At 47.4% G+C, this 115,343-nt stretch carries 93 protein-coding genes, 1 tRNA gene and 1 riboswitch (1 of these 95 running past the window's edge); of the genes, 60 read left to right on the top strand and 34 right to left on the bottom strand.

What is annotated here, in order from left to right:
• Positions 1–424 precede the first annotated feature (424 nt).
• The gene (locus QMG16_RS19520; RefSeq protein ID WP_373878652.1) at positions 425–628 is read right to left on the bottom strand and encodes an FmdB family zinc ribbon protein; all 204 of its coding nucleotides are present in this window, start codon (positions 626–628) and stop codon (positions 425–427) included.
• Positions 629–959: 331 nt separating this feature from the next.
• Positions 960–1,367, bottom strand: coding sequence for a carboxymuconolactone decarboxylase family protein (locus QMG16_RS04485; RefSeq protein ID WP_281792472.1), 408 nt, complete (start codon positions 1,365–1,367; stop codon positions 960–962).
• 351 nt (positions 1,368–1,718) lie between these two features.
• Between QMG16_RS04485 and QMG16_RS04480 the strand changes: the two genes are divergently transcribed.
• Together QMG16_RS04480 and QMG16_RS04475 are read left to right on the top strand one after the other, a co-directional pair.
• Complete coding sequence (locus QMG16_RS04480) at positions 1,719–2,603, top strand: Mrp/NBP35 family ATP-binding protein (RefSeq protein WP_281792471.1); 885 nt, start codon at positions 1,719–1,721, stop codon at positions 2,601–2,603.
• Between the two features lie 21 nt (positions 2,604–2,624).
• Positions 2,625–4,586: a transketolase gene (locus tag QMG16_RS04475; RefSeq protein ID WP_281792470.1), complete on the top strand. Its 1,962-nt coding sequence runs from the start codon at positions 2,625–2,627 to the stop codon at positions 4,584–4,586.
• 212 nt (positions 4,587–4,798) lie between these two features.
• Here the strand turns inward: QMG16_RS04475 and QMG16_RS04470 are convergent, their stop codons facing one another.
• Both QMG16_RS04470 and amrB read right to left on the bottom strand, forming a co-directional pair.
• The gene (locus QMG16_RS04470; protein WP_281792469.1) at positions 4,799–5,335 is read right to left on the bottom strand and encodes a hypothetical protein; all 537 of its coding nucleotides are present in this window, start codon (positions 5,333–5,335) and stop codon (positions 4,799–4,801) included.
• 26 nt (positions 5,336–5,361) lie between these two features.
• The gene (gene amrB / locus QMG16_RS04465) at positions 5,362–6,780 is read right to left on the bottom strand and encodes an AmmeMemoRadiSam system protein B (RefSeq protein WP_281792468.1); all 1,419 of its coding nucleotides are present in this window, start codon (positions 6,778–6,780) and stop codon (positions 5,362–5,364) included.
• Between the two features lie 372 nt (positions 6,781–7,152).
• Here amrB and QMG16_RS04460 point away from each other — a divergent pair, with 372 nt between their 5' ends.
• Complete coding sequence (locus QMG16_RS04460; RefSeq protein WP_281792467.1) at positions 7,153–7,926, top strand: RNA methyltransferase; 774 nt, start codon at positions 7,153–7,155, stop codon at positions 7,924–7,926.
• Positions 7,927–7,962: 36 nt separating this feature from the next.
• Here the strand turns inward: QMG16_RS04460 and QMG16_RS04455 are convergent, their stop codons facing one another.
• Entirely contained in the window at positions 7,963–8,259 is a 297-nt protein-coding gene (locus QMG16_RS04455) for a CooT family nickel-binding protein (RefSeq protein WP_281792466.1), read from the bottom strand.
• A 400-nt stretch (positions 8,260–8,659) separates the two neighbouring features.
• Between QMG16_RS04455 and QMG16_RS04450 the strand changes: the two genes are divergently transcribed.
• Positions 8,660–9,832: a DegT/DnrJ/EryC1/StrS family aminotransferase gene (locus QMG16_RS04450; RefSeq protein ID WP_281792465.1), complete on the top strand. Its 1,173-nt coding sequence runs from the start codon at positions 8,660–8,662 to the stop codon at positions 9,830–9,832.
• Positions 9,833–9,932: 100 nt separating this feature from the next.
• On the opposite strand, the gene QMG16_RS04445 is transcribed toward QMG16_RS04450, so the two are convergent.
• The 3 genes from QMG16_RS04445 to QMG16_RS04435 form a co-directional block, all read right to left on the bottom strand.
• Positions 9,933–10,475 (bottom strand): hypothetical protein, encoded by a 543-nt coding sequence (locus QMG16_RS04445; RefSeq protein ID WP_281792464.1) that lies wholly within the window; start codon positions 10,473–10,475, stop codon positions 9,933–9,935.
• Between the two features lie 6 nt (positions 10,476–10,481).
• Positions 10,482–11,291 carry an LbetaH domain-containing protein gene (locus QMG16_RS04440; RefSeq protein ID WP_281792463.1) on the bottom strand — a complete coding sequence of 270 codons (810 nt, stop codon included), beginning with the start codon at positions 11,289–11,291 and terminating at the stop codon, positions 10,482–10,484.
• A gap of 259 nt (positions 11,292–11,550) precedes the next feature.
• Entirely contained in the window at positions 11,551–11,982 is a 432-nt protein-coding gene (locus tag QMG16_RS04435; RefSeq protein ID WP_281792462.1) for a CoA-binding protein, read from the bottom strand.
• Between the two features lie 272 nt (positions 11,983–12,254).
• Between QMG16_RS04435 and QMG16_RS04430 the strand changes: the two genes are divergently transcribed.
• Positions 12,255–13,829 carry a DNA recombination protein RmuC gene (locus QMG16_RS04430; RefSeq protein WP_281792461.1) on the top strand — a complete coding sequence of 525 codons (1,575 nt, stop codon included), beginning with the start codon at positions 12,255–12,257 and terminating at the stop codon, positions 13,827–13,829.
• A gap of 125 nt (positions 13,830–13,954) precedes the next feature.
• Here the strand turns inward: QMG16_RS04430 and QMG16_RS04425 are convergent, their stop codons facing one another.
• Positions 13,955–14,305, bottom strand: a complete 351-nt coding sequence (locus QMG16_RS04425) for a cupin domain-containing protein (protein WP_281792460.1) — start codon at positions 14,303–14,305, stop codon at positions 13,955–13,957.
• Positions 14,306–14,367: 62 nt separating this feature from the next.
• Positions 14,368–14,568 carry a hypothetical protein gene (locus QMG16_RS04420; protein WP_281792459.1) on the bottom strand — a complete coding sequence of 67 codons (201 nt, stop codon included), beginning with the start codon at positions 14,566–14,568 and terminating at the stop codon, positions 14,368–14,370.
• A 439-nt stretch (positions 14,569–15,007) separates the two neighbouring features.
• Between QMG16_RS04420 and QMG16_RS04415 the strand changes: the two genes are divergently transcribed.
• The 6 genes from QMG16_RS04415 (at position 15,008) to cobT (ending at position 23,061) form a co-directional block, all read left to right on the top strand.
• Positions 15,008–16,270 (top strand): CoB--CoM heterodisulfide reductase iron-sulfur subunit A family protein, encoded by a 1,263-nt coding sequence (locus QMG16_RS04415; protein WP_281792458.1) that lies wholly within the window; start codon positions 15,008–15,010, stop codon positions 16,268–16,270.
• Between the two features lie 5 nt (positions 16,271–16,275).
• Positions 16,276–18,489 (top strand): FAD-dependent oxidoreductase, encoded by a 2,214-nt coding sequence (locus QMG16_RS04410; protein ID WP_281792457.1) that lies wholly within the window; start codon positions 16,276–16,278, stop codon positions 18,487–18,489.
• A gap of 204 nt (positions 18,490–18,693) precedes the next feature.
• Positions 18,694–19,851, top strand: a complete 1,158-nt coding sequence (locus QMG16_RS04405) for a 4Fe-4S dicluster domain-containing protein (RefSeq protein ID WP_281792456.1) — start codon at positions 18,694–18,696, stop codon at positions 19,849–19,851.
• Positions 19,852–20,073: 222 nt separating this feature from the next.
• Positions 20,074–21,054, top strand: a complete 981-nt coding sequence (locus tag QMG16_RS04400) for a queuosine 5'-phosphate N-glycosylase/hydrolase (RefSeq protein ID WP_281792455.1) — start codon at positions 20,074–20,076, stop codon at positions 21,052–21,054.
• 311 nt (positions 21,055–21,365) lie between these two features.
• Positions 21,366–21,644 (top strand): DUF3303 domain-containing protein, encoded by a 279-nt coding sequence (locus QMG16_RS04395; RefSeq protein ID WP_281792454.1) that lies wholly within the window; start codon positions 21,366–21,368, stop codon positions 21,642–21,644.
• A 22-nt stretch (positions 21,645–21,666) separates the two neighbouring features.
• Positions 21,667–21,871: riboswitch (cobalamin riboswitch) on the top strand.
• 128 nt (positions 21,872–21,999) lie between these two features.
• Positions 22,000–23,061 (top strand): nicotinate-nucleotide--dimethylbenzimidazole phosphoribosyltransferase, encoded by a 1,062-nt coding sequence (gene cobT, locus QMG16_RS04390; RefSeq protein ID WP_281792453.1) that lies wholly within the window; start codon positions 22,000–22,002, stop codon positions 23,059–23,061.
• Between the two features lie 209 nt (positions 23,062–23,270).
• Here the strand turns inward: cobT and QMG16_RS04385 are convergent, their stop codons facing one another.
• Positions 23,271–24,668 (bottom strand): hypothetical protein, encoded by a 1,398-nt coding sequence (locus QMG16_RS04385; protein ID WP_281792283.1) that lies wholly within the window; start codon positions 24,666–24,668, stop codon positions 23,271–23,273.
• Between the two features lie 346 nt (positions 24,669–25,014).
• Here QMG16_RS04385 and QMG16_RS04380 point away from each other — a divergent pair, with 346 nt between their 5' ends.
• Entirely contained in the window at positions 25,015–25,215 is a 201-nt protein-coding gene (locus QMG16_RS04380) for a hypothetical protein (RefSeq protein WP_281792452.1), read from the top strand.
• Positions 25,216–25,692: 477 nt separating this feature from the next.
• On the top strand, positions 25,693–26,730 hold the full coding sequence (locus QMG16_RS04375; RefSeq protein ID WP_281792451.1) for a DUF72 domain-containing protein: 1,038 nt from the start codon (positions 25,693–25,695) through the stop codon (positions 26,728–26,730).
• Between the two features lie 150 nt (positions 26,731–26,880).
• Here QMG16_RS04375 and QMG16_RS04370 read toward each other — a convergent pair whose 3' ends face one another.
• The gene (locus QMG16_RS04370) at positions 26,881–27,432 is read right to left on the bottom strand and encodes a peptidoglycan L,D-endopeptidase MepK (protein ID WP_281792450.1); all 552 of its coding nucleotides are present in this window, start codon (positions 27,430–27,432) and stop codon (positions 26,881–26,883) included.
• 982 nt (positions 27,433–28,414) lie between these two features.
• On the opposite strand from QMG16_RS04370, the gene QMG16_RS04365 reads away from it, so the two are divergent.
• Positions 28,415–31,135 (top strand): bifunctional acetate--CoA ligase family protein/GNAT family N-acetyltransferase, encoded by a 2,721-nt coding sequence (locus QMG16_RS04365; protein WP_281792449.1) that lies wholly within the window; start codon positions 28,415–28,417, stop codon positions 31,133–31,135.
• A gap of 64 nt (positions 31,136–31,199) precedes the next feature.
• Here the strand turns inward: QMG16_RS04365 and QMG16_RS04360 are convergent, their stop codons facing one another.
• From QMG16_RS04360 to QMG16_RS04340, 5 genes are all read right to left on the bottom strand, one after another.
• Positions 31,200–31,469: an acyl carrier protein gene (locus QMG16_RS04360; RefSeq protein ID WP_281792448.1), complete on the bottom strand. Its 270-nt coding sequence runs from the start codon at positions 31,467–31,469 to the stop codon at positions 31,200–31,202.
• Positions 31,470–31,662: 193 nt separating this feature from the next.
• Positions 31,663–31,995, bottom strand: coding sequence for a hypothetical protein (locus tag QMG16_RS04355; RefSeq protein WP_281792447.1), 333 nt, complete (start codon positions 31,993–31,995; stop codon positions 31,663–31,665).
• A gap of 1,265 nt (positions 31,996–33,260) precedes the next feature.
• Positions 33,261–34,913 (bottom strand): phosphoglucomutase (alpha-D-glucose-1,6-bisphosphate-dependent), encoded by a 1,653-nt coding sequence (gene pgm, locus QMG16_RS04350; RefSeq protein ID WP_281792446.1) that lies wholly within the window; start codon positions 34,911–34,913, stop codon positions 33,261–33,263.
• Positions 34,914–35,267: 354 nt separating this feature from the next.
• Positions 35,268–37,208: an acetate--CoA ligase gene (gene acs / locus QMG16_RS04345; RefSeq protein WP_281792445.1), complete on the bottom strand. Its 1,941-nt coding sequence runs from the start codon at positions 37,206–37,208 to the stop codon at positions 35,268–35,270.
• 398 nt (positions 37,209–37,606) lie between these two features.
• Positions 37,607–39,502, bottom strand: a complete 1,896-nt coding sequence (locus tag QMG16_RS04340) for a bifunctional acetyl-CoA hydrolase/transferase family protein/GNAT family N-acetyltransferase (protein ID WP_281792444.1) — start codon at positions 39,500–39,502, stop codon at positions 37,607–37,609.
• Positions 39,503–39,893: 391 nt separating this feature from the next.
• Between QMG16_RS04340 and QMG16_RS04335 the strand changes: the two genes are divergently transcribed.
• Positions 39,894–40,415, top strand: coding sequence for a lytic transglycosylase domain-containing protein (locus QMG16_RS04335; protein WP_309298875.1), 522 nt, complete (start codon positions 39,894–39,896; stop codon positions 40,413–40,415).
• Between the two features lie 19 nt (positions 40,416–40,434).
• Here the strand turns inward: QMG16_RS04335 and QMG16_RS04330 are convergent, their stop codons facing one another.
• Positions 40,435–40,851, bottom strand: a complete 417-nt coding sequence (locus tag QMG16_RS04330) for an RrF2 family transcriptional regulator (protein WP_281797029.1) — start codon at positions 40,849–40,851, stop codon at positions 40,435–40,437.
• Between the two features lie 513 nt (positions 40,852–41,364).
• Here QMG16_RS04330 and ndk point away from each other — a divergent pair.
• The 9 genes from ndk to ybgF all read left to right on the top strand — a co-directional run bounded on the left by ndk (position 41,365) and on the right by ybgF (position 50,306).
• Positions 41,365–41,781: a nucleoside-diphosphate kinase gene (gene ndk / locus QMG16_RS04325; protein ID WP_281792443.1), complete on the top strand. Its 417-nt coding sequence runs from the start codon at positions 41,365–41,367 to the stop codon at positions 41,779–41,781.
• Positions 41,782–42,140: 359 nt separating this feature from the next.
• Complete coding sequence (locus tag QMG16_RS04320) at positions 42,141–43,070, top strand: lytic transglycosylase domain-containing protein (RefSeq protein WP_281792442.1); 930 nt, start codon at positions 42,141–42,143, stop codon at positions 43,068–43,070.
• A 342-nt stretch (positions 43,071–43,412) separates the two neighbouring features.
• Positions 43,413–44,156, top strand: a complete 744-nt coding sequence (locus tag QMG16_RS04315; protein WP_281792441.1) for an SIR2 family NAD-dependent protein deacylase — start codon at positions 43,413–43,415, stop codon at positions 44,154–44,156.
• On the top strand, positions 44,156–44,965 hold the full coding sequence (gene tolQ, locus QMG16_RS04310) for a protein TolQ (protein ID WP_281792440.1): 810 nt from the start codon (positions 44,156–44,158) through the stop codon (positions 44,963–44,965). The genes QMG16_RS04315 and tolQ overlap by 1 nt, the downstream gene beginning before the upstream one ends.
• Before the next feature lie 89 nt (positions 44,966–45,054).
• A complete protein-coding gene (tolR, locus tag QMG16_RS04305; RefSeq protein ID WP_281792439.1) occupies positions 45,055–45,492 on the top strand; it encodes a protein TolR in 438 nt (145 codons plus the stop codon).
• Positions 45,493–45,669: 177 nt separating this feature from the next.
• Positions 45,670–46,773 carry a cell envelope integrity protein TolA gene (gene tolA, locus QMG16_RS04300; protein WP_281792438.1) on the top strand — a complete coding sequence of 368 codons (1,104 nt, stop codon included), beginning with the start codon at positions 45,670–45,672 and terminating at the stop codon, positions 46,771–46,773.
• A 32-nt stretch (positions 46,774–46,805) separates the two neighbouring features.
• Positions 46,806–48,137 carry a Tol-Pal system beta propeller repeat protein TolB gene (gene tolB / locus QMG16_RS04295; protein ID WP_281792437.1) on the top strand — a complete coding sequence of 444 codons (1,332 nt, stop codon included), beginning with the start codon at positions 46,806–46,808 and terminating at the stop codon, positions 48,135–48,137.
• 403 nt (positions 48,138–48,540) lie between these two features.
• The gene (pal, locus tag QMG16_RS04290; protein WP_281792436.1) at positions 48,541–49,119 is read left to right on the top strand and encodes a peptidoglycan-associated lipoprotein Pal; all 579 of its coding nucleotides are present in this window, start codon (positions 48,541–48,543) and stop codon (positions 49,117–49,119) included.
• Between the two features lie 377 nt (positions 49,120–49,496).
• Complete coding sequence (gene ybgF, locus QMG16_RS04285) at positions 49,497–50,306, top strand: tol-pal system protein YbgF (protein WP_281792435.1); 810 nt, start codon at positions 49,497–49,499, stop codon at positions 50,304–50,306.
• A 308-nt stretch (positions 50,307–50,614) separates the two neighbouring features.
• Here ybgF and QMG16_RS04280 read toward each other — a convergent pair whose 3' ends face one another.
• The gene (locus QMG16_RS04280) at positions 50,615–51,073 is read right to left on the bottom strand and encodes a hypothetical protein (protein ID WP_281792434.1); all 459 of its coding nucleotides are present in this window, start codon (positions 51,071–51,073) and stop codon (positions 50,615–50,617) included.
• A gap of 670 nt (positions 51,074–51,743) precedes the next feature.
• Here QMG16_RS04280 and QMG16_RS04275 point away from each other — a divergent pair.
• The 5 genes from QMG16_RS04275 to QMG16_RS04255 all read left to right on the top strand — a co-directional run bounded on the left by QMG16_RS04275 (position 51,744) and on the right by QMG16_RS04255 (position 59,052).
• Positions 51,744–52,199, top strand: coding sequence for a hypothetical protein (locus QMG16_RS04275; RefSeq protein ID WP_281792433.1), 456 nt, complete (start codon positions 51,744–51,746; stop codon positions 52,197–52,199).
• Between the two features lie 347 nt (positions 52,200–52,546).
• On the top strand, positions 52,547–53,230 hold the full coding sequence (locus QMG16_RS04270; RefSeq protein ID WP_281792432.1) for a TetR/AcrR family transcriptional regulator: 684 nt from the start codon (positions 52,547–52,549) through the stop codon (positions 53,228–53,230).
• Between the two features lie 5 nt (positions 53,231–53,235).
• Positions 53,236–54,393, top strand: a complete 1,158-nt coding sequence (locus QMG16_RS04265; RefSeq protein WP_281792431.1) for an efflux RND transporter periplasmic adaptor subunit — start codon at positions 53,236–53,238, stop codon at positions 54,391–54,393.
• Position 54,394: 1 nt separating this feature from the next.
• Positions 54,395–57,514 (top strand): efflux RND transporter permease subunit, encoded by a 3,120-nt coding sequence (locus QMG16_RS04260; RefSeq protein ID WP_281792430.1) that lies wholly within the window; start codon positions 54,395–54,397, stop codon positions 57,512–57,514.
• Positions 57,515–57,810: 296 nt separating this feature from the next.
• On the top strand, positions 57,811–59,052 hold the full coding sequence (locus QMG16_RS04255; protein WP_281792429.1) for a TolC family protein: 1,242 nt from the start codon (positions 57,811–57,813) through the stop codon (positions 59,050–59,052).
• Positions 59,053–59,176: 124 nt separating this feature from the next.
• Here QMG16_RS04255 and trpD read toward each other — a convergent pair whose 3' ends face one another.
• The 6 genes from trpD to QMG16_RS04225 all read right to left on the bottom strand — a co-directional run bounded on the left by trpD (position 59,177) and on the right by QMG16_RS04225 (position 65,237).
• On the bottom strand, positions 59,177–60,244 hold the full coding sequence (gene trpD / locus QMG16_RS04250; RefSeq protein WP_281792428.1) for an anthranilate phosphoribosyltransferase: 1,068 nt from the start codon (positions 60,242–60,244) through the stop codon (positions 59,177–59,179).
• 182 nt (positions 60,245–60,426) lie between these two features.
• A complete protein-coding gene (locus tag QMG16_RS04245) occupies positions 60,427–61,392 on the bottom strand; it encodes an alcohol dehydrogenase catalytic domain-containing protein (protein WP_281792427.1) in 966 nt (321 codons plus the stop codon).
• Positions 61,393–61,658: 266 nt separating this feature from the next.
• Positions 61,659–62,249, bottom strand: coding sequence for a YkgJ family cysteine cluster protein (locus QMG16_RS04240; RefSeq protein ID WP_281792426.1), 591 nt, complete (start codon positions 62,247–62,249; stop codon positions 61,659–61,661).
• A gap of 158 nt (positions 62,250–62,407) precedes the next feature.
• Positions 62,408–62,893, bottom strand: coding sequence for an SsrA-binding protein SmpB (gene smpB, locus QMG16_RS04235; RefSeq protein WP_281792425.1), 486 nt, complete (start codon positions 62,891–62,893; stop codon positions 62,408–62,410).
• Positions 62,894–62,914: 21 nt separating this feature from the next.
• Positions 62,915–64,765, bottom strand: a complete 1,851-nt coding sequence (gene ptsP / locus QMG16_RS04230) for a phosphoenolpyruvate--protein phosphotransferase (RefSeq protein ID WP_281792424.1) — start codon at positions 64,763–64,765, stop codon at positions 62,915–62,917.
• A 175-nt stretch (positions 64,766–64,940) separates the two neighbouring features.
• A complete protein-coding gene (locus QMG16_RS04225) occupies positions 64,941–65,237 on the bottom strand; it encodes an HPr family phosphocarrier protein (protein WP_281792423.1) in 297 nt (98 codons plus the stop codon).
• A 276-nt stretch (positions 65,238–65,513) separates the two neighbouring features.
• Between QMG16_RS04225 and QMG16_RS04220 the strand changes: the two genes are divergently transcribed.
• The 15 genes from QMG16_RS04220 (at position 65,514) to QMG16_RS04150 (ending at position 84,879) form a co-directional block, all read left to right on the top strand.
• A complete protein-coding gene (locus QMG16_RS04220) occupies positions 65,514–65,729 on the top strand; it encodes a hypothetical protein (RefSeq protein ID WP_281792422.1) in 216 nt (71 codons plus the stop codon).
• Between the two features lie 55 nt (positions 65,730–65,784).
• Positions 65,785–66,609, top strand: coding sequence for a phosphoadenosine phosphosulfate reductase family protein (locus QMG16_RS04215; protein WP_281792421.1), 825 nt, complete (start codon positions 65,785–65,787; stop codon positions 66,607–66,609).
• 9 nt (positions 66,610–66,618) lie between these two features.
• Complete coding sequence (locus QMG16_RS04210; protein ID WP_281792420.1) at positions 66,619–67,905, top strand: alkaline phosphatase family protein; 1,287 nt, start codon at positions 66,619–66,621, stop codon at positions 67,903–67,905.
• 19 nt (positions 67,906–67,924) lie between these two features.
• Complete coding sequence (locus QMG16_RS04205) at positions 67,925–69,436, top strand: flippase (protein ID WP_281792419.1); 1,512 nt, start codon at positions 67,925–67,927, stop codon at positions 69,434–69,436.
• 1 nt (position 69,437) lies between these two features.
• Entirely contained in the window at positions 69,438–70,961 is a 1,524-nt protein-coding gene (locus tag QMG16_RS04200; RefSeq protein ID WP_281792418.1) for an alkaline phosphatase family protein, read from the top strand.
• On the top strand, positions 70,958–71,881 hold the full coding sequence (locus QMG16_RS04195; protein WP_281792417.1) for a glycosyltransferase family 2 protein: 924 nt from the start codon (positions 70,958–70,960) through the stop codon (positions 71,879–71,881). The genes QMG16_RS04200 and QMG16_RS04195 overlap by 4 nt, the downstream gene beginning before the upstream one ends.
• A gap of 237 nt (positions 71,882–72,118) precedes the next feature.
• Positions 72,119–72,892: a class I SAM-dependent methyltransferase gene (locus QMG16_RS04190; protein ID WP_281792416.1), complete on the top strand. Its 774-nt coding sequence runs from the start codon at positions 72,119–72,121 to the stop codon at positions 72,890–72,892.
• A 142-nt stretch (positions 72,893–73,034) separates the two neighbouring features.
• Entirely contained in the window at positions 73,035–75,119 is a 2,085-nt protein-coding gene (locus tag QMG16_RS04185; protein ID WP_281792415.1) for a glycoside hydrolase domain-containing protein, read from the top strand.
• Positions 75,120–75,133: 14 nt separating this feature from the next.
• Positions 75,134–76,585: an O-antigen polymerase gene (locus QMG16_RS04180; protein ID WP_281792414.1), complete on the top strand. Its 1,452-nt coding sequence runs from the start codon at positions 75,134–75,136 to the stop codon at positions 76,583–76,585.
• A complete protein-coding gene (locus QMG16_RS04175) occupies positions 76,578–78,032 on the top strand; it encodes a sulfatase family protein (protein ID WP_281792413.1) in 1,455 nt (484 codons plus the stop codon). Before QMG16_RS04180 ends, QMG16_RS04175 begins: the two co-directional genes overlap by 8 nt.
• A 210-nt stretch (positions 78,033–78,242) precedes the next feature.
• Positions 78,243–79,361 (top strand): glycosyltransferase family 4 protein, encoded by a 1,119-nt coding sequence (locus tag QMG16_RS04170; RefSeq protein ID WP_281797028.1) that lies wholly within the window; start codon positions 78,243–78,245, stop codon positions 79,359–79,361.
• A gap of 142 nt (positions 79,362–79,503) precedes the next feature.
• Positions 79,504–80,511 carry an NAD-dependent epimerase/dehydratase family protein gene (locus QMG16_RS04165; protein WP_281792412.1) on the top strand — a complete coding sequence of 336 codons (1,008 nt, stop codon included), beginning with the start codon at positions 79,504–79,506 and terminating at the stop codon, positions 80,509–80,511.
• Between the two features lie 80 nt (positions 80,512–80,591).
• Entirely contained in the window at positions 80,592–81,572 is a 981-nt protein-coding gene (locus QMG16_RS04160) for a glycosyltransferase family 4 protein (protein WP_281792411.1), read from the top strand.
• Positions 81,573–81,672: 100 nt separating this feature from the next.
• The gene (locus QMG16_RS04155; protein ID WP_281792410.1) at positions 81,673–82,893 is read left to right on the top strand and encodes a GumC family protein; all 1,221 of its coding nucleotides are present in this window, start codon (positions 81,673–81,675) and stop codon (positions 82,891–82,893) included.
• Positions 82,894–82,965: 72 nt separating this feature from the next.
• Positions 82,966–84,879 (top strand): polysaccharide biosynthesis protein, encoded by a 1,914-nt coding sequence (locus QMG16_RS04150; RefSeq protein ID WP_281792409.1) that lies wholly within the window; start codon positions 82,966–82,968, stop codon positions 84,877–84,879.
• Between the two features lie 56 nt (positions 84,880–84,935).
• Here the strand turns inward: QMG16_RS04150 and QMG16_RS04145 are convergent, their stop codons facing one another.
• From QMG16_RS04145 to QMG16_RS04135, 3 genes are all read right to left on the bottom strand, one after another.
• Positions 84,936–85,805 (bottom strand): esterase/lipase family protein, encoded by an 870-nt coding sequence (locus QMG16_RS04145; RefSeq protein ID WP_281792408.1) that lies wholly within the window; start codon positions 85,803–85,805, stop codon positions 84,936–84,938.
• 3 nt (positions 85,806–85,808) lie between these two features.
• Positions 85,809–86,501 (bottom strand): HAD family hydrolase, encoded by a 693-nt coding sequence (locus QMG16_RS04140; RefSeq protein WP_281792407.1) that lies wholly within the window; start codon positions 86,499–86,501, stop codon positions 85,809–85,811.
• A 180-nt stretch (positions 86,502–86,681) separates the two neighbouring features.
• Positions 86,682–88,628 (bottom strand): ASKHA domain-containing protein, encoded by a 1,947-nt coding sequence (locus QMG16_RS04135; protein WP_281792406.1) that lies wholly within the window; start codon positions 88,626–88,628, stop codon positions 86,682–86,684.
• Between the two features lie 319 nt (positions 88,629–88,947).
• Here QMG16_RS04135 and QMG16_RS04130 point away from each other — a divergent pair, with 319 nt between their 5' ends.
• A complete protein-coding gene (locus QMG16_RS04130; RefSeq protein ID WP_281792405.1) occupies positions 88,948–90,039 on the top strand; it encodes a hypothetical protein in 1,092 nt (363 codons plus the stop codon).
• Between the two features lie 10 nt (positions 90,040–90,049).
• On the top strand, positions 90,050–90,337 hold the full coding sequence (locus QMG16_RS04125; RefSeq protein ID WP_281792404.1) for a Smr/MutS family protein: 288 nt from the start codon (positions 90,050–90,052) through the stop codon (positions 90,335–90,337).
• 121 nt (positions 90,338–90,458) lie between these two features.
• On the opposite strand, the gene QMG16_RS04120 is transcribed toward QMG16_RS04125, so the two are convergent.
• Complete coding sequence (locus QMG16_RS04120) at positions 90,459–90,752, bottom strand: hypothetical protein (RefSeq protein WP_281792403.1); 294 nt, start codon at positions 90,750–90,752, stop codon at positions 90,459–90,461.
• Positions 90,753–90,795: 43 nt separating this feature from the next.
• The gene (locus QMG16_RS04115; RefSeq protein ID WP_281792402.1) at positions 90,796–91,209 is read right to left on the bottom strand and encodes a hypothetical protein; all 414 of its coding nucleotides are present in this window, start codon (positions 91,207–91,209) and stop codon (positions 90,796–90,798) included.
• Here QMG16_RS04115 and QMG16_RS04110 point away from each other — a divergent pair.
• Positions 91,198–92,250 (top strand): carbohydrate kinase family protein, encoded by a 1,053-nt coding sequence (locus QMG16_RS04110; protein WP_281792401.1) that lies wholly within the window; start codon positions 91,198–91,200, stop codon positions 92,248–92,250. The two genes, QMG16_RS04115 and QMG16_RS04110, sit on opposite strands and share 12 nt — an antisense overlap.
• Positions 92,251–92,317: 67 nt before the next feature.
• Here the strand turns inward: QMG16_RS04110 and uvrB are convergent, their stop codons facing one another.
• On the bottom strand, positions 92,318–94,330 hold the full coding sequence (gene uvrB / locus QMG16_RS04105; protein ID WP_281792400.1) for an excinuclease ABC subunit UvrB: 2,013 nt from the start codon (positions 94,328–94,330) through the stop codon (positions 92,318–92,320).
• A 142-nt stretch (positions 94,331–94,472) separates the two neighbouring features.
• Positions 94,473–94,546: transfer RNA gene (locus QMG16_RS04100), tRNA-His, on the bottom strand.
• A 499-nt stretch (positions 94,547–95,045) separates the two neighbouring features.
• Between QMG16_RS04100 and QMG16_RS04095 the strand changes: the two genes are divergently transcribed.
• From QMG16_RS04095 to QMG16_RS04060, 8 genes are all read left to right on the top strand, one after another.
• Positions 95,046–95,600, top strand: a complete 555-nt coding sequence (locus QMG16_RS04095) for a hypothetical protein (RefSeq protein ID WP_281792399.1) — start codon at positions 95,046–95,048, stop codon at positions 95,598–95,600.
• 22 nt (positions 95,601–95,622) lie between these two features.
• Positions 95,623–96,780, top strand: coding sequence for a hypothetical protein (locus tag QMG16_RS04090; protein WP_281792398.1), 1,158 nt, complete (start codon positions 95,623–95,625; stop codon positions 96,778–96,780).
• 640 nt (positions 96,781–97,420) lie between these two features.
• Positions 97,421–98,641, top strand: a complete 1,221-nt coding sequence (locus QMG16_RS04085; RefSeq protein ID WP_281792048.1) for an IS110 family RNA-guided transposase — start codon at positions 97,421–97,423, stop codon at positions 98,639–98,641.
• 295 nt (positions 98,642–98,936) lie between these two features.
• Complete coding sequence (locus QMG16_RS04080) at positions 98,937–100,157, top strand: IS110 family RNA-guided transposase (RefSeq protein ID WP_281792048.1); 1,221 nt, start codon at positions 98,937–98,939, stop codon at positions 100,155–100,157.
• A 303-nt stretch (positions 100,158–100,460) separates the two neighbouring features.
• Positions 100,461–101,522, top strand: coding sequence for a CoA transferase subunit A (locus QMG16_RS04075; protein ID WP_281792397.1), 1,062 nt, complete (start codon positions 100,461–100,463; stop codon positions 101,520–101,522).
• A 49-nt stretch (positions 101,523–101,571) separates the two neighbouring features.
• A complete protein-coding gene (locus QMG16_RS04070; RefSeq protein WP_281792396.1) occupies positions 101,572–102,357 on the top strand; it encodes a CoA-transferase subunit beta in 786 nt (261 codons plus the stop codon).
• Between the two features lie 637 nt (positions 102,358–102,994).
• Positions 102,995–103,987 (top strand): CoA transferase subunit A, encoded by a 993-nt coding sequence (locus QMG16_RS04065; protein ID WP_281792395.1) that lies wholly within the window; start codon positions 102,995–102,997, stop codon positions 103,985–103,987.
• 20 nt (positions 103,988–104,007) lie between these two features.
• Positions 104,008–104,778, top strand: a complete 771-nt coding sequence (locus QMG16_RS04060; RefSeq protein WP_281792394.1) for a CoA-transferase subunit beta — start codon at positions 104,008–104,010, stop codon at positions 104,776–104,778.
• A 265-nt stretch (positions 104,779–105,043) separates the two neighbouring features.
• Here QMG16_RS04060 and QMG16_RS04055 read toward each other — a convergent pair whose 3' ends face one another.
• Positions 105,044–106,414: a dipeptidase gene (locus tag QMG16_RS04055; RefSeq protein WP_281792393.1), complete on the bottom strand. Its 1,371-nt coding sequence runs from the start codon at positions 106,412–106,414 to the stop codon at positions 105,044–105,046.
• A gap of 520 nt (positions 106,415–106,934) precedes the next feature.
• Here QMG16_RS04055 and QMG16_RS04050 point away from each other — a divergent pair.
• Positions 106,935–108,086 carry a GNAT family N-acetyltransferase gene (locus tag QMG16_RS04050; RefSeq protein ID WP_281792392.1) on the top strand — a complete coding sequence of 384 codons (1,152 nt, stop codon included), beginning with the start codon at positions 106,935–106,937 and terminating at the stop codon, positions 108,084–108,086.
• A gap of 112 nt (positions 108,087–108,198) precedes the next feature.
• Here the strand turns inward: QMG16_RS04050 and QMG16_RS04045 are convergent, their stop codons facing one another.
• On the bottom strand, positions 108,199–108,402 hold the full coding sequence (locus QMG16_RS04045) for a cold-shock protein (RefSeq protein ID WP_281792391.1): 204 nt from the start codon (positions 108,400–108,402) through the stop codon (positions 108,199–108,201).
• A gap of 678 nt (positions 108,403–109,080) precedes the next feature.
• On the opposite strand from QMG16_RS04045, the gene QMG16_RS04040 reads away from it, so the two are divergent.
• From QMG16_RS04040 to QMG16_RS04025, 4 genes are all read left to right on the top strand, one after another.
• Complete coding sequence (locus QMG16_RS04040; protein WP_281792390.1) at positions 109,081–110,148, top strand: peptidylprolyl isomerase; 1,068 nt, start codon at positions 109,081–109,083, stop codon at positions 110,146–110,148.
• A 236-nt stretch (positions 110,149–110,384) separates the two neighbouring features.
• Positions 110,385–111,968: a DUF4301 family protein gene (locus tag QMG16_RS04035; RefSeq protein ID WP_281792389.1), complete on the top strand. Its 1,584-nt coding sequence runs from the start codon at positions 110,385–110,387 to the stop codon at positions 111,966–111,968.
• A 709-nt stretch (positions 111,969–112,677) separates the two neighbouring features.
• Positions 112,678–114,225 carry a sigma-54-dependent Fis family transcriptional regulator gene (locus QMG16_RS04030; RefSeq protein WP_281797026.1) on the top strand — a complete coding sequence of 516 codons (1,548 nt, stop codon included), beginning with the start codon at positions 112,678–112,680 and terminating at the stop codon, positions 114,223–114,225.
• 90 nt (positions 114,226–114,315) lie between these two features.
• Positions 114,316–115,343 carry the 5' portion of an NAD+ synthase gene (locus QMG16_RS04025; RefSeq protein WP_281792388.1) on the top strand. Its footprint extends 631 nt past the window's final position, so 1,028 of the gene's 1,659 nt are visible here — the first part of the coding sequence; the start codon lies at positions 114,316–114,318; the stop codon falls past the right edge of the window.

The raw sequence follows: 115,343 nt of genomic DNA, 5'->3' as shown, positions 1-115,343 counted from the left end.
CTTTTCATGAGGGAATTACGCAAATAAATTGAGCTGCAGGAAGGGTACCCCAGGCGACTTGTTGCCTGGATCCAAAAGGCGTGGGGTACCGATTGTCGTTCTTGGGGTCCTCTCGCCCTGCGGGCACGGCCAACGAGCTGGCCGTGCTACTCATGGCATGGACCGCGTTGATCATTAAGAATTTTTCTTTTTTGTGGGATTTCCAATCTCACAGGAAGAAGACATTCAGGTAGGAATCCCCATTTTGGGAAATATCCAGCGATTGAGGACAACCCAAACGACTACTGCTACAATTAAAATCAGTACATCCCAAGACATTTTTACCTCCAGATCTGTCTGCCCCATCCAGTCTTCGACTTCCGCTTATTTTCATGACACTCAGGAGAGATAATCGCTTCAACTGCCAGTCGAAGTGATCTCATGCTCAGCTGAATCCTCCGGAACCGGCATTGCAACTCGATCCAGCTCCGTCTGTTATGGCCGATGATTTACAAAAGCAAGACAGGATCCGTTCAACTTCGCGACTCTTGCATTTTGGGCACGTTGCATTTTGTTGGTCATCGGAAGAAATAATCAATATTTCAAAATCATTCTGACAACTCTTGCATCGGTACTCATAAATTGGCATGTTCGTCGACCTTTCCTGACTTAGAGCCTATCCGAAAACCTACCTCGGCAGCGGACACCCCCCTTTAATTCCCCCCTCGAGGGGGGACCAAGGGGGGTGTCGCAAAGTCCACAGGTGGTTTCCGGATAGGTTCTTACTTGACATTGTCAGATTTCATTCGTGGGTCAATGTGACAATGTCGTATTAAAAATGCGTCAATATGTTTGCTGATCGAATTGAATGATACCTCGGAATGATAATGCTTCTCGTTCAACTTTCAAGGAGTAAAAATGCAAGAATATTCTCCGCTAATAAAAAGAAAAAAATAAGGTGCGGATCCCTGGGATTGATGTCATGGCTGTTCGTCATGAGGCAGCGGCCATTGTCCACGGCTGATCAAAACTTCCTTGAACGCTGAAAGTGCTGAGTTTACCGCAGGAAAGCCGGCATAAACTCCGATCTGAAAAATGGTTTCACTCAGCTTTTTTGGGGGAACCCCCACGTTCAATGCGCCGTGCAAATGTATTTTGAGTTCTTCGGTTTTCTGAAGTGCTGCCAGGGCTGCAACCGCAACCATCTGGCGTTCGGGCAGAGGCAAAACTTCTCTGGAATAAAGATTGCCGGTTATGAAAAGCGAGAGGTCCTTGGCCAGATCCCGGTCGAATTCTTTCCATAAATGATAGGGAACTTCGAGTGTTGTTGGGCCATCAAAGAGAGCTTTTGCCGTTTTTTGAGTCCTTTTCACCAGATCTTTTTCCATAAAAAAATCACCTTTCTTCTTAATTTACCGATTTTTACATTTTATCCGCAAATTGCGCAGATTTTAGGAGATTAAGAACCCTTTTATCTTGGACAGGTGGAATTTAATCGGTGCAATCTGCGTAATCTGCGGATCGATTCAGCCTGATTTTCACTACACCCGTGGCAGTCCCGCCAAGAAAAATCGAGGTTATAATTGATTGGGTTTACACGTACTGTTCGCAGTGTCTAGTATCAGACCAACGAGAATGTCGGATTTTCTGAAAGTTGACAAGAAGGAAGATTGTCTTTAATGTAGCAAAGTTTTGAATTCAGACAAAATTTGTAAAGTAAGCATGCATGAGGAGAAAACATGAAATCTTGCGATTCTAAATCGTGTGCAAGCTGTGCGAGCAAAGATAAAAAAAACAAGGACGAAGTGATTCAGTGCAAACTGATGCGCATCAAGCACAAACTCATTGTGATGAGTGGAAAGGGGGGGGTGGGGAAGAGCAGCGTGGCTACCTATCTTTCTCTCGCTTTGGCACAAAAGGGGTATCAAGTGGGATTGATGGATGTCGATTTGCACGGACCCAGCATCCCCAAAATGTTCGGGCTTCATGGGTTGCTCAATATTACCCCCGAGCATGAAATTATTCCCCATGAATATCGGCCGAACCTGAAAGTTGTATCCATAGAATCGATGCTCGAAGATACGGATTCAGCGGTCATCTGGCGTGGGCCGTTGAAGCACGGGGTGATTCAACAATTCATTGCCGACTGCAAATGGGATGATCTGGATTTTCTGGTGGTGGACTGTCCTCCAGGAACGGGTGATGAGCCTCTAAGTGTAGCCAAGCTGATACCCGAAGCGCAAGCCATCATCGTCACCACGCCTCAGGAGGTGGCCCTGGCCGATGTGCGCAAGTCCATCAATTTTTGCCGGAAAGTCAACATTGAAATGGCAGGGCTGGTGGAAAACATGTCCGGTCTTTTCTGTCCGCATTGCAACGAGTTCATTCCCATTTTCCGCACTGGAGGGGGGCGGAGGACTTCGGAGTTGATGAATATTCCCTTCCTGGGGTCAATTCCCTTCGATCCTGCCGTTGTAGAGGGTGGCGATCGGGGACGGCCGGTCATAGAGGATGAAGTGGAAACGCCTTTTAAAAAGGCAGTTTTCGAATTTGCAGACGCGGTTCTCAAAAGGCTGAAAGATGCGCCGAAGGTTGCGGTTGCAGAAGATAAAACAGTTCACTAGCTATAAGGATTGGTCACGACCATGTTCAACATCTCTTTGGAACAGAATTCCTTGACGGAAGAGCAGCAAAGAACTCTCCATGAAATGTGGCTTCGGTGCGCAAAACGGATCATTGTGAGCACCACACTTGCCGGGAGCGGTCATCCAGGTGGGTCCATGTCCTCCCTGCACCTGCTTTTGCTTCTTTACAGCACGCTCCGCCATCGTCCAAACGATCCTTGTTGGGCTGAAAGAGACCGGTTGCTGGTAAGCATGGGGCATATCAGCCCTGCCGTCTACAGCGTATTGAGCGAATTCGGCTACGTTCAGGAAGAAGACGTCTATCTGGAATTCAGACAGGCGGGTTCTTCCTTTACAGGGCATGTGGAACGCTGTGTGCCGGGTGTCGAATGGAATACGGGAAATCTAGGCCAGGGACTATCTGCTGGAGCCGGTATGGCCCTGGGCCTCCAGCTGAAGAAAAATCCAGCCCGCGTAGCGGTTCTCATGGGTGATGGAGAACAACAAAAGGGGCAGATCGCCGAGGCCAGACGCTTTGCCGTGAAGTACGAACTCAGCAATCTCTTTGGCATCGTAGATCGAAACCATCTGCAGATCGGGGGCAGCACCAATCAGGTGATGCCTCAGGCAATCCGTGCCGATTACATCGCTTCTCGCTGGAATGTCCTTTATGTCGAAGACGGCAACGATTTCGAGCAGGTTTTCCAGGCACTCAAAAAAGTATACCGGCATGAAGTGGACGACCCGACTGTCCCTTCAGTCATAGTAGCCCGCACCGTGATGGGAAAGGGTGTATCCTTCATGGAAAACAAGGCCAAATATCACGGCTCCACCCTGAAAGACGATGAAGCCGCCAGGGCCCTTGAAGAACTGGGAGTGGAGAATCCCATCCCTTCGCTCCGGGAAAAGCGTTCTACTCGAAAAATCTTTCAGAGTCATTTCTGCGCCCCCCAGGCTTATCCCAGGATTGAGGTGGGGGAACCCAGAACGTATGGCCCTGATGAACGGACGGACAACCGGTCTGCATATGGAGCTGTACTGGAAGACCTCGCACGTTTGAACAACATGGGAGAGATTCCAAAAGTCCTGGGTTTCAGCTGTGATCTGGAAGGTTCAGTGAAAATGCAGGGTTTTCATAGGCTTTCCGAAAATGCCTTTTTTGAAGCAGGCATACAGGAACATCACTGTGCGACTCTGGCGGGCGCTGTCAGCAAAGAAGATTTTGCAGCTTTTTTCAGTACTTTTGGAGTGTTTGGCGTTTGCGAAACGTACAATCAGCATCGTTTGAACGATATCAACGAGACACAACTGAAACTGGTTTGCACGCACGTTGGTTTGGACGTCGGAGAAGACGGTCAAACTCATCAGTGCATCGACTATTTGAGCCTCCTGCAAAACCTGTATGGATTTTCTCTCTTTATGCCTGCCGACCCCAACCAGACGGATCGAGTGATTCGCCATATCGCCGAAAATCCAGGAAATTTCTTTGTCGGGATGGGACGTTCCAAAATGTCTCCCATTTTGGATGAGGCAGGAGCCCCCGCATTTGGGGGAGCATATAAGTTTGTTCCCGGAAAGGCGGATTGGCTGAGACGAGGAACTCACGGCGCCATTTTGAGCTACGGTTCTGTTCTCCATTATGCCGTGCAGGCTCGGGAAGAGCTTGCTCAAAAACACGGCCTGCAGTTGGCTGTTCTGAACTTTGCGTCTATCAAGCCTCTCGATGCTGCAGCCATTGCTGAAGCGGCCAAGACCGGACTCCTCATCACTGCCGAAGATCACCATGTGGATACCGGGCTTGGAGCAAGAGTCTCCAACGTACTGACAGACGAGGGGACGCCCTGCAGGCTGATTCGACTTGGCGTGAAAAAGTATGGCCTATCGGGCAAGCCGTCCGATCTGTATCATTCGGAAGGAATCGATACGGAAGGAATCGTTAAGGCTGTCCTGAATGCTAAAGAAAAGAGATGGCTGAAAATTTGATTGATGGAAGATTTTCTTGCCATTTCATTATCTTACCTTCAAAAATTAAGCTCTTTGCCCGAGCAATATGCAAGGCAAAGAGCTTAATGTGTTTCTGGCGAGGTTTGCAAACCAGCCGATGCAAACCTCCTGGTTTCCGGTATTTGAATCGTAAAGGGGACGCCGATGGTCGCCTTTCACTCTTTCAGAAGATAAGGATATCGCGTTTCACATTACTGGAGCAGTCGTTGCTTGAAAGCTTGAATCATGTCGGGGATGAGCTTTCTGATAAATCGCCCGCGGTCTCCCTCGAAAGTTTTCTGGTATTCAGTATACCGGGGATGCTGGGGGGATAGGGAAGGGGTTTGATCCTTGGTCGCTGCAAAGCGTCCCGAAAATTCTTCAACGAGCTCCAGCAGGGGAATGCGCTGCGTTGGATAATTCTCAATCCACCCCAAACGTCTGAGAGCCTCAAAGCGCAACTGGTCCAAAAGGAAAAGGGTTATGTCCATGACTGCCATTTTGTCGACATTCTTCAAAGAGTGGAAGTGCGTGCCCGCTCCCAATCCTTTCACTCCCATTGTCAACTCGTACAAAGGTAGGGAATATTCCTCTCCCCCCTGGATCAGCTGATTGAGAGTCGAATCGCTGATGTCCTGCAGGCAAGTGTTCTCATCGAAGGATTCGTTGAAACGATGAATCCAGTTTTCAAACCCTCTTTTTGCTGTCAGTCGACGGCGTCTTTCCTGTAGGTCCAATATTTCTGCCACTGGAACTCCTCGAGATGAGAAAAATTTTAGAAAACGTCTGCCGAGAAGATATAGATTTCAGTATCCGGTTCTTTCCAGGCATCAGGCTGTAATCCCGCCTTTCTGCACGTCCATTCCAAAAAAGTATTGCGGTCCCATTTCTGTTCTATGGCAACCTGGGGCAGAAGCAAACCGGAATAGGCTCCCTTGCGGATCCAGATACCATGCTTGCCGATCTCGATTTGTGAGGGATTCTGAATGCGTTCAAGAGGTGTCAGAACGGAAATCTCAATGTCGATTTGATCCAATTCCTCCGGTTGCAGAGCACAAAACCGGGGATCGGCAAACGCAGCCTGAACGGCCATATCCCGTATGGTCTGATGTAGAGGCTCCCTGCCTTCGATCATACCGATACAACCGCGCAATTCCTTTCCCTTATGAAGGCAGACAAATGCGCCTCTATGTTCTTTAAATTTCGGTGAGGTCAGAGGAATCTTCGGGAAAGGCTTGCCCAAACAACGGCTCCTGATCGCCTCATAGGCAATGTGTCGAAGGGTTTCCTTTTCCTCTTGGGAGAGTCCCAGATCCACTCCCACCTTTTCCGACCTTTCACGATGCTTGCTCTTGGTTTGACCGGTCTCTTTATAGATGGCGGCCGCCATATAGCCTACAACACCCCTGGTATCTCCGGTAATATCTCCCGAATTGGCATAATGCAGGACTTTGGCATGATCGGCCCCAAGTTTTTGAGCGGTCAACATCATGGTGATTATGGGGCCTGCACCACAGGCTTCGCATTCGCCTTTGCGGAGGGCTTCAGATAATCCTTGGGGATCGAAGGAGGAAACGCGGTCTATGACCAACTGATCGAGTTGCTTGGCCTCCTTGTACGAATGATAATGGGAAAGGTCGCTGCTGGCCACAATGAGAACCCTTCGTCCCTTGCAGACTTCTGCCAGGATGTTGGCCAACTTCAGACAGAAGTCGAAGGATTGGGTTGCCATGACAATGGGAACCAAACGAAAGTCTCTCAGAACGACCTGCAAAAATGGGAGTTGAATTTCAAGGGAATGTTCCTGGGCGTCCGCCTCTGGGATGTACTCGATGAAAGGCGAATGCTTGAGCAACAAAGCGATTGTCTCATGATCCAGAGGGACAATACCCAACGGAGTCCGGTATCCGCCAAGAGGATAGACACTGGCCCCTTTGAAATATGCCCGGTGACTTGGGGCGAGAACGATAACGCTATCGAAAGACCGGCCTTTGAGAGTCTTGTAAGCATGCGCAGCAACGCCTCCAGAATACATGTAGCCAGCGTGAGGGGCAACCAGACCCACCACTTCGCCTTCTATAGACGAAATATCGGCGTTTTCCAGGTAACGGGCAATTTCATGTTTTAGGGTCTGCGGATCATCAGAATACCAACTTCCCGCAATAACCGATTCGCGAATCTTTTCCTTGGTCATGAAACCCTCTCTGATTGGATAATTCATCGTCCCGTCAAGTGACCAATGTTTTTCAGGCTGCTCGCGATTGTAAGCTGCAAAAGGCAAACAAAGTGTCGAAGCCGGACGGATGTTTTTGTTTTTTGATATGTAAGCACTGGAACGATGGACTGTCAACGGACATCTGTTTGATGGTTGCTTGATTTCGAAGATGGAATTCTATAATGTACGGGACTCTTTCGAGTGGAAAAATCGTTACGGGAATTGCTCAAAATTTCTAAAAAGAAACATGAACACTTCGAATCGGGCCTAGTGGTTTTTCGACTTTTCTCAGCGGGGCAATGTGGTTTGCAACCCGTTTATACGTCAACGCAGAAAAAATAAGGTTTTTTTATGAAAGTGAATCTTAAGAACATCGCAATTGTTCTCCATGAACCCCATTTCCCGGAAAACATCGGAGCTGCGGCACGAGCGGCTAAGAATATGGGCATCCGGCGGCTCGTGGTCGTCAATCCCCTCGACTGCGACCTGACACGCATCTTACGGATGGCCACTCATACGGCGGAAGATGTGGTGGCAGACATGGAGGTATACAATGAAATTGAGGAAGCCTTGGCCCCTTACCGGTACGTTGTCGGCACTACTGCAAGAACGGGATCGCATCGGCAGGGGATAAAGACTCCTCGCCGCATTGCCCAGGAACTGGTTCCTATCAGTGAAGACAATGAAATCGCTATCCTTTTCGGCACAGAAAGCCGGGGATTGACCAACCAGGAACTGAGATATTGCGATGCACTTGTGACTATTCCCACCGCCGACTTCTCTTCATTGAACCTGGCGCAGGCGGTCATGGTGATAGCATATGAGCTCTTTACAGCCACGCAGGAAGAACCCCAGAATTTTGTTCCCAGACTTGCGAACCGCCACGAACTGGAAGGCATGTACGATCATCTGACCAAAACCCTCGCCAAGATTAACTTTATCAACCCGGAAAATCCCGAGTATTGGATGACCAGCGTGAGAAAGGCCTTCAGCCGCATTGGGCTCCGAGCCAGGGACGTCAAAATCATTCGCGGAATATGTAGGCAAATCGATTGGTACGTCAGTCAAAATCGGGATAGTGAGATCGTTCAACCAACCCATGCCGCATTCCCTATGGATGAATGACAGCCCAGCCTCGAATTCCATTGACTTTCTTTGAGACTATTCCTCGAGAAGAATTTTGTGATCTACCAAGGACATACTTCTTATCTTGCCCTTAACGACCTTTTGTTCACCGAAAATATTGGCAATCCGCACTTGGTCTCCTTCATTTTCCAAAACGTCCACTGCTTCCAAAACAAGTTCTTCTTTACCGTCCTTGCAAAGATATGCGTTGGCTTCGCACATGGTCTTCTCCTCAAAATCTTCGTTGGTTGAATGATATGACTCCAAAGGGGTGGTTGCTGTGTAGTTGGAATTGGCAGCATATTTCCCATATCGATGGAAATCCCAAGCCATTGCTTCACTAGCATAATACAAATAACGGATTCGTTCAATGGGGCATAAAGACGATCATGCGCTCCTCTATCTTAGAACTTGGCTCCCCCCTTGGCTCCCCTCGAGGGGGGAATTGAAGAGGGGTGCCCGTTGCCAAGTAAAGCTTTCGGATAGGCCTTTAGTCGATCTCCTTGGGGAATCGATCAGGGCTAAAGATTGACATCTATTTTCAGGTATGCCATTCAACCGTCATTTCAATGAGTCGATGCGCAGAGAGGATTGCGGTTTTACGTAGAATTTTTGATTCTGAACTGAAAACCATGCAAATGCAATGTGTGTTTGCATATCTTCTAATAATGCCTTTAATCCGAAGAGATTCTTTATCACTTTTTTTGGGGATAAGGAAAGAGGGGAGATCCCTATGCAGTTTATTGATTTGAATATTCAACAAAAACGAATCAGAGCAAAAATCGAAAAGCGGATTCAAATGGTGCTTGATCATGGTCAATATATTATGGGGCCTGAAGTCAAGTCATTGGAGACGGTGCTTTCTCAATACGTTGGAGTGAAGCATGGTTTGGCGTGCGCTTCCGGAACAGACGCCCTGCTGCTGGCCCTCATGGCTTATGATGTCAGGCCTGGTGATGTGATTCTAACGACACCCTTTACCTTTATGGCAACCGCTGAGGTCATTGCCTTGCTGCAGGCCACTCCTGTTTTCGTCGATATAGATCCCGCCACCTTCAATATGGACCCTGAGCAATTGCGGAAAGCGATAAAGGCTCTCGAGACGCACGATGCCGGCATTCATCCGCTCCCCCAAATCCTAAATCGCAGATTGTTTCCCCACCCCAGGGGGATTATCCCCGTTGACCTTTTCGGGTTGCCCGCCGACTATGAAAGCATCAATGCCCTCGCAAAAGAATATGATCTTTTTGTCATAGAGGACGCGGCTCAGTCTTTCGGCGCAGAAAGCCTGAGTGGAAAAGCCTGTAGCTTGGCTCATATCGGGTGCACGTCCTTTTTTCCCGCAAAACCTCTCGGAGCCTATGGAGACGGAGGAATGTGTTTTACGGATAACACCGAACTGCAGGAAAAGATGCTCTCCTTGCGTGTTCATGGGCAGGGGCGGAACAAGTATGAAAATCTTTGCATTGGAATCAATGGGCGTCTCGATACGCTCCAAGCCGCCATTTTACTGGAAAAGTTCGAGATTTTCCCGGATGAACTCCAAAAACGCCGGAAAGTGGCTCACCGGTACAATGAACTTTTGAAGGAGGGAAATGCCCCGCTCACTCTACCGAAACTGCCCCCGGGAGTTCTTTCCGCATGGGCGCAATATTCTGTTCTGGCGAGAAGCAGTCATGAACGTTCCAGCATTCAAGAAAAGCTGCGGAAGGCGGAAATCCCTACAGCTATTTATTATCCGACTCCCCTGCATCTTCAGCCGGCTTACGGCTTTCTGGGTTATTCCAAAGGAGATTTTCCAGTAAGCGAGGCTTGCGCCGATAGAATTTTCAGCCTGCCCATGCACCCCTATCTTACCGAGGATGAACAGCGGAAGATTGCGTCAGTTATATGTGACGAACCATAGTCCCAGGTTCCTGGCTTTTCAGCGCCCTCCGCATTCGGAGAGATATCCCGGCTCTCTCGCAGTGCCGGTTTGCAGGGGGGGACCAAATGGGTCGTACAATTCACGTGAGAAAATTCCGGTAGAGAACAATGCGTTCATTCCCGCATTCAAGATGTTGAATAGGAGTAAGGTGCTTGGGAGGGAAATGCGGCCCATAAACAAGGAGGGTTCCTTTCCAGTCGGCCAGCATTTTTTCCAAAGCGTAAAACGGTTTGTCGGGATATATGTAAAGGCAGTCTGCTGACACGAGGTTTTGAGAGAGATAGTCTGAACAAATGAATTCGACCTGCCGTTCCATCCCAAGATGTGCGGCGGCAAGGTGCGCCTCCCTGCAAAGTTCCGGGTCGATTTCGATGCCTATAGATCGTGTGAAAAGGCCCGCCAGACAGGCCACAAGGCCATCACCGCTCCCCAGGTCCACAAATGACCTGTATTGGTCCAAATGGATCGACCTGAAAAAATGAAAAACATGGGGGGCTCTGGACGCAGCCCAAGCTCCAAGAGCTGTGAAGCGGTACGGGCTTTGCCCATTCTCTTCCATGGCCTTGTAGCGCTTGCGGTAGTAATTGATGACACGTACAAATTGCCCGTTGCGGTAGGTCATATATGGTCAGCCCTTGTGCCGAACGATGCTTTTGGGGGTGTAATAGCCTGAGGCAACAGATGCAACGGGGACCACCAGGCTGCCTTTTCCCAACAGGGTTCCAGGATTGGTCACGGCGTTGCACCCGATTTCCACCCGATCTCCCAGAATCGCACCAAATTTGCGCAATCCCGTATCGATGGACTCTCCCGCTATTCTTATTTTCACGGTGCCTTCCCTGATTTTGAGATTGGCCAGTTTAGTCCCTGCCCCTAGATTGGCCGAATTCCCCAGAATGCTGTCGCCGATATAAGCAAAGTGTCCCGCCTTGGCGCCGTTCAGCATGACGCTTGTTTTCATTTCCGTGGTATGTCCCACAACACAACGGTCCCCGACGATGCACTTGCCGCGAATATATGCGCCCTGACGTACTTCCGTATAAGATCCAATCATTGTGGGGCCTTTGATGAGGGCTCCCGGTTCAACCACCGCTCCAGAGGCGATATAGATCTCTTCATCCCAAAAAATTGAACCGGCATAAAGGACGACCGCCTCCGAGGTTTCTTCACCACCGATTCTTACTCTGAAGGTCCCCCTGGTGACATCCCCTCCCAGTAGTTCAAAGCCGTCCCTCCATATTTTCCCTTGCCATAAAACGACGGTTTGCGGGATTGGTTGCTGAAAGCTACCCACCGATCCAATATTGCCCTTGAGTTTTTTTCCCAAATGAGATGAGATATTTTCAAGAGCTTGCCACACATACCGGCAACTGGAAAAAAGATCACGATGTTCAAAGGAATCCACGTCAAAAAAAGCCTCTGGAAGCAGAAACTCCATAAAAATATCCCCTCTGGAAAAGCAGGTGCATCCCCGCCCATGTCATGTATGGAAGTTAGGGTTGAATCAACCGTTTACCGCAGAGGACACAAAGATCGCAGAGGATAGGGAAAATTCAAAAACCGGCTGTTTTTTTTACCTCTCTGTGACATCTATGCAATCCACGGATACGCAAATGGGGATAAACGGTTACGATTCGAAAAGCGAACAAGAGATCCGGATCGTCTTGTCATCCATCCGATATGTTGGCGTAAGATTCTTAATTGCTCATTCGGGCATGTTCAATCTTCATGCATTTATTCATTACTACGCAGAGTCCGGCTTTTCGGGCTTTTTCCGCTGCCTCATTCTGGGCCAATCCGAGTTGCATCCATACGCATCCCGCTTTCACTTCAATGGCGTCGTCCACAATGCCGGGAATGGCGTCGACATTCCTGAAAATGTCCACTATATCAATATGCTCAGGGATTTCCTTGAGAGTCGGATAACAGGTTTCGCCAAGAACTTCCTTGTATTTGGGATTGACGGGAATGATTTTGTAGCCATGGTCTTTCAGGTACTTGGCCACCATGTGGCTATCGCGTTCTTCCTTATGAGAAATACCCACGACGGCAACTGTTTTTGCCGACTTCAAAATTTCTCTCACTTCTTGATTTGTAGCGTTCTTTTCCGGTATCTCACATCCGCCCATCTTTAGACTCCTTTTTGTGAGGTTGTTTGCTCAAGGTCAAGATAGTCAAAACGCTCCGTGGGGTCAAGGCACTCCATTGCGGGGCAATAACCCCATGCCTATGGTTGAAAAGGCATCTTGCTCACGCGAGTTCTTCCATGGGTTGAAGTGGGTGATATGCACCCGGATTCGGGAAACTCCAAATAGGGATGTTTGACTTTTTTTGCAATGAGGTTGTAGAAAATATCATTCCATCTTTTGAATTTACACGCTAACAGCATAAAGGACAATTCATGCAGGATTTTTCTGCCTACCTGATTCCTCTCTTGATGTTTTTGTTGGGGGCGATTTTGGGTTCATGCATCGTTGGGGCCATATTCCGCTTCAAGATCCAACGGATAAGCGAAAAAATACGAGGTGAACTGGAACTGGAGCGGGCGACGCTTTGGGAAAGGCTTTCAGGGAGAGAACGGCAATTGGAAGATTTAAAGGGTGCCCATGATAAGGTTATGACGGAGATATCGCGTCTCAGAGATGAAATGAAGGTCGAATTCGAACGTAGAGTTGCGGCTGAAGAAAAGAACTCACGGATTCCTGACCTGCAGGCTTCTATTCGCTCGAGGGAGGAGCTCATCCTGAAGGCTCAGAAGGAGAACAGTGTCCTCAGATCAAAACTTTCAGAAGTGGAAACACGACTGGAAGAGGAACAGAAAACCGCAGCTGAAAAATTTGAGTTGCTCAGGGAAGCGCAGGCCAAACTTTCCGATGCTTTTCAAGCTCTCTCTGCAGAGGCGCTCAGGAATAACAACCAATCATTTCTGGATTTGGCACAGACCGCCCTGCAGAAATTCCAGGAAAGCGCCAAGAACGATCTCGAAACACGTCGCAAGGCGATTGGGGAACTTGTGCAACCCCTGAGGGATTCCCTGGTAAAAGTGAATGAGAAGATCGGAGAGATCGAAAAGGCAAGAATCACTGCCTATGTGGGTCTAAATGAGCAAATCCGATCCTTGGCTCAAACCCAGAATGCATTGCATCGAGAGACTTCCAGCCTCGTTCAATCCCTGCGCGCTCCCACCGTGCGCGGGCGTTGGGGGGAAATCCAACTCCGTCGGGTCGTTGAAATCGCGGGTATGGTGGAATATTGCGATTTTGCACAACAGGAATCGGTGATATCCGAAAAAGGGGTATTGCGTCCGGATATGCTCATCAAACTTCCGAATCATAAAATCGTCGTCGTGGATTCGAAAGCCCCGCTGCAGGCTTATCTGGAAGCATTGGAGGCGAGAGACGATGTTACGAGAGAAGCTAAACTCATGGATCATGCCCGCCAAATTCGTGCTCATCTCACTCAGTTGAGCGGCAAGGCCTACTGGGAACAGTTTAGATCAGCCCCCGAATTTGCCGTTTTGTTTCTGCCGGGAGAAACTTTTTTCAGTGCGGCATTGGAGCAGGATCCATCGCTGATCGAATTTGGAGTGGAACGAAACGTTATACTGGCAACCCCCACGACCCTGATCGCCCTCCTGAGGGCGGTGGCTTACGGGTGGCGGCAGGAACAAATCGCAGAAAATGCGCAGGCGATCAGCGAGTTGGGCAAAACGCTTTACGACCGAATTCGGACTTTGACGGGACACTTTAGCGAAATGAAAAAGGGTTTGGATCGGGCGGTTCTTGCATATAATCGAGCGGTTGGGTCACTGGAAGGGCGTGTTTTGGTCACTGCGCGAAAGTTTAAGGATTTGGGCGCTTCGAACAGTTTGGATCTTGAATTTCCCGAAACGATCGATACGGTTTCCAGAAAGCTCCAGTCGGTCGAACACATTGAATCGAACTTTGAGAGGGGCAACAGCTTGGAAGGGGGCTAGATTTATGTGGTTGGGCATGAAATGGAGCCCTTAAATCTCAAGGCTCCATTTTCGTCACTTTCTCGAATCCCCAAGTACAGATCGCTTCTGGGACGCAAGACTGCCGGTTGCTAATAAGAGGACATTCAGATCTCCGGTGCATTTGAAGGAACGAGACAGACGAAAACGAGAGTATCGTCTCCCGTGTTTTTCAATTGGTGTTCTTCATTGCCGGGGATAAAAACGACATGGGTTTTCTCTATCTCGTGCCATGTCCCGTCACGTAAAACGGCGCCTTTTCCGGCATGGACAAAGATTTCGTGCTCCCATGCGTGTGTATGGCGGGGAGTGTGTCCGCCGGGGGAGAGTTCGAATACACGCATACAAAAGTTTTCTGCCCCGTCGTTTTTTCCGATGACCACACGGCCTTTGACTCCCCGGGCGGGAGCTTTGTCGAAGACATGCGCTTCAACTTCCGGATACTGAATGATTTTCATGTAGTTTCCCTCGGGCAAAAAAGGGGCAAAATGTATCGAAACGATTTTACCCCTTTAAGAGCTTAAGACAAAAATTTCTTCTTGAAATTTTCCCAAGGTGCCAAAAACGCAAATAAAACAGCCGAAATCAGGTAAAACGCCACAATGGATGCAGGGAAAGTCAGATAGAGTATCACATAAACTGGAAAGAGTGCTGCAAGTGACAGTGCCAATTTTATTGCCAATTCTATCCATTTGCCTTTTTTATCTTGCTTCTCTTCCATTGCCTCACTCCCTTTTTAGTCGAGTGGTTCAAAACTGAAGCTTTGTACCCAGATAAAACAGGTAAAGCGGCCCTCACGCATCCATTTTTCCGGGTGCATATCAACACTGATTAAAGTATTTAAGCAAGCCGGCTTCTTTTTGCAAGAAAAATGCTCTGATTTTTGATCTTTATTTCACAATTTCATCACATCAAAAGGGTTGACGATTCCTAGACGAATCATTTAGAAACGACGAGAAAAGTAATATTCTCCGGATTTTCAGATCTTTTTGTTGCACGATCAAGGCTCTTTGTGTATATATGCACACGGGGAGTATTGGGAATCTTGAGCTTTTGCAAGGTTTGTGCCGAGCAAATAGGAAAGAGCGAAATCTTGGAGATTGTGCCCAAACGCTGGTGGGGTTCTCGATATATTTTTAAATCAGCTTAGGAGGATAAGCATGGCAAACGCAGTAACTCAAAGTATTTTGGTGGTCGGAGGCGGCATGAGCGGACTCGCCGCCGCCATCGAAGCAGCAGAAGCGGGCCACGAAGTCTATCTCGTCGAAAAGAATGCGTATCTTGGCGGACGAGTGGCTCAGCTTCATCAGTACTTTCCGAAGTTGTGTCCGCCATACTGCGGTTTGGAAATCAACTTCCGTCGGATCAAGAACAATCCCAGAATCCGTTTCTTCACCATGGCGGAAGTAGAAGCCATTTCTGGTCAAGAAGGCGATTTTGACGTCTCCATCAAATTGAACCCTCGATATGTCAATGAAAAGTGCACCGGCTGTGGTAAGTGCGCAGAAGCCACCAGCATGGAAATTGACAACCCCTTCAATTATGGTATGGACAAAATCAAGGCGGCTTATCTGCCCCATGACATGGCTTTCCCCATGCGCTTCGTTTTGGACCCGGCATTGGTCGCCAGTCCGGACGCGCAAAAGGTAAAGGATGCATGTCCTTACGACGCCATCGATTTGACCATGGAGCCCAAGACCGTAAACCTGAAGGTGGGAGCCATCACTTGGGCAACCGGTTGGAAACCGTATGACGCCACCAGGCTGGATACTCTGGGATTCAAGAAGTACCCCAACGTTGTCACCAACGTGATGATGGAGCGTTTGGCTGCATGGAACGGACCTACGCAGGGCAAGATTGTGCGGCCGTCGGACGGCAAGGCTCCTGAAACGATCGCTTTTGTTCAATGTGCTGGTTCCCGTGACCAGAATCATCTTCCGTTCTGCTCTTCCATTTGCTGCATGGCGTCCATGAAGCAGGCCACATATGTACGCGCCCAATACCCCGACGCCAAAATCTACATCTTCTATATCGATATCCGGGCAATGGACAGGCTTGAAGATTTCTACCAAAAGGTCAAAGAAGACCAGAATATTCAGTTTTTCAAAGGAAAGGTGGCCAAGATAGAAGAAGACGCCGCCACTAAGAACCTTGTTTTGCGGGTCGAAGATACCGCTGCTGGAGCCTTGCATCAGATAACTGTGGATATGGCGGTACTGGCAACAGGAATGCAGCCCAATACGTCCGATTCACCGATTCCTGGGACCGTGGGCAGTGATGAGTACGGATTTGTGGCATCACTTGAGGCCAAACCGGGCATTTATGCCGCTGGTTGCACAAGAACCCCCGTTGGCGTTTCTGAAGCGGTACAAGATGGCACGGCAGCCGCACTTAAAGCTATCCAATCCATTGCCAGGAGGTAGACTCAATGGAGAAAAAGTTAGCAGTATATATTTGTACTGGATGTGGCATCGGAGATGCCCTCGATATAGATCAATTGAGCGAATTGGCGACCTCGGAGCTGTCGGTTCCCATATGTAAGGTCCATGCAAACCTTTGCAGTAAAGAAGGGGCTCAGCTCATTAGAGACGATATGGCCAACGAAGGTGCCAACACGCTCGTCATAGCAGCCTGCTCACCTCGCGTCATGTATGATGTTTTCAACTTTGAGGGTACCATCATTGAACGTGTCAACCTGCGCGAACAGGTTGCCTGGTCTCAGCCGCCCAAAGCAGAAGATACTCAGATGATGGCTGAGGATTACCTCCGAATGGGCGTTACAAAAGCCAGCAAGATGGAGCTTCCCGAACCCTACAAGCCGGAAGAGGAATTGTCTCGCGATATTCTGGTGGTGGGCGGCGGTTTGACAGGTATGACCGCATCCTTGGAAGCGGCCAAAGCCGGCTATTCAGTTGTCCTGGTGGAAAAGCAGGCTGAGTTGGGTGGTTATCAGAAGAAAGTCGGTAAAAAAGTCACCTTTCCTTATAAAGAAGTCCAGACCAACGACATCGATCAAATCATTCAGGCGGTTCAACAAAATGATAAGATCAAAGTCTACACGGGAGCAAAAGTAGAATCACTCACTGGTGGCCCTTGCGTTTTTAATGCTACCATCTCCCAAAACGGCTCGAAGATGGAGCATCGTATTGGTGCGGTTGTCCAGGCTGCTGGTTGGGAACCTTATGATCCCACTAAACTGGATGCCAAGCTGGGCTATGGTGCATCTCCCAACGTCATCACCAATGTCCAGTTTGAAGAAATCAGCCTCTCCGGCAAGATCACCCGCCCGAGTGACCAAAAGATGGTCAAGAATGTTGCCTTTCTGCAATGTGCGGGACAGCGTGATCCCAACCATCTGCCGTATTGTTCCTCGGTGTGCTGCTTTACCGCCTTGAAACAGGCCATCGAGGTCAAGCAACAAGATCCCTCGAGCAACGTTTATGTGATTTACAAAGAACTTCGGACTCCCGGTCAGGGTGAAGATTTCTATAGAAAGGCCCAGGAAGAGGGCGTTATTTTTGTACGCAGCCAGGATCCCGAAGTGCTGGTCAGTAACGGTGACGTCAGTGTCCAGGCTTTCGATGAGCTTTTGGGCGATACGATCGTTATCGGCGATCTGGATCTGGTCGTTCTGGCTACGGGTATGGTTCCCAGAACAGCGTTTGGTGAGGATGTAAAAGCCAAAGAGAAGAAAGAGGGCGAACCCGAAGTTGAAACTCCTCAGGACGCTATTCTTGCTTCCGACATTCTCAATCTTCAGTATCGGCAGGGACCTGAACTTCCCGGTCTAAAGTATGGTTTCCCCGATTCTCACTTCATCTGTTTCCCTTATGAGAGCCGTCGTACGGGTATTTATCCGGCGGGCCCCGTACGCCGCCCCATGGGTGTGGCCAATTCTATCGAAGATGCTACGGGTGCTGCATTGAAGGCGATTCAGTGTATTGAACTCACGAGCCGCGGTCTGGCCGTACATCCTCGCGTGGGTGATGCAAGCTTCCCTGAATTTTTCATGCAGCGTTGCACCCAGTGTAAGCGTTGTACGGAAGAATGTCCGTTCGGTGCTATTAACGAAGACGAAAAGGGAAATCCGCTGCCTCAGCCTACCCGTTGTCGCCGTTGCGGTGTTTGCATGGGTGCATGTCCGGAACGTATCATCTCCTTCAAGAACTATTCGGTGGGAATGATCGGTGATACGATCAAATCTATCAATGTGCCTGAAGAATACGACGAAAAGCCTCGTATCCTCGTTTTGGCCTGTGAAAACGATGCCTATGCTGCGCTGGATATGGTCGGCCTGCGCCGCATGACCTACAATGCCTGGGTGCGCGTTATCCCTGTGCGCTGTCTTGGTTCCATGAATCTTGTATGGGTTGCTGACTCGCTCTCCAAGGGTATTGATGGTGTTCTGCTTCTAGGTTGTCAACATGGTGAAAACTATCAATGCCACTTCATTAAAGGAAGTGAGCTTGCAAATATTCGGTTAAGCAAAGTCAAAGAGACATTGGATCGACTTGTACTGGAATCCGATCGCGTTCGTTTTGAAGCTGTTGCCATTACCGACTATGATAAACTCCCCGCTCTCCTTGATTCCTTCGCTGAAAAACTCAATGAAATAGGTCCCAACCCCTACAAGGGATACTAATTCTCTTCTCTTGCCCCCATGTCCATCGAGAACATGGGGGCGCCGATACAAATCGGGAGCCTTGAACCGAAGGTAAAAAAAGGAACATCCGGCGCCTTTTTCGTGAGATTGCTTGGCGTTGAGGCATTCCAGGCTCCTGATTTTATCAGACTTTGCTTTGTGAAAGTCATCTTCCTAACTTCTATAGTGACAGGAGGCATTGCGATGAGTAACAGAGTCGACCCCACCTTGATAAAAGATTTGGAATCCTTCGGTCTTAAAGACGCCAACAAATGCTTTAACTGTGGAAACTGTACGGCCATTTGCCCTCTCTCGACACCCGAGAATCCTTTTCCAAGAAAAATGGTGCGGCTCATCCAATTGGGACAGAGAGAAAAATTGCTCCATGCTCCGGAACCCTGGCTCTGCTATTATTGTGGAGATTGTTCAACCCATTGTCCTCGCGGTGCGGACCCTGGTGAAACCATGATGGTCATGCGACGCTATTTGACCTCTCTTTACGATTGGACAGGTTTTGCCCGCAAATTTTATACATCTGAAAGATTTGAAATCATCGCCATCTCTATTGTTGCCTTGTTGGTCGGAATTGGACTTCTCATTTTCAATACTGGCCATCCTAATTGGGAACATGCCGCGTTGAACTCCTTATGGCCTGCCGAACATATTGAAATTGCAGATCTCATAATGGGTGGAATCCTTTCCTTTCTGCTTTTGAGCAATGTTTTTCGGTGCTTTAGAATCATTATGGGGAAGCTGGCGTTTAAGGTCCCTCTCAGGATTTATGCTACCGAAGCCAAGGAACTGTTGCTTCATTTTCTGACTCAAAAGCGTTTCGGCAAATGTTCGGACAAGATGCAATGGTTCGTACACCTGATGATTATGACGGGGTACTCATCCGTTTTTCTGTTGGTCGTTGTGTTCATCAGATGGTTTCAACGCGATCACATTGAATATGCGTTCTCGCATCCCGTACGATTGGTGGGGTATTATGCGACGTTTGCGATCCTATACGGCACCACCTATGCCATCATCGGACGTTTGAAGAAGAACAAACCGCCCTATCAAAATTCCCATCCGACCGACTGGATGTTTCTCATTTTGTTGCAGTTGACAACCCTGACCGGCATCTTTGTTCACTTCACCCGCTTACTGGACTGGCCCGCTACAACCTATTTCCTTTATATCATTCATATGATGGTAGCTGTTCCCATGCTTGTTCTGGAAGTACCTTTCGCCAAATGGGCCCATCTGGCTTATAGGCCCGTAGTGATTTACCTGCTGAGAGTAAAGGAGCGGTATGCCCAGGAGGTTCTGGCACCGGCAACTGAAAGTCAGATCGCTGTAGAAGCTGCAACTTCCTGATCGAACATTTCATTATCATCATCGCTCTTGAATTTTCAGAAAAATTACATTCCAAAAAGAAAAGCCCATGTAAGGTGCTGGAAAGGTCCTCGCATGGGCTTTGTTATTGAGATGAAATATTTTTAGGCTGTTATTTCCAGATGTTATAATATATTCGTTTTTCAGATTCCAATACCTGTTTTTTTCCATGCCTTTTGTGTGCCTCTATGAGGAGCACCAACAATGCGAAATGATCAAGCTCAATTTTTTATTTTACCATCGATAGCAGCAGTCGTTTCTCGATGCAGTCGTGTATTCTTTCATCCCGAATTGGTGCGACCCGCTGTGGAAAAATGGGGAGATTATTTTCGGGATTTGGGAGAATGGCAAAACGTTTGTCACTTTTTCGATGACTCCGAGGAAACCGTTCGTTGGATTTTTGTTTTGGACATTTTAAACCATTGCTTCTGGCCAGATGTGGGCGAACCGACCTGGACAATACACTACGGTGGAAGTCCCCGATCAGGTTATTGGGGGTTGGCTGCAAGTCTCAAGCGTGCTCAAGAAAGTGGGATTCCTATCACTCAACCGGATTTTCTGGCAAATCTTTCTGCCGATGATCTGAAAGGGATTTTGTCGGGAAATGTGGAAATTCCACTCTTTGAAGAACGGCTTTTCAATCTTAGAGAAGCGGGTCGGATTCTGAACTCTACGTGGCGGGGTGATATCATTCATCTACTTGAGTCGGCAAAAGGAAATGCCCTGGTCGCAGTAAAAAAAATCGTGGATTCTTTTCCCAGTTTTCGCGATGACGCTCGATATGGTGAGATAGAAGTCTATTTCTGGAAAAGAGCACAAATCTTCATTTCGGATGTGAATCTGGCATTTGCTGGACGAAAGTGGGGAAAATTCATACATATGGATAAACTCACGGCTTTTGCCGACTATAAGTTACCTCAAGTTTTGAGAGCATTGGGAGTGATCTCATACCATCCGGACTTGGCCAGCAAGGTCGATTCCATGCAAGTATTGTCTCAGGGGTGTGAGGAAGAGATAGAAATCCGGGCGATGACTGTATGGGCGGTGGAAGCACTAAAGAATGCATTTGCGGCACAGGGAAGAGAAGTCAGCAGCACCTGGGTTGACAACTGGCTCTGGCAATTGGGGCAGATGGAATCCTTCAGAAAGAGGCCATACCATCGCTGCCGTACCATTTTCTATTGAACATGTCACATCCAGTGCCGAATGAATATTTCTTGAATCTGCGTCGTTCTGAACATTCGCCTGTCAGCAATACCGTTAATTGCTTACTTTCTGATTATCGAGTTCTCTATAATGTGTTATAAGAATTTCAGGGGGCACCACCAAAAATCAAGTTTCTGTTTTGATGGAGCAGGGATGGCCTTGCTCCTGATTGTCGCGCCCGAGTGGCGTTGGGGCAGGTGATTTCACCGAGCTCTATTGTAGACCATGACGTCGGTCATCGTGAGGAGTGCGCACTTAACCCATCTCCACAATTGAGAAAGGAGCCTCTTATGCTGTTTATGGCCATTTTTAATTATTCTCCGGAAGATCGTAATTTGGTTATCGAAAGAGGCATGGGCGGAAAGGAAAAGGACATTGGAGTGACGGTCAAGGGGGAGTGGTTTGACATTTCGGGGCATCGCGTATTCCGTCTTTTCGAGGCCGATGATGAAATTCATCTCGCATCATCCATTTATAACTGGACGGATCTGGGTGTGGCTGAAATCATCCCGGTGATGGAGACAGAAAAAGCGCTTAAGCTCATCAAAAGAACCCTCAAAAAATCTTAGTACTTTTCGAGAAAGAGTTTTTTCTGTTAAGCCTCTTCGTTGTGCCTGTGTGCTTAAATGGGAATACGGTGAAAAACCGTAGCGTTTGGCCGACGCTGTGAGCGGGGATGAAATCTGAGAAACAGCCACTGTTCCTGCAAGCCCGTATATTTTGGGCAAGGAATGGGAAGGAACAGAGAGTAAAGCGAACCGCAAGTCAGAAGACCTGCGATGGAGAGGATGCCTGAGTTTTCAGGGTAATGGCTCGAGATTGCCGAAGCCATCAAGCAATCCTTCAAACATCCCTTTGCGGAGAAGTTTGAAGGATTTTTTTTTGGAACGGTTATAGTTCAAGTAATTCATGAAGGAGGATAAATTGCAAAATCTCAAGAACTTGATGAATCGTATTGAACCCTGTTCAAAGGAATGGCAAGAAAAGGCATGGGAGAGACTGCATTCTCAGATCCGGCCTCGAGGTTCGCTTGGACATTTGGAAGTGATTGCCTCACGTCTGGCTGCCATTCAGGGTACTCTGACGCCGTCAGTCAAAAAGAAGCTCATCTTCACCATGGCTGGAGATCATGGTGTGGCAGAAGAGGGAGTCAGTGCATACCCCCAGGAAGTTACCGGACAAATGGTTTTCAGCTTTATCCAGGGATGGGCTTCCATCAATATCTTGGCCAAACATGCTGGAGCTGATGTCCGTGTCGTGGATTGCGGAGTGGCGGCAGACATCCCCGAAGAATGGCAGGTGGTGCATAAAAAAATAGGCAAGGGAACAGCAAATATTTGCAAAGGTCCCGCCATGAGCAGAGAGCAGGCTATTCAGGGACTGCTCCTTGGGGCTGGCCTGGTCGAGAAGGCCTTTCTCGAGGAAGGGTATGAACTGTTTGGTACGGGTGACATGGGAATAGCCAATACCACACCTTCGACGGCCATTGTTGCAACATTCAGTGGAAAACCCGTCTCACAATTGACGGGTCGCGGCACCGGGATTGATGATGAAGCTTTCAATCGAAAAGTCAGGGCGGTCGAAAAGGCATTGAAAGTGAATCAGCCGGATTCTGAAGATGCTTTGGATGTGTTGACCAAGGTGGGAGGTTTTGAAATTGCCGGTCTTGCTGGAGCCGTTTTGGGAGCTGCGGCAGTGAAGGCGCCCATCGTGTGCGACGGTTTCATCGCCACAGCCGGGGCTCTGATTGCCTGCCGGTTGATGCCTGTTGCGAAGGATTATCTTTTTATTTCACACCAGAGTCTGGAGATCGGACATGCAACCATGGTGGAGCTCCTCGGGTTGCGTCCAATTTTGGATCTTGAGATGCGTCTCGGAGAAGGTACGGGATCTGCCCTGGCTATGAATATTATCGAAGCGTCTGCGAAGGTCCTCAAGGAAATAAAAACCTTTGCAGAAGCGGGGGTCACAGATACGGGACACTGATAGACTGCAGGATGAGAAGGGGAGCTCTTTCCCTTCTCACCAGCAGTGAAGATCCAGTAGATCTAACCACAGCTCAAAAGTGCTCCCATGGCGTTCAATGCAGTTGATCCCAGGTTGAAGATACAGCTATCCCATGTGCACTCATTCTGGTGCTGTTTATAAAGATTTATAGATGTATGGGGGATCAGAGCCTGGAACATGGACATCCTTCAGGAAGTGTCAAATCGTATTTGGAATGGCTGTGCCCGGACTCTATCGAGGAAGTCCCGAGCGAGCCTGAGGTTGCGCCAAGCTTCGAGAAGTCTGAACGCGATGTTTTTGGCCGATCCCACTCCCGTGGGGAAAGCTCTCCGAAAGAGACTGCCTCTTTGGATGAGCTGAAAAAGAGTGCAGGCGATCTGCAAGAGAAGGTAGAAGATCTTGCAGGCGACATCATTGTTGCTGTAAACATGTTCCAGTTCAAATCCCCCGTTTTTTTGGACATTGAAGCCCTCGTTTTCAATGATCCATCTGCTCCTTCCTCCATCGTTGGCTATTTCGATGGCGCTTGCCTGACTGATTTTGAAATTGGTAACCCACTGGAATCGAGTGGTCCTGATCTGCCCTGTCTTATCCGGTTTGGTCTCAAGGCACCGGAGAACGCAAAGGGAGTGCTCTCTGTTTTCAGTATCGATATAGGGAATGTTGTTTACCCACCGGTATTGCTGGTGAATTCTGGCTTCTTTGCCTGTCCGGTACTCGAGGTGACACTCAGGATGGAATCTCTGGAGGGCCTCGAACTGTTGCTCAACGGAGGGGAGGTTATCCTTGTGAACGATCAAGAACTTCCAGCCGTATCGGTTGCACAGGTCAAAGGTGGGGCCGCCGGCAAAGAGGCTATCGAGGCTGATGCACAGGGGAAGCCGGGGGAATCTTTCTTTGAGTCTTTGTGCAAGCCGGTAGAAAGCCTTGAGCTCACAGTCCTGTTTGCCGGGATTCTCCCCGGGGTTCTCGATGAATTCCGTCATAAGGGAGAAGGCGAATCCGTTTGGGGTCACGAGCTTTGCCTCGAGCACCTCGTGGTAGTAGATCGTCTTGGTTCCGTGAGTCCGGGTGAGACAGTACGGGCAATGTCTCTTGTCGAAGGAAATGGTCCCCGTCCCATCGACAGCCACAACATAGTAGATGCCCCGAAGTCTCCAGCGAGAGAGCACCTTCTTTCTGATGAGGGTTTCGGCCATCCCGGTAACGGCCTCTTGAGCCTCTTGCGGAGAGAGCCTGAGGTAGAGATCATTAAGGGTATCACCATGGGGAAAGGAGTCGACACCGAAAAGGATCTCGAACTTTTCCCTGGAGGGCTCATTCTTTCGGAGTTGGTATGTGACCTGTCTTCTGGCTCCGAGTCTCAGCAAGAACATGAGAACTCCTGCAAAGCAAAGAGATGCAAGAGGGTAGTTGATCTTCCTCTGGTCTCTCGGATCGGATGCGCCTCCAAAAATCTTCTGGAAACCACCGAAGAAATGCTCCACCGTCTTGATGAGAATTCCGATCAGAGCTTCCTGCTCCTGCTCAGCGCTGTCCGTGGTAGGATTCATGGTTCGGAAATCAAAAATGAGATTGTTTTTCAATGCGGCCTCCTTCACCCAACGGGAACTCCAGTTGAGCGTGAAGAAATTATTTTCTCTCTTGAGAGGAAGCCCTCTCGTTTTTTGATTTTATCCCGATTTACTGTGCGAAGAAAAATCAATCGTTATTGCTGCCTTCTCACCTATGCTGGCACGATCATTTTTCAAATGGCTATTGCCAATATGTGGTCTGAAATTTAAGGTGAATCTGTTATTATTATATTTGTTTGTAAAAATGCTCTCAGGATCGATGGGGGTACTTGCAATGACCTTATCGAGCGGTTCATTAGGAGATATATTATAGTTATAATATGATGGCAATCAAAGCAATTGTAAGGAGAATGAAGTCATGGCCAATATTATGCCCGAAGGGGAATCCATCCGCAGGGCTGTGAAATGGATTTCTGCACGCCTGGAGGAATCTCCCAGTGAGTCGCCGATGAAGTATGTCAATGAAGCTGTCTCAAGATTCGACCTTTCATCGAAAGAAACAGAATTTCTGATGGAATTTTATCGGCAGCGAAAAGAGAAATCCTTATCTGACGCATAGATGGGATTGATTGTGGATTCAAGGGTTCGAGTCCTTCCAGATCCATTGCTTTCCATAGAGATCCCTTTGTATCGTCCCATGGCAGTGCTTCTCATTTTAAAAAACTTCCCCTCTCAGGGGGAAATTTTTAGAACAAAGTCCCGCTTTGAAGGGGGATTGAAGGGGATGTCGCAAATGCCAATATCATGAAAGACGTCCAAAAAGAGAATTGCTGGTCCCGTCTTCTCATGTTCAGTGGAATTCAAAATTGGTTTAAGGAGAAATGATGGAACATAAGCAGTTGAGATGTGAGGACTGTGGCTGGGTCGGAAATGCTTTTGAACTGGTTCGAGTCAATTTTACAATGGGTGATCCACAACCCTGCTGTCCAAATTGCGGAGGTGACCGCATTGGCGAATTCGAATTGCCGAGCTCACAGGACATATGATGCAGCACTTCAGGAAGAATGGAGAAATCTCCTGCTGTTAAGGATCGATCATGTCTGATCGACAGGGTTTTGACTTCGAACACTTTTATTTTAGAGAATTGCATCCCGATATTTTTATAGGAACAGCGAGCGACCGCTATTTGGGGTGGGTGGGGCAGATTTATTCGGAAGACCGCTACAAAGGCCGCATATCCAGCCGTTCCAAAAAGATCAAGGGGCGAACATTTCAGGAAGATGTTTTACCCGTGGAAAGCGTAGAGGAGTATTTCAATCATTTCAGGATATTGGAGATAGATTACACTTTCTATGGATTCTTGCTGACTGCGGATGGTGAGGCTACTCAGAATTTTCATGTGCTCAGCCGTTATAAAAGTCACTTGAAAGAAGATGACTATCTGTTGCTGAAGGTCCCACAGTCTATTTTTGCGCAAAAGATTTTGAATGCTGGCAAATATATTGCCAATGAAGATTATCTCAATGTCAAAGCCTTTATTGAACGCTTTTATGAACCTGCGCTAACCCTTTTGGGATCCAATTTGAAGGGTTTTATTTTTGAACAGGAGTATCAGCGCAGAGGGGAACGGATTTCCGCATCGGAATTGGCCCGCTCATTGGATTTCTTTTTCAACTCCATTTATCCTGATCCTCGCTATCATGTTGAGCTGAGAACGGAATCTTATCTCACGCCTGTGGTTTTTGACGTGCTTGAAAAACATGGTGTGGGCCAGGTACTGTCTCACTGGTCCTGGCTTCCCCCTCTGGCAAAACAATTTGCAAAATCAGGTGGTCGTTTTCTGAATGCGGAACGGCAGTGTATTATTCGCCTCATGACACCCCTTGGAATCCGTTATGAGGATGCCTATGCGCAGGCACATCCTTTTTCAAAGCTGGTTGAAGGCATGCTGCAGCCCGAGATGATCGAAGAAACGGCAAGAATAATGTGGGCAGGAATAGAACAGGAGGTGACAGTCAATGTGATTGTCAACAACCGGGCAGGGGGAAATGCGCCCCTGATTGCCAAGCGCATCGCGGAGGCTTTTACGACAGCAAAACCACAGTCAGGAAGTAAAACTGAAAAAAACGAGTGATTGTGGAATTATCGTGTTCCGGACTTGTAGGTTCTTCAATTCTTTGAGCGGGAAAGGCTTCTTCCCGCTCAACAAAATCAATGAAGGAAGGATTTCAGGAGGAAATCTCCCTTCTCTTAACGGACCGTTCAGGCGTCACGCCCACACTCTTTACCATTGTCGTACGGGACCAACGTCCAAATGGACAAAATCGGGATATCCCCCAACACCTCCCACATTCAACAAGAGAGCCGTTTTCTGGATATCGATGAGATCCACGCCCTCCAAACGTACATCTGCAGCCATACCTCTAATGTGGTAGCTGTTCTTGGCTACTCCATGTCCTTCTTGACGCAGGTATTCATTATAAGAAGGGGAGCGATAGCCCGAAACCAAATGATAATGTCTTTCTCGAGACCCCAGTTTTGTTCGGACAGCGTCCAAAAGGAGAAAAAGTTGTGGGTCTATGGGAAAGGGCGAATCATCGTATGAGCATCTGAAGAGATGATTGAGCTTAGTGAGGGCTTGGGGATCGAAGTCACCCCCTCTGTCGAGGTATTGGATGCTGAGAGATTCGTTGGTGTGAATGTTGTGCAAGTCCAGCTTTCCGGTACAAAGATACTTCAGCGAAACCGCTGCCTCTGCTTCTCTTTTGAAAACCTGCTGCGTTGATGCCGCCGCGGTACCCAAAAGGAGCAACTTTAGAGCCTGTCTTCGGGTCATGATCTCCTGCCTGTGTTACGTTAACGATAAAGCTTTCTTCCTGACCAACCATGTTATAGGCTATTCCAAAAGTATCGATCGGCTACAGCTTGCTGGTATTTTGCAAACGTCATGCCGAACAAAAAAGATGCTTGTCCTGAGAGACTGGATTCCCATTTGTGTCTCATAGAATTCCTCGGGCATGCGAGATGCTGTTTTACCAAAGAGGAATAGACGGCAGTCAGGAAAAAATTACCTAAGGGTCTGTAAAAGAACTACTTCCCGGTTTTCCTGGATTCCAAGTTTCACCGGAAGCCAGTCTTCTTTGAAGAAATATGGAACTTGTTTTTTTACAGGCCCTAAAAACCTATGAATAAATCAGAATCTGTTGTTGTTATGAGGTGTTGTGACTTGTGGGTTCAGTTTTCATAACAGTGCACACCTCCTCTCATCTTCAGTAACTGAACACAAAACTTCAAAAATCAACGGAATACCATGAAGTCAAAGTCCAATCTTTGATTTTCTGCTATTTTAAAGGAGAATAGGATTGTAGCTGCCCGCTTTACCAATTCTCCCATTCAAGATTTTGGCATCCTACTTGATCTGAAGACTGTTTTGCAAGTCCCAACTCTGGGGCAACAAGACCTGTTGTTTAGGTAACCATTTTATATTGTTGTAAATTATCTAAAAAATCCCAACGATTTATGTCAGAAAAACCTGAGGGGAGTGATGATACAAGGGACGATGCAGATGTAAAACTGTTCTCGTCAATAGATTGGCGTAATGTGAGATGACCCCTATGGGACGATTGTCGCTGTCAATTACAGGAACACCGGTGAAAATGGATTGCTCAAAGAGAAGCTTTTCTTCTCTCTTGCCTGATCCTGCTGTGCGTTAGAGATAGCGGTTGTTTTGCTTCAGTGCATCAGGTATATTTTTTCCAAATTTAATAGAGATCTTCCATAATTGAGAATCGATCGCATTTGTTTTCTGAGGTTTTTGCATGACGATCCGAAACCTTGACTATTTTTTCAGACCCGCCTCAGTTGCGCTCGTCGGTGCGAGTAAGAAAAAGTCCTCCATTGGCGGTGTGCTCACGAGGAATCTTTGGAACAGCGGATTTGAAGGAGAGTTGTACGGGGTCAATCCAAATTATGAGGTGATCGACGGCATCCCGCTCTACCCTGACATTGCGAGTCTTCCCAAGGCTCCTGAACTGGCAGTGATCGCCACCCCGCCGGATACTGTGCCGGGGTTGGTGAAAGAGCTTGGCGCCCGGGGCACAAAAGCCGTAGTCGTCATAACGGCAGGGTTTGGGGAAAGTGGGGGAGCGGAAGGGAGAAAACTCAAAAACGCCATGCTCGAAGGGGCGAGACCACATCTGCTGCGGGTGCTTGGACCCAATTGCATGGGGGTCATGGTTCCTCGAACGCATCTCAACGTAAGTTTTTCCAACGTACAGCCATTGCCGGGCCAAATCGCTTTCGTGGCCCAATCCGGGGCCGTGCAGACGGTTGTGCTCGACTGGGCAACGGCTCGAAACATCGGATTTTCTCATTTTGTTGCACTGGGAGAGATGGCTGATGTGGATTTCGGGGATATGTTGGATTATTTGGCCAATGACCCCTATGCTCGAGCGATCCTCCTTTATATGGAGTCGGTGACACAACCACGAAAATTCATGTCTGCGGCTCGTGCCGCTGCACGTATGAAGCCGGTCATCGTGCTCAAGGCCGGCCGTCATATGGAAGGAGCCAGGGCTGCCGCTTCCCATACGGGCGCTCTGGTTGGTGATGACGCTGTTTATGACGCTGCATTTCGCCGTGCAGGAATGTTACGTGTGTACGATCTGCAGGAACTTTTCAGCGCCGTCGAAACTCTGGCGACCCTTCCCCCCATACGAGGCGATAGACTTGCAATTCTTACTAATGGTGGAGGGATAGGAGTTCTGGCTACCGATTCCCTTATGGATGAGGGCGGAAAACTGGCCGAATTTTCTGCAGAAACCATGGATCGTTTGAATGCGCAACTTCCTTCCATCTGGTCCCATGACAATCCGGTGGACATGATCGGTGATGCCTCCGGAGAACGATATGCTGCAGCTCTAGAAGCGATGTTCAATGATCCCGGAGTGGATGCCACTCTTGTCCTTAACTGCCCCAATGCCATGGTGGACAGTGCGGAGGTGGCACAAGCGGTGATAGACACTTACCAAAAGAAAACAGCGAAGGGAGTACGTCCCGTTTTATTGACAAGCTGGGTGGGTGGCACAAGCCTCGATGCAGGACGTCACCTGCTGATCGAAAACCGGATTCCCACCTATGATGTTCCTTCCGATGCTGTGCGCGCTTTTATGCAGATGGTCCGCTACCAGCGGAATCAAGCGCTTCTGATGGAAACACCGCCAAACCTTCCCGAAATATTCAAGCCGGACGTGGAGTGTGCTCGGGGAGTGATTGAGAAAGCCTTGGCAGAAGGGCGCGAGTGGCTCATGGAAACGGAAGCCAAAGAGGTCCTTTCTGCCTACCGCATTCCCGTGGTTTCCACCTATTTCGCTGAAGACCCGGAAAAATCTGCCGTTGCCGCTACTAATCTCGGTCAGCCTGTCGTCCTGAAAATTCTCTCTCCCGATATCCTCCACAAGACCAGGGTGGGGGGGGTTGTCCTCGATCTCCAAAGTCCGGAACTTGTGCGCAGGGCTGCAGAGGTCATGTTGGAAAGGGTTCGTGAGGCGATACCGGACGCAAGAATCAGGGGCTTTGCTGTGGAACCCATGATTCGACGTTTGCACGCTCATGAACTGATTATCGGAATGACCGAGGATACGCTTTTTGGTCCGGTGATCCTTTTCGGGCATGGGGGTACCGCAGCAGAGGTGATTCGTGATAAAGCTATTTCCTTACCGCCACTGAATATGCATCTGGCTCGGGAATTGATGACTCGCACACGAATATTTCATCTGTTGGAGGGGAATGAGAACCTTCCCCATGCAGATCTGGATGGCATTGCTTTCACATTGGTGAAAGTCTCACAGCTTGTATGCGATCTGGAGAACATCGTAGAACTGGATATCAACCCTCTCCTGGCCGATGAGAAGGATGTTCTTGCCCTGGATGCGCGTATTCGAGTGGTGAGGCGAGGCACGTCTGCCAAGGATCGTCTCTCCATATGTCCTTATCCCAAAGAACTTGAGGAGCATATTACGCTTCCCGATGGTCAGACGCTTTTCATTCGACCCATTCGTCCCGAAGACGAGCCGGGGCTCCATAGAATTTTCCAACACCTTTCACCCAATGAAATCCGTTTGCGTTTCCTGCATCCCATGCAGATACTTCCCCATAGCCTGGCGGCTCGTCTCACTCAAATCGATTATGATCGTGAAATGGCGCTTGTGGTAGGGGGGGGAAGTACTGAAGAGGGGATGGAACTGTATGGAGGCGTTCGTATCGTTGCCGATCCTGACAACGAGAATGCAGAATTCTCTATTCTGCTGCGACAGGATAAGACAGGCCTCGGACTCGGCCCCATGCTCCTGAGAAGGATCATAGAGTACGCGCGATTGCGGCATATTGGTGAAATCTACGGAGAAGTGCTCGCAGAGAACAAGGCGATGCTGAAGCTTTGTGAGGCGTTTGGTTTCAAGGTTAAACGCATTCCGGATGACCCCGGAGTTGTTCATGTCTCTTTGAGGCTCTTTGAATCCGCTACGGATTCATATCCATAAGACAATGTGTAAATAGTATGAGTGTAACGCTAATCTTCCTTTCATATTTGTTTGATTGGGTACTTTATCGTAAGAGCCGGGCGGAAACTTCAGCTGAAATCTTTGACTTCAAATACTCTATACAACCATCCAAAGTAGCCAGTTTGGGATAATCGTTTTCCGGGATTTTTACTGCGAATTTTTCTTGGAGTGCGAGTGCGAAGTTCAAGAAATCGATGGAATCGAAATCAAACTGGTCTCTAAAACTCTTGTTGGGTTTCAGATGATCGAGGTTCGCCTCCGGTGCGATTTTTTTGATGACTGTAAGGACAACCCCCTTGATTTGTTCTTCCATGGAAATCTCCTCCGTCTTTCCAGGGCAAAAATCGAACGGTGGACTGCAGAGTCCACAAAAATAACATTAAAAATAACATTTTGGGGCAGAATCGTTTCGTACTGAATTTTGCTCTACCTTCCACGAGGTTTTTGCTGGATACCAGCATCTCCAAGCCGTGTTGTTATGGTAGAGGTTTTTCTAAAAATATAATTTATGGTTGTTCCGAAAGAAATCCTCCCAGATCAGGTTCCAAAACCTGCCATCCTTCTGGAGATACGGAAAAAACCCATTTTTGATGCAGGGTTTTCGTCCGGAGCTCCGGGTCGGAAGTAGAATAATACCTACAGCGCAAAAGCACTGTCTTGGTTGGATTGGGGTTTTGAAAACCGATGTCTCTGATTTCATAGTCCAGCAAATGAAGTTTGCCCTGGAATCGATCTATGTTTTTCCAGAAGTCTTCTTTCGCGGATGGGGCAACCCATACGGAAGCAATTTTATACTCTTCCCATTTCATGGCCTTGAGAAAACCCTGTACGGCAATCAAAAGACTCTTTTCGTCATTCTTTGGCTTGTTGATAGTCGCGCATGAAACTGAAAATAGCAGTAAAATGAATATGAGAGACATATTGAAAGATGTCTTCCTATTTTTGTAGAGCGAGAACCTGTTCATACGTGAATTCCCCTCGAAGGATGGATTTTCATGTTATCCCGGCTGCTTTCCAGTCAGAATATCATCACATCACTTTCGCTTCCATGAAAATTCTCAGAATTCAATCCATTGAGCGTACCAGGATTTGGACTCAAAAAGACCTCTTTTTTTCTTCGCATCACGTTTCCCCGGACAAATCACGATGCATTCTGTCAATTCTCAACTCTATAAAAGCTGTACTAACATTATTTTGAAAAAAACCAATTGAAAAACTGATCGTTTTTAAGGCTATTAATCCTATAATATATTTGAAATTCAGTATATTATAATACTGCTTCTACTGTTTTTCTATTTTACTTAATTTAGTGTGGATTAAAATATGTTATTATAATAAATTAATATTGAGTTTGATCCTTTAGTTTTGTGGGGTTTTTTTCCCGGAAGGAAGCCATCTACTTCAAATGAAATGGATGGCCTGGAGGTTCGTCCGGCAAGACGAGATGTTTTACCGGCAAATGAAAAAGAGAGTGTGTCCTGACTCCCAAAACGTTGGGACTCCGGTTTTATTGTAGCGGCAGTATGGATAGAACATTTGAAGGAGATACAACGATGGCAGAGGGAAAAGGGATTAACGGTTGGAAAATAGAAGGAAATAGGGGAATCTCTGATGTCAAGAGTTTCACTGACTTTGTTGAATGGCACGCAAGGACGATGGAAGTGTATGGGTGGCTCTGCGAAGCATCCCATCTTCGAAGGTGGATACCTGAATTGAGGAATTCCTGCGACGACTCTTCAGCTTCGCGTGATAATTTCATAACATCTTTTCGCTAAGGATAAGCATTTTTGCTCCGATAGACTGAATAGGCCGGATTCCTGCGACAAGTTCGCAGAAAAAAGTGTTAATTTTTCTTTCGAATGCTTTCAGAAGGCGAAGGAATTGGCTTGTGAAGACGTCTTCCTGGTCATGGCGAGCCGATTCTTTTGCTTTAAAAATAGCACTGAGTTTCAGTCCAGAGACGCTTTCCTACGTTTGGCCGATGGGCAGTAACTTTTCCGTCCTAACAGGTTATTGCGAGAGAAATCTTCATCTCATGAAAAAATTTCAGGTATCAGATGAAGCGGCTAAACCCTTGAGTATTTAAAATGAGTGAACGCTTTGCTCAGACGCCTGCAATTTTAAACGCATTGCTTACAATGGAGCGCGCTTCTTCCTGTATTTTCAAAAGATGCTCTTTTCCTTTGAAACTTTCCGTGTAGATCTTATAAATATCTTCTGTCCCAGATGGCCGTGCGGCAAACCATCCGTTCTCGGTAATCACCTTGAGTCCCCCTATGGCGGCCCCGTTTCCCGGAGCTGCAGTGAGTTTGGCCAGGATAGTCTCCCCCCCTAGGGTAGAAGCGCTGATTTGATCGGGAGAAAGCTTCTTGAGTACCGCCTTCTGTTCGGGTGTCGCCGGGACGTCTATCCTCTCATAAACGGGATTTCCGAACTGTGAAACCAGGGTTTCGTAGTGTTCTGCGGGGTCTTTTCCTGTGCGGGCCGTTATTTCAGCGGAAAGCAGATCCATTATGATTCCATCTTTATCCGTGGTCCAGACAGTACCGTTCTTGCGCAAGAAGGAAGCCCCTGCACTTTCTTCCCCTGCAAATCCATAGCTCCCGTCAATCAACCCCTCTACGAACCATTTGAAACCGACAGGGACCTCTGAAAGCTTTCTGCCCAAATGTCTGGCTATACGATCGATCATACTGCTGCTGACGAGCGTCTTTCCGACCGCTGAATTTCGGCTCCATTCGGGCCTGTTCTGAAACAGGAACCAGATAGCAACTGAGAGGTAATGGTTCGGGTTCATAAGTCCGCTGCTGTGGGTTACAATACCGTGTCGATCACTGTCGGGATCGTTTCCAAAAGCGACATCATAGTTGTCTTTCAAACGGATGAGACTAGCCATGGCGAAAGGGGATGAACAATCCATTCGAATCTTTCCATCCTTGTCCACGGTCATGAAACTGAAAGTAGGATCTACAGCGGGATTCACCAACTGGATATTCAACTGGTGGATTTCCGCAATGGGTTCCCAGAAAGCAACAGATGAACCTCCCATTGGGTCCGCACCAATACGAATTCCGGCAGATTTTATAATCTCCACATCGACGACGTTGCGAAGGTCTTCGACATAGGGGCGAATGTAATCATATTTATGAGTAGTGTTTAAGGAGACGGCCTTTTCGTAACCCACCCGTTGAACCTCTTTGTTGCTTCCTTTTAAGAGTTCATTGGCTCGGTCCTGAATCCACTGGGTGACCTGAGTGTCTGCCGGGCCTCCGTGGGGCGGATTGTACTTGAATCCTCCATCTTCCGGAGGGTTATGAGACGGGGTGATCACTATACCATCTGAAAAACCTGATGTTTTCTTTTGATTGTAGACTAGAATAGCATGAGAAATGACGGGAGTGGGAGTGTAGCCCAAGTCTGCCTGCATCATGACTTCCACACCGTTTCCGGCAAGGACTTCCAGGGCGGTTACGAAACTGGGTTCTGAAAGGGCATGTGTATCCTTTCCCAAAAAGAGTGGTCCAGTGATACCATTGATCTTCCGATAGTCGCAGATGGCCTGCGTGGTGGCGAGGATGTGGTGTTCATTGAAACTCTTTCTCAGGGACGAACCCCTATGCCCTGAAGTGCCAAATTCCACCCTTTGAGAGGGTTCTGCAACATCTGGCTGATGAGTGTAATAGGCCGTGATCAATCGGGGAATATTTGTGAGCATGTATCGGGGGGCCGGCTTTCCTGCCAAGTCATTTATCGCCATTTTCTCTGCCTCCGAAAAAGTGAAAGCGATCAGGGATTCTTGAAGCTTGTCATGCGCGCTGTGTACTGCCGAATTCTATTCCTGAATTCCTTCTATACTGCGAACGGTTAAAACCTTGACTTTTGGTCGCGATTCTCTTGGGAGTCGGCTGTTTCTATCGCGACTGGAAGCCGCTTCTACAGGGGCATCAAGAAGTCAGGATTTCATCCGCGCGAAGTATATATCCAGTGAGCGAAGGGATGTCAAATCCTCTTGAAATGCGTACACTCGAGAGGAAAATTTACCAGAGGATTCAGCAAAAAAGAAAAAGGGGGACTTCCATCCCCCTTTATTTGTCATGATACCGAAGCCGAATTATTTGGATACGGCCTGGCGGTGTTGAATGAGATCGTCGACCACTGCAGGTTCGGCGAGGGTAGAGGTATCGCCCAGATCGCTCACTTCATTGGCGGCGACCTTGCGCAGAATGCGGCGCATGATCTTTCCGGAACGGGTTTTGGGAAGTCCCGGAGCCCACTGAATGAAGTCGGGGGATGCAATGGGTCCGATTTCCTTTCTTACCCATTTCACAAGTTCGTCTCGAAGCTCTTCGCTGGGTTCCTTCCCGGCGGTCAGGGTGACATAGGCGTAAATTCCCTGCCCCTTGATGTCATGGGGATAACCGACAACTGCAGCTTCAGCGACTGCGGGATGAGCCACTAGTGCGCTTTCTATTTCCGCTGTACCCATGCGGTGACCGGAGACATTGATAACGTCATCGACGCGGCCGGTGATCCAATAGTAGCCGTCTTCGTCGCGGCGGGCGCCGTCACCGGTGAAGTACAGTCCCGGATAGTTGGAGAAGTAGGTCTGTTTGAAACGCTCGTGATCCCCATAAACGGTTCTCAACATTCCCGGCCAGGAATCCTTCATGACCAGATAGCCTGTCGCCGGACCTTCCATGAACTTTCCTTCAGGGTCGACAATGGCCGGCTGTACTCCAAAGAAAGGCCGTGTTGCAGAACCCGGCTTCATATCTGTAGCCCCTGGAAGGGGAGTAATGAGAATTCCACCGGTTTCGGTCTGCCACCAGGTGTCAACAATAGGACATCTTTTCTCTCCAACAACATTGTAGTACCACAACCATGCTTCGGGGTTGATGGGTTCACCTACTGTGCCAAGCAATTTCAAGCTCTTACGCGAGGTCTTCTTCACCGGTCCATCGCCCTGGCGCATGAGAGCGCGAATGGCTGTAGGGGCCGTGTAGAAAATATTGACTTTGTGCTTGTCTACGACATCCCAGAAACGGGACCAATCGGGATAATTGGGGATGCCTTCAAACATGATGCTGGTTGCACCATTGGCAAGAGGTCCATAGACGATGTAGCTGTGGCCGGTGATCCAACCGATGTCGGCGGTACACCAGTAGATGTCGCCATCATGATAGTCGAACACATACTGATGTGTTAAGGATGCGTAGACCAGGTAGCCGCCTGTGGTGTGCAAAACGCCCTTGGGCTTGCCGGTCGACCCTGAGGTGTAAAGAATGAAAAGTGGGTCCTCCGCATCCATTTCTTCGGGCGGACAATCGGCAGAGGCTGTTTTCATGGCTTCGTGATAGTCAATGTCTCTACCGGGTGTGATAGGGACATCGCCACCGGTGTGTTTCACGACGATGACCTTCTCAACGTCGGGGCATTTGGAAACAGCTTCGTCGGTGTTTACCTTGAGAGGCACTTTCTTGCCACCGCGCAATCCTTCATCTGCAGTGATCACTATCTTGCCGCCGCAATCCTGGATGCGCCCTGCGAGGGAATCCGGAGAAAATCCTGCGAAAACTATGGAATGGATGACACCAATTCGTGTACAGGCCAGCATAACGATGGCCAGTTCGGGAATCATTGGAAGATAAATGGTGACTCGGTCACCCTTTTTCAATCCTTGTGACTTGAGAACATTGGCGCAGCGACAAACCTGTTCATGCAATTGCCGGTAAGTGAAGCTCTTGCTAACGTTGGGATCGTCTCCCTCATAGATGATCGCAACCTGGTCTCCGCGCTTTTCCAAATGTCGGTCCAAACAATTGTAGCTCACATTGAGCTTACCGTCCACGAACCACTTGATGCGGATGTCGCCTTCAAAAGAACCGTCTTTTACCTTTGTCCAAGGTTTAAACCAATCCAACCTCTTGGCTTGTTCCCCCCAAAATCCTTCAGGGTCCTTTATGGAGCGTTCGTACATCTTCAGATAGGTTTCATTGTCACAAAAAGCAGACTTTTTCCAAGATTCGGGAACGGGAAACACATCATTAGCCATGGATTCCTCCTTGAAGCTAGTGTTTGCTGTACACCGCCATTGTGGCGGCCCACCCAACTACTAAAAACGGCAAAAAATAGAGATTCGGTACACAGGACTGCGATCAGGCCTCGCCACCCATGCGGAATCGAAGAAAAGAAGATGGGATAGAACTGGAAGCACCGCTGGTGAGTGAAAAAGGAAATCTCAAGTTTCGAGCCTCAAATCTAGCAATGAGATGGACACCTGTCAATAGAAAACTGTTATTTAAGATCGGAAAATGCTTGTATTTGTGTATAGATGCACAAAGGATGCGTCACTTTCCGCGATTGCCATCCTTCACAATTCAGGGAAGCACCCAGCCATTATGCTCGCAATGTTTGGCGATTGCACTTCCGTAAGAGCATCTAATGTTTTTATTAGCGGGACTTGTTCTCTTTTTCGGTATCTCCCGATTGAAGTTCGCAATGCATGCAGATGAGGTCGTCTTCATGAGCGGTCGTCACCTTGCATGGCAGAGATTTGAAAAGCCGTATCATGGATTTATTGTTCATAGAAGTATAAGCCACAAAACCAGAAATTCCATTTTCACGAGCTATTTCATAGAGTTTTCGAAATATAATCTTTGAAAGCCCCTTGTTTTGCCATTCCTTGTTGACGCTGAAAGCCACTTCTGCAACATTTCTATTTTGCTCCAAAACATAGCCGCCAAGTGCGATGATTTTCCCAAAACCAAACTCGCCGGTAACCGCCACCATGGTCATTTCTTTCACATAATCGATTTGATACATGGAGGCTACATCGTCGCGCACAAAGCTGTTTTTTTTGTGAAAGAATCTTGAAATGATATCGTTCATATCCAAGTTGTAAAAGTGTTCCTGGATACGTCGTTCGTCTACAGATTTTACAGGGCGGATGGTGACCTTTTTCCCATCGATTTCGATGGATTCTTCCCATTTTACAGGATAGACGGCATGAATGGATTCCTTCAGGCTTCTTTCCTTTCCTATCAATCCGAGCTTCTGAGCGTTGTAAAAGAGTTCGTCACGAAAATCCGGGTGGGCGAGGCTGATCATGGCAATGGCACGTTCCTGGATGCTCTTCCCGAAGAGATTGACAACCCCATATTCACTCACGACATAATACACATCACTCCTTGGAACCACTACTGCCAGGTTATCCAAAATGGGTACAATGCGGCTCGTTTTCCCGCTTCTGGATGTGGATGGGATCATGAGAATCGACTTCCCGCCCTGCGACTGGGCCGCTCCTCGAACGAAGTCCAGCATTCCGGTGACCCCTGAAAAATGATTATGAGGAGGGGCGTCCACTGCCACTTGCCCAGTGAGATCCATCACTGTTGCAACGTTGAGAGACGTCATGCGGTTATGGCTGGCAATGACGCCAGGATTATTCACATAATCGGAAGGATGAAATTCTATACCAGGGTTATCGTGCAAAAATTCATAGAGGTTGGATGTTCCTATGGCACTGCTGGCCACCAGCTTGCCGGGGTTGACCCCTTTCTTGCGATTATTGATCACCCCTCTTGAAACAAGTTCCATGATACCATGTGTGAGAGACTGAGTGTGAATTCCAAGATCGTTCTTGTCTGCCAGAGCCAGCAGGGTTGCTTGAGGGGTTGCACCCAGGCCCAGTTGGAGTGTGGCGCCGTCATCGATGAGCTTCGTTACATTTTTTGCAATGAGCCTTGCGGATTCCGGTTCAACGATATCCCCGATGGTGAGCAGTTCCTCTTCATGTTCGACGATCACATCCACATCGTTTACGTGCATAAAACTCCTGCCGAGGACTCGGGGCATTCGAGGATTCACCTGAGCAATGACGAGATCAGCAGAAAGGGCAGCGGCCAAAGTGATGTCAACGGAAACCCCAAGGCTCATCCAGCCGAAATCATCGGGGGGGGAAACTTGAATCAAAGCAACATGGATCGGAATCTGCCGGGTCTGAAAGAGATAGGGGAGGGCGGAAAGGTTGATGGGTGTAAAAAAACGCCGGTTCATGGCAAGAGGTTGAGGGAGGGTAGAACCGGAGTAGAAAGACCTGATGTGAAAACTCTGCCGAGAAGTTTCACTGGCTATCAGGGTAATAGGTGCGGTTTCTAGGCTCAGAAGGCGAACAATCTCCAGATCGGTGAAACTGCCTGACTGAGATGCCAATTCCCTGACAAGGCATTGGGGTTCACCGCAAGAGGATCCAATAAAGACTCTTTGTCCCGCATGAATGAATCCGATCGCCTCTTTTGCCGTGTGTTGTTTTGCAAGATAGTCATCAGGCCAATAATTTGTAAGCATAGCAACCTCCTCGTGGCATGTATAGTGCATGAGTGGTTGAAGTGCAACGATACGCAGGCGAACAACAATACAACATTGGAAGTGGAAATTCTGCTAAAAGATCCTTAATGTTTCCATACACAACATATTTGAAGAATGTGGCTGCACATCTCTGGAAAAGTCACTGGAGGCAGAAGTCTATCTGGAATTTATCAACCAATACAAACATAACATGAAAACATGAGCGAACATAGTAAGATTAATAAGGATATGTTCGATGGTATTGATTTTTTGTGCCAAATCCGGTTAATTAAAATGTTGAGACTGAATGACGGATTTTGATGTATCTTTTTAAAAGGTACTTGGGATTCGTTTGCAGAAAATCTGAAAATTTAATCTCAAGGGGTGAAGAATGCGTGTGAAAATTATGCAATATCGAATAATTTTCATTTTCTGCGCAGTATTGTATTTTATCCCATTCATCATCTTATCCAATGGTTCTGGCAACGTTTTTACCTGGATCATCTATCTCACCGGAGATACTTCCATTTATGACCCACACATTAAGAGTGTCTGTTCTGAATACGGTCTCGATCATCGTTTGGTCAAAGCGCTTATACGGGCTGAATCCCGGTTTGATCATCATGCCATATCTCCTCAAGGAGCGATAGGCCTCATGCAACTGATGCCAAGCACCGCCAGGGATATGGGAGTCAAAGACCCCTTCGATCCTGAGGAAAATATCAAAGGTGGTGTGCGCTACTTGAAATATTTGCTCAAACGATTCAATAACGATGTCACTTTGGCTCTCGCTGCTTACAATGCGGGACCAGAGACTGTAAAACGCTATGGATCTGTCCCACCCTATAACGAAACCAAAGAGTATCTCAAAAAAGTGCTGGAGTTCTACTCGCAGTACAAGCGAAAAACCTGAAAGTCTTTTTGTAGATTTTTTAAGATTCCTCTGAATTCATTCGAACCAGATCCAAAAGGGTGATGTTGTGCAGTCGCTCGTGAATGGCTTCGGTGATTTCTTTCCAGAGAAATCGCATATGGCAGAGACTGGATCGTTCACAACCGTTGGAATTTTCGCTGCACTCGGTAATTCCTATCCCCCCTTCAAGAAGAGACACAATTTCATCCATGTGGATCGCATGAGGCGGTTTTGCCAGCATGTGTCCTCCCTTCGGCCCTCGAACGCTCTTCACATAACCGGCTTTCTTGAGAGGAATGATGATTTGCTCGAGGTATTTGACGGAAATCTCTTGCCGACGGGCAATTTCTGCCAGGTGAATGGGGCCTTCATCAAAGTGGATGGCCATCTCCAGCATCAGTCTGGTGCCGTATCTGCTTCGCGTCGATAATTTCACCGCCAAATCCCCCCTTGAATTGCAGCAAGTTAAAGCAGAGCCTGTCAAAATATTTCACAGGCTACGATCTTTTGTAAAAGCTCATGATTCATAGCTCGTGGCTCACGCTGACATCGCAAAGAGCATTTTGCGCTTTCCCTATCACCTTGCATCTCTTTACCTTTTTCAATTTTTGTTGAGACCGCTCCGGTCATGGGGAGGATGGAAAATTAGCAAAGAATCTCTGATTTGCCTGAATTAAGTTCATATATTTTTTACGAGTTTTTTGCTGCAGTGAATGATGACCATAAAACAAGAGTTGTAAATTTTTTGTCGAAATTCTTTAATCATTATAATATACCGCTATCGACTTAGTTTCCATGTTGGTTCCCACTTTTTTCCTATAAGATTTTTTTATTTATTTCTTGCCATCTGGTACCTTAATTTGCGAAATACTGCCTGCGTATCGGTTTGGAACATTGTTTGTCATTATTCTTCAAAGGATTGTTTGTTCAGAAGCTTAAAGGAGAGAAAATGGAACGTACTTTGTCCATCATCAAACCAGATGGGGTCCGGAAAAATGTAATCGGTGAAGTGATAAAGCGTTTTGAGGGAGCCGGCATCCACATTGTTGCCATGAAAATGTTGAAGTTAAGCAAAGAAGACGCCAAGCGTTTCTATGCCGTGCACAAAGATCGCCCGTTTTATGATAGCCTGACGGATTTTATGTCTTCCGGCCCCATCGTAGTGATGGTATTGGAAGGAAATGACGTGATCAAAAAGAATCGTGAACTCATGGGTGCAACGAATTATAAAGAAGCTGCTGCCGGCACCATCCGCCGAGACTTTGCTACGGATATCGAACAAAATGTGGTCCATGGATCGGATGGTCCGGATACGGCCGTTGTCGAAATCGCTTTTTTCTTCAACCAATTGGAAATTTATTCGTAACGCTTTCGTGTGATAGTGGGGTTGATATCCTTCTACAACATGTTAAATCGTACACAAGGGGTGGCTCTTTTATTTTTATAGAGAGCCACCGGTCTTCTTTTCTGAGGAAAGTGGCGTTTGCTTTATCTTTCTTTCAAATGGATAGTGTTTAACGTGGTTGTTCGAGTTTTCTCTTAGAAAAGGATACAGCTTTGCTGAGGAATAACGGAATCATCATTTTCGGAATGATGATTTTAATTTGGGCTGGCTATCTGTGCTATGGAGCGTGGGGGGTGGGGCATTCCTCTGTGACTGCTCCAATTCCTGATGTAGTCCCGTATTATTCTCCTCCTGTGAAAATGGATCTTTGTGGAGAGGCGATGCCACTCGATGATCCCGACGTTAGGGAACGGTTCGACCGGGAATTCACGATAGTGGTTTATAGCCACGCACAGGTGTATCTCTGGCTGAAACGTATGGAACGTTATCTTCCCTGGGTCGAAAGCCAGCTCGCAGAGAATAACCTTCCCGATGACTTGAAATACGTGGCGGTAGCCGAAAGCGACCTCATGCCCTATGCCGTCTCAACGGCAGGCGCTGCCGGGCCGTGGCAGTTTATGTCCAGCACGGGGGCGAGATATGGACTGGATAAATCCAAAGACCTCGATGAACGTTATGATTTTGAGTTGGCAACCCGGAGTGCTTTCAGTTATCTGAAGGATCTTTATGGGTTATTCAATAATTGGACGCTGGCCATAGCCAGTTATAACTGTGGGGAAAACAGAATCCAGAGTGAAATCGCCAAACAGCGAGTCAACAGTTATTATTCTCTCAAGCTTCCGCTGGAAACGGAACGCTATATTTTTCGAATTGCCGCCATTAAAGAAATTCTCAGCCACCCCGAGCGCTACGGCTATATATTGCCGATGGGATCTGGTTATCCACAGATAAAATCAGAGTCCGTGCATGTAAATCTACCTTATCCAATCCCTCTTCAAATGGTGGCTGAAGCAATTGGACTGACTTACAGAGATTTCAAGAAATTCAATCCTGCTTTCATTTCCGACAAAGTCCCGGAAGGATCCCAGACTCTCAAAGTGCCAGCCGGTAAGGGGAGCGAATTTAACAGCCGTATGGAATGCCTCCTTGCCAGCTACAAGCCGGTTGTTCTTACGCACAAAGTGGCGCGAGGGGAAACTCTCACCGGCATCGCCGCACAATATGACATCAGCACTCAGAGTCTTCGCGAGTGGAATCAAATTCAAGGGGATACCCTCCTCGTTGATCAGGTGCTCAAGATATATAAATGAGTGGTCCAACATGGAATGGTCATTGCATATAAGACTTCAATCCATGGAGAAAATGGGCTGGCCGGCTAGAAAAACCTGTGCAGTAATTGGGGCGGTGAGGCATGCCAGTAAATATCGGTGAGACGCTCTTTGTTTGATGGAGCTTCCCGTAACCCTGGATTCATGAAGATTTGATACACGAGAAGCTTCGGCACGATTGCACTCCTAAGGTGGTATAAGTCTTCAAGGGTTGTCGATCAAAACGAAGCACTTGACAAGAAAAAAGGACAGATCTACGATGGATAAAGCATAAGATATTAAAAAAACAATATTTTTTGGTGTAATATGAACGATTATCAAAAGATGGCTGATCTGCTCTTGCAAAGTCGTTACGCGGTGGCTTTAACGGGAGCCGGGATATCTGTGGAGAGTGGTATCCCTGATTTTCGAAGCGAGAAAGGGCTGTGGTCCAAGTATGATCCCATGGAATATGGGCATATCGATTCCTTCCGTTCTAATCCTGCAAAGGTATGGAAAATGCTCTTGGAAATGGATTCGGTTTTGATGAAAGCCGTACCCAATTCGGCGCACTATGCTCTTGCAGACCTGGAACGACGAGGAATCCTTAAAGCTATTGTGACGCAGAATGTGGACAGCTTGCACCAGAAAGCGGGTAGCCTCAATGTGATCGAATTTCATGGCAACAATCGGTCACTTCGTTGCGGCCGCTGTTCTCGGAAGTATGCCAGAGAGAGTGTCTCTTTTGAAAAGATACCTCCTTTGTGTGCGTGCGGTTATCCTTTGAGACCGGAATTCGTCTTTTTTGGTGAAGAAATACCCCCGGATGCCTATCAAAAAGCAATGACATCCGTGCAACGCTGTGATTTGATGCTTGTGGTGGGAACATCCGCAACTGTGGCTCCAGCGTCATATCTGCCGCGGACTGCGAAGAGCAGGGGGGCGATTCTCCTAGAAGTCAATCCCGCAGCCACAGAACTTTCACATAGAATGTCGGATCTCCATATAGCCGAATCGGCAGGAAAAGCCCTGCCGGCCATTGTGGCGGCATTAGATGCGAGCAGTCCGAAACAGAGGAAGAATGTATAATGATAACAAGTCCTTTGGTTATGATGGCATACGCAGCTTCTGAAAGTGTTTCCACTCCGCACCCCAACGGAGGGAATGGTATTTTTGAAATGATCCAACATGCCGGACCGATGGTAAAGTTCATTCTATTGGCCTTGCTCTTCCTTTCCATTGCCTGCTGGTTCATTATTCTCTTGAAGTTTCGACTGATTCGGCGCGCCAGGAAGGAATCGGAAGATTTTATTAAGCTGTTTCGCCAGAGAAAAAATTACGCTGCTCTTTATCGGGACAGTCAGTTCCTTGAAGACAGTCATCTCGCTCAGATTTTTCGCATCGGCTATACAGAACTCACCCGAATGGGTAAGTCTCTGGAAACAAAAAGTATGCAGGACTTGCGAGTCAACCCTGAAGTCTTGATCGAGAACGTGGACCGGGCCATTCAGGGTGGCATGATGTCCGAACGGCAGCGATTCGAACGATTTCTTCCTCTTCTTGCGACGACAGGGAGTACCGCTCCGTTTATTGGCCTGTTCGGTACCGTTTGGGGGATTATGACAAGTTTTCAGGATATTGGAGCGAAAGGCGCAGCGAACCTCGCTGTTGTAGCTCCAGGTATTTCGGAGGCTTTGGTTGCAACAGCCATGGGACTTGCAGCAGCCATCCCCGCCGTTGTTGCGTACAACCATTTTTCCAATCGCATTCGAGTGGTAGAAAATGAAATGAGCCATTTTTCGGCAGATTTCTTAAATATCCTCAAAAGAGATCTCATGCGACGGGGCAGGCAGGAAGAGTATTCCTCTGAGCAGCAACGTTTCGCGGTCCAGGATTAGTCCATCGGGGGGGTACTCGGTGGAGATTGAGTTATGGAAAAAGAGTCTTTGTTTTTTCGATTTTCGCTAGAGCAGTTCAGGAGTCCCAAATGGGTATGCAGATGAATGGGAATGGAGGCCGGGGGCAGATGGTTTCAGAGATCAATGTAACCCCCTTTGTGGACGTAATGCTGGTTCTCTTGATCATTTTCATGGTCACCGCTCCTATGATGACTCAGGGCATCGATGTGAAGTTGCCGGAATCTTCTGCACCTGCCATTCCGTCGGAAGATGAGCGCCTCATGGTGACCATCACAAAGGATCAGAAGGTCTTCATCAATGAGTATCCGGTGGAACTGGACGTACTCGGCCCCAAATTGAGTGCCATGTATCAGAACAAGCAGCAACAAAAAGGCGTCTTTTTGCGGGCAGATGAAAAGCTCGCTTATGGCTTTGTTGTTGAAGTGATGGGACTGATACGGCAGGCGGGCATTGATCAGATCGGAATGGTGACGGAACCTCTCAATACGCCTTTTAAGAAAAAGTAAACCGTCAGAAAGGCCGGATCTCGCTGGTCGCAACCTACAATGGGTTGAAATCGGCTCCTGTTTCCCTGTTTTGAAAGGGATCTATGCATTGCTTTCAGTGCTTATGCACTATTTAAAGCATTAAAACATCCAATTTTAGGATTGTAACTACAAGCGGTGAATTCAAAGGACAAGCTTATGGAATCCCTGACGTTCTCACAACGTAAACTATCTCGGGACGAGATCCTGAAGGGATTGGGCGTATCTGTTCTGATACACGCTCTGGTTTTTACCACGGCGCTGATTTCCCCGTGGGCCAAGCCGAAACAAGTGGCACAGATTCCTTATTCCACAGTAAACCTGGTTTCGATGGAGGACCTCGGAGGAGGAACAGCGCCGGCGCCAAAGGGGAATAGTGGGAAAAAGGCAGATAACCCCAAAGGGGAAGATTCTCCCAAAGCCCCTTCATCTAATCGATCCAGTCGAGCGAAGTCGCAACCTCTTGTCCCCATCAGGCGGCTTCAACTCAAGGAAACTGCGCCGAAGGTTGCTCCGGAGGTGAAGAAAATGGAGATTTCCGAGGCCCCAAAGGTCGTTGAAACTTCTCGCAGCAAACCCTCCGTGGAAAAAGAATTGGATAGTCTGATCCCCAAAGCGAAGCCGGAACCCAAACCAAAACCAATCGTACAGACAGCGAAAGCTTCCAGGGAAGAAAATCCTAAGGCGGAAAGCCCTAAGGCAGAGAGTCCCAAAGCAGAAACCTCCAAAGGAAAAGAACCCGCATCTACGTCCAAAAGTGAACGTTCGGGTTCCCCTGAAGGCACTTCCGACGCTGATGACAATGACACAAGCGCAAAAAACGCATCGGGTGGCGTAAATGCCCAAGGTGGCGGGACGGATACTGGAAAAACGGGGGGGAAGGGTACGGGCCCGGCAACCAGCACGGGTAAAGGAACAGGGGAAGGCAACGGAAAAGGAACTCCTGCTGGAAGCCCTGATGGGGCCATGGTGACATTGGCGAGACGGACTTATTACAACGCTATCTGGAGTGCGGTTCGCCGGAACTGGGCGCTTCCTGAATTTCTCAAGTCCCAACATCTGGAAACAGTTTTGATCGTGGTCCTGAGGAGGGATGGGAAGGTCTTGGATCTGAGGATTGAAAAAGGTTCGGGAAATGCATTATACGATGAATCTGCAAAACGCGCCGTGCGCAAAGCGGAACCTCTACCGCCTTTTCCAGACATTTACAGTGCTCCGCAGGAGGAAATCGCCCTGCGTTTTACTCCCGAAAGTCTATCGTGATCAAATTTTTCATTGAAAGGAATTGCATACAAATGAGGCATAGGAAGTATTTTTCGATCAAATGGACGGGTTCTTTCCTGGCGCTAATTTTGTTATGCGCCTGGACGGTTGTGGCTCGAGCCGAACGCGTCACCATCGATATCACTCAGCCTGCGTTCGAAAGAATTCCCATAGCCATTCCTGATTTCAAGTTTCAGACGGCTGGCCAGCCTCAATTGGCACGAGAAATGGGAGAAACCCTTTCAAGCGATCTGGATTACTCGGGAGTATTTCGACCATTGGATCCCAGAGGATTTCCCGAAGATCCACAAACCATGGGAGTGACTGCGGGAGATATCAAATTTAACGAATGGCGCCAATTGGGTGCCGATTTTCTTGTCCGGGCGACATATCAGGTCCAGGGTTCATCCCTAAGAATGGAGGCGCGCTTGTTCGATGTTCCCGGTTCAAGAATGGTTTTGGGAAAAGTCTATGAGGGGGATTCCCGGAACTGGCGAGCCATGGTTCACCGGTTTGCCGATGAAATTCTTTACGCATTGACCGGTGAGCGAGGAGTATTTGATTCAAAGATTGCCTATGTACAGGTGCAGGGTAAGTCCAAGGAAATTTACATTGTGGATTTCGACGGAGGCAGCCCCATTCCGGTGACCAACAACCAGAGCATTAATCTATCCCCGGCGTGGAGTTCCGATGGGAATGAGCTTGCTTTCGTGAGTTATAAAGAGGGAAACGCCAAAGTGTACGGTGTGAATGTCACAAGTGGTGCTCAATGGCTTATCTCCGGCTATAAAGGGATGAACATTTCGCCCGCATGGAGGCCCCAGTCCCGTCAGCTAGCTGTAACTCTGTCTCAGGAAGGGAATCCCGATATTTTCCTCTTGTCCTCTTCGGGAAATATTATTCAAAAGCTGGTGCATAGTTGGGCCATCAATGTGTCTCCCGCCTGGTCTCCGGATGGCAGAAAGCTTGCCTATGTCTCCAATGAAACAGGAAATCCTCAGATCTACGTGTTGGATGTCGGCAGTGGACAAAAGCGCCGCCTTACTTTCAGTGGCAATTACAATACTTCTCCCAGTTGGTCACCTAAAGGAGATTGGATTGCTTACAGCGGCATGACAGGAGGCCGCCACAATATTTTCATTATTCGGCCTGATGGGGGGGATGCGCGCCAGTTGACCCACGGTGAAGGAGATAACGAATCTCCAACCTGGTCTCCCGACGGTCGCATGATCGCGTTCAGTTCAACGCGACAGGGAGGTTCTGCCATCTGGGTTCTGCTGACGAATGGAACGGGGATTAAGAAACTCACAAAGGGTGGAGGTCAGGAAATGCCGCGCTGGTCACCACGGTTGGGAGGGGGATGATCTTGAGCATTATCCTTCTGACTAAATGCCGATGATCTTTATACGCAACCAAATTCCAGCTACAAGGGGGTGGCCTGGGCGGTTCGCCGTCTTGGCCCCGGAGAGCAGGAACTTTTATTGCCGATTGTCATTTTTTTTGGGGCTCTCCCGCCCTGTGGGCACGGCCAACCTGCCGGCCGCGATACACACGGAAATGGCCGCTATAATTACGATCTTGAGCGCCTAAGTTTCTTTGTATTCATAGTCGGAAAGGTATATTTTATATGGATAAGAATTAAGATTTTTGACCATCATGTAGGATAGGAGTGGCAAGGACGCCGCTCCTGGAAAAAATGCAATTATCGACCATTGCGGGCATAATGCAGGGAATGGCAGATTCAACAACTAGAGGAGAAAGATGAAAATGGAAATGAATAAGGTTGGTCGCGTTCTTGTGGTTCTATTATTTATGATTTCTGCTGGAGCTTGTGCTAAAAAGGCTGTTCCCACACAACCCGGTTTTGGACCCGGCGCCGGAGGGACGAGTGGGGGATATGACACCGGCAGGATGGGGGAAGGAGCCGGCGGGGGATTGGATGATGCCAGGTGGAGAGAGCTTGGAATCAATTCCGAAGCGGAAAAGCAAGAGTTTTTAAACAAAGCCGAGAGCTTTGAGAATCAAGACATCTACTTTGATTTTGATTCTTATGCTTTGAGCGAACCTGCCAAGAGAATCCTTGATGCGAAAGTAAGCTTTCTGAAGCGTTATCCAAAAGTACATGTTACTATTGAAGGGCATACCGACAACCGCGGAACAAACGAATACAATTTGGCTCTAGGGGAACGTCGTGCCAACAGCGCACTTCAGTACTTGAAGAATTCCGGTATGAATGCACAGGATTTGAACCTTGTCAGCTATGGTGAAGAGCGGCCTCTGGCAGGTGGCAATGATGAAGCTTCATTCGCAAAAAACCGTCGTGCCCATTTTGTATTGAGCTATTAGTTTTCTTTCGGGTCTTTCCAGAATTCCGCTTCAGACTGTTGAATCCAGAAAGGATTCTCAACAGTCTGAAAATGGATGGAATTTTGGTGACCTGCCTCTCACTGCATACCTCAATACTAACTTTACCCCCAACCATGAAAATCGTAGATCGGATTTGCAAACCCAGCATCCAACGTAGGGAAAGGAATCCCGATCCATAAACGTTGTGTTTTCAAGGTAAGATGATTTTAAAACGGCTCATGAATGTGATGTGTTGCTCAAGGAAGAAAGGGTACCTTATGATCATGATCAACGAGTGGAGACGATTCGGCTTGATATCCCTCATGATCTCTGTCAGTTTTTGCGGAGGATGTGCCGGCACTCAGGAGACTTCCACAATGCGGCAGAGCATAGGCATGCTGCACGAAAGAGTGCAAAATCTGGAAAGACGTATTGAAACATCCAGTAGTAGTCAGCCACAGACCTCATCCAGTGCAGATCTTTATGCACGTATGGAAGAGCTTCAAATGAAAATTGGAGCGCTCAACGGGCGTATTGAGGAACTGGATCATAAGATTCAGAAAGTCGACCAGTTGGCACACTCTGTTGCCGAGCAGGCAGCGGCCCAGACTTCTTCGCCACCACCTCCTCCGCAACCTGTAGTGACCATTCCGCCTTCAACTACATCTGCGCCGGCAGCTACATCCACGACACCCCCCGCAGCTACGCCAGCGGCAGTGCCGACACCGACAACCCAGAAACCAGCGGCGCCTCCCGTGAAGATTGCCACAAAGGAAACTGCTCCTCCACAGCCGGCACCTCCCGCTCCAGAAAAAGTGGACCCTGAAAAAGCAATGTATGATAAAGCGACACAGCTTTTTCAACAGAAACAATACGCTGCAGCTCGAAAAGAATTCCAGGGGTTCACTTCAAAATACCCCAAATCCGAACTGGCGGATAACGCTCTTTACTCGACAGGCGAATGCTACATGGCAGAGCAGAAATACCAGGAAGCCATTGAAACATTCCAACAGGTTGTGGACCGTTATCCGGGAGGCAATAGGCTCCCCCATGCTTTGTTAAAACAGGCCAACGCATTCGAGAAATTGGGGGACAGCACGGCGGCCCGCATCCTTTATGAACGGATTGCCGAAAAATATCCAGGGACTCCCCAAGCGCAGATTGCCGAAAAGAAAATAAAACAATAGCCATGAGATGGTTGTGAATTCATTGCGCGCAATGCGTTTCTTCCCAGAAAGCCGTTTGATTTTGAATTATTTTTTACAATATTCGGTTTATTCGCTAGAGGCGTAAAGGGTACAGAGAAACATGGCTTCGAGGTAGGAACGAAAGGCTTTGATATCGAAGACTCTCTTTAAGAACATAATCTCGGAGCCGTTCTCCGCATACTCTGTGCCTCTGTGGTGAACGACGGTTGCTATTATGAGCAATCCAAAATATTGGATGCCCGGACTCAAAGTACGCTTTCCACTGCGCTGGAGGTGAGCCTCATTTATCAAGAGCGGACAAGAATACCAACAGTGCTTCCCAAGTTGCGAACGAGGTTCATGAATTGCGCTGGAAGGGGCACTTCGCGATCGGCAATGAGTATTCCTAGGTCTCTGGCTTTTGAGAGAAGATGGGTGCTGTCGATTCCTTCCCGGTAATCGCAAAGGAATTGCATTCTCAGAGCATCGGTCAAAGGGATGCGCATCTCTTTTAAATGGACAGCGACCTGAGCCGTTTCTTGCTCGATTTTTGCCTTGTTTTCTTCTGCGAAATCTGCAAAGGGCCCATCAAGGTGGATCGTTCCAAATAATTCGTTGATGATGGCTCCAGCCAACTTGCCGATGGAAGCCTTCTCCAGAGAGGAATACTTCATCTCCAGGTGGCTTTTAAGTTTTTGAAAAAAGACCATTTTGATGACGTCTATGCCTTCTCTCAAAATGGGGATGAGTTTGCTCTCAACTTCCACTGTTTTTCCTCCATTCAATCGATTTTTTCAGAAGGTCGGTTCTCCTTCTGCACGTTCTTTCGGTTTTGGAAGTGGGAAAAATAGATTCCAAAGAGCGTGACTTTGTGAAGTCCACACACGGATATATGACCATGCTTCGAGCGAAATTTAGCACGAAGGGGATCAAAAAGTAAGTCTCTGTCAAAAACTTTTTGGGAAACCCGATCCGCAAAAGAGGAAGGGGAATGATCTCCTCCAGTATAGAAACACCACCCAATATAATATGGACACATGGAAGATCCATAAGAAGCTCTGATTTCCACTCTGCTACTCCAATTGTCTGATTTCTAAATGGATTGTATCGTCTCAAACGAGTCTGTATTTATTTTTGTAAATATATTCTTTACAGTAGTAATTTTTTTTATTATAATTTTTCCAAAAGTTGGGCCATTATAAAAAAATATATTTAGACCTGGATTCTTTTTCGGACGCTTATACGTCTTTCCACCCTGAGTGAAGTAGAACCGCTACCACAATTCTTCAGCGATGTTTTAGAGAGAGTCTGAGTTAGTTTCTCATCTTGTTCCTTCCGCTCAAGATCGAGTGTTTTCGACCTGACGACGCTGCGGTCGCCTTTTGAAGACCGGTTTTCATGTATTCCATTAACGTCATTAAGTGTAAGGAGGAGACGATGGAACACAAAGCCGCTCTTGATCGTTTGATTTCCAGACAGCGTATCAGCATGGAAATTGAAAAAATCAATTTCAATCCAATGATTCGAGATGAAAAATTTGAGGAGAATGCTGCCCATTATCAATGCAGACTCTCAAAGCCCGGGAGAGCGATTCACGTCTATTTTTCCCTTCAGGATTGTGAAGATAGGGTCACATTGAGCGACGTTCTGTTCATGTTGGCAATGGATGCTTCGGGCTGTAAAATGCTGGAGGGTTACGACGAAATCCGTGAGGAATGGACATCCCTCTTCGGTGGCTCTGATGGCAACCTGAGGGAGATTGAAGATTTTTGGCATGAATTCACCGGGCGCTGCAACCAAACCAAACAACTGGAGAATTTTCTGGGTGAGGCCGATTTTGAGGAGTTGGTTGGACATTTCGAAAGTCTTTCGCCTTTAGATTTGCACCTCTAATATTTTTATTTTTAATAATTTTATAAACTTGTATATCACTTTCTGAAAGTGAACCTATCTGAAAAATAAAGAAAACGTTTCTCCGTCGGAGGGTTGAAAAGATGGCACAACAGCCTTTCGACGGAGGTCCTTCCCGCTACGGAAAGCCGGGATGGAATTTTGTGCCTCGGTTTTCCTCCTTTCCTGTTATCTTTCGACAACTAAAAATTTGATGAAATTTCTGTGGAATTCCAGGATTGCAACTTTCGAACAGAAATCGTTTGACAAAGCAGCATTACCTTCCTATACCTACCGATCGGTATAAATATTGACTACAGAAGGAAATCTAAAGGAAGAGAATATTTCAAATGAAAATCGGGCAACAAAATGATGCCAATGAAAGGCTTGGCTTGAGATTGTTTATAAACGACGACTCTGCAGGATGGGCAGAAGAGCAGGAAAAGAAAGCATGTATCCTCCATGCTGCGGCTAAGATATTTGCAGACAAGGGATATGCGGGCACATCCGTTCGGGAAATCGTTGAAGCCGCAGGCGTTACAAAACCCACCCTGTATTACTACTTCAAAAACAAAGAAGACCTTTACATAAAACTCGTTGATGAAACCATGCATGCTTTTTGTTCGGTACTCGATGAATCTCTCACTGTGAGGGGCAAAATGCGAAAATGCCTACTTGCTCTCTATACACATCTTTACGAGTTGATGCGGGATCACGTGGATTTCGTTCGTTTGGTGAACTCCATGATTTATGGCCCGCCCGGATCTACGCCTGCTTATGATCTTCGACCGGTGGACAGTCACTTGTTGCACGTTTTCTCGGAAATGCTTCGAGGAGGCGTAGACGAAGGGGAATTGAAAGAAGAGAGCTTTCCCGAAGTCATTCTTCTCTTGCTGGGATTACTCCGCACCATGCAGGCGCATCTTGTTTTGAATCTGAAGCGTAGTCCACTCACCGTCGGCGAAATCAAAAAGAGCATTGATGTCATATTTGACGGAGTGAAACCCACCGTATGTTCAGAGGCCCGATCATGAAACGAATGAGCGTTATCTTGCTTTTCCTGCTCGTCTTCGGGACCGGCAGCATTGTGGTCTTCAGGTACTCACGAGGTATACCCGCAGAGCCTTCGACTACTTCTTCGGAAAACACTAGGATCGCCGTAGACGTTATCTCTCCTTCCCGCACCACACTCAAACGGAGTGTCGAAGTCTTCGGCAGTCTTTCTGCAAAGAATGTCACAGAAGTCAAAAGTGAACTTCCAGGGCGTGTTTTACAAATCAGAGTGAAAGAATGGGATCATGTGAGTCCCAAAGACATTCTTCTTGAAATGGATCCAATGGATTACAAGCTTGAACTCCAAAGGAGCCAGGCGGGGCTGAAGATAGCCGAAGCACAGCTGCTCAAAGCGAAGGTCGATCTGAATCGAGCCAAACGGGAACTGAACAGGACGCTAAAACTCAAGGAAGGAGGCCTTGTCACAGGCCAGGAACTCGACGAGAGGCGAACGGCCCTCGAATCGGCTGAAGCTCAAGTTGCTTTGGCCGATGCCCAGGTGGGGCAGGCGCGAGCTCAACTAGCGGAATCGAATCGAAATCTTCAAAAGAGCTCCATCCTTGCTCCCATTCAGGGCATTGTTTCGGAGCGGAAAGTCGATGTGGGCGACTGGGTGGATAAGGGGGCTCACCTTTTCTCCATTGTGGACAACCGGATTTTGGATTTTACAGCTACCGTCTCCGCTATAGATTTACCCCTTGTGCATGAAGGACAGTTGCTGACTTTTACTGTGGATGGATTGAGCAACCGCGTTTTTGAAGGACGGGTGCACAGGGTGAATCCCACGGTGAATGCTTCCGATCGTTCGGGTCGTATTCAGGCTGAAGTCAAAAACAGCGACGATATTTTGAGGGGAGGGGTGTTCGCTCGGGGACAGGTCGTTGTGGAGGAGCGTCATGACATCATGGTGGTACCCGCCGACTGTCTCGTTGGTTGGGACATGGAAAAGGAAACGGCAAGGGTTTTTGTCGTTACCGAGGGAGGCGTCGCCCATTCCAAAGAGATAAGAACAGGCCTCACGGAAGGAGGCAAAGTCGAAATTTTAGGTGGATTGACTGGGGCAGAATGGGTCGTGTCAAGAGGTGGGTTCAACCTGAGGGAAGGGGACGGGGTCTACATATCGAATCAGGAAGGAAACCCTTGATATGTTTTTATCTGAGCTCTCCATACGCAGACCCGTTTTTGCCACTGTCATGATGCTTGCCCTGGTGACGCTTGGTTTTTTCTCATATCGACGTCTCAATGTCGATATGTACCCGGATGTCGAAATCCCTGTTTTGACGATCACCACCGTCTACGAAGGAGCACCTCCCGAGTCGGTAGAGCGTGAAGTGACCCGAAGAATCGAAGAAGCGGTCAATCCAGTGCAAGGAGTGAAGCATATATCTTCCACTTCCCAGGAAGGCGTTTCCAGTATTGTAGTGCAATTTACTCTGGAGACGAAGATCAACGATGCAGCGCAGGAAACACGAGCTAAAGTGAGTGCCATACGGGGTGAACTCCCCAAGGAATGCGATGAATCCGTGATTCAGAAACTGGATTTTTCTGCGGCTCCCGTTATCTCCCTGGCTGTGCGTTCGGATACTCTTGGAGCGAGGGAGCTCACTACTCTGGCCGAAAAAAGGATCAAGAGGCGCATCGAAAATGTTCCAGGGGTTGGCCGGGTAGATCTGGTCGGAGATTCTAAACGAGAGGTCAATGTCTGGCTGGATCCCATTCGACTGGAGGCTCTGGGACTGGGAGTAAATGAAGTCATTGCAGGACTGAACCAGGAAAATGTCGATACTCCGTTGGGACGTCTCAACCGTGAAGGGTATGAAACACCCGTCCGGGTGTCGGGCAAACCAGAGGAGGTCACAGCATACCCGGATATGGTGATCGCATGGAGGGACGGCCGTCCCATTCGGTTGAAGGAGCTGGGGCAGGTTCGGGACGGAATCGAGGAACCCAGGTCACTGGCAATGGTGAATGGCGTGCCCGCAGTGGCTCTGAATGTTTTGAAACAGTCCGGGGCCAATACGGTGAGCGTGGCAGATGGAGTCGAAGAGGCACTCGAGGGCCTCTCAAAGGAGATGCCTTCAGGTGTTCGCCTGGAAATTGTTCGTGATTCTTCCAGGTTCATCCTGGAGTCCGTTGAAGACGTGCAGATGACCCTGTTGCTTGGAGGGCTTCTGACAATCTTCATCGTATTTTGCTTTCTCAATTCCTGGCGATCTACGGTCATCACCGGTTTGACCCTTCCCATCAGTGTTATCAGCGCCTTCATTATCATGATGGCGCTCGGATTCACTCTGAACGTCATGACCCTCATGGGGCTTTCACTTGCCATAGGACTTCTCATCGACGACGCCATTGTGGTGCGTGAAAACATCGTGCGCCATCTGCAGAGGGGAAAAGACCACCGCAGAGCCTCTCTCGAAGGAACTGCCGAAATAGGTCTTGCCGTCATGGCGACCACTTTTACCATTGTGGCGGTATTCGTGCCGGTAGCGTTCATGAAGGGAATCGTGGGTCGATTCTTCTACCAGTTTGGAATTACGGTGGCTTTCGCTGTACTCGTTTCCCTTTTCGTTTCGTTTACTCTGGATCCCATGCTCTCTTCCCGCTGGGTAGACCCGGATATGGAAGGAAGCGAAAAAAAGAATAAAAATGTTCTCTATCGCCTGCTGGAACGTTTTAACGATGGCTTCGACGGTCTGGCGGAAAAGTACCGTTCAGTGATCTCCTGGGCTCTTGACCATCGCAAGCGGGTATTTTCTTTCGGCCTGGCGGCCTTTGCCGGTGCCCTTCTTCTGGCTCCATTACTGGGCAGCTCTTTTTTCACCACATATGATCGCGGGGAATTCCAGGTGAATTTTTCCGCTTCTCCCGAAGCCGGCCTCGAGGAAAGCCGCGGGAGAGTCCTGGCCATACTTGATGTGCTGGATGCTCTCCCCGGCATCGAACTGACGTATGCCACTGTAGGCGCAGGAGATATGGGAACAGTGAGAGAGGGAACGATTTATGTAAAACTCAAGGAAAAAGATGAGCGGCATCACACGCAACAGGAACTTGAGGCCATGGCTCGGCGTGAAATCAGCAAAATTCCAGGCATCATCTCCAGCATCACTGAGGCGGACAACTTGCAGGGTGCGTCTCCCATCAATGTTAATCTCAAAGGTGACGATCTCGACGTTCTCAAGGAATATTCAGAAAAAATCAAGAAGCGGATGCAGGAGATTCCGGGTGTGGTGGATGTGGCATCAAGTCTCGATCAGGACAAGAGCGAAGTCCGGTTGGTGGTGGATCGGGCTCGTGCAGTGAATGTAGGCATCTCGACAGGACAGATTGTGGAAACATTGGGGCCCTTAATCGGAGGCAAAGTAGCGACGACCTATGAAGATAGCGATGGAGATTCCTACGATGTCAGGGTTCGACTGCCTGAATCGTACCGGCGAAGTCCTGCACAGCTTGGGCGACTCACTCTCCTTTCCAGCCTTCCCGATGGGCAGCGGATGCTTGTGCCCTTGGGAGATGTGGTGCAATTGCGCATGGATCTTTCGCCTGCGCGCATTCAGCGACTCGACTTACGCCGCCAGGTCACCCTCTCCGCCAGCAATGTGGGAATAGCCTTGGGAGATGCCGTCAATGCCATCCAGGACGCAGTCAAGGAAGTTGGCCTTCCTCCCGGCTATGTCATTTCCTGGAGCGGCGAAGCCGAGGATATGGCGGAGACTTTCCAGTATATGGCTGAAGCACTGGCCTTGGCGGTCATACTCATTTACCTGATCCTGGCTGCGCAGTTTGAAAGCTTTGTGGCGCCGCTCTCTATCATGATTTCATTACCGCTCTCCCTGGTGGGAGTCGTGGTGATGCTCTATTTCACCGGCGACACATTGAACATCATGTCCCTCATAGGGTTGATCATGCTCATGGGACTGGTGACCAAGAATGCGATTCTGTTGGTAGATTATGCCAACATATTGAAAAAACAAGGTTTTGATCGAAAAAGTGCTTTGGTGGAGGCAGGGAAAACTCGGCTGCGGCCCATCATTATGACCACTCTGGCCATGATCTTCGGGATGCTCCCCTTGGCTCTTGCACTGGGACCGGGTGCGGAAATGAGAGCTCCTATGGCTCGGGCCGTCATTGGCGGTCTGATCACTTCCACCTTGCTCACTTTGGTGGTTGTTCCCGTGGTTTACACCCTTTTCGACGATGCCGTTTTAGCCATTCAAAAGCGGTTTCGACAGCCACTCGAGGAAGTGTTGGGGGAGCCCGAGTGAAGTCGATTCCCATCTTGGTGTTGTCAGATTTCATCTGAACTACGGAGACACGGAGAACACAGCGATTTCATTTGAAAGTCTTTCTCTGTGTCCTCCTTGTCTTTCGTGGTTCATGTGGCAATGTCGCACTATCTACCATGGCAAAAGAGAATGCCTCGGTTTTCACCGTTGTCCAAGGATGTTTTGAGATGTGCAACATACTGAGACTCTTGTCGATATCCTGTATGATTTTATGCTCCTCGCTCTGTATGCCGGTTGCATCACCTGCCGCTAAAATCATCACTCTCGAGGAATGCTTGAGACTGACAATGGATTACAGCCGGGATATTCTTTTGGCAAATGAAGGCAAAAATATCTCCCAGGGGCGGTATGTCGAAGAGCGTTCTGCGGCCTTACCACAATTCAAAATTGAAGCACAAAGTGCTTACTCACACGATCCTTCTTATCCTGTCTTGGGCTTCAATCGGGAAAGAAACGATTACAGCGCGAACCTCCACCTTTCTCAAGCCCTGTTCACGTGGGGCCAGATATCGTCTGCAATCAAAGCGGCGGAATATGATAAGGAATCGGCGGAGCACCAGATGCAGGAAGCGAGGCAACTGGCGTTGAGGGAAGCTTCAACCGGTTTTTTCGACCTGTTGCTCTCTTTGGAACTGGAAAAAGTGGCAAGCGACAATGTCGCCCAGAAGCAAAGACATCTGGATGAAGCAAAGAGAAAGCTCCAGATGGAGGTGGCAACGGATTATGATGTACTGGCAGCGCAAGTGGCATTGACCAATGCTCTGCCGGCACTGGCCCAAGCGCAAAACGCTATTCGACTTGCAAAGGACAGGTTGCGCTACTTTATGGGAGTGCAAGAGGACTTTGAGGTGACCGGCAGCCTGCTCTGTCTTCCCAAGGCGCCCGATTCCTTTGAGGTCGTAATGGAGCGGGCCATTGCCAACCGGCCTGAAGTGGCTTATTACAAAAGCCAACTGGGCGTTTTCGGTGAGTTGGTGACCGTTGCAAAGGGAGGAGACAAACCTCGCCTGGATTTTAAGGGAAATATGGGATGGAGTGATACGGACGACATCCATGACGATACGGGCGGAGGATACTGGGATGCAGGGGTATATTTTTCCTTTCCCATATTCGACGGTTTTCTCACAAAAGGGCGAGTGATTCAGGCCAGAAGCCGTTTATCGACCACCGAAATAAAATTGAAAAAACTGCTCGACCAGATCGCTCTCGAAGCCAGGGATGCGATCAATCGTGTGGATGAATCCGTTCAGATTGTCAAGGCTCTTGCCGCAACGACAGAGCAGGCGGAAAGATTGCTGCAGATGGCGGAATCCGGATATCGTTATGGAGTAAAAACAAGGCTGGAGGTCGATGATGCCGAGTCCAACCTCCTCTCCGCCCGTTTAAATGTTGCAAGGGCGCGCCGTGATTACCTGGTTGCCAAAACCAGGCTGCTTTGGATCATGGGAGAGGATATGCAGAGAGCACTGGCCGGTCCGGATTCCACTCCGAAGGGCATTTGCGATGTTACCCCTTGACCCGGAGGTTAGCGTTTCTCTCCGGGTCCCTTTTGGCTCGCAATGGTTGATCATTGCGCTTTTGATCAGAAATTTTAATTTTATCTGCGGGAATATAAAATTTTTTGTTTAAACGAGCCTTTTCTTACACTCTCCCCTGGATTTCCTTCAGTTGTTCCAGTTTCTCCAGCGCCTTGCCGGAGGAAAGCGCCTCTTTGGCCATCTCTGTACCTTTTGAATAAGAAGGAACGAGGTCCGCGATATACAGAGCGGCAGCCGCATTCATACAAAAGAAGTTCGCAGCCGGTGTATCGTATTGGCCTGACAGGACTTCGAGGATTACCTGTGCATTTTCCTGTGCCGTGCCGCGACTGGCTATTGTGGAAAAACCGACTGGCTTCAGTCCGAAGTCTTGTGGCGTAACATCGTAGATTTCTTTTTTCGACTGCCGCAGTTCCACGACGCGCGTCGGGCCGGCCAGGGAGAATTCGTCCATTCCCAGGGCGGGATCCATTCCTTCAACTCTTCCGAAGGGGGCAAGGGCTGCGGGCATGGCAATTTCTTTGAGGACGGATATGAGTTGATCGCAGACGTGTGGCGCATAGGCTCCGATGACGATCGAATTGGTCTGTCCACAGGGACGTGTGAGCGGGCCGATGATGTTGAAAGCCGAAGTAAAACGCATAGATTGGATCAGCCTTGCCCAGCCCGACTTGAGAAAGCTTTCTCCGGGAAGATAACAAAGACCATACTGGTTCAAGGCTCTCTCCGCCCGAACGAGAGGGGCGTTGAGATCGATGCCGAGGATTTCGAAGATGTCGGATGCTCCGGAGACCCCTGTGACCAGCCTTGCTCCTTTTTTTGCGATGGGCAGGCCGCAAGCGGCAGCAATAAGGGCTGCGGGCGTCGAACAATTCACGGTTTTGAGGGGGTCCGAGCCAGTCCCCACAATGTCGCAGACAGGCCCGGTCAATTGAGTGTGGATCTTTTCCGTGTCATAGAGGTCCAAAGCGTCCCAAGCTCCAGAAAGCTCTTCCGTCGATGGCCCCCGCGCGATATGCGCCATGAGGAAGGCTCCCTGTTGCAATTCCGGTTGTTCATTCAAGATCACCTGCCGGTACGCATCGGCCGATTCCTGCCGGGACATGAACCTACCTGCAGCGATAGAACAGATCAGTCGGCCGAATTCACGCAATTGTGTTTCTAATGCCATCAACATTTCCTTTCAGGCGTTGACGAAATCTTGATTGCCGATTCAAGGAAGACGGGGATCAAGATTCGGAAGAGGGTTCTTTAGAAGAATCCTGTAAAAAATATGCTCACAACGGTGTGGAGCTGGAAAAGTATAGTATTGGGATAGTTCCTTGTTACAATTTATAAATGTAAGTGGAAATACTAAATTTTAGCAACAAATTTTAGGGTGTCTCCGGAAAGAATCGCCTCAAGAGCAAGAGGGATTTGATCCAATTCGATCACCTCTTCTACGAGATAAGAGACGGATTCTTGAAACAGATTCAACAACAGAACGGCTTTTTCCATATGCCTTCGAGTGCTGCCGTAAGCCCCCGCCAACCGCAGTTGGCGGTAGTGGATTTCATTGAGGATAGAGACCGGAAATGTGCCTTCACCCGTAAAACCACTGAAAAGGCAAAAACATCCGCCGGATCGCAGCTTGGACATTCCTTCATGGAAAATACTTAAAGAGGGTGCAGCGTTTACGACGACGTCAAAATCTTTCAGCCTGCACTCCGGACTGCCTTCTATGGCAAGACTGCTTCGAAATTTTTCGCTTTTTCGAAGCTTGGGTGGATTTTTCTCCACAACAAATGCGGTTGCCCCCAAAGACTGGGCTGCCAAACTCATCAAAAGTCCGACAGGACCTCCTCCATAGATCAGTATGCGTTCGTTCTTTTCCACTCTTGCCTGTTCAAGGGCGTTGAGAGTGCTTGCAAGTGGTTCGGCCAGGCAAGCCAGATGTCCCGGCAGGTTCTCGGGTACCGGGATGACGCTCGATTTGCTGACGGATAGATACTCGGCAAAGCCTCCGTCTCTGTGAAACCCCATGATTCTCATTTGTGAACAGAGATTTTCGTGTCCCTTAAGGCATTCTTCGCAGACGCCGCAAGCTTCTCCCGGCCAGATCACAAAGCGTTCTCCGGTTTGTTCATTGAATCCGAAGACTTCATGCCCCAAAATTCTGGGAAGCACAAGGTCCCGTTGTCCTTGACGGAACATTTTTGCATCTGTGCGGCATAAAGCACAGTGAGACACTTTGAGCAGGATATCATCCTGCTCAGCGACAGGAAGGTCTACTTCCAGCAGATTGAGCTCATTAAAAGCTTCCAATCGTAAAGCTCTCATGTACCGTACTCCAGTCAACAGGGTTCATTGTTGCATTTATACCACGCACAGTTAAGAACCGGACCTTGTGCCGAGTTTTGAAGATCCGATGCTCAACCGTTTACGGTATATGTGAAAATAAGTGGTCATGGGAACATAAGGCAGAAGTATCATGACTATGCCGTGTTCGATAAGATCGGGGGGGCGGAACTCGCTGGAATCGAAATGTGCATGATCTTGTTTGTGTTCAGTATATGGAACGAAGCAGATCGCCCAAACGGAAGGGCTCATTTTTCCGGAGTTGTTGTAAAACGATTGATGAGAAGGGCGTGCTTTTGGGCAAACTCCTTGATTTCATCTGGAAAAAACTGGTCGTTCAGATATATTTTTTTGAATCGGGCATCGTTCAGGAGTTGAAGCACATAAGACAAATGGCCTGAATAGCCATTGCTGTCTAGAACCTGAATGGCTGATACGATGTTTTCAGCCATTTCCCACACCTGGCGATGTACCGTCGGCCCCGTCTCCCCACAAGGTTTTACAGAGTAAAGACGGCGGCAACTGAAAGGGCGGACCGTATAGATAGCACACCTGTTGGCAGCATCCAAGAAGGCGCAGCGGGCATATTTCGATTCCATTTTTTCCTTGCGGTTCAGCTTCAATCGTTTCGATAAATCCTTCTGCAGGGCAGGGGGGCAGGATTGCAAATGGCGGAGTATGATCAAGCCTTCAAGGGTAGTGATATCCACGTTGCCCACCGTCGTACAGCAGTCGGCACAACCCGGCTTGCAGACAGCAGAGGAGATATAGGGCTGTGATGCTGTCTCGAATTGCCTGTACAATTCATAAAGCTGCCTGGTTTTTTCTTTGATATCCAAAGAACACCCCTCAATGAAATGAACGGACGACCTGCATTCGAATCCTGATCCTAAAATGATTGCGAAAACGGCGGAAAAAGAGCTTGCGCTATTATACGTGGCGAATCGGGTGAGGAATCAGCCCGAATTCAGACGAGGGAAATGGTTCAAACACTGGATCAGGATTCCCTGCGGTGCTTGCGCAGGCGATCCATTTCGCGAATCTCTTCCTTCCTCTTCAAGCTCTCCCGTTTGTCGAAGAGTTTTTTCCCACGCGCCAATCCCAGTTCGACCTTGGCTCTACCATTGCTGAAATAGATCTTTAAAGGGATGAGAGAGAATCCGCGTTCCTGCGTTCTTCCGGTCAGCCTTTTGATTTCGTAATTATGGAGAAGCAGCTTACGCACTCTCTCGGGATCGTGGTTGTCGTAGGAAGCATGAGTATAAGGGCTGATATGCAAACCATAAAGGAAAACCTCTCCTTTTCTGATCTTTGCATAGCTATCCTTCAGATTGGCTCGCCCTTCTCTCAAAGATTTAACTTCTGTTCCCACCAGAACGATTCCAGCTTCTAATTTTTCGACAATTTCATAGTCGTGATAAGCTTTCTTATTCTGGCATACGAGACGATTTGCGGTGTTCGCTGTTGCCTTATTTTTAGTCATGTCCATGCTCGGGGCGAAAAATCAAGATTCTTCAAGAGATTTTCGCATTTTTTTGGCACGTTTTTTCTGTTTGTGAGAAACACTTCCCTCAGTCGTCAATACACTGGGATCAAAAACTCTGAATTCTTCGGGAAAATTCTTGATCATCACTTCTTGCAGCACTTCGTTGATTTCCTGCGCGGTACTCATGCCAAGGATTTTGTTCACGAATCTACGGCATTCTTTAATCCGGGAGCGGCAGATAAGGTTTTTAACGCGAGGAATCGACTGTGGATTCATGCTGAAGCTGTCGAGCTGGAGTCCCAAGAGTATGGGCACATAGAGCGATTCGCCCGCCATCTCCCCACAGATCCCCACCTCTATGCCGGCCTTATGTGCAGCGTCCACGGTCTGTTTGATGAACCTCAAGACAGCAGGATGCAGGGGTTCGTACAAGTAGGCGATGTGTTCGTTCACACGGTCGATGGCAATGCTGTATTGTATTAAATCGTTTGTGCCTATACTGAAAAAATCCACCTCCCTGGCAAGTAGATCAGCCACTGCCACAGCGGAAGGGACCTCGACCATCACCCCGAGGGGCATCTTCTCGTCAAAAGGGATCCTCTTGGATAAAAGATCCTCTTGAACCTCCTTCAGCACCTGCTTGGCTTCACGAAGTTCTGCCACACCCGAGACCAGAGGGAACATGAGGCGAATATTCTTCTCGACGGCACTCGCCCGCAATATCGCACGCAACTGGGTCTTAAAAAGTTCCCGATAATGAAGGCAAAGTCTTATGGATCGCAATCCGAGAGCAGGGTTGTTCTCATGGAGCTTTGGATACCAGGTGGCAAGTTTCTCTGATCCGAGATCAAGGGTTCTCATGGTGACCGATTTGGGAGCCATCAGTTCTGAAAGTTCACGGTATTCGAAAAAAAGCGTTTCTTCGTCCGGGAAATTGGTCCGATTCATAAAGAAGAATTCAGTGCGGTAAAGACCGATCCCTTCGGCTCCGTTATCCTTGGCTGCCACCACTTCTTCCAACAATTCGATGTTGGCTTCCACTTTCACAGTGTAGCCATCCAGAGTCTCGGCCGGAAGATGGGCCATTCTGCTTATGCCCTTGATGTAATTTTCCAACTCCTCCTGACGTTCGTAGTAAAAGCTGATTTCTTCTTCTGTGGGGTTGAGAATGACCTTCCCGGAAGCGCCATCCAAAATAAGGATATCTCCCGTTTGTACTAACTTTGTGGCCGACTCGGTTCCAACCACTGCCGGGATGCTGAGGGAACGGGCGATGATGGAAGTATGGGATGTTCTGCCTCCCATATCCGTGACCAGCCCCAGAGTGCGCTCCAGCTGCAACTGGGCGGTATCTGCCGGGGAAAGATCATGAGCCACTACAATGACCCGCTCTTTGATATTGTTGAAATCCCTGTGATTCTGACCAGCCAGATTGCGCAGAATACGTTCCGCCACTGCATCCACATCGGCCACCCGGCTTCGAATGTATTCATCATCGAGAGATCTGAAAAGCTCGTGCGCTTTCATGAGCGCGCGCATGAGCGCCCACAGGGCATTATATTTTTCTTCCCGTATCAGGCGTAATGTTTCATCGTAGATGGGACGGTCTCGAAGGATCATTTGATGGACTTCCAAAACATGGACATGTTCCTTGAAGTCCGGATGGATGCTTTGTTTGATAGCTTCTAGATCGCGTTCAGCCTTAGCGACGGCGTCATCGAAACGCCGGCATTCCTCATCGATAGCCTCTTCACCCAAGAGTGTGTAGTACGGAATTGGAATGCGACCTTGTTCTAAAAGGTGGGCCTTGCCAATGGCTATACCGGGCGAGACTCCAATTCCTTGAACAACTTTGGACCTTTGATCCATTTAAAAGCAATCCATCGATTCAAAAGGTTTAAGAAAAAAATAAAACTTCGAGAAATAACCTTATAAATGGGGTAAAAGAGATCCGGGGTCTCATCACGGAACGCTTTCATCGCATCAAAAAGATCAGACGAGATTCTGAATAATGAAAGTAACCATGGGATGTTTATCGATGGAATCAGGATTCACCAAATTTGGTCTGAAATAGCGCGGCTAAAGCATCGAGGGCTTCCGCAGCATCAGGTCCACATGCCGAAATGCGGACTGTGCTGCCGTGAGGGCACACCAATGTCATCACATCCAGGATACTCTTTCCGCTTACCGTGGTATCGCTCTTTGAAAGCCAAACATCCGACTTGAATTGACTTGCCACCTTTACAATCTGGGCAGCGACCCGCGCATGTATCCCTAACTTGTTGGCAACAATGAACTCCTGATTCAAAACATCCATCTCGCACGAATTTGAGTTGGCCACTCGCATATCTCCCTAACCTTAAGTTCCCGCCGTCTCTTAGCATATGGTCTTTATGAAGTCAACCGACAGGATGTGTTGAGAGCCCAGTGGAACATGAACGATGTATTTCGGAAAGCTTCTCACCGAAAAATAGGTTCTTGACAGTTTTTCCATTTCGCAATAGAAGGGCAGCAGCAAGTAAAACATTTGATCCTAATCAATAATTTAGACAATAATATAAAATACATAGAAGTCTTATCGGAATGATTCACCCTCATTCCAAAGATCGCTCAGTAAATGAAAAATGAAAAAATGGAATTTTGGGGTTGTGGTTTGGATCCTGTGCTGTTGGCGCCTCCATTTTCTTTATTGTTCCTACTTACACTTTTAGATGGTAAGATACTGGTTGCGTATTTTGTGCGCAATTTGCTATTTTACCTCGTTCCAATGTCGGCGGAGGAATTATCAGATTTTTTAGTGACACAAGAATGCAGCAGCAGTCGGCCAGGTTAAGAACTCCGGTCTTTCCAATCAAAAAACTGGATGTCGATATCGTTAGGAGAAACGCATGGATTTAGCGACAAAAGAGGATCTGATGAGTCTGCACATCGACCAGAAAGTCGAAAAGTCGAAGTTGATCATAAAGGAAGCGATAGACCGTTACGGTATAGAAAACATAGCCATAGCGATTACTGGCGGCAAAGACAGCACCATGGGCCTATGGCTTTTCAAACTGGTTTGCGAGGAGATGGGTCTTAAGCTTCCCTGCTGTATGTTCATAGACGAAGGGGACGTCTTTGACGAAATCACGGAGTTCGTTAACCATATAAAGAAATTGTGGTCTCTTAATATTCGTATTCTCAAGAATTCCGATGTGAGTTCAAAAGTCAACGGCATAGGTGAGGAAGTGCAGGTTGCATCCCTCAATGAAACGAATCAGAAAGCGCTTCAGGAAATGGGTTTTTCTGAAAAGTCTTTTCCTTTTGTGCCTGACTCAACGGTTTGCAACCATTTGATGAAGACGATCCCTATGAGGGAGTTCATCATCAACGACGGCATCAAGGCCCTCTTTATTGCCATCAGATGGGATGAACAGGCGGCCCGAAAAGACGAAGAGTATTTCAGTCCCAGAACCAATCCGGACCATACGAGGGTGCATCCCATTCTCCATTTCAGTGAACGAGATATCTGGATAGCTACTTTTAAATATGACGTCCCTTATTGTAGCCTGTATAAATACGGCTACCGTTCTCTTGGTGCCCGATGTGCCACTGGGAAGGTCTCCGATATCCCTGCATGGATGCAGGACCTGGAAAACACTCCGGAACGCGTTGGGAGAGGGCAGGATAAAGAGCAGGTCATGGATCAATTGAGAGCACTCGGCTACATGTAAGGAGAATCGATGTTTGGCGCATTCAAGAAAAAGAGAAAAAATCCCAAGGCAGTGGTCATCGGTTTGGACGGTGTACCCTACAGTCTTATCAGGGAATATATGGATCGAGGGATCATGCCCGAATTTGCCAGGCTGTGTCAGACAGGGCAACTCGCCAGGATGAAATCCAGCCTGCCGGAAGTATCCTCCGTTGCCTGGACCAACTTTATGACCGGCAAAAATCCCGCAGAACACGGTATCTTTGGCTTCATGGAAATCAATAAGCAAAGTTATGATTATATTTTCCCTAACTTTGCATCCCTTAAGGAAATGCCCTTCTGGGATAAAGAAAATATCAAAACAGTCGCCATCAATATTCCCCAGACCTATCCTGCGAGGCCCATGAATGGTGTGGTAGTAAGCGGCTTCGTGGCTTTGGATCTTAAAAAAGCCACTTATCCGGAGAGTGTCTACAATTATCTTCGTTCGATCGAATACCGATTGGATGTCAATGCCAGGCTTGCTGCCGAAAATCCGGAGGCCTTCTTTGAAGACCTTTTTAAAACCTTTCGAAAGAGAATTCAAGCGATTGAATATCTTTACGATCATGAAGAGTGGCAATTATTTATCGGTACGGTGACGGAAACGGACCGTATGCACCATTTCTTTTTTGACTCAGCGCTGGTGGGAAATCATTTTGATATATTCGAGAAGTTCTACCGAGAGCTGGACCAGTTTATTGGAAAGATGGCAAAAAAAGCTGTAGATGACAATGCTGTTTTCCTCACCTGTTCCGACCACGGTTTTACTACCATAAAGAGAGAAGTTTATTTGAATACCTGGCTGGTCGAGAACGGATATCTGAATCTTGGGGGGCAAGAGGGGCTCAAAGGAATGGATTCCCGGGTGAAGGCTTTTTGTCTTGATCCTTCGAGAATTTATATTCATTCTTCCGGCAGGTATGCCAAAGGAAGCGTTAATGCTTCAGATTACAGAACACTGGTAGAGGAACTTGCACAAGGTTTAAAGACCATCACCTTTGATGGCCAACCGGTTATAAAAGAAGTTTATCTCAAGGATGAAATTTTTCACGGTGGACTGAAAGAAGATGCCCCGGATCTTTACCTTTTGCCCAATTATGGCTTTGACCTGAAAGGGGCGCTCAATAAACCCTCATTGTTTGGTACTACTCATTTCAAAGGCATGCACACCTACGACGATGCACATTTTTTTCTATCTGAGGGGGAAATGCCCAACAATCCAAAGATAGAAAACATCGCCGCCGTTCTTTCGGCCCACCTTAAAATAGCAGATTAAATAGAGCAGATATCTGTTGATGGAAACAAACGAACACAAGGATATCAAGAAGATTGCTCGCGGCTCTGCGCTGAGTTTTGCTGGAGCCATAGTCGGTAGGGGGGGATGGTTCCTCTATCAGGTAATCGCTGCGCGTTTTCTCGGTGTAGAAGCTTTCGGTTTGTACATGCTGGCTATTATGGCGATGAAGATAACTGATTTGATTTCTCGTCTAGGGCTTCATACTGGTTCGATGCGTTTTGTGGCATTATACCGGAAGAACGATCAGAGCCGTCTGAAAGGAATTTTGATAAGCTCTTTTTGTATTTCCTTCGGTAGCGGAATTTTTTTGGGACTTATCCTTTATCTTTTCGCCGGTTTTCTAGCAAAGTTTGTTTTCCATAAACCGGGACTTGAAAACATCATAATAAAACTCTCGTTATCTGTGCCTTTTATGTCATCGATGATGGTCGTTGCAAACGCATCTCAAGGTTTTCACACAACGAAATATGCAGTATTGATCAGAGATATCATCCAGCCTACTCTGAATCTCTTATTCATTTCACTCTCTATTTTCTTTGGATTGGGTCTTGTTGGCATTATTTACGGGTACATTGCATCCTATAGCGTTGCGCTATTGGTTGCACTGATATTAATTACAAAGTTATTCCCAGAGATTAAAGACAAAACTATCAAATCGGACTATCAAGTCAAAGCCTTAATAACGTATTCTATCCCGCTGCTATTCAGTAGTTTCCTTTATTTACTTATTTCCTGGATGGATACAATAATGCTTGGGATAATGAAGACTTCACAAGATGTTGGAATTTTTAAGGCTGCATCAGAAATTCCTCTGATCCTTCCTGTATTCCTAGGTGCTTGCAACTCAATTTATGCGCCCATTGCTGCTTCATTGTATCAGCATGGGGAATTTGCAAGATTGAATCATATTTTTAAGACAACCACCCGTTGGGCTTATACATTAGCTTTGCCTGTCTCTTTGATTTTGATTTTTTCTGCTAAAGAGATACTGATGATTTTTGGAAGTGATTTTGTAAATAAAGGAATACCTGTTGTTATTATTTTTACACTTGCTCAATTTATTAACTCTATAACAGGTGGGGTTGGTTTTACCCTTATCATGACAGGAAAACAAAAAATTGAATTTTATAATTCTATTGGTTTATTCTTTGTAAATTTTACACTTAATTTAATTTTAATTCCCAGCCTTGGCTGTATGGGTGCTGCAATAGCAACTGCAACCTCAGTGATTTTTAGCAATATATTAAGACTTATGCAGGTTTATATTTTTTATAAAATGCAACCCTATGGAATTAATTATTTAAAAACCATAGTTCCAGCGATTATGGCAACAGTATTGTTGCTTCTTACTCAAAAAGTGAATTTGCTCCCAATTGGGCAACTTATGCTTAATGTGTTCATTGTTTTGGGGATTTTTTTGATATACACGCGATTTACTGGAGTTGATGAAGATGAGCAATATATTTGGAATCTTATCAAGCAAAAGTTTGCTTTTAGATTAGGAGCATAAAATGGCTAAGAAAACTATGGTGATCGGGCTGGACGGTGCCTCATGGACTATTTTAAATACCATGATTGCACATGGTCACATGCCAACACTTCAAGCTGAGATAGAAAATGGCCGTGCTCAAGTGTTGACCTCCACCGAACCTCCCATAACTCCTTCCGCTTGGACAAGTTTTCAAACAGGATTATCGCCCGAGGACCATCATGTTTTGGGGTTCAAAGAACTTCAAATGAAAGATGGAAGATTTCAAAGCAATATTCTTTTTTCAACGAATCTTTCTGTAAAGCGTATTTGGGATATATTGTCTGAACACAAAAAAAGAGTTTGTATTTTGAATCTTCCTTTAACCTATCCCCCCTTTCCAATCAATGGCATTCTTGTATCAGGATTTCCTGTTCCATCCTCAAAGACGGAATTCACCTTCCCGGAAGAATTTAAGAGTGAACTATTTGAAAAGATACCAGATTTCGAGGTCATGCAGAGTGGTATAGGCGCCAGTGAAATGGGAATGAAGATCGAGGATATGGTATCCCGATGGATGAAGACGATGTCGCAAAAGACTCGGCTCGCCCGATATCTCTTGGAGAAGGAACCATGGGATGTCTTTATGGTTCATATTCAGGAGACTGATGTCGTCCAGCATTATCTCTGGCACTGTATCGACCCTTCAGACCCTCAACATACTGTGGAGGATTTCGACAAGGTCGCTAAATTTTATGCAAATTTAGATAAAGATTTATCTGTTCTCATTAAAAAAGGAAGAGAAAAAGGATTTTCAATAATAATACTCTCAGATCATGGATTTCAGAGGTGTATATATAATATTAAAATCAATAATTGGCTTTTTAAAAAGGGCTATTTGGTGTTAAATAAGGATATTAAGAGACTATTAATATCATGTATTAAGAAAGTTTTTGATCTTCCACTTTTATATAAATATAGATCTTCAATTAAATATAGTAGAAAATCTGAAAATGCTACCAATCAGTTTTTGAATTCAGTAATAAACTATGAAAAATCTACCGTATTTGTGGAAACAAATGCTACCAATATTGCTTTTGCCCATTTTATTAATAATTCAGAAGAAGTTGTGAAAAAAGTTCTTGGGGAAATTGAATTGATCCTAGATCCAGAGGGGCAACGAATTGTGAATGAGATCAGTAAGGTAGAAGGCCGAGGAAATGCTGTTTATAAGATAGTATTTTCTAATGGAATCAAGGCCATAGGTACTATTCCCAGTGGGAAGTCTTTTATTGAACCCCCAATCGTTTTGAAACAACAGGTAGGAATGCACCATAAAGATGGAATTATAATAATGGATAAAAGCCTTGATGATTTTGAAATGCCTGCAAATATATTTTCTGTGCCTAATACCATAATGGATTTGCAGGATATCGCTTTTGATCCAATGCCCAAAAAAGAATGTTCTGATCTATTTTCTGCAGCTAATTTCACTCCTCAACCAGAAAAGGCGGAGTCTGAAAAAAGTGAAATTGAGGACCAACTTAAGAGCTTGGGATACCTATGATGTCCAGAGTTAATCGTCCCCGCGTTCCCGTTTCTGTCTGCATTCCGACAAAAGACAGGCCTGACGATTTGAGGAGATGCATCGAATCAATTTTAAGCCAGGCATCTTTGCCTGAAGAAATCATCGTGATTGATGACGGCCATTTGAACGAGAGACCTTTCAGAGAACTCGTTGAAGCTCATACAAATTTCAAATATTTTAAAAAAGATCGGCCAAGTACTGCGGCATCCAAAAATCTTACAAAAACATTAGCGTCTTGTGACTTCATTCTGATTTTAGATGATGATACAGTCCTTACAGAAAATTTCCTTGATGCGGTTATGGCTGTATTTAACAGAGATGAAAATGGCGAAATAGGTATAGTCTGTGGTGTTGTAATAAATCGCCATCATAAGACTCTTTTCGAAAAGGCACTCAGAAGATTTTTTCTTCAGGATAATGGACAGCATGGGCGCATTTTACCCTGGGCGTTTCAAACGGGCTTCGATGGTCTGAACCGAGAAACTTTTGTTGATTGGGTGAGTTGCGGTACTTCTTGTTTTCGAAAACGGGTTTTACAGGAATTTGCTTTTCGCGAATCCCAAGGGGGACGAACTGCACTCGAAGATGTCGAATTTGGGTGGAGGGTTTCTAGGAAATATAAATTGCTTATCACGCCTGCGGCCAAGCTTTATCATTTCCATTCACCTGCAGGACGTGAAGGGTTGATGGATACCGGTTTTAAACAAACCTACAATCGATGCCGGATATTCGACGAACATGGTGAAGTAAATGCCAAGAATCTTACGTGCTTCATCTGGGCAATGGTGGGATATGTGCTTGGCATGATGGGTAAACGAAGATATGGATTGGCTATTGGCAATGTGAAGGGTATCATTTGCTTTTTGAAAGATAAGATTTTTCTTCGACAGAGGACATAATGCCCAGGGGACCACAGACTGTGCAGTCTTCAAGCGACAGGCCGAGGAGGTCACGATATCCATGGCATGCGATTTTGAATATTTATATGGAGAAATAAAACAATAGCCATTCACGCCTTTGCATATCCATAAATTATACAGATGCGCAGAAAGGGGAAAGCAGCCGATTTTTGAATTTTCTTTATTTTTTGCGATCTCTGTGATGAATGGATAAAGATTATATTGGGGGGGAATGACTTGATAATTGAATGTGAAGCATTTAAGCCGAAAATAGCATCTATTCAACTTATTGAGAATAGTATCATTGACATTAAACCAGAAAAGGCTATTCTTTATAGCTGGCTTAATTCATACGTCCAAAATCAGAAAACTAGAATTGCATTTGATCTCGACATCATAAAAAATAATATTGATATTGATAAAAACATTTTAGAATTTGGATCAGTTCCATTATTACTAACGAATGCGTTAGTAAAAACAGGTTATCAAGTTACAGGTATTGATATTGCTCCAGAACGATTTAATTCTACTATTAAATCTTTAAATATTAATATAATTAAATGTGATATTGAAAGACAGCGTTTACCTATCGAAGACAACTCATATGATTTATCTGTTTTCAATGAACTTTTCGAGCACTTGCGCATAAATCCAATCTTCACAATGTCTGAAGTTCTAAGGGTTTTAAAACCATCAGGCATACTTCTCTTATCAACCCCCAATCTTAGGTCGTTAAAAGGAATAATTAATTTTTTATTTAAGAATCAGGCTTTTTCAAGCTCTGGAGATATTTTTGAGGAGTATGAAAAGTTAGATAAACTCGGTCACATGGGGCATGTTCGAGAATATACGAGCGATGAGGTGGTTAAGTTTCTCAATAAAGTAGGGTTCAATGTTGAAAAACTTATCTTTAGAGGAAGGTATAGATTATCTCGCATACCTGCGTCCATGTTCAAATTGTTTCCGAAATTAAATCCCTTTATTACCTATTTTGCAAGAAAAACGGGCTAAAGTCAGGATTCCTGGAGAGAGTTGCAGAGAATAAGGAAATTTTAAAAATTGGCTATTTTCCTTTTTTGTGGCATCTCCGTGATCAAGAGAAGATTTGTCATAAAAAAGATACTAAATATTATTATATGAAAAAGATAAGTATATGAAAAATTATATTGTTTGGTTAATAATTTCGTTACTTTTTATATCTTCGAATAATGTTTTGGGATTAGATAATCCGGTATGGATTGACAATAATATAGCAATGACAGACGATGTTCTTGATCCATGGCAAAAGATAGAAATCAATAAGAATATTGTAAAACTAACTGGGCGTGATTATGAGATTTCAAATGAAGCTTTAATGTCAAATATTTCTATTAATGGGAATAAAATACTTCAAGATCCAATAAAAATAAAATTAAAGGTCAATAATGAATGGGTTGATTTTTCACCAGCAAAGTTTCAGTTTGAAACCATAAAAAACAATAAAGTCATTGTTAAGTCAGAGTATAATAGCAAAAGCTTTAAAACAATAACTAGAACTAATATAGAGTATGATGGTTTCACGCAAGTTGATTTTACGATTACTCCAATCGCAAATTTGACAATAAATGACTGCCATATTGAAATACCTCTAAAAAAAGAATTTGTTTCTCTTTTTACACATCATTATCTCGAAAAACCTCCTTATGATATTAACAGCATTAATAAAGAGACTGACTTTAAAGGTGGTGCTCTCCCTGATGAAGGATGGTTTGGACCTTTTTCTCCAGCTATATGGTTAGGCAATGAAAGTGTTGGAATTCAATGGTTTTCTGAAAGCATGGAGGGATGGTCCATCTCTAATAGGGATCGAGTCATCGAAATCAAACGCAGTGGTGATACGGTTTCACTATTTGTTCATATTATTGGCAAAAACTATAGTCCCCAAAAAGAGATCACTTTTAAGTTTGGAGTGATTGCAACCCCGGTAAAACCATTCCCCTCTTTTCAACAGTATAGTACATTCAGTACGGCACAAGCAGCTTCCGCAGCAATGGCTTTGAGATGGCTGAGCCCTGATGATTTGGATAAAGCTGTTCAGAAGGGGTTGAAGATAATTGTGATTCATCAGATGTGGACCGAACTGCAAGGTTATCCTGGAACGTTCGAGAATAGGAACGCCAAGCCTTTGAAGCGCTTTATCCAAGAAGCACATAATAGAAACCTGAAAGTCATCGTTTATATTGGAAACATGCTCTCCATGGCTGCTCCCGAATGGCCAAATTACGGGGAAAAAATGGTTATTGAGCCTAAAAGGGATTCAAAAAAGCGAGATGCACCTCCTGCACGATCAGTGCTGGTCGATGCAAATAGATTTTTTTCTGACTTTCTAGTTTATAATATTCAACAGATGATTCGCGAATATGACATCGATGGAGTCATGCTCGATGGAACTGGAATGATTTTCCCTTGTGAGAACAAAAGACACGGACATGGAGTCACCGATTCTGATGGAAATAATCATCCTACCTATCCAATTGCTGAAACGAGAGACCTTTTGCGTCGCTTATATCATCTTTTTCATATGAGTCCAAAGAGAGACGGTATTATTCTTGCCCACGTAGGGTCGCCTTTCGTGCCTTCACTATCTTTTTGTGATTTCCGCTGGGCTGGAGAGGCAACGCTCAGGAGGTACAGGAAAGGTTATTTTGGATGGCTAGCTTCTCTTCCTTTAGGCGGGGTCTCCTTGGATGAGTTCAGAGCTTCTTATATGGGATACCAGTATGGCATACCGACCATTTATATGACCAAAGCCGACAAGAGCCCAGTATCAGCTAATGAAACGGCAGCGCTTGCACTCCTTCATGGGGTGATGCCGCGATTCAATTGGTTGGATTTTGCAGACAAAAAGGACCCTAATGCTTTGGAGCATTATAAGGTCTGGAAAATGCGTAAGGACTTTGGGTTGGACGGTTCTGTCTTCTACCCTTATTGGGGAACTCAACCGGGCGTCAGTATTGAGCAACCGGATAAAGCTAAAGTATCCTTCTATAAGAAACCCGATGGAAGTATGCTGCTGTTTATAATGAACATGAGCGACAATGACGAAACTATAAATGTGAAGTTCGATCTGGGCGTTCTTGGAGTCCAAGCCAGAAAATTTCAGTATGACACTGTTTCAGGAAAGCACGGGATGTTAAGCAATTCGAGTCTTCCCGTTTCAATTAAGGCAAAGTCATACGAAGTAGTTTTGGTCTACTAGATTGAAATTAACTTATGATGAAAAACTTACAAAAATTATTGTTTTTTTTACGAGAACAATTTTTGATAATTATTGTTCCCGCGTTCATTTTGAGCGGTTTTGTAGCAAGTTTTTCCTCTTCATGGAGTTTTGATACTCCTATAGTTATCGTTATTTTTTTGATCATTATTTTATTTGTGCTGTTTCTCTATAATTTAATCTATATAGATAGTAACTTTAATTATTTATCTATATTTAACATGTTTTTATTAGTTATTTTTACTTTTTACGTAGCCAAACCATTATTTATAATATTCTATCTTCATTATGATATTGCTGACTTTTCGGCAACTCTTTCTCAGAAAGGTGATTTGCTCTCCAAAGCACTCTCGTTTGTCATTGTTGCCGTGATCTTCGCTTTTATTGGATATCGATCTTCTTTGGGAGCTTGGATTGCAAACAGCTTACCGATTCTCCCCAAAAAATGGGATCGTAGGCGACTGATTATTGTACTTTGGCTTTGCCTGTTTTCTGGCCTAATTTCTTATATCATTCTTATGCACTCTGCAGAGCCGACTGGACCACGCTCGCAATTGGTTGAAGATGAAAACAAATATGCTTTTCTAGGAATTCTTTCTCTGCGTATATGTCTTATTCTATTATTTACTGGTAGTATAGTCTTAAATAATAAACTTTTAAAAAGATCTTTCTGGATATATCTTCCAGTATATACCATTCTTATGCTTAAGCTTGGTGGAAGAGGGCGCCTCGTATATCCGGTTCTTATGTGTTTAATTATTTATAATTATTTAAAGAAAAGAATAGAAATCAAACAAATTATTTTTTACATAATATGCTTTTTGGGAGTAGTTAGTATTTTGTTTGATCTTGCCTATCATTTTTTATTTCAACAAATTACCTCCGCACAAAATATTGAAGCTTCAAAAAACTTTTTGCTTGATTTCATGCTTAAAAGGAACTTAGATCGTGTCGACAATTTCATCCTCGTAATTAAAGGAATGAAAGATCAACTCGATTTTCAATACGGCAAAACATTCTTAAGTATTCCTTTTAAATTTCTCCCTGCTGATTGGCCAAAAGCTTTTGGCCTAAAGTTGATAGGGGGAGGTACACTTTTTATGCAAACCTTTTTCCCAAGTGTGCTTGCTCAAGGGTCAGGTATCCCTATAACGCTCATTGGAGAGCTTTTTTTAAATTTCCATATCGTTGGAATTGGTTATGGAATGTTTATCCTTGGAGTTTTTATTAGGATATTTCAAGATTATATGGATCGCGATCGCACAAATCCTTGTGCAGTCATCTTATATTCCCTTTTCTTTGTTTATCTTCCAAACCTTATAGGTGGAAACATCTCACATTTTATGTTGTTTACCGCTATAGATATTTTTCTCCTTTTTCCTGCTATGATTTACATCACGAGGCATTCTTACGTGAATATACCTATACGGAGGCAATTGAATGCTTAAGGGCCCCAATATTGTTTTCATTGTTTTGGATACGGCACGTGCTCACAATTTTTCCTGCTATGGGTACGGGAAGCGAACGACTCCCAACATTGATCGCATAGCGAACGAGGGAATCCTGTTTGAAAATGCTATTTCTTCTTCCCCATGGACTTTGCCGTCTCATGCATCCATCTTTACGGGACTGTGCCCGTCAGACCATGGATGCCATGAGAGACATAAATTTCTTGATACCGGCATCTATACTTTGCCTCAATATCTCAAGGAAAATGGATATAAAACCATCGCTATCTCCAATAACAGCTGGATAAGCAAAAGTTTTGGTTTCGACAAGGGGTTTGATGAGTTTATCAACCTCTGGCAATTGGTTCAGTGCGACACCGATTTAGCCGCACCGTCAGCGAAGGGGGCGGACAAATACATGAATGCCGCTAAACTTTTTCTTCGCGGCGACCCGATTACGAATATCATAAACGGTATTTACGGTAAGTTCTTCTGGCGAAGGTATGACTATGGAGCGAGAAGAATCAATCGTCTTTTGAAAAGCTACATGGGAGGGGGGCTCAAGGGATCACAACCTTTTTTCCTTTTTGTGAACTACCTCGAATCTCACTTGATTTATAAAGCCCCCGAACCCTATTTTGGCAAGTTTTTGCCCGCAGACGCTTCTTTACAGGAAGCCGGAACTGTCAACCAGGATGCATGGGCGTATATGGGGGGGCTTGTTCCCATGGGAAGCCGGGATCGGGAGGTGCTTACAGCCTTGTATGATGGAGAGCTTGCGTATCTGGATCACCGAATTGGTGAAGTCTATGAGTTCCTCAAACAAAATGGCCTTCTTGACAATACGATGTTGATTCTCACCAGTGATCATGGGGAAAATCTTGTTGAACACAATCTTATGGACCATCAGTATTGTCTCTACGATACGCTCCTGAAAGTACCCCTGATCATTCGATACCCGGAAGCCTTTGAACGTGCGAAACGGTCAGATCGTATCGTGCAGACGCTGGATCTCTTCCCCACTATTCAGGAGATTCTGAAAACCGATGAGTGGAAACAGGAAACTCAGGGGGTGAGTCTCCTCCATGAGGAAAGCGATCGTTTTGCCGTTTCTGAATATCTGGGGCCTCAGCCGACGATGGAGGCGATCTTCAGGCGCTATCCCAACGGAGATTTCAAGAAATATGACAGAAGCCTTTTTTCCATTCGCACCAAGGACTGGAAACTGATCATGGCCTCTGATGGGCGGGATGAGCTCTATGCTGTTTCGCAAGATCCTCATGAGATTCATAACTTGTTGGAATCCGAGCCGGATGTGTATCGAGAGTTGAAGGAAAAAGCCCGGAAATGGAAAGAGGTTCGGGAGGGAGAAGGTGCCTTGAGGGAAGAAGCTCACATGTCGGACGAAATAAAAAAGCGTTTGGAGTCTTTGGGATACTTCAATTAACGTTTTCTATCCATGATATTCAGGATGCGCAATTGTTCACCATGGAAGCACCGAGTGCGCAGAGAGTGGCTTTGAGGTTATGTTTTTAAGACAGGCTTCGATATCGAGGCCTGTTGTTCTGTGCCCTTTACGTCTCTGTAGCGAATATTACCAGGAGGCTCCATTCCCTTGTCTGTCCGGAAAGTAAAGGTTTTACATTTAATTACTCGTATGATCGTTGGAGGTGCACAGGATAACACCCTCCAGACTGTTAAAAAGCATGATCGAAGTCGATATACAGTCCACCTGGCATCAAACCCAGAGGGTGTATGGAGCAAGCTGGGCCGAGAGTATGCCGATTGTTTCCATTCGGTTCCAAATCTTGTGAATCCGATCCATCCTGTTTGCGATTTGAAGGCTTTTCGTGATATTTTGAGTCTGATTCGTAAAGAGCGTTACGATATAGTGCATACTCACAGTTCAAAGGCCGGAATCCTCGGCCGATTTGCCGCGCGGATGGCGCATGTGCCCGTCACGGTGCATACGATTCACTCTTTTTCTTTTCATGATTTCATGTCTCCCTGGAAGCGCAATCTTTTTATTAACATAGAGCGCGCTTGCAGAGAAATGGGAGATTTCTATATCACGGTCAGCGAGCGGAACCGGATGGAAGCCATCGGACTCGGTCTTGTCCATGAAGATGCGTGCCAAACGGTGTACAGCGGCATTGATTTTGCTAAGCTTGACCGTCCGTGCGATCTCGCTGAAACTCGAAGACAGCTCGGGATCCCCGAAGGGTGGCGGACCATCGTGATGGTAGGACGGTTGGATCCGCAGAAGGCCCCTTATTACCTCATTCAGGCGTTTTCGAAAGTGATCGAGATCCATCGCAACACTTTGTTGATTTTTGCCGGCGAAGGAGAACTGGAAGAGTCCTTGAAGGCTCAGGCTCGGCGACTCGAGATAGCCGACAAGGTTATGTTTTTGGGATCTAGATCGGATATTCCTGAAATCCTTAAAGTTTCAGATATCTTCTCTTTGTCGTCCTTATGGGAAGGGTTAGGGCGCAGTATGACCGAGGCAATGTTGTTGGGGATTCCTGTTGTTGTCCCAAATATTCATGGCATCCCGGAAATTGTTCTCCACAATGAAACAGGCTTTCTTTTTTCGCCCGGCAATGTTGAAGAACTTGCCGCTCAGTTGAGCTATGTTCTGGATCACCCGGAGGAGGGGGGGCGAGTTGGGGCAAACGGTAGAGCGCTGACGCGGCGGCTCTTCGATGCAGACCATATGGTCCATAATATTGAAAGAATCTATGAAATGTTGTTGCAAAGAAAGCTTGAATCGTAAGGGTTCCCGTGTCTGAAGGTCGATTGAGTAAGAAACTGAACCGAACACAAAAACGCACCTATCCGCTGCCCACTCGATCACCGGTTTGCACAAGAGTAAATCGGGCGTCAATCAAGTGTGCAGTTTATTCCGACGGACAACTATGAAAACTATTTTGGTTACCGGCGCATCCGGCTTTGTCGCACGACATTTGATTCCACTCCTTCTTGAAAGGGGATGGCATGTCAAGGCCGCCGTAAGAAACCAGCAAACCTTTGATGTGCTGCAGCTCAGATTTTCCGAATCCGCCTTACGGGCAAATATGACTCCCGTTGTGGTGGGTGAGGTGGATGGAAAGACCGAGTGGCAAAGATCTCTGGAGGGAGTTGCAGCTGTTGTGCATCTGGCTGCCAGGGCTCATATTCTTCACGATAAATCGCCCGATCCAGAAAGGGAATTTTTTCGAGTGAACGTGGAGGGAACGGGAAATCTTGCAGAGCAGTCCATCAGGAGCGGTGTCAAACGATTTGTCTTTATCAGTTCGATCGGTGCCATGACGAGCCTCAGCGATGAGGTTCTCGACGAAGATTCACCCTGCCGCCCTAATACTCCGTATGGCTGCAGCAAGCTGAAAGCGGAAAGGCTTTTGGTCGAACTTGCCCAAGGAAGTACCATGGCGTGGACGATTCTTCGGCCCACTCTAGTGTATGGACCGGGTAACCCTGGGAACATGGAACGATTGATCCGGTTGGTGAAATCCGGGTTCCCTTTGCCCTTTGGAGGGGTCAGGAATCGGCGCAGCTTTCTGTTTGTGGGAAACCTGGTCGATGCGATTGTTGCTGGCCTTGAGAGACTCAATGCGGTAAACAGAGTTTTCCTTGTAAGCGACGGTGAAGATCTGTCTACCCCCGATCTCATACGAAGGATTGCTGAACACATGAATTGCCCGGCCAGATTGCTGCCTGTTCCTTCCAATTTACTAAAAATGGGGGGGTGGTTGGGGGATTTCATGGAAAGAATCGCTTTAAAGCCTTTCGTACTCAATGGGGGCGTTATCGAGCGTCTTCTGGGATCTCTGGCCGTTGATAGCCGTTGCATTCGAACCTCTTTGAACTGGTTTTCTCCTTTTACCGTAGATGAAGGACTCTCGTTGACAGTTGGGCAGAAATGATGTTTTTCTCCTTTTTTCTGGTAAGCTTTGTATTTAGTTGTCTGGCTGTCTCTTTTATCAAGAGGAAGTTCAGCAAGTTTTTGACGGACGTTCCCAATGAGAGAAGCTCTCATAGTGTTCCGACGCCGCGTGGAGGCGGACTGGCCATCGTGGTAGTCACGCTGACCGGACTGTGGATTTACTCTTTCATGGCTTTGAGCTCCTTTGATGGAAGGGTTCAGCTTTTGCTCTATTCTATTGCTGCTCTTTTAGTTGCTGCCGTTAGCTGGTTCGATGATCTGCATTCACTTTCGAATCGAGTGCGTTTTGTTGTTCACTCCCTGGCAGCTCTCCTGGCAATGGGGTATTTTGGATATTTTGATGTGATCCATATTCCTATCATGGGAACCATCTCCATAGGTCGGTTCGGAATCCTGCTGACGTATTTATGGATTGTAGGCTTGACGAACGCTTATAACTTTATGGATGGAATTGATGGCATAGCGGGAGGGCAGGCTGTCGTTGCAGGTCTGGCCTGGGCTGCCATAGGGACATTGAATGCTCAACCCTTTTTTACGATATTCGGGCTCCTGTTGGCTGCAAGCAGTCTGGGGTTTCTTTGTCACAATTGGCCGCCCGCTGAAATATTCATGGGAGATGTGGGCAGTTCTTTCCTGGGATTTACTTTTGCGGTTCTGCCCGTCATGTTCGGTTCTTTTGTCCAGAAAGTTTACCTGAGATACGACCTTGCCGTGACGGCCCTTCTCATTGTATGGCCCTTTGTTTTTGACACCTTTTTCACCGTTATCCGGCGTCTATGCAAAAGAGAAAATATTTTCAATGCTCACCGCTCTCATCTTTACCAGCGCATGGTCATTGCCAGTCACAATCACCGTGGCGTATCTTTGCTTTATATGACATTAGCTGCCGTCGGTTCTGTTCTCGCTTTATTTCAGATTCAAGGATTTGTATGGAGTGGGTATGCGATAGTTTTTTTTGTTCCATCTGCATGTTTCACACTTTGGAGATATGTCGTCCAGCGAGAGCAGGATGCTTCATTGTTTCCGGTCGATGATTCTTAACCTGTTGTACTCATCGCGAAAAGAGGTAAAGCACTGCGCTTTCTTGCGCGAGCAGAAAAGAGCATTTTTCCTTATTTAGATGTAAAATCAGGATTACTTCATGGACTCTCTGCAAATGGATATTGCACAACTCGAATCCGTCGAACCCGAGGAAAAAACTCATTACTTGGATTTTTTTATCGTTCTGTTAAAACGAAAGCGACTTATCATTGTTGGGACTGCCGTCACGATTATCATGACGATCGTGTTTGCCTATATGATGACGCCCAAATTTTTAGCCACAACCAAAATCATGCCTCCTCAGCAAAACAGTTCTTCAACGGCGGCACAACTCTTAGGTGCACTGGGAGGTACGGCCGGCCTAGTTCTGGGAGCAGCGGCGCCCACGACTTCTGGAGATCTCTATGTCGGTCTGTTGCAGAGCCAAGCCATACTCTACCCTATCATTGATCGATTCGATCTAATGAAGCGTTATGATGCGAAAACCAAGGAAGATGCTTCCAAAATCCTCATAGATGATATCCTAATTGCGGAAATCGACAGTAAAAGCGGCATCCTTTCCGTCTCCGTTGAAGATCGTGATGCGAAGTTCGCTTCGGATATGGCCAACCAGTTTGTTGAAGAACTGAAAAAACTTCTGGATACTCTTGCAGTTACGGAGGCCAGCAAGAATCGTCTTTTCTTCGAGGAACAACTTCGCAAGGCTCATGAATCGCTTAGTCAGGCGGAAGAATCGCTTATGAACTTTCAACAGAGTACTGGAGCTATCAATATCGACACTCAAGCTACGGCTGTTATGCAGAGTATTGCTGGCCTAATGACCCAAATTGCGGCAAGGGAAGTGCAAATAAACGTTATGAGGGGATATGCCACTGTCAACAATCCAGATTTGAGGAAAGCGGAACAGGAATTGAGCGCTTTGAAGGACCAGTTAAAAAAACTCGAGGAAAAACAAGGGACAGGATCGCAAAACATCTTGATTCCAACTGAGCAGATTCCTGGTTTGGGCAAAGAATACATTAGGAAAATGCGTGACCTCAAATACAATGAAGCTCTTTATGAAATGTACGCCAAACAGTTTGAGGCGGCTAAGGTGCAAGAAGCCAATGAAGCCGCAATCATACAGGTTATCTATAAAGCCACTCCCCCAGAAAAGCCTGCTAAACCCAGAAAAGGCCTTATGGTTATCCTGGCGACTGGTCTCGCTCTGTTTTTCTTCACACTTCTGGCCTTTTTTTTGGAGTTTATCGTAAAATCATCCCAAAATCCCGAAAACGAAGAGCGCATCAAAGAGATGAAGAAGTATGTGAAAAAATTTTAGCACCTCTCGACAGAATTAATCATGTCATGAACATTCCCGGAGTTCATGACATCTTAGGGGGATTCTTCTTCGATGATTTGGTCCCAATGGAAAAATCCAAAACTATATGCAATGCTTTTTGCCGATGCCATTGCATTTCAGGCAGCTCTGACACTGGCCTATTATCTTCGTTTTGAATTTGAGCTCAGTCCCAATAATATGGCTCAAATGAAAGAAGCCTTTCTCTATTCACCTTTTCTCAAATTGGCGGTCTTTTACACTTTTGGACTTTATCGCGGAATGTGGCGCTATTCGAGCCTGGGAGATTTTTGGCGTCTGCCCAAAGCTACGGCGGTTTCTACTGTTTTGATCATGGCTATTACTTTCTTCTCTCCCAATTTCCCTCATACTTCCCGGTCGGTAATCCTTTTGGATGGGCTCCTCACTTTTCTTCTTGCAGGGGGATTGCGGATAACTATTCGCACCGTCTTTGCTTATCGTAGCGACATGAAGCTCTTTTATGGCTTTTATCTTCCTGGCATGATAAAGGGGCGAAAAGGATCGAAGCGCGTCCTAATCATAGGTGCAGGCAATTCCGGAGAAAAGATACTTCGAGAAATATTCGACAACCCACACCTTCGCTATGCTGTTGCCGGTTTTCTTGACGATGATCCAACCAAGATCGGGCGATCCGTACACAGCGTGCCTGTGCTCGGATCGGTTGCTGATCTTCCTGCGGTGGTAGAACAATATGGAATTCAGGAAATCTTCATAGCGACTCCTTCCGCCAGCGGGCAGGAGATGCGCAGGATCGTAGAAGCTTGTAAGGCTTGCGATGTACCTTACAAAACCCTTCCTGGAATTGCAGAGATTATAGACGGTAAAGTGAAAATAAAAGCTCTACGGGATGTCAACTATGAAGACCTTTTAGGGCGTCAGCCCGTTCACCTAGATCTAACAGGGATTTGTGACTATCTGGCGGATCGTACGGTTTTGATCACGGGATGCGGCGGATCGATTGGTTCCGAACTTTGTCGACAGTCCATAAGATTCAATCCACGCGAGCTTGTTTTGCTGGACGCCAGTGAGGAAAATCTTTTCCATATCCAGATGGAGCTCCATCACGAGAGGCATTTTCATGCTTATCATGCGGTTCTCGGAAAAGTCCAGGATGAAGCCCTAATGGAAGATCTGTTTCAGAAGTACCGGCCACAAGTAATTTTTCATGCGGCTGCCTACAAGCATGTTCCGATGCTTGAAAAGAATCCGTGGGAAGCCATTTCCAACAATATTCTGGGAAGCTGGGTGGTCATGGAAGCTGCGGTGAAGTATGAAGCCGAACGGTTCGTTTTGGTATCTACGGACAAGGCGGTACGGCCAACGAACGTGATGGGCGCCAGCAAACGCATCACTGAACTCTTGTTGCAATCGTATAAGGATACCAAAACCCGTTTTATGGCGGTTCGATTCGGCAATGTAGTGGGTTCTTCCGGGTCTGTGATTCCACTATTCCGAAGACAAATAGAACAAGGAGGACCAGTGACCATAACCCACCCGGAAGTGACCCGCTATTTTATGACCATTCCCGAAGCAGTCCGGCTTATTTTGCAGGCGGGTTCTATGGGAAAGGGAGGAGAGATCTTTATTTTGAAAATGGGCACTCCTGTGAAAATTGCCGATATGGCCAAGGATTTGATAAGGCTTTCGGGGAAGGAGCCGGAAAAAGATATTCCTATTATTTTTACAGGGTTGAGAGAAGGAGAAAAACTCTATGAGGAACTCATTACCGTCGGGGAGGGAATCGTGAATACCAACCACGACAAGATCATGGTGCTCCAGGCAAGTGGAAATGGTCGCGGAGGTCCTGTGGAATACAAGAAGCTGATTTGTGAAAAAGTGAGAGAATTGTGTGAAATGAAATCAAGGCATGATGGTTGCCTGATAAGGCAAAAATTGCACCAAATCGTTCCTGAATATACGCCACAAGAGACGGACTGTGTCTTGTGATTTTGCAGTCCAGATCATACAAGGGCAGGGGATGATCTTTCAGCAGATCCGGTTCATTAACAAATTGTCCATTTTTCTTCATAATTTTTGATGTATTCCATAATCTGCTTTGCTGTTGGACGATGAAAGAGTACCGCCACGTGACTTATAGGGGAAATTCTCTGGTGAGACCATGTTGGGCAACGGCTTCGAAGCGCTTCATTGGGCAAGACCATATTGTCAACGGGGGAATAAAACGCTACACGGGGAATGTCTGGATTGGGGGAACACTGCTCCATCTCTTCAATAAGAGGGCCTCTGTAGGCCAGGTTTTTCACAAGCCTTCCCAAGCCTAAGACGGCCATTTTGCTTCCCTGGTGTGGAGTTCCCAAAGTAATGACGGCAGCCACATCGCTCTGCATGTCTGTTGCGTCCGCATATGCCCGGCACAAAAGCCCTCCAAGACTGTGTCCCAACAGGATCACTTTCCTTCCCGGTAAAAGAAAACAGATTTTTTTCACGAATGTATTCAATTGTTGCAGGCATTCATCAAAGTTGGAGTGCCAACTATTGTAGCTGAATGCATATACGTTCTTGAAGCCTGCGCGCTTCAGCCACCAGTGGTACAAGGTCCAGGCCGCCGGATTGTGGTAGATGCCGTGAACTAGAATGACAGGGGGAAAATGACAATGTGTATCCGCTTCCGGATGCCAGAGCCTTTTGCAGAATCCGGCGGGATAAAAAATCGCTACCAGAAAGAGACTCAGACAACTTGAAAAAATTCCGCTGGCGAGCCAGAATTTAGTCTTTCCCCCGGAAAGACGGTCCAAACAATTGCGGTAGGAAGTATTTGCGGTTTCATACCAAAAAAATGCATATGTAAGAAGGGATAATGAAAGAAACATCATTCCCGATATCAGCAGTACAACAAGGAAAAAACCTATCATTGTTCACAATCCTTTCCCCTGGAAAAAATCTAGAATTCCATACAGATTTTCCACCACCCAGTCCGGAGCTTGTTTCTCGCTCCTTAGAATCCGGGCCAAAACGGACCTTTCTTTTTCCGGACGATTGAGTACCCACAGGGTTTTCATGCCAACTCGTTGAGCGGGTTCCATATCCAGTTCATAAGAATCTCCCACCATCCAGCATAAACAATCCCTCTCCCCGGTTCTCTTTATCGCTTGCTCAAAAATGCCCAATGACGGTTTCTTGCATCCCTCACGATAACTCAACAGGTGGTAATCCAAAAGCTCTATGATTGCCGGGCAGTTCCGACACAACCCTTCGTAAAAGGGGTGCCAGATGTTTGAGATAACCCCCAGTCTGTAACCCATTCGACGCAGTGATTTCAAAATCAGGGAAGCTCCGGAAATCTCTTTGACGCTCTCTATTTGGTCGTGCCAAATCGCTTCCAGGGCGGTGAGGAGTTCAGATGATTGGCGATAAGGCAAAAGCGTTTCCAGAGGTTCCAAGAGGTGCATGGGATTTTCCGCGTAGTGAGTCATGATCAGTTTTCCAACCCGTTTGGTTTCTTTTTCCGTCAATTTGAGGCGGTCTCCCAGTAAACGTCGTGCAGATTTTTCTCTGCCGGTCACAAGGGTTTGCCCGATATCGAAGAAGATCACCTGATTTTTTGACATGACATTCTCTCATCATCCCCTTGGCATATTGCAGATGTCGCAGAGCGAGAGGAAAACAGGCAGTTTTGAATTCTCCTTATTCCCTGCACTCTCTTTGTCTTCTGCGGTGAACTGCCACGCAGGAATCAGGCAAGGAGGTGTGAAAGCACTCCAGAAGGTATGGTGCGGTTTGTTTCCGATTCATTTGGAGACTTTTTTCCTCTGATTCAACTTCTGTTCTACCGAAGGAAAGAGTTCCATATGAGTGTGCGGCAGGAAGAGGGATGCCACGAATTCATTCATGAACTCCGGGTGAACGGATAACTCGAAATAAGTCATTTGCTTCGCGATGGCTTCGGCTTTGGCGAATGCATGAGAAGAGAGCAGAGCAAAGCGGGAACCGGCGAGGGAGCTGTTTCCGATAAAGCGAATGCGATCTTTGGGGATATCGGGAAGGAGGCCTATGAAAATGGCTTTTTCAATATCCAGGTGTGCGCCAAACCCCCCTGCAACATAGATATGTTGCAAATCGTTGAAGCTCATGTCAAAGTTTTCCAAAAGCACTTTCATGGCGGCAAGAATTGCACCTTTGCTCTTGATGAGGTTTGCGATGTCATCCTCCGTAACGACCACCGCCTCTCCCGTTTCTGTCTCTTCGCCTTCGGCCAGGACAAACTCGGCCACTTCGTTTGTGAATCGTACATGGGGGTGATCGAATTGAATGAATTTGCCTCTTTGGTCGATCACCTCTTCAGCCACCAGTTCAGCCAGGAGATCTATCAAGCCGGAGCCACATATGCCGCGGGGCTTGCTTTCTCCGATGACAGTGTATTCAAGTTTTTTCCCAGAGAGAATGATCTTTTCAATGGCGCCCTTGGTGGCTCGCATTCCACACTTGATTCCTCCTCCTTCAAAAGCGGGACCGGCAGATGCTGAACAGCAGACCAACCATTCACTGTTTCCAATGACGATTTCCCCGTTAGTACCCACATCGATCAATGCGCTAACTTCAGGCTGATCGTTCATTCCGCAAGCGAGAACTCCTGCAGTGATATCTCCACCAACGTAACTGCTGACACAGGGCATGCAGTGAAGGAGTGCTTTAGAATGTCCTTTAAGACCGATTTCTGCAGTCTGGAAAGGGGGAAAACGATTTGCCGTGGGGATATATGGCTGGAGGCGTATGTGGCAAGGTTCAAGGCCCAGAAGAAGATGGGTCATCGTTGTATTGCCGGAGGCTACAAAACAGGTGATATCCTCCATGCTTATCCGCGCTTTTTCGCTGATGGACTGCACCAGGGAATTGATTGTTGTGATAACGGCTTCTGTCAGAGGCTGCAATCCACCACGGGTACAGGCAAAAATCATTCTGGATATGACGTCTTCACCGTAGCGGGCCTGGCGGTTGAGGCTTCCCTCGACACCTATAACGGTTCCGGTTCGAAGATCGATCAGCTGTGCCACAATCGTCGTTGTGCCCACGTCCACCGCTACCCCATAATTTTGAGCGCTTGTGTTGCCCGCTTCAATATTTCGGATGTGAGGACAATTAAGGTCTCGAAGATGTAGAGTCGCCGTTGTCTTCCAGTCGTTCTTGCGCAGGAGGGATGCCAGTCCCCATAGGACGGAAAAATGGGCCTGAATCTGAAAGTCGGGAAGCCTCTTTCTGATTTCTCGATAAATCCGGTCAAGGTCGGAAACGCTATCGGTCAAGGTGGGTTCGGACAGTTCAAGATAGAGCTTTTGACAAAGAGGTGAAAAATAGGGAATTTTGACGAAATCGGGTCCTTTTTCGAGAGGAGCGGGAGCTCCATAGTTCAGGAGTTGATCGGTGGTCAGAATGCGTTCTTCTTCTTTGCGTGAGTTTATAGGAATGAAGACTTCAATGTCCTCATCTCGCACTTCGGTTTGACATGCGAGCATGTAGCCGGATTCGATCTCTCCCTTTTCGAGAAAGCCAATCTGTTTGCTCAGGAATTTCACTTTTCCCTTGAGAATTTTGACGCGGCACTTACCGCACACTCCTTGACCTCCGCAGAGGTTATTGATGTCTATATTGCCGCGCGATGCAACATCCATGAGGGTTTCCCCGCACTGCGCCTCAATCGTTTTGTTTTCTGGTTGAAAAGTGACTTTCACTGATCCCATAGATCATCTCCTCTCGTGTACAGGAAAGTTCTCTCACCATAAAAGCTTAAACAGGCAATGACGCTCATGAAGTTCACAAAATTTACATCTTTTCTCTCCCCTTGACCACATACAGTGAATAAGCTAATCTTTTATATGAAAAATGGCTCATGGCTCATAGCTCATAGCTCATGATAACATCGCTTTTCAAAAACTCTTCCCGCTTTCCTTATTGCCTTGCATCTCTTTTTTTTCGTTTTAACCCGCCGCGTGATGGGAGTTAAAGAAAAGATGATGAACGATTGTAACCGCTGTAGCTGCTGGCCACAGGTGCCCCCCGATGAAAACAAAGAAACGTAGGATTCTGGCTTATTATATAACCCCCCATGGGTTTGGACATGCAGTGCGTTCCCTTGAGGTGATCCGGCAATTATATCTCATGAGTGACTCTGTAGATGTTATCGTGGTTTCCGACCTTCCACAGTTCCTCGTCGACGAAAACGTTGGGAGATCTCTTCCCATACGCAGAAAGCGCCTCGATCTCGGCCTGGTGCAGAAAGACAGCCTGCGTTTTGATCTGGATGTATCCTTGAAAGTACTGGAGGAGCTCTACGAGAGCAGAGAATCTCTGATAAACGAAGAAATTGCATTTCTTGAAAGCGAGCAGGTCGATGAAATTGTTTGCGACATTCCTTTTCTTCCCTTTCTGGCGGCATCGGAATATGGCGTTCCTTCACTGGGCATGAGCAATTTTACCTGGGACTGGATCTACCAGGCATATGCTCAATCCGATTCCCGATGGAGCCCTCTGGTTCGCTGGATACGCGAATCATATGGGGCATGCGGTCATTTCCTTCAGCTGCCCATGCATGGAGACTGTTCGGCATGTCCTCATATCGAAGATGTCCCTTTGGTGGCACGCAAATCCACAAGAGACCCGGAAAAGACCCGAAAAATCCTGGGATGCGAACCGGGCAAAAAGGCCTGCTTGATTTCATTTGCCCACCTGCATCTGGATGAAAAAGCACAAAGAAATCTCGAAAGAATAGACAATGCTCTCTTTTTTTACAAAAAGCCCCTGAGCTTCCATTTCGGCAATTCTCGTTGCCTGGATGCATTTAACCTTTCCTATGCGGACGTTGTGGCAGCCATGGACGCGGTGATCACCAAGCCCGGCTATGGAATTGTTTCGGACTGTCTGGTTCAGGGAACTCCGGTTATTTTCACCGACCGAGGTTTTTTCCCGGAATACGATATATTGGTAGATGAAATGAGACGTCATCTTGCCACTTTTTTCCTGCCATTAGAAGATTTTTATGCAGGCGAATGGGAACCTGCCATCACGGCCCTCGATGCATTGCCGCGTTTAGAGAGCAAGGTCAGAAGCGACGGAGCCGAAGTTTGCGCCCGAGCCATTTTGAGCCGTCTGTAAGGAGAGTGATATGGATGAACACAGTCTCGAAGAGCCGGTGGTGGTGCCCATTGAAGATACATTGGATCTACACACATTTCGTCCGGAAGAGGTGAAAGAGCTTCTGGACGATTATTTGGAAGCTGCTCTTGTGAAAGAATTTCATGAAGTCCTGATCATTCATGGAAAGGGAAGCGGAACACTCCGAAAAAGAGTGCACTCCATTTTGCACAAGCACCCTTTGGTTTCAAACATCCGACAGGCCGGTGCCCTCCAAGGAGGGTGGGGTGCCACGATTGTCGTACTGAAAAGAAATTAGAAGACAATCCACGACGCTGATTTTTACGGAAACAAGCTGGCATGTTTCCCGCCGAAGGCTTTGAAAAGACCAACCTTTCCAAAATCGCTGCAGGAACATTTGCCGGTTGAGATCGTCCTCCCTACCTTTGGTTGGATGAGATTTCGTAGCGCTTGATTCGCGAATCAGGTTTGATACTGCCCATGACGCAATACAGATTTCCTCCAAGGCCCAATGTTTTCATTGTTTTTGGGTCTATATCCAGTTCAATGACTTCGCATGGTTTTGTCTGAATCACATTCCCCTCTCCATCATAGAGGACGAGATTGATGGAATGTCCCTTGAGATTGTTCCGACTGCTGATGACATTTCTGACGACAAGAGTGACATCATTTTCATCTTTCTTCACCAGCTCGGCAAAGTCACCTTCAACCATGAAAGAGGGCCCAAAGACACGTTCTTTGGACGGGGCAATTCCTTTACCCCCTGCTCCGACCATTTTCAGCAGCTTCAGGCTTTCTTCCGGATCCAGCTTTTCCCCCCCCGCTTTTTGAAGAAAACTTTGTGTCGATGATTTCCTGGAGGGCTTTTTCCTGGCCGGTCCCTGATGTCCCTTGAGGATCTTCGATCAAAACTTCAGGATCAAATTCTTTAGATATGACAACCTCTTGCACCGATGTTACTTGGGATTTGGGTACCCCTGCCTCTCCGCCAGCCATTTCGAACTTGTACTCGCCGTTTTCTTCCCAAAAGTAGGGTACATCAACGAACGTACCGTCTTTCATGTTGATTCGCATGGAACCGCCCCACGCTGTAGAAATTGCCACCACCAATGAAAAAATAACCATCATACAAGACAAATAGATCTTCCGTTCATCGCATTGAATCATCATTTTTTCATCCTTTTTTTGACTTTACCCATATCAATGGTTTCGAGTATAGAAGATTTCAAATCAATAGTACAGATATCCTCAATCGATAAGGGAGAAGAAAAGATGCGAATTTTCATTTCCGGCTCATTGGCCTACGACCGAATTATGGACTTTCCTGGACATTTTGCAGATCATATCCTACCGGAGAAAATTCATGTCTTAAATGTTTGCTTTAATATCAATGGATTAGTTGAGAAATTCGGAGGAACCGCCGGAAATATTGCCTACACTCTGGCCTTACTCGAAGAAAGGCCTTACATCGTGGCCACCGCAGGCGAAGACTTCGACCGCTACGAACAGTGGCTATCAAAAAACCAATTGCCCATGGATTGGATCAAAAAGATCCCAGGCGTTCTCACGGCGGGAGCATACATCACGACGGACCTGGACGACAATCAGATTACCGCTTTCAACCCAGGCGCAATGGCTTATGAATCGGAGCTGCCTCCGTTTAAAGAGATGGAAACGGACTTGATGATTTTCATAGGCCCTGGCAATAAAACAGACATGATGTCTTTGGCGGATTTAGCGCGAAGCGCCGGCAAGGCTTTTTTCTTTGATCCGGGACAAAGCCTCAATATCTGGCAAGGAAATGAACTCCGGGAGGCCGTGCACGGAGCGCTTTGTTTTATTTCAAATGATTATGAGCTTTCCCTGTTTTTGCAGATGACAGGGTGGTCTCTGAAAATGCTTTATCAGCATGTTCAAATGGTGGTCACTACAAGAGGTCCTGAAGGCTGCATTCTGGATCAGCAAGGTGAAAAAACGCTGATTCCAGCTGTTCCCGTTCATGAGGTTCTGGATCCCACTGGCGCCGGCGATGCTTTTCGTGCAGGGTTGCTGAAGGGGTGGAGTATGAAAATGCCATGGGAAGTCTGTTGTCAGATGGGAGCGGTCGCAGCCGCCTATGCCGTTGAACAGTATGGCACTCAGGAGCATTTTATGAGATGGGGAAGCTTCTGCCGAAGGTATGAAGTCCAATTCGGTCCGCTGCCTTGCTGAACTTTCTTTCCTGAAACCCATGCCTTGTCCATGCATCTTTTCGCCCCTGGATATATTGAAAATATTCTTATCCGAGCGTTAAGAGTTGATGTTGGCGTAGGCGCTTGATTTGATCCCGCATCAAGGCTGCCTTCTCAAATTCAAGCTCCTGTGCAGCTTCCTTCATCAACTTCTCCAGATGTTTGATGTGCTCGTCAATAGAGTCCGCCGAAGGGAGGGCATTAAGAATTTCCTGGGATTCCTCCAGTATCCATTCCTGTGAGGGGCTGAGATCCGGTTCCCTGTATTCGGCCATGACGTCCCCGATTTCTTTACGGATGGTCTGAGGCTCAATCTGATGTTCGGCGTTATAGGCCATTTGAATCCGCCTGCGTCGTTCTGTCTCTTCTATCGCACGGCGCATGGATTCCGTCACGCGGTTGCCATATAAAATGACCATTCCGTCCACATTTCTCGCTGCCCGTCCCGCTGTTTGAATGAGAGAGCGTTCGGAACGGAGAAAACCTTCATTGTCCGCATCGAGTACCGCCACCAGGGAAACTTCTGGAATATCCAATCCTTCCCGCAGCAGGTTGATCCCGACCAAAACGTCGTACTCGCCCAACCGAAGGTCTCTCACAATTTCGATGCGATCAAGAGTACTGATATCGGAATGCATATACCGGACTCTTATATTCAACTCCGTCAGGTACTCGCTGAGATCTTCCGCCATGCGCTTGGTGAGCGTCGTTACGAGCACGCGTTGTCGGGCAGCCACTCTTTTTCGAATCTCTCCGATGAGATTGTCTACCTGGAAATCGGCAGGACGCACCTCGATTTTGGGGTCTATGAGGCCTGTTGGGCGAATGATCTGTTCAGCCACATGCCCGACCGTTCGGGAGAGTTCATAAGGTCCTGGCGTTGCAGATACGTAGATCACCTGATTGATCTTCGCCTCGAACTCTTCAAAATTCAAAGGCCGGTTATCGAGAGCCGAAGGCAACCTGAAGCCAAAATTGACAAGAGTCTCTTTTCTGGCCCGGTCGCCTCGGTACATGCCGCGCACCTGCGGGATGGTGATGTGACTTTCATCGATGAGAAGAAGCCAGTCGTCGGGAAAATATGAAAGGAGGGTAGGGGGAGGCTCGCCGGCTTTGCGCCCATCGAGGTATCTCGAGTAATTTTCGATACCGCTGCAGTAGCCCAACTCGAGAAGCATTTCCATATCCAGCCGGGTTCGCTCTTCGATGCGCTGTGCCTCGATGAGTTTGCCGCGGCGGTAGAAATCTTCCAGGGATTCCGACAGTTCATCCTTGATGGCCAAAATGGCTTTCTCCAACTTTCCTCGATCGGTGACATAGTGAGTGCCTGGATAGATGGCAATTTTTTCCAATACCCGGAAAGTTCTCCCCGTGAGAGGATCTATCTCCTTGATGCTCTCGATTTCATCCCCAAAGAACTCAACGCGAATCGCCCGCTCTTCTTCATAGGCGGGGAAAATCTCCAGAACATCACCGCGGGCTCGAAAGGTTCCGCGATGAAAGTCGATGTCATTGCGTTCATATTGAATTTCGACAAGTTTCCTCAATACCTGTTCCCGAGAAATCTCCATATTCGTCTGCAGCGAAAGGAGCATTCCCTGGTAGGTTTCGGGAGAACCCAGACCATAAATACAGGAAACGCTTGCCACAATAATGACATCGTTTCTTTCGAGGAGAGAACGTGTCGCCGAATGACGCATTTTATCAATGGTTTCATTGATGGATGCATCTTTTGCAATATAAGTGTCTGTTTGGGGCAGATAGGCTTCGGGCTGGTAATAGTCATAATAAGAGACAAAATATTCAACGGCGTTTTCGGGAAAAAACGACTTGAATTCTCCATAAAGCTGTGCGGCAAGGGTTTTGTTGGGGGCCATAACAAGCGTCGGTTTTTGCACTTGTGCAACCACGTGAGCCATGGTGTATGTTTTTCCCGACCCCGTGACTCCGAGAAGGGTTTGTTCTTTGACTCCACTACGGATGCCCGCAACCAGCTTTTCGACAGCTTGGGGCTGATCTCCCGTTGCCTGCCAGTCGCTTCTGAGAATGAAAGGTTTCATGGACGTAAATGATTCCCTCTTGTGTTGCCCACTGTTTGACAAAATGGACTGAAATTGAGCCATTTTAAAAAATTTTAAAACAGTCGAACGGAAAAAAAAAGGACCGCAACAGCGGTCCCTGGCATGATTCATTTGAGTGAGGGGTGAGTGATCGGACTTGAACCGACAGCCTCTGGGGCCACAACCCAGTGCTCTAACCAATTGAGCTACACCCACCGCACATTTGATAATCAACCTTCGCGGTCAAAACAGAGTATCAACTATCACGGTCATTGAAAAACATCAAGCAAAAACTCTTCACTTTCATTGGTTGAAAGGTTCTTTTTGGGATGCGGCTCTTTTGAAAAGACTGGAATCATAAGCATAATATCGATGCGAATATTTTTTGAACCGGGCGACCAGCCCTTTTTCACAGCATTCTGAAGACAACAGTTTACACGTTCCTTACAACTCACCATTGTCTAATATCTGAGTCTCATCTAACCATCGGGCGCGTAGATACATTGAAGATGTTGCAAATCTTTTTGAAGTTTATATTTATTGTATGGTTCTTGAGAACTTTTCTTTTGAATTAAAATCAATGAATAAAAAATTTTTCCTTTTTTGTTCCCCTTGTTTAAAGGGTTTTTTCGTTGACAACACAAGGTCCTGCATTAGGGCGTCCAAAAATGGCCTCTGAGGGCTGATTTTAGTGCTCGGGATTTGGGCCACATAAGTGTTGGACAGGTTGTGTCCACAGTTGTACGATAACCTGGATTTTATCAGCCATAATCCGGGAGGTAAGTACAATGATCAAAATACACATCCTCAGTGGCAGCGGCGGCGCATCTCGGTGGGCGGGTGCGCTATGAGTCCGGAGACCAGATACAAAAGGAGCCGGGATAACTGGAAACAGAAAGCCGCGTGCAGAGCTGAGAAGAACCGCTACCAGAGCAAAGAGCTGGCCCGAGTCAAGGCGGAGCGCGACAAGTTCAAAAAAGAGCTCAAGGAGAGCCGGGCTCGTGTACACCAACTGGAGAGCCAGGAACGGGTGATTGTCCTCCAGAGCAAGGTGGATCTGGTCTTCTTGGCCCTGCAGCTGTTTGTGGTGGCTCGCATCGGGTTCCGGGCCGTGAGCCGGGTGTTGGGCATAATGATGGGAGCCATGGGTTTAAAAAAAAGTCCCTTGTCCACAGACCATCATCAACTGGGTGACCAGGCTCTCTCTGGTGCGCATCCGGTCCGCCCCGATGCTACAGGGGCTGCCAGTGGCGAAGGCACCGTTTTGTAACGGACTTATCTGGATGATCGACATGAGCATTGGTCTGGGAACGGGTAAGATTCTGACTGTCCTGGCTCTCAACGCTCATCACCATCAACTCTGTCCAGTTGCCCCCGGGCTTCAAGATCTCCATTGCATGGCGGTATCAGTGGCCGATTCCTGGACGGGTGAGTCTATTGCGGCCTTCCTCGATCGCCTCATCGCCTCAGCGGGACGCCCGGCTGCTTACCTCAAAGACGGAGGCACCGATTTGCAGAAAGCCATCCACCTACTCGGTGCGCAAGGACTGGCAAGCCCGTGCATTGACGACATCTCCCATGTCATTGCCAATCTGCTCAAGTGGTGGTATCAGGATCATCCGCTCTTCGAAACCTTCCTTTCTGCCTGTGGCCGGGTCTCGGGCAAGCTCAAGCAGACGGTGCTCGCGTGCCTGGCTCCCCCGAAGGTGCAGACCAAAGCGCGCTTTATGAATGTGCACCGCCTTATCAGATGGGCAGAACAACTGCTCAGACTCTCTCCTGCCGGAGGTGCCCGGAAGGGCTCCACCCTCTCAAAGCTGCGAGCTTGTCTGGACCGGCTGCCCTCATGCAGGGCTTTCATCAAGCGATTCCGAGACGATGCCGTACCACTGCTCGAGTGCCAGAAGATTTTCAAGGCTCGAGGGCTAAGTCACTCCACGATAGCCCAGTGCGAGCCATTTATCCAGGCCATCGGCTCAAGCCCTGTTCGTCGTGAGTTCGTCGCCTACCTGCAAAACCAACTCCAAATCGCTGCCAAGCTTGGTCTGGATCATATCGGTCTGCCAGTGACCTCCGATCCAATCGAGTCGCTCTTCGGACTGGGAAAGTTTCACGGCACGGGAGAGATCAAGGATGCCAATCGTATCGCCCTTCGCCTGCCCGCCCTGTGCGGCACTCCCACCCGGGCCGAAGCGGAGCAGGTGATCAAGATCAGCGTTGCCGAAGAGCAGCAGATCACTGGCCGCTTCACCTCTTTGGTCAAACAGAGACGAGAGGTGCTCCCACATCCTGACCGTCTCGAGAGCTTGAGCACAGAGCAGGCTGGGACTCACCTCAAACTCATTGCCAGTGCCAAAAACCGGGAAAATAACGGAAAAATACTATATATTCCAATATCTTACAAGGAAACCCATGGCCCGCAGCTACAGTGTCAAACAGGGCATGGCTAGGCGCAAAATGCCCACACATGGGCCATTTTAGAATGGTAGGAGCATTGCTTCCCAGTGCCGGGGGTCAAAAACCAGTCAATGGGCGTTCGCCGATTTGGACGCCCTAGTCCTGCATGGTAGGAGATTTTCGCCGTTAGAGTTCATATTCTTTACTCTTGCGAAAGAGTTTGCGGTTTTTCTAATTTGAGTCGATCAAAATATATATAGGAATGGGTTGCCTCCAATCTCTCTTCTCGATCTCTCTGTCTGTGGAAATATTCTTAGTACGGTGTGGCAACTAGTACGGAAGCAATATCGTCACGGAAGACGACATCAAGCAATCTTTATCACAGCTAACGTTCATGCCGAGATGTTCGCGGCACCCCTGATGATGAAAGGTGGTATAACGTTCATGCCGAGATGTTCGCGGCACCCCTGATGATGAAAGGTGGTATAAAGGGAGCTGGCGAGGGCGAGGTCGCGCAAGTGAATACGTGGCTTGGACCCAGTCAGCTAACGAGACCCATTGTTTCGCATCGCACCCCGGATTGCTTCTATAGAGAGCGCACGGTAATAGGGCCACGGGTGCCGGGCACCCGCAGGTTGATTCGAAACATGTCCTCGCCATCTCAACATACATTTTACAGGAGGAGTCGAGGACATGGAACTGGAACCGATCCACAAGAGCGCTATAGGCCTTGATGTTCATCAAAAGCATGTGACGGCCTGTCTGATTGCGGAACAGGAAGACGGATCGATCCACACGGAAACACTGACTTTCGGTACGTTTAAGCGGGATCGGCGAGCTTTGGCCAGGTGGGCCAGAGACGCCAACCCCGAAATTGTGGTCATGGAGAGCACGGGCATCTACTGGAAGAGCATCTACTCGGCCTTGGAACGCGAGGGAATCGTTGCCGCCGTTGTCAATGCCCGACACGTCAAGCAGGTTCCCGGTCGCAAAACGGATGTGGCCGACAGTCGCTGGCTGGCCATGCTGGCCCGTTGCGGCCTGCTTCGCGGGAGCTTCATTCCTCCAGAAGAACTGGGAAACCTCCGTCTGATTTCCCGTGAGAGACAGAAGCTGGTTGGGATGCTTGCCAGTGAAAAGAACAGGCTTCATAAAGTCCTCACGGATGGCGGAATACGTCTTTCCGTGGTGGTCAGTGATATTCACGGTCAAGCCGCCCGGCATATGATCGAATGTTTGATCGAGGGCGGAACACCCCTGCAGGCGCTGGAGTTTGCCAACTCCAGGCTCAAAGCCACTCCCGAGGAGTTGCTCGACGCACTCGATGGCGATTTGACTCCCGCCCATCGATTCGTCCTGCGCGAAATCCTCCAGCACATCCGTGAGCTCGAGGCCCGTATCGCTCGATTCGACACCCAATTGCTGGCTGAACTGGAGTCTCACCGCTGGGCTCTGGACCTTCTCCAGACCATACCTGGAATCGATGCCGTGGGTGCGGCTATGTTGATCGTCGAGATCGGACTGGACATGGAGGCCTTCGGCTCCCCACAGCGTCTGGCCTCGTGGGCCGGGGTCTGCCCTGGCAATAACGAATCCGCCGGAAAGCGAAAAAGCGGTCGCATTCGCAAGGGCAACCCATATGTACGACGACTGTTGTGCGAAATGGCCAATGCCGCACGTCGTACCAAAAGCATGTTCCAAAGCAAGTATTCGGGGCTTGTCATACGCCGGGGACACAAGCGCGCCATTATTGCTTTGGCTCATAAGATTCTGAAAATCGTTTTCATTCTGCTCAGTCGCAGGGTACCTTATCGAGATTCACAGGTGGATTACAAAGAGCTGATGGTTCAGCGCAATGCTCCTCGATGGATCGCGGCTTTGCGCCAGTACCATATGCTGCCCACTGCGATCTGAACAGACCTTACCACAACTCAGGTTTTTTTCAATCCGCCCAAAAGCGGAGATGGTGGACTGTTCCCGAGAGCTCATAGTACTTTCACGGTAAAGGGAGCTGGCGAGGGCGAGGTCGCGCAAGTGAATACGTGGCTTGGACCCAGTCAGCTAACGAGACCCATTGTTTCGCATCGCACCCCGGATTGCTTCTATAGAGAGCGCACGGTAATAGGGCCACGGGTGCCGGGCACCCGCAGGTTGATTCGAAACATGTCCTCGCCATCTCAACATACATTTTACAGGAGGAGTCGAGGACATGGAACTGGAACCGATCCACAAGAGCGCTATAGGCCTTGATGTTCATCAAAAGCATGTGACGGCCTGTCTGATTGCGGAACAGGAAGACGGATCGATCCACACGGAAACACTGACTTTCGGTACGTTTAAGCGGGATCGGCGAGCTTTGGCCAGGTGGGCCAGAGACGCCAACCCCGAAATTGTGGTCATGGAGAGCACGGGCATCTACTGGAAGAGCATCTACTCGGCCTTGGAACGCGAGGGAATCGTTGCCGCCGTTGTCAATGCCCGACACGTCAAGCAGGTTCCCGGTCGCAAAACGGATGTGGCCGACAGTCGCTGGCTGGCCATGCTGGCCCGTTGCGGCCTGCTTCGCGGGAGCTTCATTCCTCCAGAAGAACTGGGAAACCTCCGTCTGATTTCCCGTGAGAGACAGAAGCTGGTTGGGATGCTTGCCAGTGAAAAGAACAGGCTTCATAAAGTCCTCACGGATGGCGGAATACGTCTTTCCGTGGTGGTCAGTGATATTCACGGTCAAGCCGCCCGGCATATGATCGAATGTTTGATCGAGGGCGGAACACCCCTGCAGGCGCTGGAGTTTGCCAACTCCAGGCTCAAAGCCACTCCCGAGGAGTTGCTCGACGCACTCGATGGCGATTTGACTCCCGCCCATCGATTCGTCCTGCGCGAAATCCTCCAGCACATCCGTGAGCTCGAGGCCCGTATCGCTCGATTCGACACCCAATTGCTGGCTGAACTGGAGTCTCACCGCTGGGCTCTGGACCTTCTCCAGACCATACCTGGAATCGATGCCGTGGGTGCGGCTATGTTGATCGTCGAGATCGGACTGGACATGGAGGCCTTCGGCTCCCCACAGCGTCTGGCCTCGTGGGCCGGGGTCTGCCCTGGCAATAACGAATCCGCCGGAAAGCGAAAAAGCGGTCGCATTCGCAAGGGCAACCCATATGTACGACGACTGTTGTGCGAAATGGCCAATGCCGCACGTCGTACCAAAAGCATGTTCCAAAGCAAGTATTCGGGGCTTGTCATACGCCGGGGACACAAGCGCGCCATTATTGCTTTGGCTCATAAGATTCTGAAAATCGTTTTCATTCTGCTCAGTCGCAGGGTACCTTATCGAGATTCACAGGTGGATTACAAAGAGCTGATGGTTCAGCGCAATGCTCCTCGATGGATCGCGGCTTTGCGCCAGTACCATATGCTGCCCACTGCGATCTGAACAGACCTTACCACAACTCAGGTTTTTTTCAATCCGCCCAAAAGCGGAGATGGTGGACTGTTCCCGAGAGCTCATAGTACTTTCACGGTAAGATTAATTTACTGTTTCTTACACTATATTACTTGTTTTATTTGCATTCCTAATTCCTAAAGAATCATCGGAAAGGAGGGAAGAGGCTCATTTAGCAATTTCCAAGGCAAGTGATAGGCGCAATTTCCCACTGGCATGAGGGACAATCGCAAACGTTCCATCTCTGAAAACTCTCTTCGCTGCAAAAGAGGCTGTTTCAAAAGGAGGACAAAATTGCTAAACAATGTCAACTCTAAGATCAAGGAAGTTTCCAAGCTCAACTACAAAGAGAAAATCTTCGAGTATTGGGGGCCGACCCCTGATGAAGCAAGAAAGATCGTGGTCAACAAACCGCACGGTCTTCGCGATAAGAGGACCACGCTCAAGGAAGCGGTCGGTAAGTATGTAAAGGATGGAATGAACCTTGGTATCGGTGGGTTCGTCAATACAAGGGTGCCCGTCGCTATCGTTCATGAGATCATTCGCAAGGGTGCCAGGGACCTGACTCTTTCCATGCAATCCAATTCGATTTGTGCGGAGTTGCTTGCAGGTGCCATGATTATTGATCCCGACCGGGTTTCCATCAAACGCGTTGAATTGGCCTGGTGGGGTTATGAAATTATTGGAATCGCTCCCCTTTTTAGATACTTGACCACCAATGGCATTATTGAGGTGGACGATTATACCAATTATGGCATGTCCGTAAGGTTCAAAGCCGCGTCCATGGGGCTTCCGTTTATTCCCATCCGTGACCATGGTGGGTCCGATATGGAGCTCGTCAACCGCGGAAAGATGATCGAGTGCCCTTTCACCAAGAAAAACGTCTACCTGCTGCCTGCTTGCTATCCCGACCTTGCCATCATCAACGCCACGGCCTGCGATATGTACGGAAATGCCCGCCTCTTCGGTGCGCTCTGCACGTGTCCTGAAATTGCCATGGCTGCATGTCATACCATCATGACCACTGAAAAAGTCATTTCGGCCGATTCCATCAGGCAGTATCCCAACCTGACGGAAATTCCCTATCCCGCGGTGGATGCAGTCATCGAGCAGCCTTTTGCCAGCTACCCCGGCGCGTCTTATGGTCATTACTGGTTCGATATGGAGCACATCAAGATGTTCCGTAGTCTTGGTGAAGAGTTCAGAAAGACAGGAGACAAGGAACCCCTTAAGAAGTACTACGATGAGTATATTTTTGGCTGTGAAACGTTCGACGACTATCTCGAGAAGGCTGCAGGCTACAAGACGCTGAAGAAGTTGCGTGCTATGGATGAAGGACAGCCCATCATCGTCTAATTTCAATGATCATATCAAGTAAACTCTAAAGTTTAAGGGGGATAATAGAATGCCAGAATATAGTGATATGGAAATGATCGCCTACACTGGCTCGAGGGTTTTGGAAGACGAGAAGATTGTTTTCGTTGGTACGGGTCTGCCGATCATTGCCGCCATGCATGCGCAACTTACCCATGCTCCCAACCTGTACATGATCTATGAAGCCGGTTCATTGGCTCCCGTATTGGATATGGGAATGCCCTTGTCCGTTGGTGATACACGCGCTGCCCGCAAGGCAATGTTCCTGAAGGGATTGTGCAGTGCGTTTGAGTTGACTCAGAGAGGTTTTTCCGATTACGCTTTCATCGGTGGCGCACAAATCGACATGTATGGGAATATCTGTTCCACCATGGAAGGGGCTAATTACGACAAGCCTACCATCCGTTTCCCCGGAAGCGGTGGTGCGGGTGCCATGGCGGCCAATTGCGAGAAAACCATCGCCATTATGGCTCTCGAAAAGAGAAGATTTGTCAATAAGGTGGACTTTCTGACGAGTATCGGTTTTGGCGACGGTTCTCCCGATTATCGTGAGAAGGCGGGCGTCATGGGTTCGGGGCCGTATCGTGTCATTACGAACCAGGCGCTGTTCGGCTTTGATGAAAAAACCCGCCGCATGATGCTTCTAGAAGTAAAACCCGGCCTCACCCCTAAGGATATTCAGGAGAAGGTGAGTTTCGAGTTGGTCATTCCTCCCGTTGTGAAGGAAATGGTTGAGCCCAGCGATCATGATTTGAGCCTTCTGAGGGATGTAATCGACAAGGACGGATACTTTTTAAAGAAAAAAGTTCAAAAGTAACTGTTGATTTTGGAAGGCCTTTTGATTGGATCAAAGGGCCTTCGTTTTATCCGTTTGTCCAAATAGCACATGATGTTGCATGGTTTCGAACAATTTTGGCGGGTGATTTTACCAATGCGATAGGCAAATGCTGTCCGTTTCTTCTTCTTCTTGAAATTCCCATGTCTCATTCTCCCCATGTTTTCCCTCTGTTTTGCTATGCGACGATTGGTATGGACAGAGCGTGAAATCCCTCTGTGCCCTTTCTGCCAATGCGATTCGCTCTGCCCCGCTGGATCCAAAGGATAGGTCCCTAAGGATAGATTCCTTTTACCGCTCTGAAGCATGTTTTTCGCCTGGGAGAAAATCCTGCTATAGGCATTTTATGCAGTGGATTCCGGCAACCTCGATATCCATCTTGTGCGGATATCATTTTACGTCCCCGGCAAAAGAATCCCCCTGAGTGAAAAAGCAGCTGGCAAAGAGCAGAACAGTTCTTTCGTGCCCAAATATCTGTGCATGGTCAGTGAACTCACAAAACTGTCAATAAGAGGAAATGTTGAGATATCTATCTCTTGCGCGTGGAAAGTCGCACCTGTTTCTTTCATAAAATGATTACAGTTATTTCGTGTGTTTTTGCAGGACGGAGAAGGAACTTGTGAGCGTAGACAAAAGGATGACACTCAAGGAAGCGGTGTCCAAATTCATCCTCGAGGGGGACACTCTTTACTATGGTGGATTTCAAATCATGGTCCCCATGGCATTGACTTACGAAATTATCCGGCAAAGAAAGAAACACCTCAATATTCTCAGCACCTCTACAGATGCGGGGGGATTGGATCTCCTGGTGGCTGCCGGTTGCATCGACGAAATGCATCTTGCGTGGGCTATGAACTGGTGTGCCAGGGCTCCTCATGCAATCCAACGCGCTTTTCAGGATGGGGAACTGAAAAGACACGACATTTCAAATTTCGGAGCGACCGGCGCGCTCATGGCCGGGTATCTTGGGGTGCCCTTTTTCCCGGTTCGAGGAAATATCGGCACAGATGTGGTCAAATACAATAGCGCTGATGTCAGGATTATCGACGACCCTTTTACCGGCAAGCCGATCACAGTAGTTCGCGCCTGGCGCGCAGACGTAGCCCTTATCCACGCCCAGCGTGCCGACCATCTTGGCAATGTCGTGGCCTGGGGGACCCACGGGAATGGAGATCAGCATGGGGCTATGGGAAGCAAACGGGGCGTCATTGTGACTGCGGAAGAAATTGTAGATCCGGAAATGGTGAGGAGCGATCCGGACCGAACCCTGATCCCCTACTATAAGACCCTGGCTGTTGTGCCATGCCCATGGGGAGCTCATCCTTCGGCTTGTCGCGGCTTTTACGGTCTTGATGTTCGATTTGCACAATATCAAGGAAAGTACATGAAGAAAAAGGAAATCGTTCCGCACTTCCTGAATGAATGGATCTATGGTGTAAAGGATCATAAGGCTTATATACAAAAATATGTCAATACATTTGGTCAGGAAGCTCTGGAAAGGCTAAAGCCCATTTTAGGCTTCAAGCCCCAGATGGAAGTCGACTATGGGTATCACGACCCCAATATCTGGGAAGGGGTGCCTCCGTACACAGATATGCACATCAGGGGATAAGACAGGCTTTAAGGACACCAATGACCGGCAATTTTAAACCGACCGAACTGATGGTCATTCGATGTGCGCAAGAAATTATCGACGGTGAGGTTGTCTTCGCTGGAGTCGGATTGCCCCTTTTGGTTATCGGCTTTGCTATGGCCACTCATGCAAAAAATATCATTCTGTTTACGGAGGGAGGTTCTATCAGGGCGACTCCTCCTCCCGGGTTAGCCATCACGGTGGATGACCCCGCATTATTCTGTAAGGGCGATGGAACCTTTGGAATGCTCGCGACCATGGCTGCCCTTCAGCGTGGCGAGGTGGATGTCGCGTTTATTGGCGGAGCGCAGATCGATAAATACGGAAACATCAATTCTACTGGAGTGGGGAACTGGAATAAGCCGGAGACCTTCACTTATTTTGCGGGAAGCGGAGGAGCAAGTGATATGGCTGCCTGCGGCAAAAGGATTTTGGCCATTATTCCGCAGGATCCCAAACGTTTTGTGGAGCGGGTCGATTACCTGTCGGCACCCGGCTTCCTTGACGGCCCTGGGGCGAGAGAACGCTTGGACATGCAGGGAAATGGCCCGTCTGTTGTCGTGAGCACAATGGGGGTCTATAAATTTGATAGCCATACCAAAGAAATGTATCTGTCCGAATACTTTCCGGGACAATCGGTGGAAAAAATCAGGGCCAACTGTTCTTTTGACCTGGATGTAGCTCACGATGTAAAAGAGACGGAAGAACCATCCGAAGATGAATTGACAATCCTGAGAGACCTTGACCCAACCAGCTTTTACCTCAGTTAAAAGCCTTCATTTTGTGGCGGTTTGTTGTGGACTGTAGTGGGTATGCACATGAACCGACCCTCAATCACTTCGATTCTTATTGTTTCGGCAAGCTATGTCGGTGATTATTTTTGATTTTTATATGACTCATCCGGCAGAGCAAGATGAGCTGTGCCGGATGGATTGTTCACTATTGGAGAGAAGCGCTCTTTAGAAAGTATGATCCGCCAGCCGTTTTCGATGTGCCTGTGACAACCGGGGACATTGTTCTTCATACAAGCGCCCTCTAAAGTGCCAGTTCGTAGAGTAAGGCCGCAGCGGATCGAATGCCGCGGTGAAAGTCATCCAGCAGAAAACGTTCATTGGGGGAGTGTGCACCATCATCTGGACTACCCCATCCCAAAAGCAGAATGCTTTCAAATCCCAAAACCTCCTTGAGGAGATTCACAATGGGTATCGACCCCCCTTCGCGGATGAAAACAGGAGATTTCCCAAAACCCGTTTCAATGGCTTTTGCTGCCGCCTGAACATTTTTTTCGTCGCGGGAAACTAGAACGGGATCAGCCCCATGCAATTCCGTTATGTTCACCGTAACACCCCGTGGCGTAATGGAATGGATGAATTCTCGAAACAGACGGTTGATTCGTTCCGACCTCTGGTTGGGCACCAGGCGCATGCTTATTTTTGCACCGGCTTTGGCTGGAATGATGGTCTTGGCGCCTTCACCCGCAAAGCCTCCCCAGATCCCGTTGACGTCCAGGGTGGGACGAGCCGATTTGCGTTCCAGGGGGGTGTAGCCTTCCTCTCCCGTCAACTCTTGCACTCCCAGGTAGGCTTTGAGGCTGTCTTCATCAAACTGCAGGTTGGCCATTTCATCTCTTTCCCATTTTTCAAGTGGTAATACATTATCATAGAATCCCGGTATAGCTACCGTGCCATCGTCTTTTTTGAGTTTGCTGATAATGTCTGAAAGAGCTTGTACCGGGTTTGTGATGACTCCGCCAAACACCCCGGAATGGAGATCAAAACGAGGCCCCTGGATCTCGAGTTGCAGATAGGATAATCCCCTTAAACTATAAGTTATGGCGGGAATTCCATGCGTGAATTGTGAACCGTCGGAAATAGCGACAGCGTCCGCCTTCAGATCGTCTGCTCGTGACTTCAGAAAAGGCACAAGGTTAGGGCTCCCAATTTCCTCCTCTCCTTCTACAAGCACTTTTACATTGATGGGGAGTTTGGATTCGACGGCAAGAACGGCTTCGATGGCTTTGAGATAGGTAAAAAACTGCCCTTTATCATCCGTTGCGCCACGACCATATACATATCCATCCTGTATGACGGGGTTGAACGGGGGGGTACGCCATTCGTCGATGGGTTCCGGGGGTTGAACATCATAATGCCCATAAATGAGGAGGGTGGGGCGGCCCGGCATTTCACAGCGTTCGCCCAAAACAATGGGATGTCCTGCTGTGGAGTAAATTTTAGCTTGAAATCCAAGTCTCTTGAGATGATTCAAAATCCACTCACCTGCACGTCGAACATCGGGTGCGTTTTGAGAATAGGTGCTCACACTGGGAATACGCAGGAAACTCAATAACTCATCCACATATCGCCGACGATTTCCATCCATTTTGTTTAGAATTTCTTGAGGAATCATAGAAAATCTCCTCCCACTTCACTCCTGAATAACACCAATGGAGTGACTTTTAATGGTTTCAGTGACTTCGAGTTTCATTTCAAGAATACCACTTTGCTCGCGAACTCGTGTTTGTCAAAAGGGGGTTTTTTAAAGTTTGAAGCTTTATGTCAGTTGCTGCAAAACTATTACAATAGTCAACATACAACCTTTTAAGTATATCGCAACAAGAAATCTCATGCGGTTTCATCTCAACACTTTGTAAAGATTGACAGAGGATCGCATTGACAGGAGCAGATCGCCCGCACGCTCGTATCGTTCCTCTATGTATTGAGAACAATATCTTGGAGCATGAGATGACTTGAAATGGTTGCAACGTCGGAGGAATTCTTCAACCACTCATTGGTGAGAATGCATTTCTCCATCCTTCTTGTACGTAAATATCTCTAGACAAAGATCGACATTGGCCACTATTAAAGAAGTCTGATATGACCTTTTCCATCAGAAGGCGATGTCCAAAAATTTACGAATGAGGGCGGCTATGTCGGTTCGATTCGAAACTTTTTCCCGGGTGGAGGATATTGACAAACACATGTGGAATCGATTAGCTGCCGACGCCAGTCCGCTGATGGATTGGGAATATCTTTATGCCCTTGAGAAGTCGGGTTCTGTATCGGAAGAAGGAGGATATCGCCCCTTCCACATTGTCGCCTACTGGGACGAGGAACCAATTGCTATTGCTCCTCTCTATATACGCGACCGCGCCTGGGTTGAATTTGGAGACGGGGGGTTGCTGGAATTCCTTACCGAACTGACAGGCATACCTTATCATGTTGGAGTTTTGGGTACTGTCCCTTTCACACCGGTTCCAGGATATCAATTCCTGCATTCGAAGGGAATTGCGACTTTTAAGATCTATAAGCAGATCCTGCAATACATCGATTTCTTTTGCTCGTCCAAGGGATTCGCGACCAGCCGTATTTATTTTCTTTCGGATTCCACACTCGAAATGCGATCCCTCTTTGTGGGAAACGGGTATATAGCGATCAAAAATAAATACTACCTTTGGTTCAATCGAAATTTCAGGACCTTTGACGATTATCTCTTGTCATTTAAGTCCAGCCGCAGGACAAAAATCAAAAGAGAATTACGGACAGTACGTCAGCAGGACATAGAGATACGTATGATTCCGGGTACGGAAGTTCCTGAATCCTATTATGAAGAAATGTATGATTTGTATCTACAGACATGGATCAAACATATGGGGAGGGACATAAGGCCTTTCCTTAACAGGGATTTTTTCCAACTTTTGGAGAAGAATTTCCGGCACAGATGTAGTTTCTCTGTGGCGACTCAGTCAGGTAAAAAGCTTGCTATGGCTTTGTTTTATTACAAAGGAAGCACGCTGTACGGCAGATATTGGGGATGCTACGAGGAGATTCCTTTCCTGCATTTTGCGACTTGTTATTATTATCCTATCGAGTATGCAATCCGTGAAGGGTATGCCATGATGGATCCGGGGTTCGGGGGAGAGCACAAGCTTATCCGCGGATATGAGGTCGTGCCCGTATATCACTACATCAAGTTTCATGGAAAAAAACAACGTGAGGTTGCCGAGACAGTCATGCAAAAACTACGTGCTCATTATACATTGCCCTTTGAGAGCCTTGAAGATGGGCAAAAGAGTCCCTGACAGCTCCTGTTTGAAGGAAGTGAATCAACCTCTAAAAAACAAAAAGGCCGGAGATTCCGGCCTTGCAACTGTTCATTGTATGTCGCGTGGTATGTCGTGCAATGAAAAGAACTTACTGTAGCCTTTTTACATTGACCGCTTGAGGCCCTTTTGAACCCTGTTCCACATCAAATCGAACGGATTCCCCCTCAGCAAGGGTACGGAACCCGGAGCCATCGATAGCACTATAGTGGACAAACACGTCGCCCTGAGCATCTGTTTCAATAAAACCATAGCCTTTCTTCTCATTGAACCACTTTACTCGGCCTTCCGCCATATTCCTTCTCCTTATGTTGACTCATTGACCTGCTGCTTGTCGGGACAGCCATTAAAGAGGGACTTTGAAACCGTTTAGCTCTAAGGCGAGACCGATTTCGTGTACAGAGTCCAAAAATGAGGCCCAACTCGCTATATAACTATAGTTAAATTTTTTAGCCTTTTCTAATGCAAAATGCAACAGAAAAATGTAAGCATTCTCAATACACATGCGCTTATCGGGACGTTATTGAACAGTGCCGAGTGGTTTGAAGAGGGCAATTTGGTTCAATGAGTTTTACTGTTCTCCTCTTACCGTCATACCTTTGGTTTGATTTCTATCTTTACTATATGAAAAAAAAGCTCAAATTCATGGCTCCTCATGGTAATATCACTTTTCAAAAGCGTTTCCCACTTTCCGTATTGCCCTGCATCTCTTTGCCTTTCATTTTTCGTTGTGGCCGTTCCGATCATGGGGGTAATGTATTTCAATGTCGCTGAAGACTTTGTTTGACTATTAAGGATTTAAATGATTAAATTTGCCGGTTATCTGGTAAGAAATGTTTGCCGGATGCCGGTTGTTGTCCCGATTGGGCCATGTCGCTCGTCTTGACCGGAAAGGGACACGTGGGACTCATGAGGGTTAATATTGGTCCTCATGGGTCAGTTTTTCGATGATTAAATTGAGGAGCTTTATCGTATGAGGCAACGAACCGCGACATGGATCTTATTGTTAACTATTTCTTTCGTTTTGGCCATTTCAACTCCCTTTGCTTTTGCAAAAGAGAAGAGTCCCCAAAAGGAAACAGCCTCCAAGGAGAAAGCGGCTGGGGAAAAAGATGGTAAGAAAGATGCCGTTAATGATACAAAGGATGTCAAAAAAGAGCCGGCCGCATCAGTGAATGGAACCATCATATACATGGCGGAACTCGACTCGGAAATGAACCGTTATGAAAGGCAAATGAGCATGACGGGGCAAGCCCCTGATGCGGCAAAACTGGCAGAAATGAAAAAAAAGGTTCTGGATAGTCTTATCAGTCGTGAACTGTTGAGACAGGAAAGTCAGAAGCTTGGCATTAAGGTAGATCCTGCTGAAGTAAGCGCGCAGATGGATACCCTGAAGAAAAGGTTCCCCAATGAGACTGAATTTGTGAGTACCCTCAAGAAAATGAATCTTACTGAGGATAAGCTCAAAGAACAGTTCGCACAGGATATGGCCATCAAGAAAATGATCGACGAAAAGGTTTCCGATAAGGTGACGATTACTCCGGAGGAGATAAAGGCGTTTTATGATGGAAATCCCGATCTTTTCAAAGCTCCTGAGATGGTTCGAGCCAGTCATATTCTTATCAAGGTAGATCAGAAAGCCACTCCTGAAGAGAAGGCAAAAGCTAAGGAAAAAATTGTAGCCGTTCAGGAACGTATCAAGAAGGGCGAGGATTTTGCTGCTGTGGCCAAAGAGGTTTCTGAGTGTCCAAGCAGTGCCAATGGAGGCGATTTGGATTTCTTCCAACGAGGTCAGATGGTGGGGCCTTTCGAGGATGCGGCATTTGCTTTGAAACCGGGTGATGTGAGCGATATTGTTGAAACCCAGTTTGGCTATCACCTGATCAAGGTGACGGATAAGAAAGAAGCCGGCGTCACTCCCTACGATGAAATCAAGTCCAAGATTGAGCAGCACCTGAAGCAGGAAAAAGTCAACAAAGAACTGACTGCCTATGTGGATCAACTCAAAACACAGGCCAAGATCGAGGTCTTTCTAAGGTAGGTCCTCTCATGCATGTCGCGACTGACTGGCGTAAGTAAGCTGAAACTTTTCGATAGCAGTAGCGATCTCCGGTTGTCATGAATGATCAGTTCACGGCTCATTCGTCTTATCGCGTCTGAGTCGTCAGATTTCCACGGCAGGGAGGAACGGTCAGCGTTCCTCCCCTGTCTCCCGCCACTTTGAATCGTTGCCACACAAACATTAATGACAGACGAAAAGTCCAATGGAGTCATTTCATGAAGGGTTTTTCTTTTATTGATGCTGATTATCTGCAGATGGAATCTTTGGGAATCACTGAAGAACAGGTCAGGCGTCAAATTGAAATTTTTGAAAAATCTTCCTACTTCGTCCATTTGAAACACGCTTGCGTTCTCGGCAACGGCATCCAGATCATTCCAGCATCGGAAAAAGACAGGTATCTTCAGCTTCATTTTGAAGCAGCCCGTAAAGGCCGGTTTTTGAAATTCGTCCCTGCCTCCGGTGCTGCGACTCGCATGTTCCAATCACTCATGCAGATTTATCATATGCCACAGTTCCTTGAGTTCAATGAACTCCAGCGAAGAGCCGGACAAGGGGTCGCGGTAGCCTGTGATTTCATTCGATTTGTAGAAGAACTTTTTCACTTCCCCTTTATTGACGATTTGGAGGATGTTCTTGCACGAGATGGCTTTGATCTGGATATGCTCGTCAGAGAGCGCCGTTTTCTTACAATCTTAGAGTATCTTCTCACGGATTATGGGCTCAACTACAGTTCCCTACCAAAAGGATTGTTGAAATTCCATCGGTATAAGAACGGGTCCCGAACGGCTTTCGAAGAACATCTTGTAGAAGCGGCCGATTATTTGGGCAATGGAAATGGTGTGTGTTGTCTTCATTTTACCGTTTCTCCCGAGCACGAGCAGAGATTTCTCGAACTTCTGGATGTCGTAGAGGGCTGCTATGAAAATCGTTTTGAAATGCATTACTCCATCGACTTTTCTTATCAAAAACCCTCCACAAACACTATTGCTGTGGATATGTTCAATCGCCCCTTCAGGGATCGGCACGGACATCTACTTTTCAGGCCCGCAGGCCACGGAGCCCTTCTGGAGAATCTCAACGACCTTCAGGGAGATCTGATATTCATTAAAAATGTGGACAATGTGGTCCCTGACAATTTAAAGGAAGATACCGTCGTATGGAAACGGATTTTAGGAGGTTACCTCGTTGAAATTCAGAATTTGGTTTTCGATACCATTCGAAAGCTCAAGCAGGAATCTTCCGAATCCGATGTGGAAAAGGCGGCTTCCTTTGCACGGGAAAGGCTCTCGATTCGTTTTCCGGAAACATATGAATATATGCCTTTGGAAAAGCGAAGGGATTTACTCTTACGCAAACTCAATCGTCCCATAAGAGTGTGTGGAGTGGTGCGTAATGTAGGTGAACCCGGAGGAGCTCCTTTCTGGGTGGAAAATAAAAACGGAACCCTCTCTTTGCAGATTGTGGAAAAGGCTCAAGTAGATTTCAGTCAATCGGACCAGGAACAGATTTGGATGTCGTCCACACATTTCAATCCAGTGGACTTGGTTTGTGGCGTACGCGACTACGAAGGAAAACCATTTAACCTGGGATATTACGTGGATCCGGAAACCGTTTTCATCTCCAGGAAGTTCAAGGAAGGCAGGGAACTCAAAGCATTGGAACTTCCCGGCCTATGGAATGGGTCGATGGCTGACTGGATCACGGTGATAGTTGAAGTGCCCAGGACCACCTTCAACCCGGTTAAGACGGTCTTTGATTTGCTCAAGCCTGAACATTTATCGGGATTTGAACAAAATTAGGCAATTTACTTTGGATAGTTTCCCATTGTCCCCTGCTATTTAGAACCTATCCAGAAGCCACCTGTGGACTTTGCGACACACCCCTTGGTCCCCCTTGAGGGGGGAATTAAAGGGGGGGGCTGCTGCCGAGGTAGGTTTTTGGATAGGCTCTTAGAGGGGAGCAAGGGAAGCCTCGAAGAATTCTTTTCAAGCCGAAAATTTCACAAATTTCCTCTTGCCAAAGTGTAAACATCAAGCCCCCTACGGAAAAATACTTAAAGATTGTCACTGTGCTTTACAAGTCTTTTTAAAAATACCTTGACTCCTTAAAAAATATGGTCTTGTTGGCACGTGCGAATCTTTTGCCGCCGGAGCGGTATGTATACTTCAATATAGACTGTCCGGACGCCACAGGACCACATCTCTCCTGTCTCCCTCCTTTTCTATCGGGTTGGCGGAGAGGACTAGCCGAAGTTGTCTCCCTGGGGAGAATGGATGAACAAAAATGGAATGCAGTTTAAAATGAAACACTTTTGTACTAAAATTATAGCGTTGATTTTAATTTCATAAGACCTGCATTATGCGTTGACATTATTGACTCTCCATGGATTGGGCCCATAGAGGGAGGATATTTGTTTTCTGATTCTTGAAGTATTTGGTGACATTTTTGTCGTAATGCGGTATGAAGGAAGTTCAAAAATAAGGGGAAGGAGAAGGCATATTATCAGTGATGACAGAAAATTACAGCTATTTGGAATTGAGAGCTTTGCACGAAATCGCTCGAGTGCTTGCCATAACGGGGGAGCTTAAAGATCAACTCCTTCAAACCCTGGGTATTCTTAGTACGTGGCTGGGTATGGAACGAGGCATGATTTCCATCCTTGACCTTCAAACGGGTGAAGCCTGGTTGGATGTGGCCCGGGGTGTTGAGGTGGGAACGGGGGAGATTTCTTACCAGCCAGGCGAGGGAATCACAGGAAAGGTGGCTCAAACGGGGCGCCCCATGGCGATCGCCAATCTGGGAAAGGAAACCCTGTTTCTCGACCGTACAGGGGCGCGTAAATCCCTGAATCGTGCGGAACTGGCATTCCTGTGCGTTCCCATTTTCTATCAGGGCAAAGTCGTGGGTGTACTTTCCGCAGATAAACTGGCTCACCAGGTGGAGAACCTTGAAAAAGAGGTCCAGATTTTGAGTTCGGTGGCAGAACTCCTGGGTAAAGTGGTTCATTTTCGTGTGGTTGAAGAAGAAAATCGCAGATTGCGACGCATGCTGGCCGAAGCCAGGCGCCCTACCACCAACATTATCGGCCGATCTAAAGTGATCCAGGAAGTTCTTCGACTCATCGACCAAGTGGCGGATACGAACACCACCGTGTTGATCAATGGGGAAACCGGGACGGGGAAAGAGCTGGTAGCCAAAGCGATTCATGAAAATAGCCGGCGACGCAAGGGGCCTTTGGTCCAGGTAAATTGTGCCGCCATGCCGGATTCACTCCTTGAAAGTGAACTCTTCGGACACGAGAAGGGGGCATTTACTGGGGCAGTCACGCGCAGGCGCGGCCGATTTGAAGAGGCACAGGGCGGGACCATCTTCCTGGATGAGGTGGGTGAATTGTCCCCCATTGCTCAGGCAAAACTGTTGCGTGTGCTTCAGGAACGCGAGTTCCAGCCTTTGGGTTCTTCACGAATGGTGAAAGTCGACGTGCGAGTCGTCACTGCAACAAATAAGGACCTCGAACAGGAAGTTGCCCACGGAAATTTTCGTTCCGACCTTTACTATAGGCTCAACGTTTTCCCCATTTTTTTACCACCCTTGAGAGAAAGAGGACCGGATATCCTTTTGCTGGCAGATTATTTTGTTCAGAAATATGCTCAGGAATTTGGAAAAGAGGTCAAGCGTATTTCGACTGGGGCCATAGATATGCTCATGTCCTACCACTGGCCGGGGAATGTGCGGGAATTGGAAAATTGTATTGAACGCGCCGTACTTTTGGCTACCGGTGAGGCCATTGATGCCTGGCATTTACCACCCACACTCCAGATGAAACCCACGGGAACGCAAAGCGTGAGTCGCGGAAAACTGGAAGCGTTGGTGAGCGCCTTTGAACGGGATCTCATCACCGATGCTCTCAAAGATGTCCATGGAAATCAATCTCAGGCGGCACGGTTGCTGGGAACAACCAAAAGGATCATTCAATACAAAGTCGAAAAATACGGAGTCGATCCCAAGAGGTTTCGCACGAAGCTCTCAAGCGGCAAAGCACGCGCCAAAGCCTGATGCTCCTTAAATTTGTGATACCTTTTGCACGGCTCTTTTTTTGAAGACGATGGACCGTTTTTCATACCTCAAACTAGGAAGTCAATCGAAATGCGTATAGCATTAGCTCAAATGAATCCATATATTGGTGATTTTGCTGGAAATGCGGCAAAAATCCGTGATTTTATCGAGCAGTCTCGAAGGAAACAATGCGATTTGGTTGTGTTCCCGGAACTCGCCCTTCTGGGCTATCCGCCACGGGATCTCTTGGATAAACCCAGCTTTGTCCTTGCCAGCAAGCCCTACTGGCAGGAAATTCAGGAAGCGAGCAAGGGAATCGGGGTCATCGTCGGGGCTGTTGCTGAAAACAAAGACGGCCCGGGTAAGCCTTATCATAATTCCGCCCTCTTTTTTGACGATGGTGCTTTGGTGGCTTGTGCGCACAAACGACTGCTTCCCTCATACGATGTTTTTGACGAAGAGCGCTATTTTGAACCGGGCAAGAAGACGACCTGGGTGGATTACAAGGGAGCGCGCCTTGGCCTCACAATCTGTGAAGATATCTGGAACGTTAAGGAGTATCTTCCACGTCCCCTTTACCATTGTGATCCCATTTGTGAACTGCAGCAAGCCTCGGTGGAGATTCTCATCAATATATCGGCTTCGCCCTACCACGTGGGAAAAGCGGTATGGGTGAGTGAACTTCTCAAGCAGCATGCAACGCAATCCAATATGCAGGTTGTTTATGTCAACCAAGTGGGAGGCAATGATCAACTGGTCTTCCATGGCCACAGTATGGTGTGGGATCAGTCAGGACGGCAGGTTGCCTGCGGGTATGATTTCAAGGAAGATCTGATTGTCTATGATACGGAAACCCTTCGGGGAGATCTCCATGAATCGAACCTTGATAAAGCAAGTGAAGTGATTGAAGCGCTGATCCTGGGGCTCAAGGATTACGCATCCAAATGTGGTTTCAAGAAAGCCGTTCTGGGGTTGAGTGGCGGTGTCGATTCCGCACTGACTGCGTGCCTGGCCGTGATGGCTCTCGGAAGGGAAAATGTCATGGGAGTCGCCATGCCGGGTCCCTACAATGCTCCGGAGAGTCTCGAGGATGCACGTGTTTTGTCGAAGCGACTGGG

Source organism: Desulforhabdus amnigena (assembly GCF_027925305.1).
Classification (GTDB): Bacteria; Desulfobacterota; Syntrophobacteria; order Syntrophobacterales; family Syntrophobacteraceae; genus Desulforhabdus; species Desulforhabdus amnigena.
This window is presented reverse-complemented; position numbering and strand designations above follow the sequence as displayed.

What these genes read in the sequence shown, in the direction of transcription:
- QMG16_RS04180 (WP_281792414.1), top strand. Translation starts at nt 75,134, where the DNA reads ATGATGAAAAACTTACAAAAATTATTGTTTTTTTTACGAGAACAATTT.
- QMG16_RS04090 (WP_281792398.1), top strand. Translation starts at nt 95,623, where the DNA reads ATGAGCATTGGTCTGGGAACGGGTAAGATTCTGACTGTCCTGGCTCTC.
- QMG16_RS04435 (WP_281792462.1), bottom strand. Translation starts at nt 11,982, where the DNA reads ATGGGCGGATGTGAGATACCGGAAAAGAACGCTACAAATCAAGAAGTG.
- smpB (WP_281792425.1), bottom strand. Translation starts at nt 62,893, where the DNA reads ATGACTAAAAATAAGGCAACAGCGAACACCGCAAATCGTCTCGTATGC.
- QMG16_RS04080 (WP_281792048.1), top strand. Translation starts at nt 98,937, where the DNA reads ATGGAACTGGAACCGATCCACAAGAGCGCTATAGGCCTTGATGTTCAT.
- ptsP (WP_281792424.1), bottom strand. Translation starts at nt 64,765, where the DNA reads ATGGATCAAAGGTCCAAAGTTGTTCAAGGAATTGGAGTCTCGCCCGGT.
- QMG16_RS04205 (WP_281792419.1), top strand. Translation starts at nt 67,925, where the DNA reads ATGGAAACAAACGAACACAAGGATATCAAGAAGATTGCTCGCGGCTCT.
- QMG16_RS04130 (WP_281792405.1), top strand. Translation starts at nt 88,948, where the DNA reads ATGAAAACAAAGAAACGTAGGATTCTGGCTTATTATATAACCCCCCAT.
- uvrB (WP_281792400.1), bottom strand. Translation starts at nt 94,330, where the DNA reads ATGAAACCTTTCATTCTCAGAAGCGACTGGCAGGCAACGGGAGATCAG.
- QMG16_RS04405 (WP_281792456.1), top strand. Translation starts at nt 18,694, where the DNA reads ATGAGTAACAGAGTCGACCCCACCTTGATAAAAGATTTGGAATCCTTC.
- QMG16_RS04220 (WP_281792422.1), top strand. Translation starts at nt 65,514, where the DNA reads ATGAAAAATGAAAAAATGGAATTTTGGGGTTGTGGTTTGGATCCTGTG.
- ndk (WP_281792443.1), top strand. Translation starts at nt 41,365, where the DNA reads ATGGAACGTACTTTGTCCATCATCAAACCAGATGGGGTCCGGAAAAAT.
- QMG16_RS04175 (WP_281792413.1), top strand. Translation starts at nt 76,578, where the DNA reads ATGCTTAAGGGCCCCAATATTGTTTTCATTGTTTTGGATACGGCACGT.
- tolA (WP_281792438.1), top strand. Translation starts at nt 45,670, where the DNA reads ATGGAATCCCTGACGTTCTCACAACGTAAACTATCTCGGGACGAGATC.
- QMG16_RS04050 (WP_281792392.1), top strand. Translation starts at nt 106,935, where the DNA reads ATGTCGGTTCGATTCGAAACTTTTTCCCGGGTGGAGGATATTGACAAA.
- QMG16_RS04380 (WP_281792452.1), top strand. Translation starts at nt 25,015, where the DNA reads ATGGCCAATATTATGCCCGAAGGGGAATCCATCCGCAGGGCTGTGAAA.
- QMG16_RS04185 (WP_281792415.1), top strand. Translation starts at nt 73,035, where the DNA reads ATGAAAAATTATATTGTTTGGTTAATAATTTCGTTACTTTTTATATCT.
- QMG16_RS04335 (WP_309298875.1), top strand. Translation starts at nt 39,894, where the DNA reads ATGCGTGTGAAAATTATGCAATATCGAATAATTTTCATTTTCTGCGCA.
- QMG16_RS04420 (WP_281792459.1), bottom strand. Translation starts at nt 14,568, where the DNA reads ATGGAAGAGAAGCAAGATAAAAAAGGCAAATGGATAGAATTGGCAATA.
- QMG16_RS04145 (WP_281792408.1), bottom strand. Translation starts at nt 85,805, where the DNA reads ATGATAGGTTTTTTCCTTGTTGTACTGCTGATATCGGGAATGATGTTT.
- QMG16_RS04135 (WP_281792406.1), bottom strand. Translation starts at nt 88,628, where the DNA reads ATGGGATCAGTGAAAGTCACTTTTCAACCAGAAAACAAAACGATTGAG.
- QMG16_RS04460 (WP_281792467.1), top strand. Translation starts at nt 7,153, where the DNA reads ATGAAAGTGAATCTTAAGAACATCGCAATTGTTCTCCATGAACCCCAT.
- QMG16_RS04060 (WP_281792394.1), top strand. Translation starts at nt 104,008, where the DNA reads ATGACCGGCAATTTTAAACCGACCGAACTGATGGTCATTCGATGTGCG.
- QMG16_RS04455 (WP_281792466.1), bottom strand. Translation starts at nt 8,259, where the DNA reads ATGGCTTGGGATTTCCATCGATATGGGAAATATGCTGCCAATTCCAAC.
- pal (WP_281792436.1), top strand. Translation starts at nt 48,541, where the DNA reads ATGGAAATGAATAAGGTTGGTCGCGTTCTTGTGGTTCTATTATTTATG.
- QMG16_RS04425 (WP_281792460.1), bottom strand. Translation starts at nt 14,305, where the DNA reads ATGAAAATCATTCAGTATCCGGAAGTTGAAGCGCATGTCTTCGACAAA.
- QMG16_RS04215 (WP_281792421.1), top strand. Translation starts at nt 65,785, where the DNA reads ATGGATTTAGCGACAAAAGAGGATCTGATGAGTCTGCACATCGACCAG.
- acs (WP_281792445.1), bottom strand. Translation starts at nt 37,208, where the DNA reads ATGGCTAATGATGTGTTTCCCGTTCCCGAATCTTGGAAAAAGTCTGCT.
- QMG16_RS04195 (WP_281792417.1), top strand. Translation starts at nt 70,958, where the DNA reads ATGATGTCCAGAGTTAATCGTCCCCGCGTTCCCGTTTCTGTCTGCATT.
- QMG16_RS04140 (WP_281792407.1), bottom strand. Translation starts at nt 86,501, where the DNA reads ATGTCAAAAAATCAGGTGATCTTCTTCGATATCGGGCAAACCCTTGTG.
- QMG16_RS04200 (WP_281792418.1), top strand. Translation starts at nt 69,438, where the DNA reads ATGGCTAAGAAAACTATGGTGATCGGGCTGGACGGTGCCTCATGGACT.
- QMG16_RS04410 (WP_281792457.1), top strand. Translation starts at nt 16,276, where the DNA reads ATGGAGAAAAAGTTAGCAGTATATATTTGTACTGGATGTGGCATCGGA.
- QMG16_RS04055 (WP_281792393.1), bottom strand. Translation starts at nt 106,414, where the DNA reads ATGATTCCTCAAGAAATTCTAAACAAAATGGATGGAAATCGTCGGCGA.
- QMG16_RS04210 (WP_281792420.1), top strand. Translation starts at nt 66,619, where the DNA reads ATGTTTGGCGCATTCAAGAAAAAGAGAAAAAATCCCAAGGCAGTGGTC.
- QMG16_RS04365 (WP_281792449.1), top strand. Translation starts at nt 28,415, where the DNA reads ATGACGATCCGAAACCTTGACTATTTTTTCAGACCCGCCTCAGTTGCG.
- QMG16_RS04375 (WP_281792451.1), top strand. Translation starts at nt 25,693, where the DNA reads ATGTCTGATCGACAGGGTTTTGACTTCGAACACTTTTATTTTAGAGAA.
- tolB (WP_281792437.1), top strand. Translation starts at nt 46,806, where the DNA reads ATGAGGCATAGGAAGTATTTTTCGATCAAATGGACGGGTTCTTTCCTG.
- ybgF (WP_281792435.1), top strand. Translation starts at nt 49,497, where the DNA reads ATGCGGCAGAGCATAGGCATGCTGCACGAAAGAGTGCAAAATCTGGAA.
- QMG16_RS04045 (WP_281792391.1), bottom strand. Translation starts at nt 108,402, where the DNA reads ATGGCGGAAGGCCGAGTAAAGTGGTTCAATGAGAAGAAAGGCTATGGT.
- QMG16_RS04170 (WP_281797028.1), top strand. Translation starts at nt 78,243, where the DNA reads ATGATCGTTGGAGGTGCACAGGATAACACCCTCCAGACTGTTAAAAAG.
- QMG16_RS04125 (WP_281792404.1), top strand. Translation starts at nt 90,050, where the DNA reads ATGGATGAACACAGTCTCGAAGAGCCGGTGGTGGTGCCCATTGAAGAT.
- QMG16_RS04440 (WP_281792463.1), bottom strand. Translation starts at nt 11,291, where the DNA reads ATGGAGTTTCTGCTTCCAGAGGCTTTTTTTGACGTGGATTCCTTTGAA.
- QMG16_RS04265 (WP_281792431.1), top strand. Translation starts at nt 53,236, where the DNA reads ATGAGCGTTATCTTGCTTTTCCTGCTCGTCTTCGGGACCGGCAGCATT.
- pgm (WP_281792446.1), bottom strand. Translation starts at nt 34,913, where the DNA reads ATGGCGATAAATGACTTGGCAGGAAAGCCGGCCCCCCGATACATGCTC.
- QMG16_RS04155 (WP_281792410.1), top strand. Translation starts at nt 81,673, where the DNA reads ATGGACTCTCTGCAAATGGATATTGCACAACTCGAATCCGTCGAACCC.
- QMG16_RS04040 (WP_281792390.1), top strand. Translation starts at nt 109,081, where the DNA reads ATGAGGCAACGAACCGCGACATGGATCTTATTGTTAACTATTTCTTTC.
- QMG16_RS04035 (WP_281792389.1), top strand. Translation starts at nt 110,385, where the DNA reads ATGAAGGGTTTTTCTTTTATTGATGCTGATTATCTGCAGATGGAATCT.
- QMG16_RS04395 (WP_281792454.1), top strand. Translation starts at nt 21,366, where the DNA reads ATGCTGTTTATGGCCATTTTTAATTATTCTCCGGAAGATCGTAATTTG.
- tolQ (WP_281792440.1), top strand. Translation starts at nt 44,156, where the DNA reads ATGATAACAAGTCCTTTGGTTATGATGGCATACGCAGCTTCTGAAAGT.
- QMG16_RS04485 (WP_281792472.1), bottom strand. Translation starts at nt 1,367, where the DNA reads ATGGAAAAAGATCTGGTGAAAAGGACTCAAAAAACGGCAAAAGCTCTC.
- QMG16_RS04030 (WP_281797026.1), top strand. Translation starts at nt 112,678, where the DNA reads ATGACAGAAAATTACAGCTATTTGGAATTGAGAGCTTTGCACGAAATC.
- QMG16_RS04085 (WP_281792048.1), top strand. Translation starts at nt 97,421, where the DNA reads ATGGAACTGGAACCGATCCACAAGAGCGCTATAGGCCTTGATGTTCAT.
- QMG16_RS04070 (WP_281792396.1), top strand. Translation starts at nt 101,572, where the DNA reads ATGCCAGAATATAGTGATATGGAAATGATCGCCTACACTGGCTCGAGG.
- QMG16_RS04260 (WP_281792430.1), top strand. Translation starts at nt 54,395, where the DNA reads ATGTTTTTATCTGAGCTCTCCATACGCAGACCCGTTTTTGCCACTGTC.
- QMG16_RS04475 (WP_281792470.1), top strand. Translation starts at nt 2,625, where the DNA reads ATGTTCAACATCTCTTTGGAACAGAATTCCTTGACGGAAGAGCAGCAA.
- QMG16_RS04165 (WP_281792412.1), top strand. Translation starts at nt 79,504, where the DNA reads ATGAAAACTATTTTGGTTACCGGCGCATCCGGCTTTGTCGCACGACAT.
- amrB (WP_281792468.1), bottom strand. Translation starts at nt 6,780, where the DNA reads ATGACCAAGGAAAAGATTCGCGAATCGGTTATTGCGGGAAGTTGGTAT.
- QMG16_RS04150 (WP_281792409.1), top strand. Translation starts at nt 82,966, where the DNA reads ATGATTTGGTCCCAATGGAAAAATCCAAAACTATATGCAATGCTTTTT.
- QMG16_RS04275 (WP_281792433.1), top strand. Translation starts at nt 51,744, where the DNA reads ATGGAACACAAAGCCGCTCTTGATCGTTTGATTTCCAGACAGCGTATC.
- QMG16_RS04445 (WP_281792464.1), bottom strand. Translation starts at nt 10,475, where the DNA reads ATGACCTACCGCAACGGGCAATTTGTACGTGTCATCAATTACTACCGC.
- QMG16_RS04360 (WP_281792448.1), bottom strand. Translation starts at nt 31,469, where the DNA reads ATGGAAGAACAAATCAAGGGGGTTGTCCTTACAGTCATCAAAAAAATC.
- QMG16_RS04480 (WP_281792471.1), top strand. Translation starts at nt 1,719, where the DNA reads ATGAAATCTTGCGATTCTAAATCGTGTGCAAGCTGTGCGAGCAAAGAT.
- QMG16_RS04320 (WP_281792442.1), top strand. Translation starts at nt 42,141, where the DNA reads ATGCCACTCGATGATCCCGACGTTAGGGAACGGTTCGACCGGGAATTC.
- QMG16_RS04245 (WP_281792427.1), bottom strand. Translation starts at nt 61,392, where the DNA reads ATGAGAGCTTTACGATTGGAAGCTTTTAATGAGCTCAATCTGCTGGAA.
- QMG16_RS19520 (WP_373878652.1), bottom strand. Translation starts at nt 628, where the DNA reads ATGCCAATTTATGAGTACCGATGCAAGAGTTGTCAGAATGATTTTGAA.
- tolR (WP_281792439.1), top strand. Translation starts at nt 45,055, where the DNA reads ATGGGTATGCAGATGAATGGGAATGGAGGCCGGGGGCAGATGGTTTCA.
- QMG16_RS04450 (WP_281792465.1), top strand. Translation starts at nt 8,660, where the DNA reads ATGCAGTTTATTGATTTGAATATTCAACAAAAACGAATCAGAGCAAAA.
- QMG16_RS04270 (WP_281792432.1), top strand. Translation starts at nt 52,547, where the DNA reads ATGAAAATCGGGCAACAAAATGATGCCAATGAAAGGCTTGGCTTGAGA.
- QMG16_RS04430 (WP_281792461.1), top strand. Translation starts at nt 12,255, where the DNA reads ATGCAGGATTTTTCTGCCTACCTGATTCCTCTCTTGATGTTTTTGTTG.
- QMG16_RS04315 (WP_281792441.1), top strand. Translation starts at nt 43,413, where the DNA reads ATGGCTGATCTGCTCTTGCAAAGTCGTTACGCGGTGGCTTTAACGGGA.
- QMG16_RS04115 (WP_281792402.1), bottom strand. Translation starts at nt 91,209, where the DNA reads ATGATGATTCAATGCGATGAACGGAAGATCTATTTGTCTTGTATGATG.
- QMG16_RS04370 (WP_281792450.1), bottom strand. Translation starts at nt 27,432, where the DNA reads ATGACCCGAAGACAGGCTCTAAAGTTGCTCCTTTTGGGTACCGCGGCG.
- QMG16_RS04415 (WP_281792458.1), top strand. Translation starts at nt 15,008, where the DNA reads ATGGCAAACGCAGTAACTCAAAGTATTTTGGTGGTCGGAGGCGGCATG.
- trpD (WP_281792428.1), bottom strand. Translation starts at nt 60,244, where the DNA reads ATGGCATTAGAAACACAATTGCGTGAATTCGGCCGACTGATCTGTTCT.
- QMG16_RS04400 (WP_281792455.1), top strand. Translation starts at nt 20,074, where the DNA reads ATGCGAAATGATCAAGCTCAATTTTTTATTTTACCATCGATAGCAGCA.
- QMG16_RS04340 (WP_281792444.1), bottom strand. Translation starts at nt 39,502, where the DNA reads ATGCTTACAAATTATTGGCCTGATGACTATCTTGCAAAACAACACACG.
- QMG16_RS04120 (WP_281792403.1), bottom strand. Translation starts at nt 90,752, where the DNA reads ATGGTTGAAGGTGACTTTGCCGAGCTGGTGAAGAAAGATGAAAATGAT.